This is a genomic window from Capnocytophaga sp. oral taxon 412 str. F0487 (assembly GCF_000271925.1).
Lineage (GTDB): Bacteria > Bacteroidota > Bacteroidia > Flavobacteriales > Flavobacteriaceae > Capnocytophaga > Capnocytophaga ochracea.
Window position 1 is genome coordinate 57,672 of sequence record NZ_AJZR01000006.1, and the last position, 115,343, is coordinate 173,014.

Annotated in this window: 108 protein-coding genes and 1 tRNA gene (2 of these 109 cut by a window edge); 71 read left to right on the forward strand and 38 right to left on the reverse strand. The window is 38.5% G+C overall.

What is annotated here, in order from left to right; translation table 11 throughout:
* The 3 genes in view from HMPREF1321_RS00855 to HMPREF1321_RS00865 are tightly spaced (at most 60 nt apart) and all read left to right on the forward strand, a layout consistent with a single transcriptional unit that may run on beyond the window.
* A protein-coding gene (locus tag HMPREF1321_RS00855; protein ID WP_002672843.1) for a DUF4290 domain-containing protein crosses the window boundary here: on the forward strand, positions 1-401 show its 3' portion. It extends 262 nt beyond the left edge of the window; the window shows 401 of its 663 coding nt (coding positions 263-663); its start codon lies beyond the left edge, outside the window; it ends in the stop codon at positions 399-401.
* Complete coding sequence (gene murA, locus HMPREF1321_RS00860; RefSeq protein ID WP_009421029.1) at positions 388-1,698, forward strand: UDP-N-acetylglucosamine 1-carboxyvinyltransferase; 1,311 nt, start codon at positions 388-390, stop codon at positions 1,696-1,698. Before HMPREF1321_RS00855 ends, murA begins: the two co-directional genes overlap by 14 nt.
* 60 nt (positions 1,699-1,758) lie before the next feature.
* Positions 1,759-2,928 carry a MalY/PatB family protein gene (locus HMPREF1321_RS00865; RefSeq protein ID WP_009420947.1) on the forward strand — a complete coding sequence of 390 codons (1,170 nt, stop codon included), beginning with the start codon at positions 1,759-1,761 and terminating at the stop codon, positions 2,926-2,928.
* A gap of 83 nt (positions 2,929-3,011) precedes the next feature.
* On the opposite strand, the gene mraY is transcribed toward HMPREF1321_RS00865, so the two are convergent.
* From mraY to HMPREF1321_RS00895, 6 genes are all read right to left on the reverse strand, one after another.
* The gene (gene mraY / locus HMPREF1321_RS00870; RefSeq protein WP_009410740.1) at positions 3,012-4,247 is read right to left on the reverse strand and encodes a phospho-N-acetylmuramoyl-pentapeptide-transferase; all 1,236 of its coding nucleotides are present in this window, start codon (positions 4,245-4,247) and stop codon (positions 3,012-3,014) included.
* A gap of 33 nt (positions 4,248-4,280) precedes the next feature.
* Complete coding sequence (locus HMPREF1321_RS00875; RefSeq protein ID WP_009420916.1) at positions 4,281-4,979, reverse strand: hypothetical protein; 699 nt, start codon at positions 4,977-4,979, stop codon at positions 4,281-4,283.
* Between the two features lie 331 nt (positions 4,980-5,310).
* Positions 5,311-6,228 carry a tRNA (adenosine(37)-N6)-dimethylallyltransferase MiaA gene (miaA, locus tag HMPREF1321_RS00880; protein WP_009421027.1) on the reverse strand — a complete coding sequence of 306 codons (918 nt, stop codon included), beginning with the start codon at positions 6,226-6,228 and terminating at the stop codon, positions 5,311-5,313.
* Positions 6,218-7,117 carry an ion transporter gene (locus tag HMPREF1321_RS00885; RefSeq protein WP_009420998.1) on the reverse strand — a complete coding sequence of 300 codons (900 nt, stop codon included), beginning with the start codon at positions 7,115-7,117 and terminating at the stop codon, positions 6,218-6,220. Before HMPREF1321_RS00885 ends, miaA begins: the two co-directional genes overlap by 11 nt.
* A gap of 3 nt (positions 7,118-7,120) precedes the next feature.
* Positions 7,121-7,867 carry an alpha/beta hydrolase gene (locus HMPREF1321_RS00890; RefSeq protein ID WP_009420501.1) on the reverse strand — a complete coding sequence of 249 codons (747 nt, stop codon included), beginning with the start codon at positions 7,865-7,867 and terminating at the stop codon, positions 7,121-7,123.
* The gene (locus tag HMPREF1321_RS00895; protein WP_009421040.1) at positions 7,857-9,113 is read right to left on the reverse strand and encodes a dihydroorotase; all 1,257 of its coding nucleotides are present in this window, start codon (positions 9,111-9,113) and stop codon (positions 7,857-7,859) included. The genes HMPREF1321_RS00890 and HMPREF1321_RS00895 overlap by 11 nt, the downstream gene beginning before the upstream one ends.
* 341 nt (positions 9,114-9,454) lie before the next feature.
* Here HMPREF1321_RS00895 and HMPREF1321_RS00900 point away from each other — a divergent pair, with 341 nt between their 5' ends.
* The 8 genes from HMPREF1321_RS00900 (at position 9,455) to hemE (ending at position 16,674) form a co-directional block, all read left to right on the forward strand.
* Entirely contained in the window at positions 9,455-9,967 is a 513-nt protein-coding gene (locus tag HMPREF1321_RS00900; protein WP_009410731.1) for an NUDIX hydrolase, read from the forward strand.
* A gap of 131 nt (positions 9,968-10,098) precedes the next feature.
* Positions 10,099-11,583, forward strand: coding sequence for a cellulose synthase family protein (locus tag HMPREF1321_RS00905; RefSeq protein WP_009410730.1), 1,485 nt, complete (start codon positions 10,099-10,101; stop codon positions 11,581-11,583).
* Positions 11,584-11,680: 97 nt separating this feature from the next.
* Positions 11,681-12,037, forward strand: coding sequence for an MmcQ/YjbR family DNA-binding protein (locus tag HMPREF1321_RS00910; RefSeq protein WP_009420939.1), 357 nt, complete (start codon positions 11,681-11,683; stop codon positions 12,035-12,037).
* Position 12,038: 1 nt separating this feature from the next.
* Entirely contained in the window at positions 12,039-12,458 is a 420-nt protein-coding gene (locus HMPREF1321_RS00915; RefSeq protein WP_009421016.1) for a VOC family protein, read from the forward strand.
* A gap of 3 nt (positions 12,459-12,461) precedes the next feature.
* Positions 12,462-13,403: an NAD(P)H-dependent flavin oxidoreductase gene (locus tag HMPREF1321_RS00920; protein ID WP_009420958.1), complete on the forward strand. Its 942-nt coding sequence runs from the start codon at positions 12,462-12,464 to the stop codon at positions 13,401-13,403.
* Between the two features lie 79 nt (positions 13,404-13,482).
* Positions 13,483-14,574, forward strand: coding sequence for a redox-regulated ATPase YchF (gene ychF / locus HMPREF1321_RS00925; protein WP_009420988.1), 1,092 nt, complete (start codon positions 13,483-13,485; stop codon positions 14,572-14,574).
* A 250-nt stretch (positions 14,575-14,824) separates the two neighbouring features.
* Positions 14,825-15,574, forward strand: a complete 750-nt coding sequence (gene tpiA, locus HMPREF1321_RS00930) for a triose-phosphate isomerase (RefSeq protein WP_009420925.1) — start codon at positions 14,825-14,827, stop codon at positions 15,572-15,574.
* 74 nt (positions 15,575-15,648) lie between these two features.
* Positions 15,649-16,674 (forward strand): uroporphyrinogen decarboxylase, encoded by a 1,026-nt coding sequence (gene hemE, locus HMPREF1321_RS00935; protein WP_009420932.1) that lies wholly within the window; start codon positions 15,649-15,651, stop codon positions 16,672-16,674.
* Between the two features lie 4 nt (positions 16,675-16,678).
* On the opposite strand, the gene HMPREF1321_RS00940 is transcribed toward hemE, so the two are convergent.
* Positions 16,679-17,707 carry a threonine aldolase family protein gene (locus HMPREF1321_RS00940; RefSeq protein WP_009421006.1) on the reverse strand — a complete coding sequence of 343 codons (1,029 nt, stop codon included), beginning with the start codon at positions 17,705-17,707 and terminating at the stop codon, positions 16,679-16,681.
* A gap of 152 nt (positions 17,708-17,859) precedes the next feature.
* Here HMPREF1321_RS00940 and HMPREF1321_RS00945 point away from each other — a divergent pair, with 152 nt between their 5' ends.
* Together HMPREF1321_RS00945 and rimM are read left to right on the forward strand one after the other, a co-directional pair.
* Positions 17,860-18,402, forward strand: coding sequence for a 30S ribosomal protein S16 (locus tag HMPREF1321_RS00945; RefSeq protein ID WP_009420491.1), 543 nt, complete (start codon positions 17,860-17,862; stop codon positions 18,400-18,402).
* A gap of 4 nt (positions 18,403-18,406) precedes the next feature.
* Positions 18,407-18,940, forward strand: coding sequence for a ribosome maturation factor RimM (gene rimM / locus HMPREF1321_RS00950; protein WP_009421013.1), 534 nt, complete (start codon positions 18,407-18,409; stop codon positions 18,938-18,940).
* Positions 18,941-19,017: 77 nt separating this feature from the next.
* On the opposite strand, the gene HMPREF1321_RS00955 is transcribed toward rimM, so the two are convergent.
* Together HMPREF1321_RS00955 and panD are read right to left on the reverse strand one after the other, a co-directional pair.
* Positions 19,018-19,971 carry a YbhN family protein gene (locus HMPREF1321_RS00955; protein WP_009420997.1) on the reverse strand — a complete coding sequence of 318 codons (954 nt, stop codon included), beginning with the start codon at positions 19,969-19,971 and terminating at the stop codon, positions 19,018-19,020.
* Positions 19,968-20,318, reverse strand: a complete 351-nt coding sequence (gene panD / locus HMPREF1321_RS00960; RefSeq protein WP_002672875.1) for an aspartate 1-decarboxylase — start codon at positions 20,316-20,318, stop codon at positions 19,968-19,970. The genes HMPREF1321_RS00955 and panD overlap by 4 nt, the downstream gene beginning before the upstream one ends.
* Before the next feature lie 318 nt (positions 20,319-20,636).
* Between panD and HMPREF1321_RS00965 the strand changes: the two genes are divergently transcribed.
* From HMPREF1321_RS00965 to HMPREF1321_RS00985, 5 genes are all read left to right on the forward strand, one after another.
* Positions 20,637-22,004: a TlpA family protein disulfide reductase gene (locus HMPREF1321_RS00965; RefSeq protein WP_034575398.1), complete on the forward strand. Its 1,368-nt coding sequence runs from the start codon at positions 20,637-20,639 to the stop codon at positions 22,002-22,004.
* A 98-nt stretch (positions 22,005-22,102) separates the two neighbouring features.
* On the forward strand, positions 22,103-23,371 hold the full coding sequence (locus HMPREF1321_RS00970) for a M16 family metallopeptidase (protein ID WP_009421028.1): 1,269 nt from the start codon (positions 22,103-22,105) through the stop codon (positions 23,369-23,371).
* A 10-nt stretch (positions 23,372-23,381) separates the two neighbouring features.
* Positions 23,382-24,752 carry a M16 family metallopeptidase gene (locus HMPREF1321_RS00975; protein ID WP_009420966.1) on the forward strand — a complete coding sequence of 457 codons (1,371 nt, stop codon included), beginning with the start codon at positions 23,382-23,384 and terminating at the stop codon, positions 24,750-24,752.
* Positions 24,753-25,277: 525 nt separating this feature from the next.
* Positions 25,278-26,345 carry a class II fructose-bisphosphate aldolase gene (fbaA, locus tag HMPREF1321_RS00980; RefSeq protein WP_002672889.1) on the forward strand — a complete coding sequence of 356 codons (1,068 nt, stop codon included), beginning with the start codon at positions 25,278-25,280 and terminating at the stop codon, positions 26,343-26,345.
* Positions 26,346-26,453: 108 nt separating this feature from the next.
* Positions 26,454-27,182, forward strand: a complete 729-nt coding sequence (locus tag HMPREF1321_RS00985; RefSeq protein WP_009410716.1) for a Bax inhibitor-1 family protein — start codon at positions 26,454-26,456, stop codon at positions 27,180-27,182.
* Between the two features lie 106 nt (positions 27,183-27,288).
* On the opposite strand, the gene HMPREF1321_RS00990 is transcribed toward HMPREF1321_RS00985, so the two are convergent.
* The 4 genes from HMPREF1321_RS00990 to HMPREF1321_RS01005 form a co-directional block, all read right to left on the reverse strand.
* Complete coding sequence (locus HMPREF1321_RS00990) at positions 27,289-28,407, reverse strand: ABC transporter permease (RefSeq protein WP_009420971.1); 1,119 nt, start codon at positions 28,405-28,407, stop codon at positions 27,289-27,291.
* 7 nt (positions 28,408-28,414) lie between these two features.
* Positions 28,415-29,545, reverse strand: a complete 1,131-nt coding sequence (locus HMPREF1321_RS00995; RefSeq protein ID WP_009420994.1) for an ABC transporter permease — start codon at positions 29,543-29,545, stop codon at positions 28,415-28,417.
* Positions 29,546-29,559: 14 nt separating this feature from the next.
* On the reverse strand, positions 29,560-30,372 hold the full coding sequence (locus HMPREF1321_RS01000) for an ABC transporter ATP-binding protein (protein ID WP_009420980.1): 813 nt from the start codon (positions 30,370-30,372) through the stop codon (positions 29,560-29,562).
* Positions 30,373-30,442: 70 nt separating this feature from the next.
* On the reverse strand, positions 30,443-31,348 hold the full coding sequence (locus tag HMPREF1321_RS01005; protein WP_009421033.1) for an ABC transporter ATP-binding protein: 906 nt from the start codon (positions 31,346-31,348) through the stop codon (positions 30,443-30,445).
* Between the two features lie 94 nt (positions 31,349-31,442).
* Between HMPREF1321_RS01005 and HMPREF1321_RS01010 the strand changes: the two genes are divergently transcribed.
* On the forward strand, positions 31,443-31,772 hold the full coding sequence (locus HMPREF1321_RS01010; protein ID WP_009420957.1) for a DMT family transporter: 330 nt from the start codon (positions 31,443-31,445) through the stop codon (positions 31,770-31,772).
* An 8-nt stretch (positions 31,773-31,780) separates the two neighbouring features.
* On the opposite strand, the gene HMPREF1321_RS01015 is transcribed toward HMPREF1321_RS01010, so the two are convergent.
* From HMPREF1321_RS01015 to HMPREF1321_RS01030, 4 genes are all read right to left on the reverse strand, one after another.
* Complete coding sequence (locus tag HMPREF1321_RS01015) at positions 31,781-32,338, reverse strand: hypothetical protein (RefSeq protein ID WP_009421037.1); 558 nt, start codon at positions 32,336-32,338, stop codon at positions 31,781-31,783.
* 117 nt (positions 32,339-32,455) lie between these two features.
* Positions 32,456-33,385, reverse strand: coding sequence for an HlyD family secretion protein (locus HMPREF1321_RS01020; RefSeq protein WP_009420952.1), 930 nt, complete (start codon positions 33,383-33,385; stop codon positions 32,456-32,458).
* 127 nt (positions 33,386-33,512) lie between these two features.
* Positions 33,513-34,838 carry a TolC family protein gene (locus HMPREF1321_RS01025; protein WP_009421024.1) on the reverse strand — a complete coding sequence of 442 codons (1,326 nt, stop codon included), beginning with the start codon at positions 34,836-34,838 and terminating at the stop codon, positions 33,513-33,515.
* Between the two features lie 218 nt (positions 34,839-35,056).
* The gene (locus HMPREF1321_RS01030; RefSeq protein WP_034575401.1) at positions 35,057-35,671 is read right to left on the reverse strand and encodes a TetR/AcrR family transcriptional regulator; all 615 of its coding nucleotides are present in this window, start codon (positions 35,669-35,671) and stop codon (positions 35,057-35,059) included.
* 1,007 nt (positions 35,672-36,678) lie between these two features.
* On the opposite strand from HMPREF1321_RS01030, the gene alaS reads away from it, so the two are divergent.
* From alaS to rpsA, 3 genes are all read left to right on the forward strand, one after another.
* Positions 36,679-39,312 carry an alanine--tRNA ligase gene (gene alaS, locus HMPREF1321_RS01035; RefSeq protein ID WP_009421021.1) on the forward strand — a complete coding sequence of 878 codons (2,634 nt, stop codon included), beginning with the start codon at positions 36,679-36,681 and terminating at the stop codon, positions 39,310-39,312.
* Complete coding sequence (locus HMPREF1321_RS01040; RefSeq protein ID WP_009420943.1) at positions 39,312-39,875, forward strand: ACP phosphodiesterase; 564 nt, start codon at positions 39,312-39,314, stop codon at positions 39,873-39,875. The genes alaS and HMPREF1321_RS01040 overlap by 1 nt, the downstream gene beginning before the upstream one ends.
* Positions 39,876-40,164: 289 nt before the next feature.
* A complete protein-coding gene (gene rpsA / locus HMPREF1321_RS01045) occupies positions 40,165-41,925 on the forward strand; it encodes a 30S ribosomal protein S1 (protein ID WP_009421038.1) in 1,761 nt (586 codons plus the stop codon).
* A gap of 152 nt (positions 41,926-42,077) precedes the next feature.
* Here rpsA and typA read toward each other — a convergent pair whose 3' ends face one another.
* A complete protein-coding gene (gene typA, locus HMPREF1321_RS01050) occupies positions 42,078-43,883 on the reverse strand; it encodes a translational GTPase TypA (RefSeq protein ID WP_009420968.1) in 1,806 nt (601 codons plus the stop codon).
* A 152-nt stretch (positions 43,884-44,035) separates the two neighbouring features.
* Here typA and HMPREF1321_RS01055 point away from each other — a divergent pair, with 152 nt between their 5' ends.
* On the forward strand, positions 44,036-45,292 hold the full coding sequence (locus HMPREF1321_RS01055; RefSeq protein ID WP_009420927.1) for an ABC transporter permease: 1,257 nt from the start codon (positions 44,036-44,038) through the stop codon (positions 45,290-45,292).
* Complete coding sequence (locus HMPREF1321_RS01060; RefSeq protein WP_009420926.1) at positions 45,267-45,716, forward strand: acyl-CoA thioesterase; 450 nt, start codon at positions 45,267-45,269, stop codon at positions 45,714-45,716. Before HMPREF1321_RS01055 ends, HMPREF1321_RS01060 begins: the two co-directional genes overlap by 26 nt.
* 79 nt (positions 45,717-45,795) lie before the next feature.
* Here HMPREF1321_RS01060 and HMPREF1321_RS01065 read toward each other — a convergent pair whose 3' ends face one another.
* The 14 genes from HMPREF1321_RS01065 to HMPREF1321_RS01130 all read right to left on the reverse strand — a co-directional run bounded on the left by HMPREF1321_RS01065 (position 45,796) and on the right by HMPREF1321_RS01130 (position 60,819).
* A complete protein-coding gene (locus tag HMPREF1321_RS01065; RefSeq protein ID WP_009420470.1) occupies positions 45,796-46,410 on the reverse strand; it encodes a hypothetical protein in 615 nt (204 codons plus the stop codon).
* Positions 46,411-46,416: 6 nt separating this feature from the next.
* Positions 46,417-47,727 (reverse strand): phenylacetate--CoA ligase family protein, encoded by a 1,311-nt coding sequence (locus HMPREF1321_RS01070; RefSeq protein ID WP_009421005.1) that lies wholly within the window; start codon positions 47,725-47,727, stop codon positions 46,417-46,419.
* A gap of 80 nt (positions 47,728-47,807) precedes the next feature.
* Positions 47,808-49,811 (reverse strand): hypothetical protein, encoded by a 2,004-nt coding sequence (locus HMPREF1321_RS01075; RefSeq protein WP_009420915.1) that lies wholly within the window; start codon positions 49,809-49,811, stop codon positions 47,808-47,810.
* 89 nt (positions 49,812-49,900) lie between these two features.
* Complete coding sequence (locus HMPREF1321_RS01080) at positions 49,901-51,154, reverse strand: NAD(P)/FAD-dependent oxidoreductase (protein ID WP_009420981.1); 1,254 nt, start codon at positions 51,152-51,154, stop codon at positions 49,901-49,903.
* 51 nt (positions 51,155-51,205) lie between these two features.
* Positions 51,206-51,562, reverse strand: coding sequence for a 4Fe-4S binding protein (locus HMPREF1321_RS01085; protein ID WP_002672952.1), 357 nt, complete (start codon positions 51,560-51,562; stop codon positions 51,206-51,208).
* Positions 51,563-52,012: 450 nt separating this feature from the next.
* Positions 52,013-53,362, reverse strand: a complete 1,350-nt coding sequence (gene creD, locus HMPREF1321_RS01090) for a cell envelope integrity protein CreD (protein WP_009420983.1) — start codon at positions 53,360-53,362, stop codon at positions 52,013-52,015.
* A 137-nt stretch (positions 53,363-53,499) separates the two neighbouring features.
* A complete protein-coding gene (locus HMPREF1321_RS01095) occupies positions 53,500-53,802 on the reverse strand; it encodes a winged helix-turn-helix domain-containing protein (protein WP_009420917.1) in 303 nt (100 codons plus the stop codon).
* 25 nt (positions 53,803-53,827) lie between these two features.
* Positions 53,828-54,460, reverse strand: coding sequence for a DUF308 domain-containing protein (locus HMPREF1321_RS01100; protein WP_009420989.1), 633 nt, complete (start codon positions 54,458-54,460; stop codon positions 53,828-53,830).
* Between the two features lie 180 nt (positions 54,461-54,640).
* Positions 54,641-57,568 carry a M16 family metallopeptidase gene (locus tag HMPREF1321_RS01105; protein WP_009420935.1) on the reverse strand — a complete coding sequence of 976 codons (2,928 nt, stop codon included), beginning with the start codon at positions 57,566-57,568 and terminating at the stop codon, positions 54,641-54,643.
* A gap of 84 nt (positions 57,569-57,652) precedes the next feature.
* Positions 57,653-57,988: a 2Fe-2S iron-sulfur cluster-binding protein gene (locus HMPREF1321_RS01110; protein WP_009421010.1), complete on the reverse strand. Its 336-nt coding sequence runs from the start codon at positions 57,986-57,988 to the stop codon at positions 57,653-57,655.
* On the reverse strand, positions 57,989-59,101 hold the full coding sequence (locus HMPREF1321_RS01115) for an RHS repeat protein (protein ID WP_009420946.1): 1,113 nt from the start codon (positions 59,099-59,101) through the stop codon (positions 57,989-57,991). It abuts the gene before it with no gap.
* 32 nt (positions 59,102-59,133) lie between these two features.
* Positions 59,134-59,454, reverse strand: a complete 321-nt coding sequence (locus HMPREF1321_RS01120; RefSeq protein WP_009420993.1) for a hypothetical protein — start codon at positions 59,452-59,454, stop codon at positions 59,134-59,136.
* Complete coding sequence (locus HMPREF1321_RS01125; protein ID WP_009420942.1) at positions 59,444-59,695, reverse strand: hypothetical protein; 252 nt, start codon at positions 59,693-59,695, stop codon at positions 59,444-59,446. The genes HMPREF1321_RS01120 and HMPREF1321_RS01125 overlap by 11 nt, the downstream gene beginning before the upstream one ends.
* Positions 59,696-59,760: 65 nt before the next feature.
* The gene (locus tag HMPREF1321_RS01130; protein ID WP_009420920.1) at positions 59,761-60,819 is read right to left on the reverse strand and encodes an NAD(P)/FAD-dependent oxidoreductase; all 1,059 of its coding nucleotides are present in this window, start codon (positions 60,817-60,819) and stop codon (positions 59,761-59,763) included.
* 773 nt (positions 60,820-61,592) lie between these two features.
* Between HMPREF1321_RS01130 and HMPREF1321_RS01135 the strand changes: the two genes are divergently transcribed.
* The 36 genes from HMPREF1321_RS01135 to HMPREF1321_RS01310 all read left to right on the forward strand — a co-directional run bounded on the left by HMPREF1321_RS01135 (position 61,593) and on the right by HMPREF1321_RS01310 (position 100,800).
* A complete protein-coding gene (locus tag HMPREF1321_RS01135; protein WP_009421008.1) occupies positions 61,593-62,528 on the forward strand; it encodes a DUF368 domain-containing protein in 936 nt (311 codons plus the stop codon).
* 1 nt (position 62,529) lies between these two features.
* A complete protein-coding gene (locus tag HMPREF1321_RS01140) occupies positions 62,530-63,861 on the forward strand; it encodes an MFS transporter (RefSeq protein WP_009420956.1) in 1,332 nt (443 codons plus the stop codon).
* Between the two features lie 2 nt (positions 63,862-63,863).
* Positions 63,864-64,091 carry a hypothetical protein gene (locus tag HMPREF1321_RS01145; RefSeq protein ID WP_002672970.1) on the forward strand — a complete coding sequence of 76 codons (228 nt, stop codon included), beginning with the start codon at positions 63,864-63,866 and terminating at the stop codon, positions 64,089-64,091.
* A gap of 113 nt (positions 64,092-64,204) precedes the next feature.
* Entirely contained in the window at positions 64,205-64,531 is a 327-nt protein-coding gene (locus HMPREF1321_RS01150) for a YtxH domain-containing protein (protein ID WP_009420979.1), read from the forward strand.
* Positions 64,532-64,537: 6 nt separating this feature from the next.
* A complete protein-coding gene (locus HMPREF1321_RS01155; protein ID WP_009421020.1) occupies positions 64,538-64,906 on the forward strand; it encodes a phage holin family protein in 369 nt (122 codons plus the stop codon).
* The gene (locus HMPREF1321_RS01160) at positions 64,893-65,135 is read left to right on the forward strand and encodes a DUF6327 family protein (protein WP_002672980.1); all 243 of its coding nucleotides are present in this window, start codon (positions 64,893-64,895) and stop codon (positions 65,133-65,135) included. The genes HMPREF1321_RS01155 and HMPREF1321_RS01160 overlap by 14 nt, the downstream gene beginning before the upstream one ends.
* 17 nt (positions 65,136-65,152) lie before the next feature.
* Entirely contained in the window at positions 65,153-66,442 is a 1,290-nt protein-coding gene (gene rodA / locus HMPREF1321_RS01165) for a rod shape-determining protein RodA (protein WP_009421034.1), read from the forward strand.
* A gap of 2 nt (positions 66,443-66,444) precedes the next feature.
* The gene (locus HMPREF1321_RS01170) at positions 66,445-68,205 is read left to right on the forward strand and encodes a MutS-related protein (RefSeq protein ID WP_034575404.1); all 1,761 of its coding nucleotides are present in this window, start codon (positions 66,445-66,447) and stop codon (positions 68,203-68,205) included.
* A 434-nt stretch (positions 68,206-68,639) separates the two neighbouring features.
* Positions 68,640-70,259, forward strand: a complete 1,620-nt coding sequence (locus HMPREF1321_RS01175; RefSeq protein WP_009421030.1) for a CTP synthase — start codon at positions 68,640-68,642, stop codon at positions 70,257-70,259.
* 21 nt (positions 70,260-70,280) lie between these two features.
* Positions 70,281-72,146, forward strand: a complete 1,866-nt coding sequence (gene yidC, locus HMPREF1321_RS01180) for a membrane protein insertase YidC (RefSeq protein ID WP_009421014.1) — start codon at positions 70,281-70,283, stop codon at positions 72,144-72,146.
* 423 nt (positions 72,147-72,569) lie between these two features.
* Positions 72,570-73,016, forward strand: a complete 447-nt coding sequence (locus tag HMPREF1321_RS01185) for a T9SS type A sorting domain-containing protein (RefSeq protein ID WP_009420978.1) — start codon at positions 72,570-72,572, stop codon at positions 73,014-73,016.
* Positions 73,017-73,045: 29 nt separating this feature from the next.
* Positions 73,046-79,462: an RHS repeat-associated core domain-containing protein gene (locus tag HMPREF1321_RS01190; RefSeq protein WP_009420999.1), complete on the forward strand. Its 6,417-nt coding sequence runs from the start codon at positions 73,046-73,048 to the stop codon at positions 79,460-79,462.
* A 77-nt stretch (positions 79,463-79,539) separates the two neighbouring features.
* The gene (locus HMPREF1321_RS01195; RefSeq protein ID WP_009420936.1) at positions 79,540-80,109 is read left to right on the forward strand and encodes a hypothetical protein; all 570 of its coding nucleotides are present in this window, start codon (positions 79,540-79,542) and stop codon (positions 80,107-80,109) included.
* Positions 80,110-80,185: 76 nt separating this feature from the next.
* A complete protein-coding gene (locus HMPREF1321_RS01200) occupies positions 80,186-81,544 on the forward strand; it encodes an RHS repeat-associated core domain-containing protein (protein WP_009420972.1) in 1,359 nt (452 codons plus the stop codon).
* 23 nt (positions 81,545-81,567) lie between these two features.
* Positions 81,568-82,098 carry a DUF2247 family protein gene (locus tag HMPREF1321_RS01205; RefSeq protein ID WP_009421032.1) on the forward strand — a complete coding sequence of 177 codons (531 nt, stop codon included), beginning with the start codon at positions 81,568-81,570 and terminating at the stop codon, positions 82,096-82,098.
* A gap of 44 nt (positions 82,099-82,142) precedes the next feature.
* Entirely contained in the window at positions 82,143-83,291 is a 1,149-nt protein-coding gene (locus HMPREF1321_RS11200) for an RHS repeat-associated core domain-containing protein (RefSeq protein ID WP_009420960.1), read from the forward strand.
* A gap of 9 nt (positions 83,292-83,300) precedes the next feature.
* A complete protein-coding gene (locus tag HMPREF1321_RS01215; RefSeq protein WP_009421000.1) occupies positions 83,301-83,795 on the forward strand; it encodes a hypothetical protein in 495 nt (164 codons plus the stop codon).
* A 235-nt stretch (positions 83,796-84,030) separates the two neighbouring features.
* Positions 84,031-84,402: a hypothetical protein gene (locus HMPREF1321_RS01220; protein ID WP_009421035.1), complete on the forward strand. Its 372-nt coding sequence runs from the start codon at positions 84,031-84,033 to the stop codon at positions 84,400-84,402.
* Between the two features lie 100 nt (positions 84,403-84,502).
* On the forward strand, positions 84,503-84,847 hold the full coding sequence (locus HMPREF1321_RS01225) for a hypothetical protein (protein WP_009420921.1): 345 nt from the start codon (positions 84,503-84,505) through the stop codon (positions 84,845-84,847).
* A 152-nt stretch (positions 84,848-84,999) separates the two neighbouring features.
* Complete coding sequence (locus tag HMPREF1321_RS01230; protein WP_232205405.1) at positions 85,000-85,554, forward strand: hypothetical protein; 555 nt, start codon at positions 85,000-85,002, stop codon at positions 85,552-85,554.
* 16 nt (positions 85,555-85,570) lie between these two features.
* Positions 85,571-86,101 carry a DUF2247 family protein gene (locus HMPREF1321_RS01235; RefSeq protein WP_009420913.1) on the forward strand — a complete coding sequence of 177 codons (531 nt, stop codon included), beginning with the start codon at positions 85,571-85,573 and terminating at the stop codon, positions 86,099-86,101.
* Positions 86,101-86,454 carry an RHS repeat-associated core domain-containing protein gene (locus HMPREF1321_RS11330; protein WP_255346873.1) on the forward strand — a complete coding sequence of 118 codons (354 nt, stop codon included), beginning with the start codon at positions 86,101-86,103 and terminating at the stop codon, positions 86,452-86,454. The genes HMPREF1321_RS01235 and HMPREF1321_RS11330 overlap by 1 nt, the downstream gene beginning before the upstream one ends.
* Before the next feature lie 577 nt (positions 86,455-87,031).
* The gene (locus tag HMPREF1321_RS01245) at positions 87,032-88,219 is read left to right on the forward strand and encodes a leucine-rich repeat domain-containing protein (RefSeq protein ID WP_009420941.1); all 1,188 of its coding nucleotides are present in this window, start codon (positions 87,032-87,034) and stop codon (positions 88,217-88,219) included.
* Between the two features lie 82 nt (positions 88,220-88,301).
* On the forward strand, positions 88,302-88,796 hold the full coding sequence (locus HMPREF1321_RS01250) for a phosphoribosyltransferase family protein (RefSeq protein ID WP_009421009.1): 495 nt from the start codon (positions 88,302-88,304) through the stop codon (positions 88,794-88,796).
* Positions 88,797-88,834: 38 nt separating this feature from the next.
* Positions 88,835-90,694, forward strand: a complete 1,860-nt coding sequence (locus tag HMPREF1321_RS01255) for an SLC13 family permease (RefSeq protein ID WP_009420973.1) — start codon at positions 88,835-88,837, stop codon at positions 90,692-90,694.
* 37 nt (positions 90,695-90,731) lie between these two features.
* Entirely contained in the window at positions 90,732-90,998 is a 267-nt protein-coding gene (locus HMPREF1321_RS01260) for a DUF6722 family protein (protein ID WP_009417984.1), read from the forward strand.
* A 21-nt stretch (positions 90,999-91,019) separates the two neighbouring features.
* Positions 91,020-92,174 (forward strand): cysteine desulfurase family protein, encoded by a 1,155-nt coding sequence (locus HMPREF1321_RS01265; protein ID WP_009420975.1) that lies wholly within the window; start codon positions 91,020-91,022, stop codon positions 92,172-92,174.
* 127 nt (positions 92,175-92,301) lie between these two features.
* Positions 92,302-94,134 (forward strand): DUF349 domain-containing protein, encoded by a 1,833-nt coding sequence (locus HMPREF1321_RS01270; RefSeq protein WP_009421026.1) that lies wholly within the window; start codon positions 92,302-92,304, stop codon positions 94,132-94,134.
* A gap of 70 nt (positions 94,135-94,204) precedes the next feature.
* A complete protein-coding gene (locus HMPREF1321_RS01275) occupies positions 94,205-94,786 on the forward strand; it encodes a non-canonical purine NTP diphosphatase (RefSeq protein WP_009420969.1) in 582 nt (193 codons plus the stop codon).
* 5 nt (positions 94,787-94,791) lie between these two features.
* A complete protein-coding gene (locus HMPREF1321_RS01280; RefSeq protein ID WP_009421017.1) occupies positions 94,792-95,472 on the forward strand; it encodes an ABC transporter ATP-binding protein in 681 nt (226 codons plus the stop codon).
* Positions 95,473-96,333, forward strand: coding sequence for a glycosyltransferase (locus HMPREF1321_RS01285; protein ID WP_009420945.1), 861 nt, complete (start codon positions 95,473-95,475; stop codon positions 96,331-96,333). It abuts the gene before it with no gap.
* A gap of 401 nt (positions 96,334-96,734) precedes the next feature.
* Positions 96,735-96,920, forward strand: a complete 186-nt coding sequence (locus tag HMPREF1321_RS01290) for a hypothetical protein (RefSeq protein ID WP_009421039.1) — start codon at positions 96,735-96,737, stop codon at positions 96,918-96,920.
* Positions 96,920-97,921, forward strand: coding sequence for an NAD-dependent epimerase/dehydratase family protein (locus HMPREF1321_RS01295; protein ID WP_009420961.1), 1,002 nt, complete (start codon positions 96,920-96,922; stop codon positions 97,919-97,921). The genes HMPREF1321_RS01290 and HMPREF1321_RS01295 overlap by 1 nt, the downstream gene beginning before the upstream one ends.
* Positions 97,918-98,928 carry a tetraacyldisaccharide 4'-kinase gene (gene lpxK / locus HMPREF1321_RS01300; RefSeq protein ID WP_009421011.1) on the forward strand — a complete coding sequence of 337 codons (1,011 nt, stop codon included), beginning with the start codon at positions 97,918-97,920 and terminating at the stop codon, positions 98,926-98,928. The genes HMPREF1321_RS01295 and lpxK overlap by 4 nt, the downstream gene beginning before the upstream one ends.
* A 29-nt stretch (positions 98,929-98,957) precedes the next feature.
* On the forward strand, positions 98,958-99,509 hold the full coding sequence (locus HMPREF1321_RS01305; RefSeq protein WP_002673044.1) for a thioredoxin family protein: 552 nt from the start codon (positions 98,958-98,960) through the stop codon (positions 99,507-99,509).
* 127 nt (positions 99,510-99,636) lie between these two features.
* Positions 99,637-100,800 (forward strand): sigma-54-dependent transcriptional regulator, encoded by a 1,164-nt coding sequence (locus tag HMPREF1321_RS01310; protein WP_002676357.1) that lies wholly within the window; start codon positions 99,637-99,639, stop codon positions 100,798-100,800.
* Between the two features lie 161 nt (positions 100,801-100,961).
* On the opposite strand, the gene queA is transcribed toward HMPREF1321_RS01310, so the two are convergent.
* The 5 genes from queA to HMPREF1321_RS01335 form a co-directional block, all read right to left on the reverse strand.
* Complete coding sequence (gene queA / locus HMPREF1321_RS01315) at positions 100,962-102,011, reverse strand: tRNA preQ1(34) S-adenosylmethionine ribosyltransferase-isomerase QueA (protein ID WP_009421022.1); 1,050 nt, start codon at positions 102,009-102,011, stop codon at positions 100,962-100,964.
* A 205-nt stretch (positions 102,012-102,216) separates the two neighbouring features.
* A tRNA-Pro gene (locus HMPREF1321_RS01320) sits at positions 102,217-102,289 on the reverse strand.
* A 106-nt stretch (positions 102,290-102,395) separates the two neighbouring features.
* A complete protein-coding gene (locus HMPREF1321_RS01325) occupies positions 102,396-104,096 on the reverse strand; it encodes a bifunctional alpha/beta hydrolase/class I SAM-dependent methyltransferase (RefSeq protein WP_034575408.1) in 1,701 nt (566 codons plus the stop codon).
* Positions 104,097-104,299: 203 nt separating this feature from the next.
* On the reverse strand, positions 104,300-104,602 hold the full coding sequence (locus tag HMPREF1321_RS01330; RefSeq protein WP_009420944.1) for a type II toxin-antitoxin system RelE/ParE family toxin: 303 nt from the start codon (positions 104,600-104,602) through the stop codon (positions 104,300-104,302).
* Complete coding sequence (locus HMPREF1321_RS01335) at positions 104,580-104,828, reverse strand: hypothetical protein (protein ID WP_009410662.1); 249 nt, start codon at positions 104,826-104,828, stop codon at positions 104,580-104,582. Before HMPREF1321_RS01335 ends, HMPREF1321_RS01330 begins: the two co-directional genes overlap by 23 nt.
* Positions 104,829-105,097: 269 nt before the next feature.
* Between HMPREF1321_RS01335 and HMPREF1321_RS01340 the strand changes: the two genes are divergently transcribed.
* The 6 genes from HMPREF1321_RS01340 (at position 105,098) to HMPREF1321_RS01365 (ending at position 110,227) form a co-directional block, all read left to right on the forward strand.
* The gene (locus tag HMPREF1321_RS01340) at positions 105,098-106,486 is read left to right on the forward strand and encodes a phage integrase SAM-like domain-containing protein (protein ID WP_232205407.1); all 1,389 of its coding nucleotides are present in this window, start codon (positions 105,098-105,100) and stop codon (positions 106,484-106,486) included.
* A 29-nt stretch (positions 106,487-106,515) separates the two neighbouring features.
* Positions 106,516-107,154: an RteC domain-containing protein gene (locus HMPREF1321_RS01345; protein ID WP_034575418.1), complete on the forward strand. Its 639-nt coding sequence runs from the start codon at positions 106,516-106,518 to the stop codon at positions 107,152-107,154.
* A 102-nt stretch (positions 107,155-107,256) separates the two neighbouring features.
* On the forward strand, positions 107,257-107,547 hold the full coding sequence (locus HMPREF1321_RS01350) for a helix-turn-helix domain-containing protein (protein WP_009420938.1): 291 nt from the start codon (positions 107,257-107,259) through the stop codon (positions 107,545-107,547).
* Positions 107,548-107,575: 28 nt separating this feature from the next.
* Positions 107,576-108,535: a hypothetical protein gene (locus HMPREF1321_RS01355; RefSeq protein ID WP_009420987.1), complete on the forward strand. Its 960-nt coding sequence runs from the start codon at positions 107,576-107,578 to the stop codon at positions 108,533-108,535.
* Positions 108,528-108,896 carry a hypothetical protein gene (locus HMPREF1321_RS01360; RefSeq protein ID WP_232205409.1) on the forward strand — a complete coding sequence of 123 codons (369 nt, stop codon included), beginning with the start codon at positions 108,528-108,530 and terminating at the stop codon, positions 108,894-108,896. The genes HMPREF1321_RS01355 and HMPREF1321_RS01360 overlap by 8 nt, the downstream gene beginning before the upstream one ends.
* A gap of 11 nt (positions 108,897-108,907) precedes the next feature.
* Complete coding sequence (locus HMPREF1321_RS01365; protein WP_009421041.1) at positions 108,908-110,227, forward strand: phage terminase large subunit; 1,320 nt, start codon at positions 108,908-108,910, stop codon at positions 110,225-110,227.
* Between the two features lie 35 nt (positions 110,228-110,262).
* Here the strand turns inward: HMPREF1321_RS01365 and HMPREF1321_RS01370 are convergent, their stop codons facing one another.
* Complete coding sequence (locus tag HMPREF1321_RS01370; RefSeq protein WP_009420931.1) at positions 110,263-110,997, reverse strand: hypothetical protein; 735 nt, start codon at positions 110,995-110,997, stop codon at positions 110,263-110,265.
* A gap of 469 nt (positions 110,998-111,466) precedes the next feature.
* On the opposite strand from HMPREF1321_RS01370, the gene HMPREF1321_RS11205 reads away from it, so the two are divergent.
* The 5 genes from HMPREF1321_RS11205 to HMPREF1321_RS01390 form a co-directional block, all read left to right on the forward strand.
* Complete coding sequence (locus tag HMPREF1321_RS11205) at positions 111,467-112,678, forward strand: OB-fold protein (protein WP_009420950.1); 1,212 nt, start codon at positions 111,467-111,469, stop codon at positions 112,676-112,678.
* A 307-nt stretch (positions 112,679-112,985) separates the two neighbouring features.
* A complete protein-coding gene (locus tag HMPREF1321_RS12070) occupies positions 112,986-113,435 on the forward strand; it encodes a helix-turn-helix domain-containing protein (protein WP_009420985.1) in 450 nt (149 codons plus the stop codon).
* Entirely contained in the window at positions 113,336-113,944 is a 609-nt protein-coding gene (locus tag HMPREF1321_RS12075) for an IS30 family transposase (protein WP_232205413.1), read from the forward strand. The genes HMPREF1321_RS12070 and HMPREF1321_RS12075 overlap by 100 nt, the downstream gene beginning before the upstream one ends.
* 471 nt (positions 113,945-114,415) lie before the next feature.
* The gene (locus HMPREF1321_RS12430; RefSeq protein ID WP_374189177.1) at positions 114,416-114,613 is read left to right on the forward strand and encodes a hypothetical protein; all 198 of its coding nucleotides are present in this window, start codon (positions 114,416-114,418) and stop codon (positions 114,611-114,613) included.
* A 166-nt stretch (positions 114,614-114,779) separates the two neighbouring features.
* Positions 114,780-115,343 carry the start of an AAA family ATPase gene (locus tag HMPREF1321_RS01390; RefSeq protein ID WP_157461759.1) on the forward strand. Its footprint extends 1,467 nt past the window's final position, so only the first 564 of its 2,031 coding nucleotides appear in the window; it begins with the start codon at positions 114,780-114,782; the stop codon falls past the right edge of the window.

The following is a 115,343-nucleotide window of genomic DNA, read 5'->3' on the forward strand; positions in this document are numbered from 1 at the left end:
CGCCTTCCACACTTCATAAACATCCCGAAAGACTTAGATACCCTCAAGCACATCCCCGCTACCGCTTCTACGGCAACGTAATTATTCGTATGATAAACACTTGCGTAAATTGGGAAAAAGGCGACCTACGTGAAGCTTTAGAGTATTCTATCGCTAACCATATGAAGAAATGCTTCCTCACTTGGAATAAAGAAAGCGTAGACGATAGCGTGGTTTTTGAACATCTATACGAACTGAGTAACGGGCAAATTGATTTGAGAAAGGCTAACGAAGACCTTACTAATAGTCGTGACCTTATCCGCACGAAGCAAAATCTAACTAAACGCACTCCTCAACCGCAACCTCAGCAAGCTAAAAGAATATTCTCAACCAATAAAAAAAATAACAATGGGCGTTTTTAAAATAGAAGGTGGACATACCCTCAAAGGAAGTATCACACCACAAGGAGCTAAAAACGAAGCACTACAAGTACTTTGTGCGGTTTTACTCACCGACCAAAAAGTTACCATTCACAACATTCCCGATATTCAAGATGTGAATAAACTGATTTCTTTGCTCGAGAATTTAGGAGTCAAAATCCAAAAGCTCGGGAAAGGTACTTATAGCTTTCAAGCCGACGATATCAATATAGACTATTTAAAGTCTGAGTCTTTTCATACCGAAGGGCAAGCCCTGCGAGGTTCTATTATGATAGTAGGTCCTCTGCTCACGCGTTTTGGAGTAGGCTATATTCCTAAACCGGGAGGTGATAAAATAGGTCGCCGTCGTCTCGACACCCACTTCGAAGGGTTCATCAAATTAGGTGCCCACTTCGAGTATGATGAGAATAACTTTACTTATAGCGTAGTAGCCAAAAAACTAAAAGGAAGCTATATGCTTTTAGAAGAAGCCTCTATTACAGGTACTGCTAACATTATTATGGCTGCCGTATTAGCCGAAGGCACTACAACTATTTATAACGCAGCTTGCGAGCCCTATGTACAACAACTCTGCCATATGCTCAACGCTATGGGAGCCGATATACAAGGTATCGGTTCCAACCTCGTTACTATCAACGGGGTAGAACGCTTAGAGGGTTGTACACACACTATCCTCCCCGATATGATTGAAATAGGTAGTTGGATAGGCTTGGCTGCTATGACCCGCAGTGAAATTACCATTAAGAATGTAGGCTGGGAGCATTTGGGTATTATGCCTACTATCTTCCAGAAATTAGGTATTACCTTCGAAAAGAAAAACGACGATATTCATATCCCCGCTCATACTAACGGCTATGAAATCCAAAATTATATCGATGGCTCTATCCTAACCGTAGCCGATGCCCCTTGGCCTGGTTTTACCCCCGACCTACTCAGTATCGTGCTGGTAGTCGCTACCCAAGCACGTGGGGAAGTGCTTATTCACCAAAAGATGTTTGAGAGTAGGCTATTCTTCATCGATAAACTCATAGATATGGGCGCTAAAATTATACTATGCGACCCTCACCGTGCTACCGTTATCGGTAATGATTTCCGTTCACCTTTGCGCGCAACCTTAATGACCTCACCTGATATTCGTGCCGGTATAGCCTTGCTTATTGCAGCTCTTTCAGCCAAAGGCACCTCTACCATTTACAATATAGAACAAATAGACCGTGGTTACGAAAACATCGACGGACGACTCAAAGCCCTCGGCGCCCAAATAGTAAGAGTTTCCTAATAGATATCCGATAACACGTAACATATTAAACATTAACCATTAAACATTAATCATTAAAAAGTGAATTATAATTTTGACGAAGTAGTTTGCAGAAAACACACCGATGCTCTCAAGTTAGAGGCATTAGCCCCCCGCTGGGGACGCACCGATTTGCTCCCTATGTGGGTAGCCGATATGGATTTTAAAACACCTCCTTTCATAGTGGAAGTGATGAAAAAACGTATGGAATGTGAAGTCTTTGGCTACACAGTGAAACCCGAAAGTTGGTATGAAGCTATTATCAGTTGGCAAAAACGCCGTCATAAGTGGACGATTACCAAAGAAATGATTTCATTCGTACCTGGGGTAGTACCAGCTTTGGCTATGGCAGTACAGGCATTTACTCAGCGTGGTGAAAAGGTAATGATTCAGCAACCTGTATATAATCCTTTCGCTCAGGTAATCCGCAATAACCATCGCGAATTAGTAAACTGTCCATTAGAGCTGAAAGATGGGCAATATCATATCAATTTTAAACTCTTCAAAAAAAAGATAAAAGGCTGTAAGCTCTTTCTCTTCTGTCACCCTCATAACCCTGGCGGACGTGTATGGACGTGCGAAGAACTCAAAAAAGTAGCAACTATCTGTGCTCAGAACAACGTAATAATAGTAGCTGACGAAATCCACGCCGACCTTACCTTACTTCCCTACGAGCACATTCCGTTTGCCTCAGTAAGCGAAGAAGCTAAACAGAACTCCGTTGTATTTGCATCTCCCAGCAAGGCTTTTAATATGGCAGGCTTAGCTACCTCTTATGCGGTAATTGCTAATCCTACCCTACGCCGTCGCTTCGAGAGCTATGTAGAAGGGAACGAATTGGCTGCCGGCAATGTATTTGCTTTTAATACCGTTGTAGCAGCCTATAACAAAGGCGAAGAATGGTTACAACAAATGCTCACTTATGTTCAAGGTAATATTGATGAAGTGGTAAGTTATATCAAGGAAAACATACCTCAACTAAAAGTCATCATACCTCAAGCCTCTTATTTAGTGTTTATTGATTTCAGTGCGTTACAGCTCAACCAAAAAGATATAGTCGCTCTATGTACCAATAGGGCGCACTTAGCCTTAAATGACGGTAGTATTTATGGTGAAGAAGGCAATGGCTATATGCGCATCAATTTAGCTTGTCCGCGTAGTGTGGTAAGGCAAGCCTTAGCTCAACTCAAAGACGCAATAACATCAATATAAAAGTCAAGCGCCTAAATAATCTGATTATTTAGGCGCTTTTCACATTTCTATTCTCCAATATATCCAAGCTTTTAATTGAGCTCTTATCTCAATTTTAGCGTTACAATGCTAATCACCGCTAAGAAAATCCCTACAATAAGAAAGCGCATCACTATTTTACTCTCGTGATATCCCTTCTTTTGGTAATGGTGGTGTAAAGGCGACATCAAGAAGATACGTCTACCTTCACCATACTTTTTCTTCGTATATTTAAAGTAAACCACTTGCAATATCACCGATAAGTTTTCAATGAGGAAGATACCACAGAGCACAGGCAACAAGAGTTCTTTGCGTACTGCTATGGCTATTACAGCTATAATCCCGCCTATAGTCAAACTTCCTGTATCGCCCATAAACACTTGGGCAGGATAGGTATTATACCACAAAAAGCCCACCAAAGCTCCTGCAAAAGCGGCTATGAATACCGTCATCTCCCCTACTCTTGGGATATACATAATGTTTAAGTATTCTGAGAAGATAATGTTACCCGAAATCCACGCAAATAGCCCTAATGTCAGGACTATAATAGCCGAGCTTCCCGCTGCCAATCCGTCTATACCATCAGTAAGGTTCGCACCGTTAGAAACCGCTGTAACAATAAGAATCACAATGGGAATAAATACCAGCCACACATAATGATGATAATTATCTCCTGCCCACGCAATGAGGTCAGCATAGTCAAACTCGTTATTCTTCACAAACGGAATAGTAGTTTTCGTCGATTTCACTTCTGGAACAAAATTCTCTGTGGCTGTTTCTGCTACTACTTCAGTACGTGTTCGTCCAATACCTGTTTTCTCACTCTTAATAGTTACATTATCATTAAAATAGAGTGTCGCCCCTACGATAATTCCTAAGCCTATTTGTCCTAATATTTTAAAACGTCCTTTCAGTCCGTCTTTATTCTTGCGGAAAGTCTTGATATAATCGTCGATAAAGCCAATGGCTCCCATCCACACAGTAGTGATGAGTAGCAATAGGGTATATACATTATCTAACTTAGCCAACAGCAGTACAGGTATAAGCGTGGCAAGAATAATGATAATCCCCCCCATAGTAGGAGTGCCTGCTTTCTCATTCTGCCCCGTAAGCCCTAAGTCTCGCACCGTTTCGCCTATCTGTTTGCGTTGTAGGAGGCGAATAATACGCTTCCCATAGATGGTAGAAATAAGCAAGGAAAGCATTAAAGCCAAGCCTGCGCGAAACGATAAGTATTTATAAAGCCCCGACCCTGGAAAGTCGTAATATTTTTCAAGATATTCTAATAAATAATATAACATTTTAAATAATAGTTAAATGGTAAGAGATAAGAACTATTTGATAACGATTACAATCTCTTTATCGCGTCTCTTTTTCTTTTTGCCATCAGTGGCTTTTAAATCAATTTTCACGGTATGAGCATCTATTTTCTCAATATAAGGGTGTTTGCCTTTTATCTTCTTTATTTTGCCCTCGAATACAAGCGTATTATTGATATCAATATTAAACATCTTCTTCATCTGTGCTACGCGCTCTGCTTGCTCTTCATCATCTGTATTTTGTTCCAAAGCAGCAATATTGATGCGCAACTCCTTGCCGTCCCATTTAAAAGCCGAAATACTCAGAGGGTTGTTATTGCGTGTCCCTCTACCAATAGCGGCGGTGATAGAAGCGTATTCTTCAGGCGCAAAATGGTCGAACCTAACCTGAAAACCTACTTCCTTATTGTCTTTAAAAAGTCCTTTAATAGCTGCGCGTTTCAGCAATTCAGCTTTATCAGCAGGAATGCTATCCTTTTCTACTGTTTTTTGAAAGTCGTAAACCGATTGCCATTCTTTCGGAAATTCGGGCATATTCACGTTTTTCAAACTGTTTTCTCCTTGTTTTGCCTTTGCTTGCATAGCAAGCATTTCACTCATATCCACTGCCATATCCGTAGAAATGGTAGCATCTTTATGAAACGTAAAGGTATTTGTTACACTACAAGATTGCAATGCTAGTAGCGCAAAAGCTAATAAAATCAGTTTTTTCATTAGTTATCAATTACAAATTTTGGTGCAAAGATAATATTTTTTACAATACTTCTATCATTCCTGAAATCAAACGCACCTTTTTTACTTCAAAATATCTCCCTCTATCCTCCTTCTTAGGCTTGTTTTAACTCCGCCTTCCCTTCGTTCATTCTTCGTCTTTTGTTCGTTCATTCTTCGTCTTTTGTTCGTTCATTCTTCGTCTTTTGTTCGTTCATTGTTCGTCTTTTGTTCGTCTTTTCTTTATCTGCCCGTGCGGCTCGCACCTGTCTGTCGTGCTACGACCTCGCACTGTCATTAATTTGGTATTATTGGCATTTCTGGCATTGTGGTATTACTCCGGTATTATTGGCATTGTGGTTTTCTGAAGAACTTCCTCCACCGTTGTCCTGTAATCAAACCAATGTATAGAACTATCTTTGTGAAACCACGTAAATTGTCGCTTGGCAAATCGACGAGTGTTCTTCTTAATTTCCTCTATCGCAAAGCCAAACGAGGTCTTCCCTTCAAAAAAAGCAAATAACTCCTTGTAGCCTACTGTCTGCAAAGCATTGAGTTCCTTGTGCGGAAACATATCTTGTGCTTCTATAAGCAACCCTCCTTCAAGCATTTGCTCTACTCGCTCATCAATGCGATTGTAAAGCACCTCTCGCTCTGCCGTAAGTCCTACTTGTATGCTCTCAAAGTCTCTCACCGTTTCTTTTTTGTTTAAAAAAGACGAATAAGGCTTCCCTGCTACCATACACACTTCTAAGGCGCGTATCATTCGTTGCGGATTATTTGTATCTATTTTCTCGTATTGCACAGGGTCTAAAGCTTTTAGCTTTTGTTGCAAAAAAACAATGCCTTCTGCTTTATACTGCGCATTCAGCTCTTTTCTTATCTGTTCATCGGTTTCAGGAAAATCATCTAATCCACTGAGCACTGCATTAGCATAAAGCCCACTTCCTCCTACCATTACTACCACATCGTGAGTTCTAAAAAGTGTGTTGAGCAAGCTAATAGCATCGCGCTCAAAATCGCCTACTGAATAAGGCTCAAAAATAGATTTATGCTGAATGAAATGGTGCTTTGCCTGAGCCAATTCATCAGGCGAAGGAACAGCTGTGCCTATTGAAAGCTCCTTAAAAAACTGACGTGAGTCGCAAGAGATGATTTCAGTACCGAAGTGTTGTGCTAAGGCTATAGCCATTCGCGTTTTTCCAATAGCAGTAGGTCCTACCACACTCAAAAGTATTTTTTTATGCTTCATCGTGATTGTTCTTTTGGAGTATTAACTCACTACCACATTGGCTACAATATTTAGCCCCCTGCAAATGTTTATCAAAAGAACATCGTTTACAAACTAATTTTCCAGCAACCTCATTCTCTTCGTGTTGCTTTTTGCTCCCCTCAATAGAATGTTTCTTTTTCATATGGGTATATTCAGCAGTAACAATACCCGTAGGTACCGCAATAACGCCATAACCCAATATCATTACAAACGAAGCTATCAGCTGTCCCAATGTAGTTTGCGGAGCTATATCTCCAAAGCCTACGGTAGTCATTGTTACAATACACCAGTAAACACCGCGTGGGATACTGCTAAACCCGTTCTGGTGTCCTTCCACTACATACATTACTGACCCTAAGAGTATACAAATCACCGATATGAAATAAATGAAGATAAGAATTTTGTCTCGGCTAGTGCGCAAAGCCATTTTCAGCTCCTCCCCTTGCTTCATAAAACTCGCTAAATCCAAGATACGGAAAATACGCAATAAGCGCAAAGCCCTCACTACTGATATTGCCTTTGCACCAGGAGCGAAGAACGATATGTACATTGGCAAAATAGCAATGAGGTCTATAATGCCATACATACTAAAAATATATCTATAAGGCTTTTTATTGGTAATAATACGCAAGATATATTCAAGTGAGAAGAAAACGGTTATCACCCACTCCATAAACACCAACAAACCGTGCAAATGGTAGTCAACACCCTTTACGGTTTCAAGCATTACCATTATCACACTGATAGTAATGAGCGACAACAGCACAAGGTCAAATAGTTTACCTAAGCGTGTATTCGTCCCATAAATAATAATATAAGCCTTTTGCTTGAATATATTATATTCTGATTTAAGTGTTGCTTTGTCCATAAATCAATATTTACTAAGCCATTCACGGAATGAATAAAAGTTTTGTGGTGATACACCGTGCCCTATCGGAAACTCTTCATAAGTGCATTTAGCCCCTATCGATTTTAAAAACTCAGGGGTTTTCCTGTCCCATTCCACAGGTATTACTTGGTCACTGGTGCCGTGCGATACGTAAAAGTGCGTAGCCGAATGGTTCTCTTTCTTATATCCGTCTTTCAAGATATCCTCATTTAAGTAACCACTCAGTGCTATTACTCTGCGTATTTTCTTAGGATAAGATATCGCAATAGCCATACTCAATATACTCCCCTGACTGAATCCTAAGAGGTTTATGTTTCTCGTATCCAAATCATATACCTTACAAGCCTCATCAATACATCTCATTATTAATTCACGCGATTCAATAGCTTGCTCATTATCGCTCCAATAGGCTTGGTCTTCATCAAAGTTAATCATATACCACGCATAACCAAATGAGGTTAAATTATAAGGCGCACGCAATGATATAATCGTGTATTCTTTGGGTAATTCATCGGCAAAGGAGAAAAGGTCTTCCTCATTGCTCCCATAACCGTGCAACATAAATATTACAGGCGAACGTTTAGTCCTTACCTGTGGTTCGCGAATTACGTATTCTAAAGGTAGTTTTTTATGTGTTTCCATTGTTTTTTTCTTTGTTTTAAAGTAACAGTTTGTAAATAATAAAATCAAGCTCCCTATAACAAAGGTAAGACATTTCTTAAACTCCATCGTTCAATATTGCTTGTCCGTGAGCAATAATCCCCAATACTTTTCCTTTCATCGTCGCACCTATAAAAGCACTATTCTTTGAAGCTGATAATATCATCTCTTTTGTAAAAACAGTCTCTCCTTCGGGAGTAAAGATAGTAACATCAGCTTCTGTATTTTCAGCTATGGGTACAGTAGGTATCCCGAAACGTTTGCGCGCCGAGGTAAGCAGTGTTATCGCTCTTTCAACAGTTGTATACTGACTCAGCACACCCCACACATTCTCCAGCCCAATAGTTCCAAACGAGGCAAGGTCAAACTCTTTAAATTTGAGTTCTATGTCCAACGGATTATGGTCAGAGGTAACAAAGTCTATCGCTCCTCTTTGTAAGGCGTCTCTTAGTTCCTTTACATTTTCAGTATCGCGCAAAGGGGGCAACACTTTGTAATTGGTATCAAACCCTCCTAAAACCTCGTCAGTAAACTGAATATTATGGATAGCTACACTACAAGTCACGTCCAATCCTTTGTTTTTTGCCTCCTCAATAAGCGCTACCGATTTTGCTGTGGATATAGTAGGAATATGTAACTTCCCCCCTGCGTATTCTAATATAGCCAAATCACGCGCTACACACAGTTCTTCAGCCAAAGCAGGAATGCCTTTTAGTCCTAATCGGGTGCCTTCTATATGCTCATTCACCACACCTTTACCCATAATTTTAGCATCGTTAGGAAAAGAAATAACAATACCACCGAAAGGCTGTGTATATTGCAAGGCTATTTTCAGCAGGTTGCTGTTGTATATGGGCTTCTTATAATCGCCAAAAGCCACAGCACCTCCATTTTGCATATCGTAAAGCTCGGCAAGAAATTCCCCCTTGCTCTCTACCGTTAATGCCCCAATAGGGTGAGCGGTAGTAGCAAAATGCTTCGTTTTTTCTTTGATATACATTACAGCTTGCTTGTTGTCGGCTACGGGGTGAGTAAGCGGATTAACGAGCACGTGTGTAAAACCACTTCTCTGTGCCGTAAGCATTCCATTCTCTAAGGTCTCCCGCTCTTCAAAGCCTGGTTCGCCAAAGCAAACACTGCTATCCGTCCAACCTTGTGATATATAAGTGTTTTCCAGCACCTTATCTACCCCTTCGGCAGCAATATGATTGGATATCTGCTTAATAACCCCATCTGAAATTAAAATATCTTTTACAGCACCGTGATAGGCACTCTCTTCATCAATAATCTTTGCCGACTTGAGTAATATATCCATAGAATTACGCTTTTAATTTCTCTGCAAAGGTACAACTAAAAAAACAATTAAAAACTATTTTTACAAATTATTTTTTTCAGATAACAAAATTTAGTACATTTGTCGCCTAATAAAAAAAGACAACAAGTACAAAAAGTTATTTTTATAAGCGAATCCCTATAAGATGCAGAAAATTTTTCTACAAAACACCCTTTACACAGTGATACTGCACGTATAGCTATCGTCCAAGATTCGTCCAAGATTCGTATAAGGTTTGTCCAAGATAGGTATACAGAATATTTTTCTAACCTTAAAAATCTGTTATCTCAACACTCACCTAATTAAAAAAACACCCAAAAACTATGGAAAGCATATTTAAACATTGCCCAAATTGTACTTCTACAAACATCGAATTTCCCAATAATGTGCGCTTTTTATGCCACGATTGCGGTTTTACCTATTTCCACAATATTGCCGCCGCGGTAGCAGTAGTGTTCAAGCATAAAGATAAAATACTATTTACAGTCCGCAATATGAACCCCGACAAAGGGAAACTCGACCTTCCAGGTGGTTTTATCGACCCCAACGAAACGGCTCAAGAAGCAGCTTGTCGCGAAGTAAAAGAAGAAATGGGACTCATCATCAAACCTGAGCAACTGCGCTTCATCACCACCTACCCCAATAATTATCTGTACAAAAATGTACCCTACCGCACTATGGATATCTTTTTCGAATGCGAACTCAAAGCCGAAGAAGTACATATTGTAGCCCCCGATGAAATTAAAGAACTCCGGTGGATTGCTCTTAAAGATATTCGAGAAGAAGAAATTGGTTTTATATCAGTGCGTACAGTCATAAAACAACTTCAAAGCTAATTATTGATATACAGTTTATTAGTTTAGAAAAAAGAGAGATTTCTTAAAAAATAATTTCTTTTTTGCTTGGTGTTTTCAAAAAAACACGTACATTTGCAAAATCTAAAAGAAAGAACATAAAACAATAATTTATGGCAACAATTATCAATTACGCGATTATTATTATCTATTGTACAGCATTAGTAGGCATTTTCTTATATAGCCTTTCAATGCTTAGTTTGCTACTGAACTATCTCAAACATCGCAAACAAAACGACGAGGCTCCTAAGTTTAACTTGCTCGACCCTAAGGAGATTCCGTACGTAACCATCCAGCTACCACTTTACAACGAGAAGTATGTAGTACGTCGTTTGCTCGAAAATATCGCAAAATTGGAGTACCCTCGTACCAAACTCGAAATTCAAGTGCTCGACGACTCTACCGACGAATCAGTAGCTGAAACCGCTGAAATCATTAAAGAACTACAAGCTACAGGCTTGGATATTAAGCACATTCGTCGCACCAATCGCGAAGGCTTTAAGGCTGGTGCTCTTAAAGAAGGCTTAGCTATTGCCAAAGGTGATTTTGTTGCCATCTTCGATGCCGACTTTATGCCTCAACCCGATTGGCTCAAACGTACGGTAGTATACTTCAAAGACCCTGAAATAGGCGTAGTGCAAACTCGCTGGGGGCACATCAACCGCAATTATTCTATCCTTACTAAAATACAAGCTCTCGCTCTTGATGTCCATTTCACTCTTGAACAAGTAGGACGTAATTCTAAAGGATATTTTATCAACTTCAACGGTACAGCAGGTATTTGGCGTAAAGCGTGCATTTACGATGCAGGTAACTGGGAAGGCGACACCCTTACCGAAGACCTCGACCTTAGTTATCGTGCTCAATTAAAGAATTGGAAATTCAAATATTTGGAAGATGTAGAAACTCCTGCCGAGCTTCCAGTAGTTATTTCAGCAGCACGCTCTCAACAGTTCCGCTGGAACAAAGGAGGAGCTGAGAACTTCCGTAAAACAGTAAGCCGTGTATTAGCAGCTAAAAACATAGGTTGGAAAACCAAATTTCACGGGGTAATGCACCTCCTCAATAGCTCTATGTTCTTATGGGTATTTGTGGTATCAGTTCTTAGTATTCCTATGTTGTACATCAAAAACCAATACGGACATTTAGCGTGGATATTCCACATTACTAGTTTCTTTATCATCAGTACTGTTATCTTGTTTATTTGCTATTGGTTTACTTATAAGAACCTGCAAGGAAAGACCTTCGACGACTTTTTAAACTACATCAAACTGTTTGTAACGTTCTTCTCAGTAGCCTTAGGTTTCTCTTTCCATAACACTGTTGCAGTACTCGAAGGACACACAGGTAAACGCAGTGAGTTTGTGCGTACCCCTAAATTCAATATCAATGCACTTTCCGATAGCTGGAAAAACAACAAATACATCAATACCAAACTATCACCTAATATGATAGTAGAATTCTTACTAATGTTGTATTTTCTCTTTGGACTATACAGTGCCGTTCGTCTTAACGACTTTGGTATGTTCCCATTCCACTGTATGCTTACCCTAGGTTTTGGATTTGTATTCTTCAAATCACTTACCTCAAAAGCTTAATTGATTAGTATATTTGTAAATTAGCAAATGAATGTATAAAATAAAGGGTTGTCTTGAATAATAGGCAACCCTTTTATCTTATCTCTTACCTAAAACAATGAACTTAGAAACTTTCAGAGACTTTTGCTTGTCCTTACCACATACTACTGAAGATATGCCTTTTGGCGAGGACATATTGGCTTTTCGCATTTGTGGGAGGATATTTGTGCTTACGAATTTAGAAAGCGTCCCTTTGAGGGCAAGTCTCAAATGCAACCCTGAGCGCGCTTTGGAGCTTCGTGAGCAATACCCTGAAAAGATTATAGCAGGCTATCACTTAAACAAAAAACTTTGGAATACAGTTTTGGTAGAAAGCCTCCCTCCCACTCTTATTGAAGAAATGGTACAACATTCTTACGAAGAAGTACTCGCCAAAGTACCTAAAAAAGAGAAAGAACTTATAACAAATCAATAGTATGAGACAAAAATTTACTTTGATTACTTTGGGCGTTCGCGATTTTCAAAAAGCCCTTAGTTTCTACGAAGGCTTAGGTTGGCAAAAATCAGATAAAAGTATGGACGACTATGCTCTTTTTCCTTTGGGAGGCATCGTATTGGGACTTTACCCCTTAGAAGAACTTTCAGAAGATACTACTTTGCCTTATGAGTCAAGTTCGTTTGCAGGAATGACTATCAGCTACAATGCTACCTCGGAAGCGGAAGTAGACGCTGTATTAGCCAAAGTTAAAGAATTAGGAGCAACTATAATAAAACCTGCTCAAAAAGTATTTTGGGGTGGCTATAGCGGTTACTTTAAAGATTTAGACGGTTATGTGTTTGAAGTCGCTTATAATCCTTTTTGGGAGTTCGATGAGAATAACAATCTTAAATTGTAGACAATGAAAACACGTATTACAGAACTTTTTAATATTCAATATCCTATTATTCAAGGAGGAATGATATGGGCAAGTGGTTGGCGATTGGCTTCAGCAGTGAGCAATGCAGGCGGTTTAGGACTATTGGGCGCAGGCTCTATGCACCCCGAAACCCTTACAGAACACATACGTAAGTGTAAAGCGGCTACCGATAAACCTTTTGGGGTGAATATTCCTATTATGTACCCCGAAATGGACAAAGCTATTGAAGTGATTTTGCGCGAAGGGGTAAAGATTGTATTTACTTCGGCAGGAAATCCGGCTACCTATACCTCTTTATTGCAAAAAGAAGGCATAAAAGTAGCTCACGTAGTGAGTAGTAGTAAGTTTGCCCTTAAAGCCCAAGTTGCTGGCGTAGATGCTGTGGTAGCTGAGGGCTTTGAAGCGGGCGGTCACAACGGACGTGAAGAAACTAGCACAATGGTGCTCATTCCTGCTGTGCGCAAAGTATTAAATATTCCTCTCATTGCTGCAGGGGGAATTGCTACAGGTAGCGGAATGCTTGCTGCTCTTGCCTTAGGTGCCGAAGGGGTACAGATAGGCAGCAGGTTCGTAGCTACTACCGAGGCTTCTGTACACCCTAATTTTAAAGAAAGAATAGTAGCCGCCGGAGAAGGTGATACAGAACTTACGTTAAAGGAATTAGCCCCTGTACGTTTGCTTAAAAACGGCTTCTATAAGGAAGTAAAAGAGCTCTACAACACTCAGCGAGCTACTGTCGAAAACCTTAAAGCCTTAGTAGGTAATCGCCGTACCAAACAAGGAATGTTTGAAGGAGACGTAGAACAAGGCGAGTTAGAAATAGGGCAAGTAGCGAGTCTCATTACCCAGGTGCAAAGCGTAAAAGAGGTTATTGATGAGATGGTGATGGAATACAGGAGAAGTATTAAGAAATTACCTCATTAATAAAATAGTATTATTAGAATATTTGTCATTATTGTTATTTACCGTACTTTTGCACCCTAAAATTATACAATAAATATATATGAAAGCAGGAATTGTAGGACTGCCCAACGTGGGGAAGTCTACTTTATTTAATTGTTTATCAAATGCTAAAGCACAGAGTGCTAACTTCCCTTTTTGTACTATAGAGCCCAACTTGGGTGTTGTAAACGTACCTGACCCCCGTTTAGAGAAACTCGAAAGCCTTGTAAAACCTGAGCGTGTAATGCCTGCAACGGTAGAGATTGTAGACATAGCTGGACTGGTGAAAGGCGCCAGTAAAGGCGAAGGTTTGGGTAACCAATTTTTGGGAAATATACGTGAGTGTAATGCGATTATCCACGTATTGCGTTGTTTTGAAAATGACAACATCGTACACGTTGATGGGAGTGTAGACCCTATACGCGATAAAGAAACTATTGATATAGAATTGCAGTTAAAAGACCTTGAAACGGTTGAAAAACGCTTGGAGAAAGTAACACGTGCAGCGAAAGCAGGCGATAAGAAAGCGGCGAAAGAAATGGACTTGCTCAACCGTGTAAAGGAGGCTTTGCTCACGGGTGTTTCGGCTCGTGCCGTGCAAGTAAGCGATGAAGAAAAAGAATTGATGGACAGTTTCCAACTGCTCACTACCAAGCCTGTGCTATATGTGTGCAATGTAGATGAAAAATCGGCTAAAAACGGAAACGCTTATGTGGAACAAGTGAAAGATGCCGTAAAAGGCGAAGATGCCGAAGTGATTGTATTGGCAGTAGCCACTGAAGCCGACATCACCGAATTGGAAAGTTACGAAGAACGCCAAATGTTCTTGGAAGATATAGGTTTAGAAGAACCAGGAGCCTCTAAACTCATTCGTGCAGCTTATCACCTGCTGAACCTACAAACTTATTTCACCGCAGGAGTAAAAGAAGTGCGTGCGTGGACGATTCATCAAGGAGACACTGCCCCTCAAGCCGCAGGGGTAATTCACACCGATTTTGAGAAAGGATTTATTCGTGCCGAGGTAATCGCTTATAATGATTTTATTACTTATGGCAGTGAGGCTAAAGTAAAAGAAGCTGGTAAAATGCGCGTGGAAGGTAAAGAATATATCGTGAAAGACGGCGATATTATGCACTTCCGCTTTAACGTATAAAAAAGCCGGTAAGCAGATTCCCATCGCTTACCGACAAAAATAATTCTAAATTAAATAATCTTTATGGTTCAACTTTGTGCTTGAAAAGCAATCGCTTTTAAAAGACGAGGCAAAGATATGGCAATATTCTATTAGAAACAATATAAATTAGCTAATTAGGTAATTCGTTAGTAGTGTTCATCAGTAATTTTGCTAATTGGTAAATTATTTATATCTTTGCCGAGAAGTTAGAAAATAAAAAGTTCATTATATGAGAAAAAAAATTGTAGCAGGGAACTGGAAAATGAACAACGACCTTAACAAGTCGTTAGCACTTATTTCCGACCTATTGAAAAAAGTACCTCAAACAAATGCTGAGGTAATGATTGCCCCTACCTTTGTAAACCTTATTCCAGCTGTAGAAGCAGTAAAAGGTAGCCACATCGAAGTAATTGCGCAAAATATGCACTTTGCTGAAAACGGTGCTTACACGGGAGAAATTTCGGCTGAAATGTTAGGCAGTATTGGGGTAAAAACTACTATTTTAGGACACTCTGAGCGCCGTGCTTACTTTAACGAAACTGATGAGAGTTTAGCTAAAAAAGTGAACACAGCCCTTAAACACAATATGCGTGTAGTGTTCTGTATTGGTGAAGAGTTAGCTGACCGCAAAGCTAATAAGCACTTTGATGTGGTAGGTAGCCAAATCAAAAATGGTTTGTTCCACTTGCCTGCTGAGGCTTGGCAACATATTGTATTGGCTTACGAACCTGTATGGGCTATTGGTACAGGCGAAACCGCTACTCCTGACCAAGCACAGGAAATTCACCACTTTATTCGTAAAACTATTGCTGACAAATACGGCAAAGGGGTTGCTGATAAAGTATCCATCTTGTATGGAGGTAGTGTAAAACCGGATAATGCAAAAGAAATCTTTGCAAAAGAAGATGTAGATGGCGGACTCATAGGTGGGGCTGCCCTTAAAGCTGATGATTTTGTTACTATTATCAAAAGCATTTAAAAGTTATTATTCCTTTTATAACGACTGTCCAATGAACTTTGTTCTTGGGCAGTCTTCTTTATGTAAATTAAAATATGATACAAAACGACTTATTCTTGAGAGTACTCAGCGGTGAGGTTACTGAACGACCGCCTGTGTGGATGATGCGTCAAGCAGGACGCTATTTGCCCGAATTTAGAGCTTTACGCGATAAATACGACTTCTTTACGCGCTGTCAGACACCGGAGCTGGCTGCGGAAATCACCGTACAACCGGTAGATATAGTAGGGGTAGATGCTGCGATATTGTTTTCGGATATATTGGTAGTGCCTCAGGCTATGAATATAGAAGTAGAAATGAAAAAAGGCGTGGGACCGTGGTTGCCTAAGCCTATCCGTACAGCTAAAGATGTGGAACAAGTAATTGTGCCTAATATTGAAGAGCATTTGGGCTACGTAATGGAGGCAGTAAAGCTCACTAAGCAAATGCTGAACAATCGTGTGCCCTTAATTGGCTTTGCGGGTTCGCCTTGGACGATTTTCTGTTATGCGGTGGAAGGCTCAGGTTCACGTGATTTTTCGACGGCTAAGGAGCTTTGTTTTACGCAGCCTTCGGTAGCACACAGCTTATTGCAAAAGATTACTGACACAACGATTCTTTACCTGAAAGAAAAAGTAAAAGCAGGGGTAGATGCCGTACAGCTTTTTGATAGCTGGGGAGGAGTGTTAGCTCCTGACGACTATCGCACATTCTCGTGGCAATACCTCAACCAAATAGTAGAAGCTCTTGCTCCTTTTACCAAAGTGATTGTCTTCGCGAAAGGCTGTTGGTATGCTTTGCCTGAAATGGCAACTTCTAATGCAGCTGCTTTGGGTGTGGACTGGACGTGCGCCCCTGAAATAGCGCGCGAACTTACAAGAGGTAAAAAAGTATTACAAGGTAACTTCGACCCCTCACGACTCTTAGCACCTCCTGCCGAAATCAAAAAGAAAGTGAAAGAGATGATAGATGCTTTTGGAAAAGACCATTATATTGCCAACTTAGGGCACGGTATCTTACCTAATGTGCCCGTAGAAAATGCTATTGCTTTTGTAGAGGCAGTAAAATCCTATCGCTTATAAAAAGCTATAGTTTTTTAATAGCGTAAATGAGAGTATCTACATCTTCTGGTTTAGTAGCCCAAGAAGTGATAAGACGTATGGCTGTATGGGTTTCATCGACTTTCTTCCATATATAAAAATCGAATTGCCTTTGGAGAAGAGCTACTTGCTCATTAGTGAGAATAGGGAACACCTGATTAGTAGGAGTATGCGACAAGAAGTGTACTCCTTTTTCTATAAAAGCGTCTTGAATACGTTTAGCTTGAGCATTTGCGTGAAGAGCTAATTCATTAAATAAATTATTTTGGAAAAGCTCCAAGAACTGTATGCCGAGAAACCTTCCTTTGGCAAGTAAAGCCCCTTTTTGTTTGATATGGTACTCAAAGCCCAATTGAAGTTCAGGATTGTTTAAAACAATTGCTTCTCCCATTATTGCCCCATTTTTAGTAGCTCCTATATAGAAAGCATCGGTATAACGAGCTAAATCTTCCCAAGTAATATCATTGCCAGAAGCATTGAGAGCGTGAGCTAAACGAGCTCCATCGATATAGAGTAAGAGGTTCAGTTCTTGACACAGATGGTACAAATCTTTTAATTCTTGAAGCGTATAGATAGAGCCTAATTCAGTAGCATTGGAAATGTATACTAATCGGGGCACTACTTGATGAGGAAAATTGGTGTAACAAGTTGCTACTTCACGAATATCATCAAGTTGTATTTTGCCATCTATTGCAGGAGTTATGTGTATTTTATGTCCGGTAGCTTCGATAGCTCCCGTTTCGCTATCGCAAATATGAGAGGTTTCGCAAGTAATAACGCTTTCATAAGGACGTAACATTGCTCCTAATGCTAAGAGATTGGCTTGTGTACCTCCGCTTACGAAATATATTTTACTTTGAGGATTATTTAGTTTTTCGGCAATAAGAGCTTTTGCTTTAGTAGTATAAGTATCGCAACCATATCCTTGTTGTTGTTCGAGGTTGCTTTCTAACATTCGGTTTAAAATAGAAGGGTGAGCCCCTTCGGAATAGTCGTTTTTAAATGATATTTTCATAGTTTGTTCAAAGGTAATAGAGAGCTGCTATTACGAATTCAGAATGCAAAAGTAAAACTTTTTTATGTAAGAACGTTGTGAATATGAAAAAATTTATTACTTTTGCGCCCGAATTAATAACGAGGTCGTGAACCTCACTAATTAAATTTTTTATGCCAGTAAAAATTAGATTACAACGTCACGGAAAAAAAGGCAAGCCTTTCTATTGGATTGTAGCTGCTAATTCACGTGCAAAAAGAGATGGTAAATTCCTTGAAAAGTTAGGAACTTACAATCCTGTTAGCAATCCTGCTCAGATTGAAATAGATGTAGATGCAGCTGTAAAATGGTTGAAAAACGGAGCACAACCTAGTGACACAGCACGTCGTATTCTTTCTTACAAAGGGATATTGCTAAAATACCACTTGCTTGGTGGAGTTGCCAAAGGAGCTTTGACCGAAGAACAAGCAGAGGCTAAGTTCAATGCTTGGGTAGAAGAGAAAGCTAACAAAGTATCTACAAAAGAACAAAAATTAGCTAAAGAGAAAGCAGAAGCAAAAGCAAAGGCTTTGGACGCTGAAAAAGAAGCTAATGAGAAACGCAAGAACGCTGCTGTAGCTAAAGCTACCGAAGCAACAGCTGAAGCAACCGAAGAGGTTACGGAAGCTACCGAAGCTGAAGCTCCTGCTGAAGAAAATAACGAAACTGAGGCATAACCCTATGACTTTAAAAGATTGTTTTTATATAGGAACAATTGTGTCAAAGTTTAGTTTTAAGGGCGAGGTGCTAATTAAGTTAGATTCCGACGACCCTGAAATGTATGAAGAAATGGAATCAGTATTTATTGCCTTAGGCAATAATCTGGTTCCTTTTTTTATTGAAAAGAGCACTTTACACAAGTCGGATTTATTGCGCGTGAAGTTTGAAGAGATAGAAACTGAGGCTGATGCAGAAGCTCTATTGAGACACAAAGTTTATTTACCTCTTGCGGTATTGCCTAAACTATCGGGGAATAAGTTTTATTACCACGAAGTGATAGGGTTTCAGGTGGAAGATGTGCACTACGGAGTAGTAGGGAAAATAGTTGCAATAAACGACAGTACTTCTCAAGCGTTATTTGAAATTGAGAATGAGAACGGAAATGAGATACTTATTCCTATGGCTGATGAGTTTATTGAGAAGATAGATAGAGCCCACAAGAAAATTATTGTAAAAACCCCAGAAGGACTTATTGATTTGTATTTAGAAAATTAAGTACAAGCATAAAATATAAACAAGGTTATCAAAAGCTATTTTGATAACCTTGTTTATTTATCTTAATAAGAGAAAAACTACAGATTATGCTTCTTCAACAAGGGAAGAAAGAAGAATGAAAGGCTTCCCAATAAGAGCGTCATAGCAAATTGTGATGTCCATACAATCCAACCAAAGGCTGTACCCACAGGAGTAGCTACTCCAAACAAAAATAGTACTTCGGCAATAAAAAAGGGATAAGAACCAAAGCCTGCATTGGTGAAGGTCATTGCAAAACTACCCACCACAAAAGCTGTAAGCACATTGGGCAAACTGATATGTGCGGTTTCGGGTAGGGCAAAAAACGGAATATAGAACATCAAAAAGTACATTGCCCAAATAAAAAGAGTATGAAAAAGAAATAGTGTTCTATGTTTTATTTTTACGACTGATAGGATTCCTTCCTTTATTCCGTTTAAAAAGACTTTTACCTTGATAAAAAAAGGTTTATCGGAAGTGTAAATGAAATACAAAAAAACTATAAACGAAAAACCTCCTATACCCATCAACCACATTAGTTTTTGAAAAGGTATTTTGGAGAGAAGAAAGTTGCTTATAACCTCGAATTGGAGAATGAAAGCGAGCATAGTGAATAGAAAAAGCAAAAGTAGGTCGATAATTCGTTCGGAGATGATAGTGCCTAATGATTTCTCGAAAGGGACTCCGTCGTAATTGCTTACTACTAAGGCACGAGAGACCTCGCCTGAACGCGGTATGGTTACATTCACCAAATAACCAATGAACACAGCCATTGCTCTATGTAAGAAAGCTGTGCGGTAACCCAAAGGTTTTAGCAACAAATGCCAACGTATGGCTCGAGAAAGGTCACTTAAAAATCCTAAAAATACAGCCAAAATGATATAGAAGTAATCAGCGTTTAGAAAAGTGTGTTTTATTTGGACAAACTGTTCTTCGTTAAATTGGCGATAAGCATACCAACACAAGAAAACGCCTACAAATATCGGAAGGGCTATCTTTAAGAACTTTTTCATTCGATTAGGTTGGTTGTTTCATTAGGGAAGATAATAGAAGGCTTAAAAGTTTTAGCTTCTTCAAAATCCATTAAAGCGTAGGATATGATGATGATGATATCACCTTTTTGCACTTTACGAGCAGCAGGGCCATTCAGTACAATAGCACCTGATTTTCTCTTTCCTTTAATAATATAAGTTTCGAAGCGTTCACCATTATTAACATCTACAATGGACACCTTTTCTCCCTCAATCATTTGAGCTGCCTCCAACAAATCTTCGTCAATGGTAATGCTTCCGATATAATCTAAATCGGCACCTGTAACCTTAACGCGGTGAATTTTAGATTTTAATACTTCTATTTGCATATTTATATTTGTATTGTTTTAAAAAACGGCGCAAATGTACGTTAAAAAATTGAAAACAGTGTAAGAAAGAAAAAAATTATGCTTACCTCTGCCCTATCCTTAGCTTATACAAACCTTGGACGATTGTTATACAAAGAGTATTTATAAGTTTAATATTCAACATCTTAAAGAATAGTAATTTTATATAAATGAGATTATCATTCTCAGTTTTTAGTTAGAAAGATTTATTTTGCATAAATTACAATAGAAAAAAATAGGAAGAAAGTGCTTGTTTACTAAAAAATATTCTTATCTTTGCCACCTAATTATATTTTACAAATGATGATGAAAAAACTATTTATTTTGTCGTTAGCCGCAATAGGCTTTGTAGCTTGTAGTAAACGAGCTGATTATATAGTGCTTTCAGGAAAAGTAGAAGGCACTAATGGGATTCCTTTGGAGCTGAAGATAATAGGTGGTGAAGTAGACCAGCCATTGCATATCAAACCCGATGGTACTTTTCAAGACACGCTTCGCGTACCTTCTAATTACTATACTATTTTCAATCCTCAGGGAATAGAAATTCCGTTGTATTTGGAGCAAGGAGACGAACTTGGGGTTAATATCGACCTCACTAAGATGCCTTTAGAAATAAAGTTCTCGGGCAAGGATACGCTTGCAAATGCTTATTTGCACAAGAAAGCTGACCTTACAATGGAAATTCAGAAAAGTGGTGGTATGCAACAACTTTTAGTTAAAGCACCTGCAGAATTTAAAACAGCCGTAAATGAGTATAGCAAAAAGTATACTGACCTTTTGAAAAACACTAAGAACCTCTCTAAAGACTTCGTTAAAAAAGAGGAAAAGGCTATTAACTACGAAATGCTTTACTTAAAATCTATTTACAAAAATGCACACCAAAAACTCACTCAAGAAGAGGTAGCACTTCCTAAAGAGTTTGCTGATGAGCTCGCTAAGATAGATTATGATATTGCTGAAGATTATAATACCTACAGAGCTTACAAAGAATTAGTTACTAATAAACTATTCGATAAGTTTCAAGATAACGAAAACGACGAAAACCCTTGGGGTAAACTCATCGCACACGTAAAAGGTCTGAAATCTAAAAACATTAAAGCAGACCTTACTCGTTATTTTATCAGTGGAGTTTCAGTAGCTAACACTCCTGAAGAAAATGCTGAACTCATCAAAAGTATCAAAGAAAACGTGAAAGACACTGCTGCCTTAAAAGAGTTAGACAGACGTATAGCGGTACTTGAAAGGCTAAAACCTGGTACAGATTTTCCTCCTTTTACAGCTGAAGATTTGAATGGCAAACCAGTATCTTATGAAAGTCTTAAAGACAAATTGCTTTACATCGACGTTTGGGCAACTTGGTGTAAACCTTGTATAAAAGAAATACCAAGTATGAAGGCTTTGCAAGAAGCATACAAAGGCAAACCCGTTACTTTTGTAAGTATTTCAGTAGACCAAGACAAAGAGGCTTGGAAAGCTGCTGTACAACGTGAGAAGCTAAGTGGTATCCAACTATACACTAACCTAAGTATGAACCGCGATTTCATAGATAACTACGACTTGAGCGGTATCCCTCGTTTTATGTTAGTAAAGAATGGTAAAATCATTAGCATTAGTGCACCTAAACCATCAGATGCTAAGGTAAAAGAACTTATCAACGCGAATTTATAACAAATACTTTTTTCATATTGAACAACTTTGCTAAAGCCATACAGACTTTAGCAAAGTTTTTTTGCTAATTATCTCATTGACAAATCGACAAATTAACTATGGCTCAATCTCTCATTTTTGAAGAATACGACCTCTCTAATGGACTACACGTGATTCTTCACCGAGATAACTCAGCTCCTGTGGTTACCATAGGAGTAATGTATCACGTAGGCGCCAAAGACGAAGACCCTACCCGCACTGGCTTTGCCCACTTCTTTGAGCATCTCCTTTTTGAAGGTACTCAGCATATAGCACGTGGCAAATGGTTTGATATTGTATCGGCAAATGGTGGACATAACAATGCTTTTACTACGCAGGACAAAACTTATTATTACGAAGTTTTCCCGTCTAACAATTTGCAATTAGGCTTGTGGATGGAATCCGAACGTATGTTGCACCCTGTTATTAATGAGATTGGAGTAAGGACTCAAAATTCAGTGGTAAAAGAAGAGAAAAACCAACGTATAGACAATACACCTTACGGCAGAATAATGTACCGCTCGGCTATCAATCCGTACCTTTTTAAAAAACACCCTTATTTGGGAACAGTAATTGGAAAAGTGGAACATTTAGACGCTGCGAGCTTAGAGGAGTTTATCGCATTTAAGAAGAAGTTCTACAACCCTAACAACGCTGTACTGGTGGTGGCAGGCGATTTCGATACGGTACCGACCAAAAAATGGATAGAACAATACTTTGCGACCATTCCTAATACAGGTAATGCTATAGAACGCAACAAAATAGAAGAAGCTCCTATCACTAAAACTATTGAGGTAACCGAATATGACCCTAACATTCAAATCCCACTGAAACTATATGCCTATCGCACTCCTGCAATGACGGACAAAGATTCGTTTACTATCGACTTGCTTTCTAACATTCTCACCGATGGAAAGAGTGCTCGCCTCTACAAAAAGATGATAGACGAGCATCAAACAGCTTTGCAGGTATTGGCTTTTTCAGACGCTCAAGAAGATTATGGCGTTTATATAATGGGAGCACTCCCTATGGACGGTGTGAGTTTGGAAATTTTGGCACAAGAAATGGACGAAGAAATTACAAGACTACAAACCGAACTCATCAGTGAGCGAGAATATGAAAAGTTACAAAACCAGATAGAGGCTAACTTTGTGGCTCAAAATAGCCATATGGAAGGAATTGCCCTCTCTTTGGCAGACAACTATACTTTCTACAAAGACACTAACCTTATTAACAAGGCTATAGACCACTATCGCGCTATTACCCGAGAGGATATCAGAGAGGCTGCACGCAAGTATTTGGACAAAAACCAACGTTTAGACCTCAATTATTTACCTTCAAATCTATAAGTAAACAAAAATGACACATATAGACCGCTCTATACAACCCACCCCAGGAGTTGCTCCTATCATTAATTTAGGGACACCTGTTACTCATACTCTCCCGAACGGACTCACTCTCCTTATTGTGGAGAACCATAAACTTCCTCAAGTGGGAATTCGCCTTTCGTTAGAGGAATGTCCAGAATTAGAAAAAGAAAAGAAAGGGATTTCTGACCTTATTTCGCTAATGGCGGGCAATGGCTCTACCTCTATCAGTAAAGACGATTTTAATGAGGAAATAGACTATCTCGCGGCGACTCTCTCTATCGCTTCTAATGGCGTTTATGCCCAAGTACTCTCTAAATACTTCCCGCGTGTGTTGGCTCTCATTGCCGATGCTGCCCTACACCCTAACTTCACCGGAGAGGATATGGAAAAAGAAAAAGCGCGCATTATCCAAAGTATTCGTGCCAATGAGAGTAATGCCGAAGTGATTATGAAGCGCGTACAACAAACCTTACGGTACAGTACGGCTCACCCTTACGGCGAATACATTACCGAAGCTCACATCGCTGCCCTCACCTTAGACGATGTAACCAACTATTACCGCAAGCGTTTTGTACCTAACAACGCCTATTTGGTTGTTACAGGTGATGTAAACCCCGAAGAGGTAATTACTTTGGTAAACGAACATTTCGCTGACTGGCAACCTTTTTCAGAAGAAGCTCCTGCCTTATATATCCCTGAAAATGTAAGTGAAACACAAATCAACTTTATAGACTTACCCAGCGCGGTACAATCGGAAATAAGGGTTACGAACCTCATCGACCTAAAGATGTCGCACCCTGATTATTTCCCTCTATTGGTAGCCAACAGTATTTTAGGTGGAGATTTTGGCAGTTATATCAATATGAATTTGCGGGAAGAACACGGCTATACTTATGGAGCTTTTTCTACTTTCAAAACGGATAAATGGACAAAAGGCAACTTCAGCATCAAGACCAAAGTAGGGAATGCCGTAACAGCACCTGCTATTAGGGAGATACTCAAAGAAGTGAAGCGCATACAAACTAGTGTAGTGAGTGAAGAAAAGTTGGCACAAGCCAAAGCACAGTACTTAGGTCAGTTTGTACTGGCTACCGAGCGTCCGCAGACGATTGCTAATTACGCTATCAATATAAAAGTGCGCAACCTACCTGAAGATTTTTACAAGAACTATATTGCAAACATCAATGCAGTAACCAAAGAAGATGTACAGCGAGTTGCTAATAGTTATTTCCTATTAGAAAACTTCAGAATCATCATTGTAGGCAAAGGTAGTGAGATAGCAAAAGAGCTTGAAAATATTAGCTTTGACGGGGAAAAAATCTCTGTGAAGTATTTTAATAAGTATGGGGAAGCAATTTAGTAAAAAATGAAGAGTTAAAGGTGTGAGCCACACAGGCAGGTGCGAGTCGCACAGACAGTCGTAGCACGGTGCGAGCCGCACAGGCAGATGAAGAAAATATCCTCTCCCCAACCCTCTCCCAAGGAGAGGGAGTGTAGTAACGGAAAAGTGGGACGAAGGAATGACGAACAAAAGACGGTGCGAGCCGCACGGGCAGATAGAGAAAAGACAAAGGTAACCTCCCCCTAACCCCCTCCAAAGGGAGAACTGTAGCGACGCAAAGACGAACAAATGACGGTGCGAGCCGCACAGGCAGATAGAGAAAAGACGAACAAAAGACGAACAAAAGACGAACAATGAACGAAGAAAGGGAACATCTAAACCAAATATAAGTCGAAAATAAGTGGTGAAAAACACGAAGTAATTTTGGTTATTTGAACTAAAAAATATAAGATTTATTTTGAAGATATATGAGAAAATCGTATCTTTGCCGTCAATTATGACATAATGAGTAATTCTGAAAACTAAAATTAATTATATTAAAGAATGGCACATAACATTAAAAAAGGCGTAATTCTTGGAAAAGAAGTACAAGAAGTATTCAAATACGCTAAAGAAAAAGGCTTTGCTCTTCCTGCAGCCAACGTTATCAGTTCAAACTCTATCAACGCTGCGTTAGAAACTTCAGTAGCTGTAAATGCCCCAATGATTATCCAATTTTCTAACGGTGGTGCTCAGTTTATGGCTGGTAAAGGATTGAATAACGACAACCAACGCGCTTCAGTTCTCGGAGCGGTAGCAGGTGCTAAACACGTTCACCAATTGGCAGAAGCCTACGGAGCATCTATCATTTTGCACACTGACCACTGCGCTAAAAAATTACTTCCTTGGCTTGACGGTATGCTTGAAGCATCAGAAAAACACTTCAAAGAAACAGGTAAACCATTGTTCAGCTCACATATGATTGACCTATCGGAAGAGCCTATCAAAGAAAATATTGAAACTTGCAAACGTTATCTTGAACGTATGAGCAAAATGGATATGACTTTGGAAATAGAACTCGGTATGACCGGTGGTGAAGAAGACGGGGTAGACAACTCACACGTAGATAGTAGCAGGCTCTTCACACAACCAGAAGACGTAGCTTACGCTTACGAAGAACTTTCTAAAATTAGCTCACAATTCACCATTGCAGCTGCTTTTGGTAACGTTCACGGGGTGTACAAACCTGGCAATGTGAAATTGACACCAAAAATTTTAAGAAATTCACAAGACTACGTTTCAAAGAAATACAATTTGCCTCACAACGCACTTGACCTCGTATTCCACGGAGGTTCAGGCTCTACCCTCGAAGAAATCCGCGAGGCTATTTCTTATGGTGTAATCAAAATGAATATTGATACTGACTTGCAATACGCTTTCACTGAAGGTGTTCGCGACTATATGAAAGCTAAATCAGCTTACTTGCAAGGACAAATAGGTAACCCAGAAGGTCCCGAAGCGCCTAACAAGAAATACTACGACCCACGTGTATGGCTTCGTGAAGGCGAAAAGACATTTGTTACTCGTTTGAAAAAAGCGTTTGAAGACCTTAACAACGTAAATACTTTATAGTAGTATTTACCCACCTGATAACTTTGCCAAAAAGCTACAGCAACCTCTGCCAATAGACTTTTTGGCAAAGTTTTTGATATATGAACACAAACATTTTTAATTAAACATATGGGATATAATTCAAATTACGACAGCTACAACACTAACTATCAATCACCTCAAATAGTAAGCTACGCTACTAATGAGGCACAAGCTACCTTTTACCGCAAAACTTACTCACACGTAGCAATGGCACTTTTGGCATTTATAGCTGTAGAAGCTATTTTGCTAAATGTAGTACCAGAAAGCCTTATCATCTCTATGGTAAGTGGCAAATGGGTATGGCTATTGATTTTGGGAGGCTTTTGGTTAGGCTCAATCCTTGCCAGCAAATGGACGCAAGCACAAGATAAGAATACCCAATATATGGGCTTAGGGCTTTATGTGTTACTCGAAGCTGTTATCTTTATGCCAATAATCTTTTTGGCGATGTACTTTACTGATGGTACGGCTATCCTCTCGCAAGCCGGTATTATTACACTTGCTTTGTTTGGCGGACTTACAGCGGTGGTATTCCTCACCCGTGTAGACTTTTCGTTCTTGCGTAGCATATTGGTAATAGGAGGTTTTGTAGCCTTAGGACTTATTGTGGCAGGAGCTATCTTTGGTTTCGATTTAGGACTTTGGTTCTCAGTAGCAATGGTTGCTTTGGCAGCAGGTGGTATACTATATGAAACTTATAACATCAAAAATGTATACAGCACAGACCAATATGTAGGGGCAGCTTTGCAGTTGTTCTCTTCTATTATGCTACTTTTCTGGTATATATTGAGAATACTTATGTCGAGAAGAGACTAATCTGTTCTCCTAAAATATTAAAATGATAAGTTCCATCATTGAGTACAATGAGATTAGTACTCTTGATGGAACTCTTTTATTATATGAGGTTATATGAGGGATTATGTTAGCTTGTCTTCTTATAATTCCAAATAGCCCAACTATTGAGTAGCACAGCAAATCCTACAAGATACAAAAACTCTATGTGTAACTGCTCAAAACTACTACCTTTGAGCACAATTAAGCGAACAGCATTCACAAAATGGGTTACCGGAATGGCATTACTCACCTGTTGACTCCAAGCGGGCATACTGTCTACACTGGTGAGGAAACCACTCATCAAAAGGAATATCATTATAAAGAAATAGGCGATAAACATAGCTTGCAACTGCGAATCGGCATAGGTGGAGACCAGAAGTCCGAAGCCGAGAATCGCAATGAGATACATTGTGGCAAAGGCATACAAGGTGAGTAGATTTCCTGCGGGGAAGATGCCATATACTACATACATCACCGTAAGCCCCAAGGTGAAGAGGATTAACCCTACTACCAAAAAGGGTATGAGCTTTCCTAATATAAACTGCCACTTCTTGATAGGCGTTACATTGATCTGCTCGATAGTGCCTATTTCCTTTTCTTTCACTACATTCAGCGCAGAGAGAAATCCCCCAATAATGGTGAGTAATAAGGCTAAAATGCCTGGAACTATGTAATATCTGTACTCCATTTGTGGGTTGTACCAATGGGTGCTCGCCACACTGAATTTGGCTAGATTGCCTATCCGTTGGGGTGCTTTTACATTTACATCGAGTTGGGTGTTGAACTCACGTATTACCGAAAGCAAATACGCCCCTCCTAAGGACGACTTGCTCCCGTTAATCGCATCGATAGAGAGACCGAGTGCCTGCTTCCCTTCGCGTACGAGGTTACGCTCAAAACTTTCGGGGACTTCTAAAACTACATCAGCTTTGCCGTCTTCTATCAGGGCGATACCTTCTTTGTAAGAGAAAGGAGCGTCTACGAGTTTAAAGTACCCTGAGGAGGTAATCTTCTGTATGAGCTCGTGCGAATAAGGACTCTGGTCGTGGTCGATATAAACGAGGTTAATGTTCTTCACATCAAAATTGGCAACTAAGGGCAATATAATCAGTTGGATGATAGGTGCTATGAACATCATTGCCAAGATGGTCTTATCTCGGAATATCTGCTTAAATTCTTTTTGGAGTATAAATGATAAGGTTTTCATTTCTTCTTTATTGTAATCTAATCTTAAACTTCTTCATTGCAAGGCTTAAGAAAATTACTGCCATTGCTATTAATATCAGCGTTTCTTTCCATACGTAAGTAAAATCTAATCCCTTGAGCATTACTTTCTTCACGATAGCGTAGTAGTAACTTGAGGGGAAGACTTTGGATATTCCCTGAAAGATAAGAGGCATATTCTCTATGGGGAACATAAAGCCGGTAAAGAAAGCCGTAGGGAGCATCATTCCCATCATAGCGATGAGCATAGCCGTTTGCTGTGAGGCGGTAACGGTGGATATGAGTAGCCCCAACGACAAACAAATGATGATAAACAAAGTGCTTTCGGCGTAAAGCAACAGCAGATTGCCACGTATCGGGACATCGAGCATATAGACCGATAGCAGGAGTATCACGGTGAAGTTGATGAGCGAGAGAATAAGGTAAGGCACGGCTTTGGCAATGAGTATCATTATAGGTTTGAAAGGCGATACCAAAAGGATTTCCATAGTGCCTAACTCTTTTTCGCGCACCACCGCTACCGAGGTAAGTGCAGTGCTCACTATCATAAAGACGAGTGCAATTACCCCAGGAACGAAGTTCATAGAGCCATTCTGCTCCTCGTTGTACAGCATTCGGTTTTCAACGGTTATCTGGTAAGGTAGTTGCACAGCAGGGTTCAGCTCTTGCTGATAGCTGGCTACCATAGCCGAGAAGTAGTTTTGCACTGTTTTAGCCGTGTTGGGGTCGCTCCCATCGGTGATGAGTTGTAGCGAGGTGCCACTGGAGGTGTAGAGGTCTTTGCCGAAATCGGGAGGGAAGATGAGCGCTGCTTTTATGGTGCCACGCTTGAATTGGTCTTCTACTTGATTGTAATGGTACAGAGGCTCCTTTAGCTTAAAATACGGACTTGCCCGCAATCGGTGTGTGATTTCTTGGCTATAAGTGTTGTTTGCCTCATCTAATACAGCGATACCGATATTCTTGACCTCGCTGCTGAGGGCTTGACCGAAAAGGATAATCTGCGCTATGGGGATACCAAAGAGTATCAATAGCGTGCGACGGTCGCGGAATACGTGATAGAATTCCTTGCGTATAAAGGCGATGAGCTGTTTCATATTAATAGGTGGGCGAATTGCCATTCGCCCCTACGGGGTTATTCATTACGTTTTGCTTTACGGGCGAGCTGGTAGAACACCTCGTCCATTGAATGAGTGTTAAACTGTGATTTAAGGCGGGTGGGCGTATCCATTGCTTCCACTTTGCCGTCTACCATTATGCTGATGCGGTGGCAGTATTCGGCTTCGTCCATATAGTGAGTGGTAACGAATACGGTGATGCCCTGTGCGGAGGCTTCGTATATCATATCCCAGAACTGTCGGCGCGTTATCGGATCTACGCCACCGGTAGGCTCGTCGAGGAACACGATTTCGGGACGATGGAAGATAGCCACCGAGAAAGCGAGTTTCTGCTTCCAGCCCAGAGGTAGCGACCCTACGAGTTTGTTGGCTTCAGCCTCCAAGCCGAGCTTGGTGATAAGGTCGGTACTGCGGGTTTTGATTTCCTTGCGACTCAAGCCATAGACGCCTCCGTAGAAGGTGATGTTTTCCTGCACGGTGAGGTTGTCATACAACGAAAACTTCTGACTCATATAGCCAATGTGTTTTTTAATCTGCTCTTGCTGGCGATAGACATCGAAACCTGCTACAGTAGCCTCGCCCGAGGTAGGGTAGGAGAGTCCGCAGAAGATGCGTATAGCGGTGGTTTTCCCCGCACCATTGGCACCGAGGAAGCCGAAGATTTCGCCTTTTTCAACGGTAAGGGAAATGTTGTTCACGGCTTTGAAATCGCCGAATTGCTTTGTTAGGTTGTTACATTGTATGGCTGTCCTCACCCCCGTTCCCCCTCTCCCAAGGAGAGGGAGCAAGCCGTTATAGGGAGTGGAAGTGGTGTTAAGGTTCTTTTTCATTAGTATTTCTTTTTTGAATTAGGCTTTGTTAAAGTTTGATACTTCAACAAAGCGCATTCCGCATTAGTGGTTAGGCATTCTCCATTAGGCGGATAAAACTGTCCTCGATGGCGGGGGTAAGGGGCTGCCAATCGAGGTGGGGAAAGGTGGTTTTCAGCTGTTGCTCGAATATGGGAATGTTGGTATTTTCCTTGAGGGTAACGTGCAGGTACTCGCCAAAGGGGTAACAACTATCAATGTTGGGGTGCTCGCGCAGGTGCTTCAGCAGTGCGTATAGGTCGGGAGTCTTGATAGCATAGAGTGTGGTGGGGTACTGGGCGATGATTTGCTCAGGAGTGCTGGTGGATAGCACCTTGCCATTTTGGAATAAGGCAATGCGATCGCACAGGCTGGCTTCGTCCATATAAGGGGTGGAAACGAGTATGCTGATACCTTGCGCCTTTAGTTTTCTCAGCATCTCCCAGAACTCTTTGCGCGAAACCACATCTACCCCCGTGGTGGGCTCATCCAACAAAAGGACTTTTGGCTTGTGAATGAGGGCGCAACATAGGGCTAACTTCTGCTTCATTCCGCCTGAGAGCTTGCCCGCGCGACGGTTGCTGAACGGCTTTATCTGTTCGTAAATATCTTTGATAAGGTCGTAATTCTCGGCGATAGTCGTACCAAAAACAGTGGCGAAAAAGGTGAGGTTCTCCTCAACAGTAAGATCTTGGTAGAGAGAAAAGCGCCCAGGCATATAGCCCACGTGCTTGCGGATTTCTTTATAATCCTTAACGATATCCCAAGCCTCGATGCTTGCTGTGCCCTCATCGGGTAATAGGAGGGTGGTGAGTATACGGAAGACGGTGGTTTTGCCTGCCCCATCGGGACCGATAAGCCCAAAGAGCTCACCTTTCTCCACTTCTAAAGAAAGGTGTTGCACGGCGTGGGTACTGCCGTAGGACTTGGTGAGGTTATGTATACTTATGCTTGTCATTTTATTAATTAGGTGTGAGCCACATAGGCTGTTCCTTGTTTTCTATTGTTAAAAAAGGTTGTACTTTTGCCACGAATTTAGATACTATAATTATATGCATTACCTATACCTCACTTTAGCGATTGTTTTAGAGGTCTTAGCCACCGCTCTTTTAGGTAAATCGGAAGGGTTTAGCAAATGGTTGTTTGCTGTAGGCTCGCTGTTGTCTTATGGTGTTTGTTTTTATTTTTTATCCTTAGCCCTCAAGAATATTCCGTTGGGGGTAGCCTACGCTATCTGGTCGGGGGTAGGGATTGTACTGACAGCTATCGTGAGTATTCTTGTTTTTAAGAACAAAATAGACTTGCCTTTTGTATTGGGTTCCCTGCTTATCATTGCTGGGGTAGTGGTGATTAACCTTTTTTCAAAAACAAATGGACACTGATTTTCTTTTTATTTTTCCTCTTTTTTTCTTGTTATCAAAATAAATACTACGCATATTACCAGCCCTACAAGAGCGGGTTTGGCTACTGACCAACCGCTTGCACCACTGCTCACCACGCTCCATAACAGTTTTAAAAGCGCTGCTAACACTACGGTGTAGAGCAATAAGCGCCATTTTCTCTTCCACGCTGAGACTATCAGCAGATAGAAAAATAGCGGTACACTTAGTGAGAAAAGTATCTTTTTTGTGTCCCACGCACCTTTGAGGTAGTCCATTTCGTAGGCTAAGAAGCCGAGCACCTTAGGGTCGGTTTGTTGTGGAACGGAGAACCAAAACATACTGGTAAATAGGCAAAAGATACTCAATGACACTCCTGCATACGATTTTCTCAAAGCAAAATACACCATAGGCACGATAAAGAGCGGGCGCATATACCAGCTCAATATATTGTGATGTCGCACAAAAGTCCACTCAAAAAAGGAGTCATTAGTGAGAAAGACTACTATAAAAACTATGGTAAGCAGGGCAAAAACCGTTGCTATTACTTTGTCGTATTTCTTTAACATAGGGTTGTATTTGTTAGTAAGCTACAAAAAATGTGCTAAGAGTATGAGCTACAAGCTCTGTTCTTGGTAGGCACGAGCTACAAGAAAAGCGCCAGCGGGGCAAAGTGTAGAGCAAGGCTATTTAAACACCACTTCCCCGTACATTCCTATCTTGAGATAGCCGTCATTTTTTACTTTAACCTTGATAGCATAGACGAGATTGGCGCGTTCGGATTTGGTTTGAATTGTTTTGGGGGTGAACTCGCTCTTTTGAGATATCCAGATAATTTCGCCTTGATAGGTGCGGTATTCGCTTTTTCCGGCATCGGTGCGCACGGTAACTTGCTGTCCTAATTTGATTTGGGATAGTTGGTCACCGGTGATGTAGGCTTTTAGGGTTAGTACATCAGTATTGGCGATTTTGTATAGTGGCTTTCCGAACGTCTGCATTTCCCCTTTTAGGGCGTAGTTAGTAAGCACAGTGCCAGCAATGGGGTTGATAATTTCACCTTGGTTGATTTGCTCTTGAACGGCTTCGGCATTCTTTTGCAGAGGAGCTTCTTGGCTGAGCACGTTGCGGTTCTGCGTGTTGATATTGGTCAGACTCACTTTGAGTTGGTTTTCGGTTACGGCTATCTGCTTGCGAAGCTGGTCGATGAGGGCGGAGAGGTCGTCCAATTGCTTTTGGGTAGCAGCTCCACCGCGCACTAAGTTCTGTGTACGCGTAAGCTCACGTTCCTGTTGGGCGAGTTGTGCGCGCTGTACTTCGAGTTGGCTCCGAATGAGTGCCACCTGGTCGGCAGGGTTTTGGGTTTTCTCTTTGAGTGAGGCAATAGTGACTTCCACCTGCTCTTTCTGTATTTTGAGGAGAGCGACGTTTATCTGACCGACCTTTTGACCTTCGGTAAGAGTTTTGCCTTCTTCTACATCGTAGTCGATGAGTTGCCCTGTCTGTTGGGCAGAAACAATGACTTCGTCGGCTTCGAAGTTGCCAGAAGCGTCGAATTTGTTCTTGTGGTTGCAGGCGATAAGGGCTGCAAGTGCGGTGATGAGTGTTATCTTTTTCATTTTAAATCCTCACTCCCGTTCCCCCTCTCCCAAGGAGAGGGGGCAAGCCATAAAGGCGATAGGGGCGTTTTTTATTGAGTTATTATTCAGTAAATGGTATTCTTGTTCTGTTTTATTGTTAGCCTCACTATAACTCCCCTCCTTGGGAGGGGTTAGGGGAGGATTGTCCGTTGATGAGTTTTTGATTTTCTTGAGCTTGGAGGAGTTGTATTTGGTGCAGGATAAGGGTTTGCTGGGCAAGATGCCAAGCATTGACTTTCTGCAAGTATTCGTGAGTGGTGATAACCCCGTTGTCTAACTGGACTTCAGCAGATTTAGCGACGGAATGGCGCAGGGTTACCGATGCTTCATCTTGTTCTATCAGCTTTTGTAGCTTTTTGAGTTGCTCGGACTGCTGAGTGAGTTCGAGTTTTGTGTTGAGTAAGAAGGCTTGACGGTCGGTTGTGAGACTCTCGAGGTTGAGGCGCAAAATGTGTCTCTTGCTCGATAAGTTGTATAGCGGACTTAAATTCCACTGCAAGCGGAGCCCTGTGATATAATAGAAATCCGCTTGGTTGCTGAGCATATTGAGTGTGGGACGCCCGTAACCGCCTTGAAAAAACGCACTGAACTTAGGTATATATTCGCTATTGAGCTGTTTTTCTTGCGCTTTGAGCAACGATTCCTGTAGCTGAAACCCTTTGAGTTCAGGGCGAAAAACCTCAGTAGATAGAGTTTGAGACTGAGACTGGGGCGCAGGCTCTGCGAGCTGGGAAGCGTTGGTGAACTCTTTGCCTATAAAAGTAGACAGCATTTGCAAGTAGGTAGCTTGTGCGGCTTCGTACTCGGTGGTTTGCATTGTCACGCGGAGGATTTCGGCTTTCAACTCGTCTACATTGCTGGGGAGGGTCGTACCGTTTTTTAGGGCTACTTCCGCCTTCTTAAGTTGCGACTCAAGCGTTTCGATATTGAGACGGTTTTGAGAGAGTTGCGCATTGATGAGGAGCACCCCAAAATATAGGTTGCTCACGCGTTGTTTCAGGGTGTACAATTGGGTTTCGACCGCTTGTGCTTGCACGGCACTTTGAGCTTTGGCAATAGCCTTCTGACTGTGAATCGTACCACCTCCATAGAGAAGTTGGCTTACCTCGCCCACGACCTTGTATTGCTCCTTGTCGATGGTAGGCAAAGAGACGTTAGGAGGCAGTGGGAGTGCTCCTACAATGGTTTTAGAGAGGTCGGTTACTTCCGACTGGTAAGTGGCTTGCCCTAGGATAGAGACCTGTGGGAGGTAAGCACGATTGGCATTGGCAAGGGTATAGCCTTCGGTTTTGGCTACCAAATCGAGCTTTTTGACGGTAGGGTAGTTCTCACGAGTAAGACGATAGCAGTCCTCCAAAGAAAGGATAGCCTGCGCTTGCGCGGTGAGAGTGAGGGCTATTGATGCGGTGAGTGTTAAGATAAGGTGTTTCATAGTGGCAATCCTCACCCCCGTTCCCCCTCTCTTTCGGAGAAGGGGCAAGCCATAAAACAGAGTAAAAGACTGATGAATTAAGGCTTTTAGGGGTATTATAGTGTTAATAAATTAGTTTAACCATTTGGTTAGGGTATAGATAAAAAAATGTTATTTAGCCTCCGTTCCCCCGAAGGGAGACAATCCGCAAAGACAATTGTTTAAGAGAAATCGTATTATTATTTCCATAGCGTCGCTTTAATCCATTGGGGGATAAGGGTTTTACGCTGAAGCATTAGGGCTTTGTACTGTTCTTCGGGTATATTGATAATTGAGGTTAGGATAGGTTTTGCAATGAAAGGAAATATCACCAACCCGATGACGTTTAGGATAGCTTGTATTAGGTTAGGCTCTGTGATTTCGCCACGAGCTACGGCTTCGGCGTATTGACGAGTGAGTACAGAGTGAGTAAGTGCCTCTTTAATAGGATTTTGCTCTACAAACGCTTGCGGGTTAGGGCGCACCTCATTAAATATGAAGGTAGGTAATTCGGGTTCTTTGAGGAGTAAATCGACGTAGTTAGAGACGATGAGGTCTATTTTCTCATCGAGAGAGGTACTTTCGTCGTTCAGCATAAGGTTTACTCCTTTAAAGAATTGCGCCATTGTTTCCATCATTACCATTTCAAAGAGCTTTTCTTTACTACGAAAATAATAGTTGAGCATTGCGTGGTTGATACCCGCTTCTTCGGCAATGTCGCGAGTACGTGTACCTGCAAAACCTTTCTGATGAAAGACTTTGCGGGCAGCGGCTTTGATGCGTTCTTCGGTGCTTATATCTTTTGTCTTCTTCATCGTTACTTCTAATTTTCGGGGGCAAAGGTACAACGAGTTTTTGAATTAACCAAATGGTTAGAACAAAAATTTAATTTACATAGTACGTAGGTAGCAGTAACAATCTAAAAGTCATACATTTACATATATAAATAAAAACCTATGGGTAGGTGAAAAATTAGAAAATTAGAAAATTAGGGAATTAGCAAATGGGAAGCGTAGTTAATGGTTAATGGTTAATGATTAATGATTAATGGTTAATGATTAATGGTTAATGGTTAATGTTAATGATTAATGGTTAATGATTAATGGTTAATGATTAATGGTTAATGATTAATGGTTAATGATTAATGGTAAATGGTGAATAGTGAAATTGGGAGAGAGGTATACAAAGCTTATAGAATAATTAAAGAATGAGTGGCTTTTCAGTGGTTTTACAGTGGCTCTACAGTGGTTTTACAGTGGCTCTACAGTGGCTCTACAATGAAGACTGACCAAAGATTAATTGAATACTAACTGAATAACAATTGAATTTAGAATGTTACTAATATCAATCAAGAGTTGAATTAATTGATGTGAATTAAGAGTGTAGCTTACGCTGCAGAAATCTTACAAATTTTTACAAATAAAACAAATAGTCAGTAAGCTATCTGAAAGTCTCGCAAAGACTTCACGGATTACACAGATTTAGCACAGATAATTCTTTTGTAAAACATCATTATTCTGTGGATTGCTCAGTTAAAGCTGAGGGGGAAATTAAGAGTGTAGCTTACGCTACAGAAATCTTACAATTTTTTACAAATAAAACAAATAGTCAGTAAGCTACCCGAAAGTCTCGCAAAGACTTCACGAATTACACAGATTTAGCACAGATAATTCTTTTGTAAAACATCATTATTCTGCGGATTGCTCAGTTAAAGCCGAGAGGAAAATTAGCAGATTAGCAAATTTGTGAATTTGCTAATTAGTTCGTACCTTTGCGCCCTGAAAATGTTAATTATTAACTGTCAATTGTTAATTGAAAATATATGACTTCGCAAGAAATAAGAGAACAATTCCTAAAATTCTTTGAAAGCAAAGGGCACACTATTGTCCCCTCGGCTCCTATGGTGGTCAAAAACGACCCTACCCTGATGTTTACCAACGCTGGTATGAACCAATTTAAAGAGTTTTTCCTTGGTAATGCTAAACCTAAATACAAACGCGTAGCCGATACTCAAAAGTGTTTGCGCGTATCGGGAAAGCACAACGATTTGGAAGAGGTAGGTCGGGACACGTATCACCACACGATGTTTGAGATGCTTGGCAACTGGTCGTTTGGTGATTACTTTAAAAAAGAAGCCATTAGCTGGGCGTGGGAATTGCTCACCGAAATATACAAAATTCCCAAAGAAAACCTCTATGTAACCGTTTTTGAAGGCAGTGAAGAAGAGGGCGTGCCTTTTGACCAAGAAGCCTATGATATATGGAAAGAACGGATTGCCGAAAACCATATTCTTCTCGGAAATAAAAAAGATAACTTTTGGGAAATGGGTGACCAAGGTCCTTGTGGTCCTTGTACCGAAATTCACGTGGATATCCGTTCAGATGAAGAAAAAGCCAAAGTGCCAGGTCGCGACCTTGTGAATAACGACCACCCTCAGGTAATTGAGATTTGGAACAATGTGTTTATGGAGTTCAACCGCAAAGCCGACGGTAGTCTCGAAAAACTACCTTCTCGCAACGTGGATACAGGTATGGGTTTTGAACGCCTCTGTATGGTTTTGCAGAAGAAACAATCAAATTACGATACCGATGTGTTTACCCCACTGATTCACAAAGTGGAAGAGATTACCCAAAGTAGATATACCTCAGGCGACCGTGTAACTGCTGAACAAGAACAAGTAAACATTGCCATTCGTGTGATTTCAGACCATATTAGGGCTGTCGCTTTTGCTATTACCGACGGTCAGTTGCCCTCTAACAATGGTGCTGGTTATGTGATACGCCGTATTTTGCGCCGTGCTATTCGCTATGGCTTTACTTTCTTAAACCAAAAAGAACCGTTTATCTACAAATTAGTAGAGACACTCTCTAACCAAATGGGAGGTACTTTCCCTGAATTGGAGAAACAACAATTCCTGATTATGAGCGTCATAAAAGAAGAAGAAGCCTCTTTCTTGCGCACGCTTGAACAAGGTTTGCTAATGCTAGATGTGATGATACAAAACAGTCCTGGCAAGCAACTATCGGGCGGTAAAGCCTTTGAATTATACGACACTTACGGCTTCCCCAAAGATTTGACAGCGCTCATTCTTTCGGAGAAAGGGCTCACTATGGACGAAGCGAGTTTTGAAGAACAATTACAAAAACAAAAAGAGCGTTCACGTGCAGCAGCTCAAATAAAAGCTGACGACTGGGTAATACTCCGCGACGACGATGAAGAGGAGTTTATAGGTTATGATACCTTAGAGGCTGTGGTGCGATTGGTGAAATATCGCAGAGTGGAAAGTCAGAAAGACGGTACACACTTTCAGTTAGTGTTTAATACTACTCCTTTCTATCCGGAAGGAGGTGGACAAATAGGCGATAAAGGTACACTCCAAAGTGCTAACGGTGAGCTTATTTATATTTTAGATACCAAAAAAGAAAATAACCTTATCATTCACATTTCAGAACACCTGCCTACTAATTTAAACGACCCTTTCAAAGCAGAAGTACATTCAATATCACGTGAAATGGCAGAAGCTAACCACAGTGCTACCCACCTGTTACACCAAGCCTTACGCGAAGTGTTGGGTACACACGTTGAACAAAAGGGCTCTCGTGTAGCTCCTGAGACTTTGCGCTTCGACTTCTCTCACTTTGCTAAACTTACTGAGGAAGAACTCAAAAAGGTAGAGCAATTGGTAAACAGACGTATTTTTGAAAAAATTCCTTTGCAAGAGCATCGTAATATTCATATGCAACAAGCAGTGGAATCAGGAGCTATGGCACTCTTTGGTGAAAAGTACGGCGACCGTGTGCGTATGATTCAGTTTGGTGATAGCAAGGAGCTTTGTGGAGGAACTCACGTAAAGAACACAGGCGATATTTGGTATTTCAAAATCATCTCAGAAGGTGCTGTAGCAGCAGGTATTCGCCGTATTGAAGCGATTACCCGTGGAGGAGCTATGCAGTATTTTACAGAACAAGAACAGCTGGTAGAACAAATAAAAGAGACGCTGAAAAACGCCCAAGACCCTGTAAAAGCGATTACGCACTTGCAAGAAGAAAATGCAGCTTTACACAAAGAGCTTGAACAGTTGAGAAAAGAGCAAGCTAAGCAACTTAAAACAAGTTTAAAAGCTGAATTTACAGAAGTAAATGGAGTTCAGTGTCTCGTAAAACAAGTAGATGCAGAAGTGGCAACTCTCAAAGACCTTGCTTTCGAGTTAGGTAATGAGGTAAAAAATGCTTTTATATTCTTTGCATCAGCTCACGAAGAAGGCAAAGCACTCTTGTTATGCTATATCAATAAAGAATTGGCACAAGCCAAAGGATTAGATGCTGGTAAGATAGTACGAGAACTGGGCAAATACATTCACGGAGGAGGTGGCGGACAGCCATTCTTTGCAACCGCAGGAGGTAAAAACCCCAGTGGTATTAGCGAAGCACTTTCTAAGGTAAAAGATTATTTATAATGAATTTTTTGGCTCATATTTACCTTTCGGGCGAAGGCGATGAACTGCTCACTATTGGCAACTTTATCGCCGATACCGTACGAGGCAAAGAATACTTACAATACCCCGAAGCAATGCAACGGGGTATTTTATTACATCGCAGAATAGATACTTTCACTGATGCACACGCCATTTTCCGGAAAAGTAAACACCGATTGGTGCCTACTTACAAGCATTACGCAGGGGTACTGGTAGATATTTTTTACGACTATTGTCTTGCTAAACATTGGAAAGAATATTCTGATAAATCCTTAGAACAATATGTTCAGCACTTTTACGACACCTTAGAACGCCATCAACAATTGCTCAACAATAAAGCTCAAACTTTGAGTAAATACATCATTGCCGAACGTTGGTTAGAAAGCTATCAAACCTTTGAAGGCATCTCTTCCATATTATACCGAATGGATAGGCGTACAGGCTTTGTTTCGAAAATGCAATATGCCATAGAAGATTTAAAAAGAGATGAAAAATTATATGAAGAAGAATTTACTCAGTTCTTTAAAGAAATACAAATGATGTAATTACAAAAACTTTTCAGTAGAATCGATTGTTTCTTAGTAATATTTCCACTTAACACAATATCCATATAATTATCTAATAGACAAATAGATACACAGTTACAAATAAAAAAACATCTTCAAAAATCATAAAATTATTTGGCTAATTCAAAGATTATTTGTAATTTTGCCATAATTTTTTAAGGGCATAGAGTATTAATTTATCATTATTGTTTCATTCTTTCCTATTAGAAATAGCCCTACTAAAATACTCTCGTTCCTAATTAGGAAATACAAATTTTATTATCAGCAAATGGCTGAAAACACTCAAAATCCAGAAGAGTTCTTACAGAACTTTGATTGGGACAAGTACCAAGAAGGTATTGACAGCGTACAAGAAGACCAATTGAAAAACTTCGAAGAATTGGTTAAAAACAATTTCGTTGACACTCAAGACAATGAAGTAGTAGAAGGAGTAGTAACTCGCATCACTGACAGAGAAGCGATTATCGACATCAACGCTAAATCAGAAGGCGTTATCTCTCTCAACGAGTTCCGCTACAACCCGAACCTCAAAGTAGGTGACAAAGTAGAAGTGCTTATCGATATCCGTGAGGATAAAAACGGCCAGTTAGTACTTTCACACCGCAAAGCACGTACGCTTAAAGCTTGGGATAGAATTAACTTGGCACACGAAAACGGCGAAATCGTAAACGGTTTTGTAAAAAGCCGTACCAAAGGCGGTATGATAGTAGATGTATTTGGCATCGAAGCATTCTTACCTGGTTCTCAAATCGATGTGAAACCTATCCGCGATTACGAACAATTCGTAAACAAAACAATGGAATTCAAGATTGTGAAAGTAAATCACGAGTTCAAAAACGTAGTGGTTTCTCACAAAGCGCTCATCGAAGCAGATATCGAAGAACAGAAGAAAGAAATCATCAGTCAACTCGAAAAAGGACAAGTACTCGAAGGAGTTGTGAAAAATATCACTTCTTATGGTGTATTTGTAGACCTTGGTGGCGTAGACGGATTGATTCACATCACCGACCTTTCTTGGGCTCGTATCAATCACCCAAGCGAAGTGGTATCGGTAGACCAAAAGCTCAATGTGGTAATCCTTGATTTCGACGACAACAAATCACGTATCCAATTAGGTTTAAAACAGCTTAGCAAACACCCTTGGGACGCTCTTGCTGATGACCTTAAAGTAGGCGATAAAGTAAAAGGTAAAGTAGTGGTAATTGCCGACTATGGTGCTTTCGTAGAAATCGCTGATGGTGTAGAAGGTCTTATCCACGTTTCTGAAATGTCTTGGAGTACTCACTTACGTTCTGCTCAAGATTTCGTAAAACTCGGCGACGAGGTAGAAGCTGTTATCTTGACTCTCGACCGCAACGAGCGCAAAATGTCTTTGGGTATTAAACAACTTACCCCAGACCCTTGGATTAACATCACTGAAAAATATCCAGTAGGTTCTAAACATACAGGTACTGTTCGCAATTTCACTAATTTCGGTGTATTCGTAGAACTCGAAGAAGGTATCGATGGTCTTATACACATCACCGACCTTTCCTGGACTAAGAAAATTAAACACCCATCAGAATTTGTAAACTCTGGTGATAAGATTGAAGTAGTAGTACTTGAATTAGATGCCGAAGGACACAAATTATCATTAGGACATAAGCAAACCACTCCTAACCCTTGGGACAAATACGAAACTGAATTTGCGGTAGGTACAGTTCACAAAGGTACTATTTCTAAAATGGTAGATAAAGGTGCTACTGTTCCTTTCAACGACGATATCTTAGCGTTTGTTCCTTCACGTCACTTAGAAAAAGAAGACGGAAAGAAATTAGGCAAAGGAGACACTGCTGATTTCAAAGTGATTGAATTTAACAAAGAATTTAAACGTGTAGTAGCTTCTCACACTGCTATCTTCAAAGAAGAAGAAGAGAAAATAGCTAAAGAAGCTACTGTAAATACCAGCTCATCTACAGTCGAAAAATCAACACTTGGTGATCTTGAAGCATTACAAGAGTTGAAAGACAAGATGGAAAAAGAGAAGTAATTTAGTTTTTTTCATAATTTTTTGTTTTAATGAGGAAAAGTCGTTGCTGGGAAGTGACGACTTTTTTTATTATTTATGATATATCTATTATTCATAAAAGAAAACCTCAGTATATAAAAATACTGAGGTTTTCTTTTATTAAATATTGAAGATTACTTAAACTCCTTTTCGTGGCGTTTGCGTTCATTCTCATCTAAGTAGATTTTACGTAAGCGCATATTTTTAGGAGTTACTTCTACATACTCATCTTTTTGGATATATTCCAAGGCTTCTTCTAAAGAAAACTTAATAGGCGGTGCCAATTTTACTTTTTCATCAGAGCCCGCAGCACGTACGTTAGTAAGTTTTTTAGTCTTCGTTACATTTACTACTATATCTCCACTACGAGAGTTTTCACCAATTACTTGTCCTGTATAAATATCTTCACCAGGGAAGATAAAGAATTTGCCTCGGTCTTGCAATTTGTCGAGAGAATAAGGAATAGCAGTACCTTGTTCCATAGAAATAAGCGAACCATTAATACGCCCTGCTATTTCACCTTTGAAAGGTTGGAACTCCAAGAAACGGTGATGAATAATAGCTTCACCAGCAGTAGCCGTAAGCAATTGGTTACGCAAACCAATGATACCGCGAGAAGGAATGATAAACTTAATAATCATACGTTCACCTTTAGGTTCCATACTTAGCATTTCGCCCTTGCGAAGGGTAACTAAATCGACTGCTTTACCACTTACATTCTCAGGCAAATCAATAGTAAGTTCTTCTATAGGTTCGCATTTCACTCCATCAATCTCTTTGATGATAACTTGTGGCTGACCGATTTGCAATTCATAACCTTCACGACGCATTGTTTCAATGAGTACTGAAAGGTGCAAAACCCCACGACCATAAACGATAAACTTATCGGCACTATCAGTAGGTTCTACGCGTAAAGCAAGGTTTTTCTCTAATTCACGCTCTAAACGTTCTTTGATATGGCGAGAGGTTACAAACTTCCCGTCTTTACCAAAGAAAGGAGAATCGTTGATAGTGAAGAGCATACTCATAGTAGGTTCATCGATAGCAATAGTAGGAAGTGCTTCGGGTTTTTCGTAATCGGCGATAGTATCACCAATTTCAAAGCCTTCTAAGCCTGCAATCGCACAAATGTCGCCTGCTTGTACTTCTTCTACTTTCTTACGACCTAAACCATCAAAGAGGTGTAGCTCTTTAATTTTAGATTTTACAATAGTTCCGTCGCGTTTTACTAATGAAATATTCATACCCGATTTTAGGGTACCACGGTGCAAACGACCAATAGCAATACGTCCTGTAAAACTAGAATAATCCAATGAAGTAATAAGCATTTGCAAGCTACCTTCTTCTATTTGAGGAGCTGGAATATACTTTACCACCATATCGAGTAGGGGTGCAATACTATCAGTTTTCTTATGCCAATCTTCTGACATCCAATTTTGTTTAGCTGAACCATATACCGTAGGAAAATCTAACTGCCAATCTTCAGCACCGAGTTCAAACATAAGATCGAATACAGCTTCGTGTACCTCATCAGGAGTACAGTTTTCTTTATCAACTTTGTTGATTACCACAATGGGTTTCAACTTCATTTCTATAGCCTTTTGGAGTACAAAACGCGTTTGTGGCATAGGGCCTTCAAAAGCATCGACAAGCAAGAGCACGCCATCGGCCATATTGAGTACACGCTCCACTTCCCCACCAAAGTCGGCGTGGCCAGGTGTATCAATAATGTTTATTTTGATATCTTTATAAACTACTGAAACGTTTTTAGAGAGGATAGTAATTCCTCGTTCGCGTTCGAGGTCGTTATTATCTAATATCAGTTCGCCTGAATCTTGATTTTCGCGGAAGAGAGCGCAGTGGTGTAAAATCTTGTCTACTAAGGTAGTTTTGCCGTGGTCTACGTGGGCAATAATAGCTATATTTCTAATAGCGGTCATAGATATAATTTGTGTTTTAAAAATTTGAGGGTGCAAAAGTACAAAGTAATTAGCAATTTAGCAAATTCGTAAATTGACAGTTATTGCCTTTTCTAATATTATTAGAATGATTTAGTTTTTATTTACTATCTTTGCCCCCTATTCAAACCGTTATGTTTCAATCTATAAAAAAAGAAGCCTTATTGCTGTTGCGCGATGTGGGGGCACTTATCATTCTCTTTGCGATGCCATTGCTATTGGTAGTAACCATTACGCTTTTGCAGGACGGGGCTTTTAAGAATATCAATGAGCAGAAAACAGCCGTTCTGTTAGTGGATAACGATGGCGGTGAAATTGCCGAAAATATCAGTAAGAGTTTAGAAAGAAGTGCTTTCGAAATGGTGAAAACGCTGGACGGAAAATCTATTGATGAAGCTATGGCGCGTGAACAAGTGCTGAAAGGCAACTACCTACTGGCTATTGTAATCCCTGCTGAACTCTCCTCTAGCTTGCAAACTAAAGTGCAACAGAATGTTGAGACGATTATCAGCACTTTTGCAGGCGAGACCGTAACGCCTACTGAAACGGCTTATACTACCAAAGAAATACGCCTTTATTTTGACCCGACTTTGCAGACTTCGTTTAAAGAAAGTGTGAAGAGTGGCATTGACAAATTGCTATACCAAATAGAAAATCAGTATATTTATAAAGCTTTCGAGAGTCAGTTAGAGGAAGGGGTGAGTTTACCAAAAACTGAGGCGTTAGTGAGTTTTAGAGAAATCAATCCTAATACGGCTACTGCTGCTATCCCCAACGCTACCCAGCACAACGTACCCGCGTGGGCTCTCTTTGCTATCTTCTTCATTACCATACCGCTATCGGCGAGTATTGTAAAGGAAAAAACACAAGGCACGGGACTCCGACTCTTCACGAGTCCCCTACCCTACTGGGCATTGCTCACCGCTAAAATCATTGTTTTTCTGATGATTAGCTTACTACAATTCGCTTTGATGGTAGTAATGGGCGTGTTTGTATTTCCTTATTTAGGCTTACCAATGTTAGAAGTGGGAGGTAAACTTTTACTCTTGTTGTTAGTCGCCATAGTCTCAGGGCTTTCGGCTATAGGCTTGGGGGTACTCTTGGGGACTTTAACAAGAACCCAAGAACAATCAGCACCCTTGGGAGCTATCCTCACGGTACTTTTTGCAGCCACTGGAGGCGTGTGGATACCCACCTTTGCAATGCCCCACATTATGCAATTGCTTTCTAATATTTCCCCTATGAACTGGGGATTACAGGCCTTCTACGAGGTATTGCTAAGAGGCGGTTCTGCGAGTAGTTTGCTGCCTAAAATAGCAGCTTTACTGCTCTTTTTCATCACTTGTATTCTTATCTCTATTTATTATGACAAAGCCAAAAGAAACGTATAACCCTGCGAATTTATCTGAGACTCTTACCATTACAGTACGCTTTAGCGAAACCGACCCACTTGGTATTGTGTGGCACGGCAACTACATCAAATATTTTGAAGACGGACGTGAGGCGTTTGGAAGAAAGTACGGTATTTCTTACCTTGATGTAGAGCGCGAAGGCTATGCAACTCCTATTGTGAAGAGTGTATGTGAACACAAGAAGATGGTGCGTTATGGCGAACGTTTGCGCATTGATACTCACTATATTCCCTCCAATGTAGCGAAACTCATCTTTCAGTATTTTATCTACAACGAAGCCAATGAGTTGGTTTGTACGGGAGAAACTGTACAAGTATTTACTTCATTAAAAGATAATAGCTTATCGCTGTATAAACCTAAGTTTTTTGAAGAATGGGAGAAAAAAGTGAAAAGTAACAGGTAATAAGTAACAATACCCTTTGTCAAAGTCTTAGAGACTTTGACAAAGGATATTGAGGTTAAAAGTGTTTTAATTATTATTATTATTTTTTAAGGCGTTTGATGATGAGCTTTCCAAAGGATTTAGCGGTTTTCTCAAAGCCTTCTCCTATACGCAACTCATTACTGTAATTATGTCCTATTTGGTCGCCTGGGGCTTCGATAGAGCGTATTTGGTATAGTACATTTTCTCTGTTATTTGTTTCTACAAAACTGAGTACAGTAGTTACTTTGGCTTTTTGTTTCATTACCCAAGCATCCCATCCTGGATATATCCATTGGGCATCTACAATAAGGGTATAGGCTGCTTGAGGAGCATCTTTTTGAAATGCAATTCCTTTAGATTCAGTAACTGTACGTCTCATCAAATCTAAAAATTTAGGCTCCCAAAAGGTTTCTCTCGCTCCTTCCCATTTCTTCAGCCAATTATCTCCCTCACCTTTATTCCTGTTGTTAAGAAATTGACGACGTTCATCTACGTATTCTCTTTCGGTAACATTGTCTTTCATTAGTCGCAAATTATCGTATTTGAACTCTACATTCACGACTTTTTGATCTTTTAGAAAAGATAAATTACCTCTTTCTTCTTGAAAATCTTGCGCAGTTACAGCTAAGGTAACGCACAAAAATAAGACAGCTAATAGATTTTTTGTCTTCATATATAATTAATTTAATGGTTTGCGTTTGTCTACAAATTTCATCGGTTTACGACTGCCCAACGGATAGAGCTGTTGCTCAATAAGGGCTATATCGCAGAACTCAATCTTAGGAACTACCCTGAGTTTAGCGCGGAAATGATGACTTATCTGCTCACGAAGGGCTTCAGTAGGGTTTTTTGTCCCTATTTTGATGAGAATTTCATCGGTGAGGATATCATTGGTATTGATTTCTATAATGTAATTCTCTATGGCTTCAAACCCCGTAAGCAAATCCATTAGGGCTGGCGGGTAGAGGGTCGTTCCTTTGTATTTAATCATCTGCTGTTTGCGACCCAGTACAGGACTCACTCGTGCCGTATGTCGCCCACACTTACAAGGGGTACTGTGCATCGCTACTATATCGCCTGTTCGAAAACGCAACAATGGCATACCTTCCACTCCCAAAGTAGTGATCGTGAGCTCGCCACTCTCACCATCGGGTACGGAGCGTCCTTCGTCGTCTAATACCTCGGTGATGATGAGCTCAGGGTGGTGATGCCCTCCGTGCTGGTATTCACACTCGGTGAAAGTAGTGCTCATCTCGGTAGAAGCATAAGTAGAGTATAGTTGCAATCCCTGCCATTTTTCAGTAATCTTTTTCGCTAAGAGCGTAGGGCTAAAATCCTGATTACGCAACGCCTCGCCTATACACACTACTCCCTTTACGGAAGAAGCGCGATAGTCGATACCATTCTTTTCGGCATATTCTATCATTTTCAGCACAAAGGAAGGAACGGCAATAAGATATTTAGGTTCGTACAATCGGATAGAATCCCATTGCAATTCGGGTATTCCTGCCCCTACCCTAATGATGCTCGCTCCCATTTGGCGTATGCCTAAGAAATAAGCTAAGCCTGCCATAAAACGACGGTCGATAGTGGTCATCAGTTGGACTACATCGCCTTTTTGAATGCCTGCACAAGCCAATGAGATAGCTTCGTTGTACGCCAAACGGTCTAAATCCTTATCGGTGAGACCGAAAGTAACGGGCGTTCCCATAGTGCCTGAGGTAGAAGCATAGTCAACAATAGCACTTTTAGGTACGCAGAGAAAAGCATCGTTTTCGCGTTGCAAATCGTCTTTATGGGTTGTGGGTATTTTTTGTAAATCGGCAAGGGTGCGGATATCTTCTATACGGATATGGTGCTTGCGGAAGAGATTTTGATAAAAAACCGATTTTTCATTGAGATATTGCAATAGCTCTCGCAGTTTTTCTTCTTGAAAAGCGATAATCTCGGCTTCCGATTGGGTTTCTATGGTTGGAATAAGTGCACTCATTATTTTTGTTAATAAAACTTTGCCAAAGATTCTAATGCCCGTGTGGCTCGCTCCTTTGGCAAAGTTGTATGTAAATTTCCTTATTTAAAAAGTCGTTTTAAGGAGTTTAAGAATCCTTTTTCTACCACATCAATACCGATACCGAAGTTACTATCAGCCATAGTGTGATAATCTTCGCGAATAGGCTCCAATTTATCTAATGGCAACTCAATATTCGTGAGTGGATTGTACTCCACAATCACCTTACCAGAGTTTTTAGTGATAAACTTCTGGGTTTTATGGGTGAAATACTCATTTTCGATATCACACTCTTGTACGGTATATTTTTCCTTAGTATCGATATTTTCATCAGTTTTGAGTTCTATTTCGTAACGCTCGCTATCGAAGTTGTGCCAGAAGCTCGCATCGCTGTGCTGGTGCTCACGAATACTATTTTTCAAAACACTACCATCGTAGTACATCAAGAAACGACGACCTTCATTGTCTATAAAATAAGGCTGTTCAATAGTTGCTTCGTACTTCACTACAAATTCATTTTCCACCTTATCGTCCTTCACTATTTGCAAGGTAGCATCTTTGAAAATCTCGCGGAAATCTTTGCCTTTGCGGTCGTTTACATAGTTGAGTGCATAGAACAAGGAGTTGTTCCAGCTGTCCAAACGTTCATTTTTGTTGCTCGACTTGAAGTAAGCTCGCATAGAGTTTGCACGATTGTAACGATAAGTAGTAAGCAGTTGTATTTTGCCCGTATTGCCTTTGGCTTCTAAGGTAATGTGCTCATCTATACAAAAATTGTCGAAATAGGTAGGTTTACGTACTTGTAGCTCTTGGTTAGGCAAGATTTCCATAAAGTGACAAAAAGAAATCACTGCGCGTTTCTCCAATTTACCAAACTCATTACGAGCAGTTGCATCTACAAAGTACTCTTTATCTTCGTAATTGATTTTCACCACTACGTGATTGAACGAAAGCAACGAAGGGAGATAGAATTGCAAGTAATAATCAGAATTGTAGTTCACCAATATCACTGAAGCCTCTACACCGAGATAGTTGAGGATAGATTTCAACAATACGCATTTCGCTTTACAATCTCCTTGCTTATTTTGGTAAGTAAGTGCAGGTGCTTGTGGTTTGTGTCCATTCATCTCATCGGCGTTGTACACGTAGTAGATGTTGTTTTGCACGAACTCTATGGCATATTGCAATTTCTCGTCGAGGGTAGCCATACCGTTGAGTTTTTCGACCAAATCGGGGGCGAAATCAGCGGGCTGTGCTTTGAACACTTCTTCGTAAAGCGGATAGATATAGTTAGAAAGTTCTTTCCAAGTACTATCAGTAGCAAAGTCTATAAAAGGGAAGATTTCGCGGTTAGGGTCTACTGGGTTGATGTAGTTTTCTTGTACTATCTCAAATGCTTCTCCTTGTGCTAAGTATTTCACCTGACTTGGGATTACGTTGCCTTGCTCGTCGCGGAAAAACACATCTTTATAAGCCACACGTTTGTCGCGATTATTGATGAGTTTGAAATGGTATTTACCGTACGCCCAGTAAGTATCGGGGGTTACATATACGTATTTCATAAAGTCCCGACGCAAGAACTCTTTCTCAGTAAATACCTTTTCTTTGGTGTCTTCCAAAATAAGGATATCGTCTAAGTGAAGGTCTTTGATGGAGAAGTTCAGTTTTTTAGAACTGCTGATAATACCACGACCGCTTTGTCCTTCGTTGTCCAATACTTTTATAGTAGTATCAGCTGTTTTGTCAATCAGCTGACCGTTGCGATACACACTGATGCGGTGTATACTGAAATACTCATTTTCTTCGAGTATCATATCGTACATCGAAGCGCGTTCCAAGTTTTCGGGTTGGGTAAGCGTATAAGCCATCAACGTATAGTCAGAAGTACTATTATCGTCTATTTTGCTGTATTTATGTAAGAAATAGCAGTAGTCACGTCCCTCGTCGGTTTGCTCTCGAGAGAAATCAGTCTCTACTAAAAGTTTTTCCATTTCACTATCTGAAAGGGAATTTGTCCAATCTCCCGCTTCTACAAAGCGGTACAATTCTTTTTCTTCTGTTTGCACTTTTTTAGTTTAAAGTTTAAAATTAAGAGTTATCAGAGTATTTAAGTGGGCACAAAGGTACTACTTTTTTATCGTTCAGCCAAAAAAGTTTATGCCTCCTTCATTCCCAAACCGTTATCAATGGCATATGCCATATTTTCAATGATATGCTTGTGTTTGGTTACAAACGGATTGGTAGTATCCCACACGTAACCCGCGAGTACCGAACATATCTTCTTCTTCACCTCTTCATTTCCTGGCTGATGAAAGAAGAGCGTTTGTAAATTGCCTGTATACCATTCTCTTACATAAGAAGTAAACACGTCTATACCACGTTGCATATACTCGGCGTATTCCTTTTGCCAATCTACTTTTTCACCCGCAAGTTCGCGTTTTACCAATTTAGCCGCCAACATCCCCGATTCGGTAGCAAAAGCCACTCCTGAGGAGAATACAGGGTCTAAGAACTCGGTGCTGTTACCGGTGAGTACAAAGCCATTGCCAAAGAGTTTTTTCACCGAGCAAGAATAACTTTGTATCTTATTGGGCTTGAACAGAAAATCCGAATGTTCAAAGCGTGCTCGGTAGAAGTCAGAACGTTTAATTGCTTTGCGAAGTGCTTCTTCGGTATCTCCCGAAGCCGACAAAGCGTTGATATAGTGCGTAGGTCCTACAATGCCCACGCTAGTATTGCCGTTAGAGAACGGAATTACCCATAGCCATACTTCACGCTCCAATACATCAAATGAAATAAGCGTACCTTCTTCACCCGCAGGACGTACCTTATCCTCTTTGATATGAGTAAAAATAGACGAGTGGTCGTCTAACTTCGAAGGCGAATTGAGGTCTAACAAGCGAGGCAACACACGCCCATAACCACTGGCATCAATTACAAATTTAGAAGTAATTTCGCTCACCTCGCCATTAGCGTCTTTCACCGTAGTGACCTGATGATCGGGGAAGAATTGCACATCGGTAACTTCGGTTTCAAAAGTGAGATTTACCCCTTTTCGAATGACCTCTTGTGCTAAAACATTATCGAAATCGGCACGAGGCACTTGCCACGTCCAATCCCAACCTTTGCCGTATTTTTTACCAAAATCAAACTGACACACTTGTTCGCCACGAATAAAACGGGCACCCCATTTTACTTCGTATTTTTGGGCTTCTAAGGCTGGCATAAAACCCGCTTCCTCAAAATGATCCATCACACGCGGAATAAGGCTCTCACCTACCACCAAGCGCGGGAATTTTGTTTTCTCTACCACGCGCACCTTCACACCGTTGTTGTGCAAATAGGCTGCTGATACACAACCCGAAGGACCCGCGCCAATTACCAATACATCTGTTACTTCTTTTTTCATAGATACTCTTTTTTAAAAGTATGGGGACAAATATACTACTTTTTTGTAAAACTACGCTTCTTCGTCGTGAATAAAGCGTTTTTTAGCCAAAAGTTCTTCTTCTGTTTCTTGGTAGGCATCATCGGGCACACAGCAATCCACAGGACATACAGCAGCACATTGGGGTTCATCGTGAAAACCAATGCATTCAGTACACTTGTCTGCCACGATAAAGTAAATATCATCACTGATAGCTTTCTGGGGCTCGTCCGCGTCTACTTCCAATCCGCTCGGTAATACCACACGTCCCTTTAAGGTTGTACCATCGCTATAACGCCAATCGTCAGCACCTTCATAAATAGCATTGTTAGGACATTCGGGTTCGCAAGCCCCGCAATTGATACAGTCGTCAGTTATTATTATAGCCACTTGAGTTTTATGTTTTTAGTTATGAATTATCAGTTAAAAAGGGTGCAAAGATAATACTTTTATTTCTATTATTCAACAACTACCCATAATCACCTTCTACAAACTCCACTTTTCCTACTATTTTGCAAGTCTTATCCTTCATCATTTCTCCACCTTTCCTTCGTTCATTGTTCGTTTATTGTTCGTCTTTTGTTCGTTCATTGTTCGTCTTTTGTTTATATGCCTGTGTGGCTCGCACCGTCTTTTCTCTATCTGCCTGTCGTGCTACGACTGCCTGTGCGGCTCGCACCTGTCCGTGTGGCTCACACCGTCATTGACTTGGTATTATTGGCATTTTTAGCATTATTGGTATTAAAAAAGACTGCCAGATATTCTCTAACAGTCCTTTTTACCTTTTACCTTTTACCTTTTATCTTTTATCTTTTACCTTTTATCTTTTACCTAATTTACCTATTTACCTGAATCCGACCATTCCACCTTCCGCGACACGTACATCACAATAGCCAAAATGGTAAATAAACCTATACTTCCCACTAATAAAGCATAACTTTCCAGCTGAATAATCACGTAAATAAAACCGTAGAGTGCTGCTAATGAAAGTCCTATAAAAGTAGGGAACTTCTTGTTTTTCAGTATAGAAACCGAATACAAACTGATAAGTCCTACCGTCATTACCGATGATATAAAGTAAGCAAACGAGAAGCTACTGTGTTCTGTAATCGATATGAGCAAAGTATAGAACAACACCAATGCTAAGCCTATCATTGAGTATTGGAAGATGTGAATCTTTATCTTGCTAATGCTTTGTATCAAGAAGAATATCAAGAAAGTGAGGAATATCACCAAATAACCGTATTTAGTAGCGCGTTCATTCTGCTGATATTGGTCTACGGGAATGATAAAATCTACATCGTAAGTGTATTGCGAAATGTTCGGCAAACTCCCAAACGATTGTTGTGCAAACGGACGGTTGATGTGCAATACCTTCCACGAAGCGTTAAACCCATTGCCGTTTATCTGTTTGGTGTAAGGCAAAAAGCTACCTGTAAAGCTAGGGTTAGCCCAGTTAGAGGTAAGGGTACTCTCGGTAGTCTTCCCTATGGGTACAATGGCTATTTTCTTACTACCGTCGTACTGCACCGTAAAACTAAACGAAGGGTTAGCCAAAAATTCTTGATAATTAATAAATCCTGTTTCAAGCGATGCTACTTCATTAGCCTTACTATCATTCTCATAGTAATAATCCTCGTTGTCTTTTTGCTCATAGATAGGTTCAAAAGCGTAATTCTTGCCACCTAATTGAATGCTTACCCCATTCTTAATACTTGCGAGGTTAGTAGTGCGAATGAGAATCGTAGCCTTATCCCAACTGATATCTTCGTTAGGAATTCCTTTAGTCGCAAAATTAGGAGCCACATAACTACCCGTAAAGTCCATAGACGCATTAAACACTACTGATTCGTAGTTGTTGCGCTTCTTCACCTCAGTCTTTACATTCGAAGTATTTTTCAGTTCCTCGGGGAAGAAATAAGCGTACTGTGTCTCAAAAGCGTTTTTATTCTTGTCGCTGTACACTTTGTAAGGAATTTTGAGGATAGGTCCATAGAAAAAGACCTCGCGCCCCCACTTGCTATCAATCTCATTGATAACCTCCTGCTGACGTTCTTTGCGCTCTCTCACTAAGTTTTGCACTAATAAGAGCGGAATGAGCAATACCAAAGTAAGTGCCCCAATAAGCACCAAACGAAAAGTGTTTGATTGCCATACATTAGATGTTGTTGATGGTTTTTCTGGATACATAATATTTGAATTTACAATTAATAATTCACACTAAAGCACTTTGCGTTTCAAAGTGTATCTATAAAAAAGAAAGGAGTTAATGTTTCTCCTTTACGGATTGTCCCCTTCGGGGGTTCGGGGGCAAATCGACAAATCTGCTAATTTCCTAATTTCCCAATAATCTTCTCGAGTGCATTCAAATGTTCTTGAAAAGCCTCTTTTCCCTTTTCAGTTACCTTATAACTCGTATTCGTCTTCCTTCCCACAAACGATTTTTCAATAGTGATATACTCTTCAGCTTCCAAGGCACGGGTATGGCTTGCCAGATTGCCGTCGGTTACCCCTAAGAGTTCTTTCAGGGTATTAAAGTCGACACTGTCATTCACCATCAACACCGACATTATGGCTAAGCGAATGCGGTGGTCAAAAGCCTTGTTAATATGTGCTAAAAAAGTCTTCAATTTTCTTTATCCGTCCCGACTTATGTCACTGTTGGTCTTTTCCTTTATTGCGTTCGTATTTAAAGTGCATTACGCCACCATAGAGAATATGGCACACACCAAAGCCCAATGTCCAAAACAAGAGTCCGCAACCAGGGAAATATACCGCTAACAAGCCTAACACAATCTCGGTAATTCCCAAATAATGTACATCTCCAAAGGTGTATTTGCTCACATTCACACACGCCAATCCGTAAAAAATAAGCGTCATTGGCGCAAGCAGTCCGTAGTACCCATTTTTGATGAGCAATACACTGAGTAGCCCACCCGTAAGTAGCGGAATAGCAAAGTTATACAAAGCCCTTTTGGCGGTAGCATTCACAAGGCTTTCTCCATTGCGCTTCGCCTTACGCGCCGAAAACAAGTAAGCTGTCACCAATGAGGCTACAAGCACCGCTAATGCAATTGCCATAATAGCTTTAAAGGTACGACTTTCTATAAGCACATAAGGATAATAGATGTAATGATGTTCCAACAACATATATACCCCTGCTGCACCTATCAGGGCATACACACCTGCCAATACCCCCGAAAGTCCGCTAAGCGAAAGAAAAAGGGTAGACTTACGCATCATCTGGCGTATCTCGTGTAGGTCGTTTAAGTATTTATTCTCTTCCATAATGAAGTACTTTGTGGCGCAAAGTAATGGATAATAATAATAACTACCAAATATTTTTATCACAAATCTTTAAAATATTTTAGATGAGTATTGTAAATGAGTTTTTTATATATAAATAATCAGTGTTAAAGTCGTGCGACTTTAACACTGATTATGAGAAATAAAAAATAATTTCTTATTCTAATATCCGAAGAGTTCTTCTAATGAGAGTTTCTTAAAGTCTCCTATTTTTTGGAGGGCATCTTTTGAGAGTTTCTTTTCTGAAGCTAAAATCACATAAGTATAAGGTTTTTTAGAGAGGTATTTGTCGTGGAAAGCTTTGATGTCTTTCATTGTAATACCATCTACATTTTGATATACTTGCTTGCGTATATCGTCTTTAAGACCCAATTCTTGTGCGGCTAAATAGCTATAAATAATACCGTCTTGTGTAATGCGCTCGGTTTCTATTTCTTGCTTGATTTGTAGTTTAGCTAATTGGAGATTAGCAGGCAATTCAGGCATTGTATTGAGCAGTTCATTCATTGCTTCAACGGCTTCTTTAAACTTATCAGCTTGTGAACCTACATAGGCAAGCATATAGTATTTATCAGCTTTCTTTCTTGGGGAAGCGTAGAAACCATAAGTGCTATATGCCAAAGCTTTACTTTCGCGAATGGTTTGGAATACCAAAGAACCCATACCCCCACCGAAGTAGTTGTTGAACGCACTAATTACAGTGCTTTCAGCTGGATTGAAAGGAACGGTATTGCGTATCCAACGGGTTTCAGCTTGTACCATTTCATAATCGGCAAAGAGTACTTGGTTTTTAGTTTGCTCTACTTGTTTAAACTCTTTTTTAGGAGCTACCTTGGCAAACTTAGCAGGCACTTTATGTAAAGTTTTTAGTTTATTAGTAAGTTCTGAAAGGGTAGCAGGTCCATAATAAATAACTGTTTGCTCTACATTGTTTAGGTTTTTGAGTTTATCTACTAACTCTTTCCCTGTAATAGCCTCAATTTCGGCATCAGAGAAGGTGTAGTTATATTTGTTTTTAGCCCCATACATTGCATAGTTTGTTAAGGCTTGCATAATAGCATTTCTATTAGCTTTGGCATCTATACGCGATTTAACTACACGCGCTTTCAAGGCTTTAAGCGCTTCTTCATCTACTTTAATATTGGCAATAAAGTCTTCGTAAAGTTTCACAGCTGCTTCAAAGTTTTCTTGTAAACCTTCTATATTTACAGTAGTGTACTCGTCACTGTTTGAAATTCTAAAGCTTGAAGCTATTTTATAGAATTCTTTGGTAAGCTGTTCAGCTGATTTTTTATCAGTACCCAAAAACTGACTATAATTAGCAGCCATTGCCAATTTCAAATCATTAAGAGTACCTACTTTATAACGGAAAGTAAGACGATACAATTCATTGTCTTTGTTTTGCACGTAAAGTATTTCTGCTTTGCCTAATTTTCCTTTTTGTAGGTCTTTATTATAATCTAAGAAAACAGGCTTTACAGGAGTACTTGGCATCTCGTTCACCATTTTCACAAAAGCTGATTGTTTATCAGCATTGGTTTCAACGGGAGTAATAGCCGGTTTTTCAATCTTCTCTACATTAGGGCGAGTTCCTTTCTCTTTATACACAGCTACGTAGTTATTGCCGAGGTATTTATTGGCAAAAGCTACGATATCAGCTTTGGTGAGTTTAGAAAGGTTGTTCACATACGCTACTTGGTCTTTCCAGTCTAAGTTATCAGTAAAAGCTGACATTAGCATATTAGCGCGGTTGCCATAAGACTCAGTCGCTTGAATGGTTTGCTTTTTCAAGTTGTTGATGATAGAAGGAATAAGGTCATCATCAAAGTTACCTTTTTTGAGGTTTTCTATTTCCCCCAACATAAGGTCTTTTACTTGTTCTAACGACTGCCCTTGTAGAGGTTTTCCAGAAAGGTATAATACACCATAGTCTATAAGCGTATAAGCAAAGGCACTTGCCCCAAGGAGTTTTTGTTTTTTTACAAGGTTCAAGTCAATAAGACCTGCTTTACCATTAGTAAGAATTTCCCCTACTAAATCGGCTAAGAGAGCATCTTTATCTTGGTTACCAGGCAAGCGGAATGCCATCGAAACGCTTTCGGCATCGGGTCCTACTACCTTCTTAATGATAGGTGCTGTAATAGGAGCTTCTTTCTCAAAATTATATTGAGGCACTGCTTTGGGTTGCATATAGCTAAATGCCTTATCAATTTGAGCGATAACAGTATCGGGGTTGAAATCTCCTGCCAATATTACAGCCATATTGTTGGGCACGTAATAGGTATGGAAGTATTTGCGAATTTCTTTCAGTGAAGGATTTTTCAAATGCTCTACTGTACCGATAGTAGTTTGCAAGCCATAATTGTGCTTCTTGAATAGCTCAGAGAAGAGAGTTTCAAACACCTCGCTATTATCGCTATCCAAAGAGCGGTTTTTCTCTTCGTATACAGCTTCCAATTCAGTATGGAAGATACGAAGTACAGGGTTGCGGAAGCGTTCAGCTTGTACAGTAATGTACTTGTTGATAGCATTAGCAGGCACATCGTCAGTATACACTGTTTTTTCAAACGAAGTAAAAGCATTGGTACCTTGTGCACCCATAGCAGTCATCATCTTATCGTACTCATTGGCGATAGCATACTTACTAGCTACTCCTGAAACCGAATCTATCAGTTTATAGATAGCTTTGCGTTTAGCAGGGTCTTTGGTGTGATTGTACTCTTCGTAGAGGGCGTCGATTTTGTCGAGTTCTACTTTTTCCTTAGCCCAATCAAGTGAACCGTATTTATCAGTTCCCTTAAAGAGTAAATGCTCTAAATAATGTGCAAGCCCTGTATTAGTTGCAGGGTCGGTTTTACTACCTGCTTTCACAGCTACATAGCACTGAATGCGAGGTTCTTTATTCGTAGGACTCAAAATAACTGTAAGTCCGTTTTTCAAGGTATAAAACCTTGCATTGGTGGGGTCGTGTGTTACATATTTATAAGTGTAACCGCCTCCTTGAGCTTCTTTCCACTCATAGTTTTGAGCGGAAGCACCGAATGTTATAGCTACTGTGAAGAGCCATAAGAATAGATTCCTTTTTAACATATTTGGCGAATTAATATTTAAACAGTGCAAAAGTAGTAATTTAATGCTCAACTCCAAAATACTTCTCGATATTTTTTATCTTTCTTATGCAAATGGTGCTAATACCACTTCCAAACCATCTATTTCAGGTGTAATCGGAATTTGGCAACCTAATCTACTATTAGGCTTCACGTAAAAAGCCTCCGAAAGCATTGCTTCTTCTTCTGCTGACATCTCAGGAAGCGACACCTCTTCTGCATTCTGAATATAGCACTGGCAAGAGGCGCACATTGCCATACCACCACAGATGCCTATCTCGCCATCTTGGGCAATTTCATAAGCACGCATTACCTCCATAAGGTTCATATTCATATCAGTAGGGGCTTCTATTTCGTATAGAAGCCCCTCGCGATCGGTTATTTTAAGATGTATCTCGTTCATTTATTTTGCGGGGAAGTACTCTATTCTGCGAACGCGAGCACAAACGGGCTTGTCGTTCTCAAACATTATAATCTGTGTCCAGTTACCCATTTTATCAAAAGTATAACGGTATTTATAATTGAAATCAGGAGTAGTATAAGCAGTAAGCAAGTTGTGCTCATCATACACTTTGGTCGAGGCTACCCCTTTCCGTGTTTTAATAATCTGCGTCTCTCCAAATTTGTTAAACATATAATTCGTCTCTACGTAAAAGTTAGGGTCATCATTAGCCGTACAAATGGTCTGTATGAGTTGCCCTGCTTTGTTGTATTTGTGCTGGCATACGGTCTCTTGTCCTGCTTGGTTAATATACGTCGCTTTGGTTAAATTCTTATCCTTGTCGTATTGGTTCTCTGTTTTTAAAAACACATTCTTGTTGAGCACTTTTTCCTCTGTCTCGCTCACCTTGTTCATATTGTTGTATTTATACGACTTCTCTTTGGTGTACTCCGGACGTATTTTCTGTTCCAATACAAGGTTCTTCTGCTCATATCGTTGAATATCTTTCTCCAATGCCGATACACTAGCTACCTTATTCTTCTCAATGCAGTTACCTAAATCGTCGTATTTATACGTGATAGTGATAAGCCACTCATTGGTCACCCCATCATTCTCATCAATCTTTACCAACTGATTCTTCTCATTGTAAAAATACTGTCGGTTCACCGTCAGTTCTCCGTCTCCCAAGGTAAACACCGACTGACTTTTATTAATTTTTCCCTTCTTGTCATAAAAGAAGCGCATTCCTCCAAAAGGTCGATTTTCGGCATTATAGGTTTTAATTTCAAGATTGCGCCCTCCGTTGTCAAACAGATAAGATATATTAGTTTTAGAATACTTCTTTTCGTCTTTTTCTACCTTCCATTCTTCGGAATAAGGAAAAACATTATAAGTGTTCCCATCAAAGGTTTTAGTGCCTTTCGGACTCGCTTCCAGAAGAAATGAATAATCCTCTACTTTCTTTACTTTCCCTTTCAGTTGCAGGGATTTACTACCCAAAGTATCTATCTGCGCGTGTAGCGAAACACCACCTGCCAATAAGACACTTGCTAATAGTACGTTTATGTTCTTCATTTTATATTTAGTTATTAGTATTTTAGAAGTAATTATTCCGAATAGTATTCTTGAACGATTTCCTTTACGATATCCATATCCACTGTATCATATTCACTTTTGTCATCTCCCTCGTTTACATTCACGAGAACTTCGTGGGTGATAACACGCCCTCCTCCTCTTTTCCCCTTATTTTTAGAAGCTATTTCAAGACGTATCTTCTTATATCCTTCTCCTAAATCTGTTCCTAAAAAAGGATTTATCTCTATCTCTGCTTTAAGATTTTCTATATCTTTCTTCAGACTCTTATACTTTTTGCTCAACCTTTTAAGTTCTCTATCAAAAGTAGCAACTGATAAAAATTTACAATTCATTGAGGACTTCATCTAAATCACGCGCTTTCATTTTTCCCCCTCTCACCGCTTTCACTTCTTTCATTCCTTGCAAAAGCATCTTCTTGAATTTTTGTTCTTTAGGTGTGAGCGAACGTTTAGTTTTAGGCAACGCATCATCATCCTTTGTTTCTGTATACTGTACAAAACTAAGTTTTTTAGCATATTCCACAAAAGCCAATGCTGAAGCACTCGTCTCATTAATAGTTAGTGTTATGGGCATATCCTTTTATTTAATCATTAGTTTTTTTATTTCTTTTACCTTTTACCTCTTATCTCTTACCTCACCTAAATCGCTTTCACCACTGCCTTTTCAGCCTCTTTGCGAGACCCGTCAAAACCGTCTATACCCACTACCGTAGTGTATTTTAACACGTATTTTTTATTAGGGTAAATGCGGTTGTACACACTTTGGCACATTAAGGTCGCTTCGTGAAAGCCACAAAGTATTAGTTTCAGTTTCCCTGGGTAAGTATTCACGTCGCCTATGGCGTATACTCCCTCTATACAAGTTTGATAGTCTAAGGCATTGTTCACCTTCACAGCATTTCTTTCAATCTCCACGCCCCACGTAGCAATAGGTCCTAATTTAGGAGTAAGTCCAAACAAAGGTATAAAAGCATCAGCTACAAGAGTTTCTCTTTCACCCCCTTCCTGCTCCAATACTACCGATTCCAAATGCTTTTCTCCACCTAGTCCCACTACCTCATAAGGCGTTTTTAAGTTGATTTTCCCCGCCTCTTTGAGGGCTCTCACTTTTTCAACCGAATCCAATGCCCCGCGAAACTCATTACGTCGGTGCACTAAGGTAACCGAAGCCGTTGCTACTTTCTCGGCTAAGTAAATACTCCAATCGAGTGCTGAGTCGCCTCCTCCGGCTATCACCACGTGTTTGCCTGCGTAACTCTCGGGGTGTTTCACAAAGTAAGCCACTCCTCTATCTTCGTATTGTTCAAGGTTCGGCAGTTCAGGCTTGCGAGGTTCAAAAGTACCTAATCCTCCTGCAATAGCTACAGCTTTCCCTTTTATTTGGGTGCCTTTATCAGTAGTAACCACAAAAGTATCATCATCATTTTTAGTAAGAGTCATCGCTGTTTCACCAAGCGTAAATTCAGGCTGAAACTGCTTGATTTGCTCCATTAAATTATCCACTAATTCCGAAGCCCCTACACTCGGGTATCCTGGTATATCAAAAATAGGCTTCTTGGGGTACAACTCAGTAAGCTGACCGCCCACCTGAGGCAACGTGTCTATCAAATGACATTTTAAACTAAGCAATCCTGCCTCAAACACAGCAAACAATCCCGTAGGTCCCGCCCCTATAATAATGATATCCGTTTCTTTCATTCATTGTTATTTTGGGTGCAAAATTACTAAAAAAAAACTGAAAAGCAAAAAGCAAAACAGCAAAATAAGTATATTTCCCGTATTTCTATTCACCAAAATACCTATTGATTACCAGCATCTTCTTAATACACCTTTTGCATACTATCCCATAAGGTTCATCTTTTATCCCTCTGTCCGTACATTGTTCGTCTTTTCATTATATGCCTGTCGTGCTACGACTGCCCGTGCAGCTCGCACCTACCTGTGTGCTCATACTGTCTTACCTTTGTTTTTGAGTCGCTACACTCTCTTTTCACAGTATGGACTTTACCAAAGTTTCAGACTTTACCAAAGCTGAAAGCTCCCAATAGTCTCTTTCTTACCTCCATTATATCCTTAATTTAAATTTGTCTTTTGTTCGTTCATTGTTCGTCTTTCCTTCATCTTTTGTTCATCTGCCTGTGCGGCTCGCACCGTCATTTGTTCGTCATTTGTTCGTCATTTGTTCGTCTTTTATTCGTCTTTTGTTCGTTGTAGACCCACTGTAGACCCACTGTAGACCCACTGTAGACCCACTCATCGTCCGTTTATCCTATAAGCTTCTTATAAGCTTTATATAATCCTCTTCCAATTTCTCCATTAACCATTAACCACTAACCATTAATCATTAACCATTAACCTTGCTTCCAAAGTGAATAACAAAGATTTTTAAACTTCTATCTTTTTGGTCAATGAATATTATTTTATTACTTTTGCACCCGTTAAGTTCAATATTGAAACAGAAACCGTTCTTTATGAAACGTACATTTTTAGATTACTTTTTTATCACCCTCAAAGGGCTCGCTATGGGTGCTGCCGATGTAGTACCAGGAGTCTCAGGGGGAACTATTGCCTTTATTTCGGGTATTTATGAGGAGTTAGTCGATTCTATCAGCAAAGTAAACTTACAAGCCTTCAAACTCCTTTTTACAAAAGGGTTAGTTGCTTTCTGGAAACACATTAATGGGAACTTCTTTGTAGCTCTCTTTGTAGGGATAGGTATCAGTATCCTCTCACTTGCCAAAGGTATGAAATGGCTGTTAGAAAATCACCCCATAATAGTATGGTCTTTCTTCTTCGGACTAATGATTGCAAGTGTCTTTTTCCTAACAAAAGAAATAAAACGTTGGAATCTCGCCGCTGTCTTAACTATGATAGTTGGAGGGATTGTTGCTTATATTATCACTGTTATTCCTCCTTTGGTAAATGGCAGTAACCAAAGTATTATCTTTATCTTTTTCTGTGGTGCCTTAGCCATTTGCGCTATGATACTCCCAGGTATATCAGGAGCTTTTGTATTGGTACTTCTGGGGGCTTACCACACTGTTTTAGATGCGCTTAGTTCTTGGAATTTTAAAGTGATTGGCGTTTTTGCTATTGGGGCTATCACAGGGATTCTTAGCTTTTCAAAAGCCTTAAAATGGTTATTTGCTAAATTCCGAAACCTTACCTTTGCAGGACTCACAGGCTTTATTATTGGGTCACTAAACAAAGTATGGCCTTGGAAAGAAACTCTCGAAACAGACCCTACTAATGGCAGTGTGATATGGGAAAAAAGCATATCGCCTTGGGCTTTCAAAACAATCACCAATACCAATCCGCAAATCCTAACCGCTATCTTATTGGCTATTATCGGTTTCTGTGTGATTTACTCTATTGAAAAGTTAGGCGCAAAACGCACTCAAAATTAATATGAAACCATTAGAACGAGGACATAAAAAACTACTCAATGCGTGGGCTTTTTACGATTGGGCTAACTCTGTCTATTCTCTCACCATTGTCTCTACTATCTTCCCTATTTTCTACGGATTGTTATTTCGTATTGCAAAGCTCACCCATATTGAGCTCTTTGGAATGGTGATTAAAAGCACTTCTGTGATTGCTTTTGTAACCGCTTTAGCTTTTGCAGTAGTGGTAGTACTCTCCCCTATCCTCAGTGGTATCGCCGATTACTTAGGGAATAAAAAGAGCTTTATGCGCTTTTTCTGCTATTTAGGAGCTATCTCTTGTGTAGGGTTATATTGGTTTTCCTTAGAACATATTTACTTCGGACTCTTGTGTTATTTTTGTGGCGTAGTAGGCTTTTGGGGGAGTATCGTATTCTATAATTCTTATTTACCCGATATCGCCCTTCCTGAACAGTACGACGCTGTAAGTGCGAAAGGATACAGCTTAGGGTATACAGGTAGTGTATTACTGCTTATTTTTAACCTCATAATGGTAATGAAACCACAATGGGTAGGCTTTGCTACTGTTGATGCTGAAACTACTCTCACCACTATGCGCATCTCGTTTATTACAGTAGGAATATGGTGGATAGGTTTTAGTAGTATCCCCTTCTATTATCTTCCCTCTTATAAAAAAGGCAGAGGGGAGTTCAGCAAAAGCATTCTTTTCAACGGTTTTAAAGAACTGCGCAAAGTATGGCAATCTCTCTCAGCTTCTCCTCGTTTGAAGTGGTATCTTATTGCTTTCTTTGTGTACAGTATGGGTGTACAAACCGTTATGCTGATAGCCACTTATTTTGGAGAGCAAGAAATACAATGGGCAAACTCCGAAGAAAGCACTATGGGGCTCATTATAAGTGTACTCATTATTCAATTAGTAGCTATTTTAGGAGCACACCTTACGGTTTTAACAGTGCGCAAATGGGGTAATATTGCAGTGCTCATTGGGCTTAATGTTATATGGGTAGGCATCTGTTTGCTTTCATATTGCGTATATAAACCTACTGAGTTTTATACAATAGCTATTTTAGTAGGGCTTGTAATGGGGGGCATACAAACGCTATCACGTTCCACCTATTCTGCTTACTTACCCGAAACTAAAGATACTACTTCCTTTTTCAGTTTTTACGATGTAACTGAGAAATTGGGTATTGTAATAGGAATGGGTGTTTATGGTATGATAGACCAATTTACCAATAATATGCGCAATGCTACTATTTCATTAATAGTTTTCTTTGTTTTAGGAATGTTACTGCTTTTTAAAGTGCGAAAAGTAAGTCGTGTAGCTAATGAATAATTATGAAGATATTTTCTGAATTTAGGTTTTTCCTTGAGAAATACGGCTTTGCAGTATCATCTCGTTTAGCCGAGAAGTTAGGAATGCGTGCCAAAGACGTTCGTATTGTTTTTATTTACGGTACCTTTGCCACCTTAGGAGCTTGGTTTGGTGTATATTTGCTTTTAGCATCACTTTTGAAAATTAAGGATTTGTTCTTTGCTAAACGTACCTCTGTATTTGATTTGTAATTATTTTTTTCTTTAAATTTGCACCTTTCAAAAATACTTTGTATATTTGTGCGTTTATTAGAGTATAACTACTAATAAATTTAATCATAAGTAAAACTAAAATTTATTATATTATGGCAAAAACAGGAAACATATTATTAGGATTGGCAGCAGGAGCTGCTATTGGAGTGGGCTTAGGTATTCTCTTTGCCCCTGATAAGGGTAAAGTCACCCGCGAAAAGATTAAAGATAGCGTGAGTGACAAGGCAGAAAAGCTAAAAGAACAACTTGACCGTTTAACTGAGAATGTAAAAGAAAAATCAGCGGAACTAAAAGGTTCTTTAGAGGAAAAAGTAGACACCTTACTTTCCAAATCAAGCTATAAAGCCGAAGACGTGATTACTTTCTTAGAAAAGAAATTAGCCGCCTTAAAAGCAGCTAATGCTAAATTGCAGAAATAAGCACATATGTCTATCCACTCTATCAAAGAAACTTTTGAGGAAGTTCCTACAAAAGCAAGTACCGCTCTCAATTCGCAGATAGCTTACTATAAACTATTCCTTTTTAGGTTTATAGGTAAATCGTCTTACGGACTTATAACCTTTTTTATAGTATCCTTTGCGAGTTTGTTGGTATTGTTCTTTTTGTCTTTCGCCGGAGCGTATGCTATTGGTGAAGCACTTGGTAGCAATGCCTTAGGTTTTGCTATTGTAGGAGCTTTCTATGTGTTGATTGCGGTAATAATATTGGCTTTCCGCAAAAAACTTATTGAGAAGCCTCTATTAGAAAAACTCTCTGAAATCTATTTTAAAGCTGAACCCGATGACGAAGAATAAAATCTATAGCTCTTTTGAAGAAATTGATAACGACCTTAAAATACTGCGCTTAGAAAAGGAAATAGACCGACTATCTCTTACCAATCAAGTATCGGCAGTGGCAGAGAGTTTAACTCCTAAAAACTTACTTGCTCATACGTGGCTTTCTTTTTTGTTTAACGAAAGAAGATGGCTAAACTTAGCTATTGAATACGCTATGTTTTTCCTTTTCAGAAGAAAACGCAAATAACATACTTATAACTTACAATGAGACATAGCCTTGTAAAGAACCTCGATTGGACTTCAGTAATACTATACTTACTATTGGTAATGTGTGGTTGGGTAGCTATCTTTTCCACTACTTACAGCGATTTAAACGTTACTTCTATCTTCGACCTCAATCAGTTTTATGGAAAGCAGTTGCTTTTTATCGGGCTTAGTTTCTTGCTTATTATCTTTATCTTAGCCATAGATAGCAGGTTTTATATCAACTTTTCAGTAATATTCTACATCATTTCGATTATACTATTAGCTGGACTGTTTGTCTTTGGTAAAGAGACAAATGGAGCTAAAGCTTGGTATGCCTTTGGCTCAGTTACGGTACAACCCAGTGAGTTTGCTAAAGTAGCTACAGCTCTTGCCTTTTCGCGTTATGTGAGCGATATCCACACCGATATTCGCCGTACTCCTGACCTCTTACGGGCTATTGCAATTATTTGTATTCCTGCCGTACTCATCTTATTACAACCCGACGTAGGGAGCTTATTGGTGTTCTTTTCATTAGCTTTTGTACTTTTCCGCGAAGGTATGCCCTCTGCCCTACTCTTCTATCTATTTTTCTCAGGAGTAGTATTTGTTTCCTCACTAAAATTTGGAACAACTTTCACTCTGTTTGCTTGTGCAGCTTGTATTGGATTTTACGGCTTTTGGCATAAGAGAAAAACAAAACGCATTCCGTTTCAAAATATATTTATCTTATCGGTTATATGCTTGCTTACGGCGTTTGTTACGCACCCAGTATACGATAACGTACTCAAACAACACCACCGCAATCGTTTGAACTTATGGCTACGTCTTGAAACTGACCCTCAGAAGATAGCTGCAATGAAACGCGATTTTGCCTATAATACCAATATGGCTGAATCGGCGATAACCTCAGGAGGTACTTTTGGGAAAGGTTTCTTGGAAGGTACTCGTACCAAAGGGAGCTTTATCCCTGAACAACATACCGACTATATCTTCACAACCGTAGGTGAAGAATGGGGCTTTATGGGTACTGCCTTAGTGGTCATACTCTTCTCATTTTTACTATTGCGACTTATAGTACTTGCCGAGCGACAGAAATCTAAATTTAACAGGGTGTATGGGTATTGTGTGGTATCAATACTGTTTGTACATTTCTGTATCAATGTCGGTATGGTGATTAGCTTAATTCCTACCATCGGGATTCCGTTGCCTTTCTTCAGCTACGGAGGTTCTGGGCTTTGGGCGTTTACTATTCTGCTGTTTATCTTCTTACGATTAGATGCTAACAGACTGAACGATTGGATTCGATAATAATGACGAATGACAAATTACGAATGACAACAAATTCATATAAAGAAAAACTTTCAGAGGCAACACAGCAATACCTAAAACTTACTAAACAATACAACCAAATTAGCTTCCTCCGATTAGCTGAAATGCTACTTATCATTTGGTCAGTATACAAACTTATAAAAGCTCCATCAGTAGTAATGGGACTATTTTGTATGCTTACTATTGTGGTTTTTCTTCTTTTGATAGTAAAACACAAGAAAATAAGTGCGTTGCGCAGTATCGCTCAAACTAAAATACGCCTCAATGAGCAGGAAATTGCATTTTTAGAACAACATACTTTCTTCACCGATAACGGCAAAGATTTTCAAGAAGAAAACCACCCTTATGCTTACGATTTGGATATTTTAGGCGAACATTCACTTTATCATTATCTTAACCGTACGCATACTTTCTTAGGCAAAAAACTTTTAGCCAAGCGACTTCTCTCTCCTTCTTCTGAGGACATTATCAACACACAAGAACAGATAAAAGCACTTACTCCCGACCTAAGCTGGCGACAAACCTTTACTGCTTATGCTCAACAAATAGATGACAGCAAAGATTTTTACATCAAACTACGCACTTGGGCAAGCAGTACTGCAAAACTATTGAGCAAAACAATGCAATATACTCTCATTGTTCTACCTATATTCCTCATCATAAGTCTTTTGATAGGATATGGGAACGACAATGAACTACTAAAAAGCGTCGGAAAGCTCTTAATCACTGTAAACTTGCTACTGTTTTTCTCTTTTATTGGTAAAATGACGAAAGAAAAACTCGGTTTTGAGCGTACTTATACGATGTTATATGCTTTTAAGGAGTGTATTGCGCAAGTAGAAGCGCGTTTCCCTGAGAAAAACAAACAAGCAAGCGCTAAAATAGCTCAACTTTCCCGATTGTTAGACGATTTGGATAACGTGAGTAATATATTAGTCTCTATACCCCTAAACCTTTTCTCTTTTTATCACGTACATCGTTATCAGCAACTTTTGCAATGGAAGTCGCAATATGCAAACTGTATTGAAGAATGGTTAGAGTCGGTGGGGGAAACGGAAGTGTTGTGCAGTTTTGCTAATTTTAGTTATAACAACCCTGAATTTGTTTATCCTACCCTCAATAATGATTATGAAATAGCTTTTGAAGCCGTAGGACACCCGCTTATCCCTTCTGAACATCGGATTACCAATGATATTACGTTGGACAAGCACGCTTTTGTATTGCTTACAGGCTCTAATATGTCGGGTAAGAGTACTTTCTTGCGCACTTTGGGGGTTAATATGTTGCTTACTCTTGTTGGGTTACCTGTTTGTGCGCGCAAAGCCAATGTACACCCTTTGCGTTTGCTCGTCTCTATGCGTCTTGCTGATTCGCTTAACGACGGCAAATCGTATTTCTTTGCTGAAATCAATCGCATACAGCAGATAATGGAGACCTTAAAGGGCGAACGTTGCTTTGTGCTCTTGGACGAAGTACTACGGGGTACTAATTCAGAAGACAAACAGTACGGCACTATCAAGATTATCGAAAGATTGCTTTCCTTACAAGCTTTGGGCGTGCTGGCTACTCACGATATAGAAGTGTGTAAACTTACTGAACAATATCCTCATCAACTTCAAAATAAATGCTTTGAGTCTGACATCACCAATGGAGAACTCACTTTCGACTATAAGTTAAGAGAGGGCGTTTGCCAAAACAAAAATGCTACTTTCTTGATGAAGAAATTGGGAATCATTAGGTAATACCGAATTAATGCCAATAATACCAATAATGCCAATAATGCCAGAAATGCCAAATAAAGATTAGCAAATTAGCAGATTTGAAAATTAGCAAATAGGAAGTGTTATTAATGGTGAATAGTGAAATTGGGAGAGGATTATAGGAAGCTTATAGGATAAACGAACAAAGAGTGGCTCTACAGTGGCTCTACAGTGGGTCTACAGTGGCTCTACAGTGGCTATACAGTGGGTCTACAACGAACAAAAGACGAAGGAAGAACGAACAAAAGACGAACAAAAGACGAAGGAAGAGTGTAGCTAAGTTAGTACTAAGTAGAAGAATACTTGAACGTGTAAGGCAAGTTTCTTCTATTTTTTATGCTTTTAAACTAACATTTTAGGCTTTAAATATTGTTAGTTGGTAATTATTCACTACCTTTGCACCAAATTAAATAGAAATGGCAAATACCAAATATATATTTGTAACTGGGGGCGTAACTTCTTCTTTGGGGAAGGGTATCATTGCGGCTTCGCTTGCCAAGCTCTTGCAGGCTCGTGGCTATAGGGTGACGATACAAAAATTTGACCCTTACATCAATGTAGACCCTGGTACGCTCAACCCTTATGAACACGGCGAATGTTTCGTAACCGAAGACGGTGCTGAGACTGACCTCGACTTGGGACATTATGAACGTTTTCTAAACGTACACACTTCGCAAGCTAATAATGTAACCACAGGGCGCGTTTACCAAAGCGTTATCGAGAAAGAACGCCGTGGTGAGTTCTTGGGCAAAACGGTGCAAGTAATACCACACATTACCAACGAAATTAAGGAACGCATTCAGATACTTGGCAAAACAGGCGAATACGACATTGTGATTACCGAAATAGGTGGTACGGTGGGCGACATCGAATCGTTGCCTTATATAGAATCAGTAAGACAGCTTTTGTGGGACTTAGGAGAGCACAATGGCATCGTGATACATCTTACCTTAGTACCTTACCTTGCTGCGGCGGGTGAACTGAAAACCAAACCTACGCAACACAGCGTGAAAACCCTGATGGAAAGCGGTATTCAAGCCGATATATTGGTTTGCCGTACCGAACACGAACTTTCGGACGAGCTTCGATACAAGCTGGCGCTTTTCTGCAATGTGAAGCGAGAGGCAGTAATCCAGTCTATTGATGTGCCTACTATTTACGATGTACCTAATATGATGCTTTTAGAGGGGTTGGACAAAGTGACACTCAAGAAGCTGAACCTCCCTTGTAAAAACGAACCCGACCTCACCCAATGGAACACTTTTTTGCAACGCTACAAGAACCCCAAACACCGCATAAAAGTAGGGTTAGTAGGCAAATACGTAGAGTTACAAGATGCGTATAAGTCGATTTTAGAAGCCTTTATACACGCCGGAGCGGCGAACGAAGTGCGCGTGGATGTGGAGAGTATTCACTCAGAACACCTCAATGAAGAAAATATAGAAGCCAAATTAGGTCATCTAGATGCTGTACTTGTAGCCCCAGGTTTTGGCGGTCGCGGTATTGAAGGCAAGATAAAAGCTATTGAATACGTGCGTGAACACCGCATTCCGTTTTTGGGAATTTGTCTTGGGATGCAAATGGCAGTCATTGAATTTGCGCGACACATAGCTGGACTTAAAGGCGCTAATTCTACTGAGATGAACGAGCAAACGCCTTATCCGGTAATCAGCTTGATGGAGAGTCAGAAGGAAATTACTCAGAAAGGAGGCACTATGCGCCTGGGGGCTTGGGCTTGTGAACTTAGCAAAGGCAGTAAGATATACGAAGCCTATGGTAAAAAAGAGATTTCGGAACGACATCGCCACCGCTATGAGTTTAACAACGACTACAAAGAACAGCTCGAAAAGGCAGGCTTGCAGTGCACTGGTATCAACCCCGATACGGGTTTGGTGGAAGTGATAGAATTGCCAAATCACCCTTGGTTTGTGGGCGTACAGTATCACCCCGAATACAAGAGCACCGTTGCCAATCCGCATCCGCTATTTGTAGCTTTTGTGAAGGCAGCCTTAAACAATAAACTAAAAAAGAACTAAAACACGGATAAAAACACTTATATGGAAGAAAAAAAATTCGATTTAAAGAGTATTATAGGTTTTACCTTGATTTTTATACTTTTGATGTGGTTTATGAATAACAATAAACCAAGTGAAGAAGAATTAGCTAAACGCAAAGCTCAACAAGAACAACAAGCAAATCAAGCTACTAACACCCAAAAAGACACCCATACCGCTACCTTCCAAAGTATCCCTAATGATTCGGTAGCCTTAGAAAAGTACAAAGCCAGCTTAGGTGCTTTTGCCTATTCGGCTACTCTACCTTCGGCTAAAGACGGGGTAACTGTATTGGAAAACAAAGACATCAAGCTCACTATCAGCAACCGAGGCGGACAACCCAAGGAGGTTTTGCTCAAAGAATTTAAAACTTATGATTCTTTGCCTGTTTACTTAATTAAAGATTGGAATGCTACTTTTAACCTCAATTTTACTACCGCTCAGAACCAAAATCTAAGTTCTAAAGACTTGTACTTTGAACCTACGCTAAGCGAAAACAACGGCAACAAAGTGCTTTCGATGAAGCTCAAAACTTCAGAAAACGCTTATTTAGAATATGTGTACACCCTACCAAAAGAGGGTTATATGTTGGACGTGGCAGTGCGCTCACAAGGTTTATCGGGTGTTGTGAATACTTCTAAGCCTATGAACATCGACTGGAAGTTACAGGCACGCCGTATGGAGAAGAGCGTCACCTATGAAAACCGTTATACGCAAGCGACCGTGCAGTACGACGGCGACCGCATTAACCGCTTGAGTCAAGGAGGTAATGACGAGCAAAAAGAAGAGAAAGTAAACTGGGTGGCTTACAAACAGCACTTGTTTACATCGGTGCTCATTTCTGACAACCCGTTTGCCAAAGGCGATTTCGTTTCTCACAATATCGCTATGAGCGAAGGGAAAGATGTAAAATACACCAAGAACTTCCTTACTTCTTTGCCTATACAAGCGAAAAGCGGAGAGCTAAGCGAGTCGTTACACTTCTATTTTGGACCTAGCTATTACAACGTGCTCAAACAGTACAACGACAAGTATGAACTTACTGAGCTCATTCCGTTAGGCTGGGGTATTTTTGGTTGGCTCAACAAATGGTTGTTCATTCCGCTTTACAACTTCCTCACTGATTATTTCTCGGTAGGATTGGTGATTATCTTGATGACCATTATCGTGCGTTTATTATTGTCACCTATCGTTTACAAATCGTACGTATCGCAGGCTAAGATGAAGGTATTGCGCCCTGAGATTGAGGAAATCAACAAGAAATATGAAGAGCCTATGAAACGCCAACAAGAAACTATGGCACTCTACAGCAAAGCAGGCGTGAACCCACTCAGCGGTTGTATTCCTGCTCTGTTACAGTTGCCTGTGTTCTTGGCACTCTTTAATTTCTTCCCTACCGAATTTGGATTGAGACAAAAGAGTTTTTTATGGGCTCACGACCTATCGTCATACGATGCTATTTTTGAACTTCCTTTCTCTATACCGTTCTACGGAAGTCACGTGAGTTTGTTTCCATTGTTGGCTTCTGTGGCTATTTTCATCTACTCAATGATGACAATGGCACAGACTGCACAACCTCAGCAACCCGGAATGCCTAATATGAAGTTCCTCATCTACTTATCACCAGTGATGATGTTGTTCTTCTTTAACAACTACGCCAGTGGACTGAGTTTGTACTACTTTATATCTAACCTATTGACCATAGGCATTATGTTGGCTATCAAGTATTGGATTATAGACGAGCAGAAGATTCACGCACAGATACAAGAAAACAAGAAAAAACCTAAGAAGGAAAGTAAATTCCAAGCCAAAATGCGTGAGATGATGGAGCAAGCCGAAGCCCAACGCAAGGCACAACAGAAGAGATAACCCAAGGATTAAAAAATAATTATAAGGTACTCCGAGCCCTTAACATAAGGGAGATGGGGTACCTTTTTAGTTATAGATTAGGAAATTAGAGAATTAGAAAATTAGGAAATGAGGAAATGGGGGAATGAGGAAATGGGGGAATGTGGAAATGAGGAAATGGGAAAATGAGAAAATGGGAAAATAAGAAAATTAGGAAATGTGGAAATTAGAAAATGTGGAAAAGGGAGGGTGGGTTTGCTTGGGGAGCTAGGAGAGGCTTGGGGAGATGCTAAGAATCTTTGGGAGGTGAGATAGCTAAAAAAGGATTAATATATTAGGGAAACGTTACTATTAGAATGCAAAGTGAAAAAAAACGTAAAAAGACTTGCATTATTCAAAAATAGTTCTGACCTTTGCGGTCATATAACCAAAACCTGTTGGACAATGCTAAAGTATTTTATCTTCTTTTTAGGTACCCTTAGTATCTATGCTCAAAAAGAGTACTGTTTTCAGTACGACAGCGCGGGTAACCAGCGCAGTGCGCTTTTGTGCCTCAACGGCAAAGACGACGCTACCGATGAGGAGCTCTTTGACGAACTGCCTGAGGTTTTGAAATCTTCAGAGGCTGATAATTCTTCTAAAATTACTCTGCAAGGAGCCCCTAACCCTGTAACTGATAACTTGGCGGTGTATTGGCATCACAGTGAAAATGGAGTGCTGACGCAACTTGTTGTGTTTTCAGTAGACGGCAAGATGATGTATAGGACAGATCAAATTCCTGCGAATGAGCCTTTTCACATTAATGTATCGACTTGGTCGGTGGGGTATTACTTTTTGGTAGCTACGTTTTCTGACGGCAGTAGGAAGGTGTTTAAGGTAGTGAAACAATGATTAATGTTAAGTTATAAACGATTAAGCATATGAAGAGGTTGTTATTATTACTATCTGTTTGTTATACTCTTGGCAGTGTAGCTCAAGAGAGTTATCCTTTGCAGGCTATTGAACGCACTTCATTTTACGCAGAGCCTGTTGACCCTCCTACTGAAACGGCACTTCCTTCGGGGAATATAGCAGCACGAGATGGCGGGGGTAATACTGTGGGCTTGACTACGGGTGAACTGAGTGTATCAGGCACAGGAGCTGCAGTGTATACCGTGCCTATTGCGATGCCTCAAGGGATTAAGGGCGTTGCTCCTACCTTGGCACTGACCTACAACAGCCAGAGTGGTAACGGCATTGCAGGTTACGGTTGGCACTTAGCGGGGCTTTCGGTGATAAGCAGAGTAGGAAGCACGATGTATCACAATGGTAAAATTACCGAAGTAAACCTTACGGAAACAGACCAGTTTGCGTTGGACGGACAGCGGTTGATGCTGAAAGAAGGTAAACACGGCGAGAGTGGAGCGGTGTACGAGACTGAAACTTTCTCACAAGTACGTATTAAGGCAGTGGGCAAGAGCAAGAACGCAGCTTTTGGTCCTGATTACTTTGAGGTACTTTACCCTGATGGCTCTAAGGCGTATTATGGAAGAAATCACAAGGGAAATAGATCGCAAAGTGTATTGGAATATGCACTTTCTCATTGGGAGAATGCACAAGGAGTAAGCATTGAGTATTATTACACCATAGAAAATAACCATATGGTTATAAGTCGCATTGAATATGGAGGAAAGGACAATGCGCTTCATACGGTTAGTTTTAAATATATAGCTCGCAATCGTACAGAAAGTGCGTATGTAGGAGGTGTAGCGTGTATAAACGATAAGATATTATCAGCTATTACTGTAACTGACAATAATGCCTCTTATAGAGATTATGAACTGAAATACAACGTTAATAGTTTAGGCTATAACCGATTGAATTCTGTGCAAGAGAAAATAGGAGGAGAAAGTCACACACCAATAGAATTTAAATATTGGGATTCTGCAAAAGGATTTAAAAATAGAAATTTTAAATCTAAAGTATCCTTAGAAGGTGTTGATAATCGAAATTCGGCTGTGGTACCCTTAGATCTTGATGGAGATAATCATACAGATTTTGTAATGTACCCAACTATAGGAGAGGATGCTTATAAAAAAGTATATCTTTTTGATGTTTTTAGAGAAAGTCCTTATCAACTTGTAGGAGGACTTTCTTTAGGATATACTTTCAAAGATGTTTTTGCTTCTAAATTTGTTTCAAGTACAGGGAAGTTATTTAATGGACAGGGATTCGTAACTACTCACCAAGAAGGAGACAAAGTTATTTTCAATACTTATGCAAAAACTTATGTTTCTACTTTGTATCGCTATGACACAAAAGAGTGGAAACTCCCTACTTATAGAGAACAAGGAAGAGAATTCTGTGATCTTTTAATACAAAAATGGATAGAAAATCGAGGAAATATTGACGATGTTTACCCTGAAGAAAAAAGTGTTTCATATAATGATTTAAAATTTTTATCAGGAGACTTTAATGGAGATGGACTTACTGATATTATTGCTATAGAATATCCTATAAGGATAGAAGTTTGTAAATTAGACCCTTCTTCTTTTGATAGAGATAGAATGTCTATACCGATTTGTGGGAAATGTAATTATTCCACCGATTATCGAAGAGATGTATATTGGATTGATTTGGATGGACGAAAAAGGACAGACTATTCAAAACAAATAGGTTATATGCAACAAAATATTTCTTCAGATGATTTGTTTTGGACAATGGATACAAATGGAGATGGTAAAACCGATATTATTCATATTACCAATGGTTCTCTTTTTGTATATGAGATGGATAACAATCAGAATTTAAATTTATTATACAAGTACAATAGCAACTATATCAAATTAGGTATTTTTCACCCTATAGCAGGAGACTTCAATGGAGACGGAAGAATAGATTTTTTATTACCAACAGCTGATAAAAGTAATACCTTTGCTGTACTAACTAATACAGGAAAAGGATTTGATTACAAATTAAGAAGTTTTAATTTTACATTTTATGCCAGCACAGTTAAAGAGGAAGAGCAGGTAGAAGATGGAGTAGATCATTATACAGGAGATCTTATTTTTCAATATATTTATTACTACAGGAATTATTCTTTAATCCCTATAGATATTAATAATGATGGCAAAACAGATATCATACAGTACGAATCTACAAAAACTAATTTTCCACAAGCTAAATCTGACCATATCCGTAATATTTTAGTATTCAACAATCAAACAGAAGGTGGAGAATATTTCTTTACAGCAGGATCCTATAAAGAGCTTATAAATGGACTTCCTCCTCACATTATTTTCTCAGCTCCAGATGAGCGCAATAGAGTAATGGATATTTCTTTCTTTTCAGGAGACTTGATAGAAACTGCTCATTTACAAGAAAACAATAGAGAGGATGTTTTGCTTAGAGAAGTTCATAGAGAAGATTTACAAGAGAAAATTTCTTACAAACCTATGGTTTCTGATATTGATATCGAAAATGATCCTATCTATAGAACAGAAATTTATAGTGAAACATATCCATACGTAGCTATTGTGAATATGCAATCAGTGCGATTAGTTTCTAAGTTAGAACGTGAAGGAATCACGATTCCTAAAACTATGCGCTATTTTGGTTATTATAAAGCTATTACAAATACGGAAGGCTTAGGGTTCTTAGGGTTTACAAAAATAGGAAGTACAAACTGGAATGAACCTTATAAATATAATAATCAGACCTATACACAAAAAGTAATGAATCCTCACCTGAGAGGAGCCTTAATGGAGGATTTTTCATTAAATTATATTGTTTCTACATCATCGTATACACCTACAGATTATTTCCAAAAAACCTCCTACCAATATACTGATGCCCTCAGTCCTAACAAGGTCTTCAAGCTACAACTTACCCAGCAGACTACCGAAGATAGACTTTCGGGACTGACGACTACCAATAATTTTAGTTATGATGCGGACGGTAACCTCACGGAACAACGCACCCAAACGGACGGCTATAGCCAAAGTACGCGCGTGAGCTATTTACCAAAGAGCGAGAGTCCGTATTTTTCAGGCTTACCTCAACAGAAAGAGACGACCACCACCTTGGCAGGCGATAGTTTTAGCACCGCTGAAACTTTTGCTTATGAGAAAGGCTTGCTCACTACCCATAAAACCAAAGGTAATGGTACGGGTTGGCGCACTACTTCTTATGGTTATGACGAGTACGGCAACGTAACTGAACAAACCGCCACTGCTGAAGACGGACAACAACGCACCGAACGCTATACCTATGACCCAAGCCACCGTTTTGTAACGACTCATACCGACCACGAAGGACAGGTAACCAAGTTTAGCTATAACAATAGAGGCCTGCTGGAAAGCGAAACGACTCCACTGGGACAAAGTACTCTTTATGCCTATGACCTTTGGGGCAGACCTATTCAAACCACGAATTTCTTAGGCAAGAAAACCACGATGCGCTATAGCTTTGACGGAGGTATTTTTAAGAACATTACCGAAAACGAAGAAGGTGTTTACAGTGCAGAGAGTTATAACACTTTGGGTTGGTTGTTAGAAAAAGAGAGTAACGATGCTTTTAACAACCACTATGCGGTTAGCTACGAGTACGACGGTATAGGGCAACAAGTAGCTGTAAGCACACCTCACCCCACAGGAGGTGCTTCTCAAAAGGCGAAGAGGACAGAATACGATGTGTATGGGCGACCTACCACTATCACTAATCCCGAAGGTAAAATAACCCGCTTTATCTACGACAAACTCAAAACTACCGCTGATGACGGACAGCAACAGGTGATAAGCACTCGCGATGCCCAAGGTAACATTGTAGAACACCAAGATAATGGGGGTACCGTGCGCTATACCTACTTTGCCAATGGTAGCTTAAAAACAGCCGACTATGGAGGTGCCATACAAAAAATCACCCAAGATGGCTGGGGACGCAAAACGAGCCTTACCGACCCCTCAGCAGGGCGCTACACCTATCAATACGACACGTGGGGCAACCTTACCGAAGAAACGACCCCTAAGGGTAAAACGACCTTTAGTTATGCACAAGGTACCGACCGCCTGAGTGAAAAACATATCACGGGTGACTATACCGATATGCGCATACGCTACACCTATAACGCCGACAAACTGCTCACCCAAATAGACAACCAAAATAAAGACGGCAATAACGACAGTTACCGCTATGAGTATAACGGACTCAAACAATTGGTTCAAACTACCGAGACCAACCCTCAAGCGGTATTTACTAAAAACTATACTTATGATGCCTTTGGACGTGTGCAACAAGAAACCACCACCGCCCAAACGGCAGGCAAACGTGTGAGCAGTGCCGTGCAATACCGCTACGAGAATGGGGAACTCATAGAAATGAAAACAGCCAGCGGAGCGACCCTTTGGAAACTGAGCGCAAGCAACGAATACGGACAACCGTTGAGCCTTCACAAAGGGAAGACTCAAGAGCATTTGCAGTACAACAGTCATTTCCCTAAAGCACAAACTGTACAACGGGAAGATACTCCGCTGAACGTATTGCAATACGATTTTAATACGCAAAGAGGACTGCTGAATCATCGCACTTATAGTTTTTATAACCAAAAAGAAGAATTTGCGTATGATACCACAGACCGCCTCACCCGCTGGGGCAATGCCACCCACCAATACGACGAACGGGGTCGCATTACCGAAAACAGTGCCATAGGTACCTATGAATACACACGCAATAGCTACCAACAACAAAAGCTCACTACCAATGAAGCAGGCGAGACATATTTAGAAAAATACCCTTTGCCCGTTATAAGATACAACGCTTTCAAAGCTCCTGAGCAGATATATGTAAAGGATAAAGAGCGAATAAGCTATGAATATAACGCCTTTGGCGAGCGTTCACATTGCTATTATGGTAATGCTGAAGTGGAAAAAGCTAAACGCCCACTGCTAAAACACTACAGCCACGACGGTAGTGTAGAAATTGTATGTAACAAAACGGATAACAGCACCAAGTTTGTGTTTTACTTAGGAGGTAATGCTTATAGTGCCCCTGCGATACTCATTTCGGACGGTGAGACACAAAAGCTCTATTACTTACATAGAGATTACTTAGGCTCTATAGTAATGCTCACCGATGAGGACGGCAATATCGCTGAAAGAAGACACTTTGACCCTTGGGGACAACCCATAAAAGTGGAAGACGGCGCAGGCAATACCTTAGACAAACTCACCCTATTAGACCGAGGCTTTACAGGACACGAACACCTGCAAACGGTAGGGCTTATACATATGAACGGACGGTTGTACGACCCTGCGCTACACCGCTTCTTACAACCCGACAACTTTGTACAAGACCCTTTTAACACCCAAAACTTTAATAGGTATGGCTATTGTTTGAACAACCCGCTGGTGTATGTAGATGAGAATGGGGAGTTTTGGCATTTAATAATAGGAGCTATTGTAGGAGGAGTGATAAATTGGATCTCAAATGGTGCACGTCTTGATGCTAAAGGACTTGGCTATTTTGCAGTAGGAGCTGTGGCAGGGGCTGTGGGGGCTGGTATAGGTTCTGGAGTGAGTGCTTCATTGGCTGGAGGTACGTTTGCAGGAGGGTTTATGAGTACCTCAGTGGCGGTTTCTTCGAGTTTTATAAATGGTGCTGCTATAGGGGCAGCTTCTGGCTTAGGTGCTGGATTTGTAGGAGGTTTTGGTAATGGATTGGTAGGAGGCAAAAATATCGGGCAAGCCTTTGGTAGTGGTATAACTAATGGATTGATAGGAATGGGAATGGGAGGCGTTATAGGAGGTCTCTCAGGAGGTATAGATGCCGTTATTGACGGAAGACGTTTTTGGGATGGTGCTACTGTACAAAAAAACATATTAGCTCAACAAAATATTCCTAAAGTTGGACAAGTAGGTGATAATAATTGTTTACCAGCCAGTGCAGAAGCCGTGGACAAGTCTTTCGGAGGAAATATGACTCAAGAACAAATAAGAGATTTAGTTAATTTTGGAAGTAACCCTAATACAGTTCCTTTAGAGGATGTGGGACTTTGGGATGCTTATACAAATGCTTCTGGACATTCTTATTTATATGAATATAATAAAGCAAATTCTTTATCAAGAGTTCTATCTATAATGCAAGGAGGCGGTAGAGTTGCTATTAATATGAATATAGGAGAAAATGTAGGGCATAGTGTGATTATGCAAAGTATTGTTCAAAAAACAATTACTAAACTTAACGGGAGTGTTATACAAAAAACATTCTATTATGTTATGAACCCAGCTAATGGTGGTAGTATTCATAAAATAGATGCTACTCAAATTACAAATTCCTATAATATTTTTTATATATCAAGATAATGATAATGAGGACGCTATTTATTATTATAGTATTGAATTCTTCTTGGTGCTTTTTGTACTCTCAAGATACTATCAATATGATTGATAGGTTACATATCAAAAATGAGTTTAAAGAGTTAGAGGATAGAATAGAGTATCTTGTGAGAAAAGCTAAGATAGTAAATGAAACAGAAGAAATTAAACAGTTTCACATATTTCTTTCTAATAATACTTTATTTGGCATACCTAATTACAAAGCAGATAAAGAGGATTATTTAAATGGTTCTTTTTTGCAATTTTTGAAACCAAATTATTATGATATTAAACCTCAAGGACTTTTTAAGAAAAATAAAAAATATTTACAAACCTATGCTTATATTACTGATAGTAAAGGTGAATTGATTGCAACAGGAGATGCAAGATTTGTTTCAAACTCAAGAGCATATAAATCATTTCTTCCAAAAAATGAGTTAGCTAAATTTCTTTTTGATAAGAAGTTTGATTTTATGTTTTCTATGGGAATATTAAGTCATTATATTTGTATTAAGGACAATAATTTATATGTAGTTGCTACTACAGAGGAAGGAGTTAAAATGTACATATGGGAAGAATTTGTAAATTGTTGTTTTGATAAGATAGTACCTTATTGGTTTATAGAAAAAAAGTAAAATTAAGTACAACGCCTTTGGCGAACGTTCGCACTGCTATTACGGCAATGCTGAAGTAGAGAACGCCAAACGCCCAATGCTTAAACACTACAGCCACGACGGTAGTACAGAAATCGTATGTAACAAAACCGATAACAGCACCAAGTTTGTGTTTTACTTAGGCGATAACGCCTATAGTGCTCCCGCTATACTTATTTCGGACGGTGAGACACAAAAGCTCTATTACTTACATAGAGATTATTTAGGCTCTATAGTAATGCTCACCGATGAGAATGGTAATATAGCCGAGCGCAGACACTTTGACCCTTGGGGACAACCCTTAAAAGTAGAAGATGGAGCGGGAAAAGTGTTACAAGGTTTAACTTTATTAGATAGAGGCTTTACGGGACACGAGCACCTGCAAACCGTAGGCTTGATACATATGAATGCTCGTTTGTACGACCCAGCACTACACCGTTTCTTACAACCCGACAACTATGTACAAGACCCGTTTAATACTCAAAATTTTAATAGATATGGCTATTGTTTGAATAACCCACTGGTGTATGTGGATGAGAATGGGGAGTTTATTATAACGGCTCTTATAGTAGGGGCTATAATAGGTGCTTATGTAGGAGGTTCTCAAGCCAATGGTACCTATAATCCTTTTAAATGGGACTTTAACAATGTTGATACTTGGGGAGGAATAGTAGGAGGAGGTATAATAGGATGCCTTTCTGGAGGTGTAGCAGCTTATGCAGGAGGGTTAGTTGCAGCAGGATTAGCCACCTATGGAATTACGGGAGGAGTTATAGGAGGAGCAGTAGTAGGAGCCACAAGCGGATTAGTAGGAGGCTTTATGAGTGGAGGCTTTATGTCTCAACTACCTGGAGGAAATGGCAAGTTTTGGGAAAGTGCAGGTTGGGGGGCTTTATCCGGTTTTATAGGTGGAGCCGTATTAGGAGGAGCTACAGGAGCTCTTACCACCCCTAAAGGACATAATATTTGGACAGGGCGAGAAATACAACAACCTGTTCAAACCTTAGAAGGAGCTCCTATTAAAATTAACCTTGAAGCTAATGATTTAGATGGTTTAAGTTTACAAGATGCCAAACTTCAAATAAAGCAAGCTATTTCTGATAATGGAGGACCAATAAAATATAGAGCCGAATACATAAAAAAAGTTACAGGGCTTGATGTGAATCATAATTGGAATAGAGAAACTATTGAAATAGTTGCAGATCACGGAAAAATATTTAATTCTGTAGGAGGAGATGGTAGTAAACAAATATTAATACAAATGTTAGGAAAAAAATATGGTGTAGATGGTGTTTATGAAATAATAATTAGAGATGGTGTTGTTACTCATCAACGTTTTATACCTGGAGGTGTTATTAATGGAATGTATAATCAAAGTGGAAAGGGAGTTAGTGCTCCCCCAACTTGGTGGAAATAAAAATAATTAATAAAGAATTTATTATGATTTTATTTGACAAAGGTTTTATGCTAAACGACTGGAGAACTGTATATGTAGGATTAAAAAAACATTGGCTTACTCCCAAAGAAGTATTATCTTATTGTGAATATGGCTATATACTATGTAGTGAGGAAATGTTTAGTGGAATGTATATGTCGTCTGAACTCTCAGATGAAAATCTTTTAAACTTAACAAGAAAGATATATCCTGACCCGATTTGGGAAAAAATTGATGATGATCTTTATGAAAGACAAATAGAAGTAAGTAAGAATTACTATTTATTTTGGGCTGTGGAAAAATTATTAGAAATAGTAGCTTTAGGTAAAGATAAAACATCTAAATTATATGAAGTAGATATGATACATTCAGAGTTTGACTGGCCTATCGAATGGCATAATTTCATATATTATATGCCACCTAAAAAGGGAGAAAAGATGGGAATAGATGTTTTGTATGATGACTTAATAGAATATATAGATAGTTCTACAAAGCAATTAATAGAAAGTAAGACTATAGAGCTGAAAAAGGTATAATAGCTGAAAGACGACACTTTGACCCTTGGGAACAACCCATAAAAGTGGAAGACGGCGCAGGTAACACCTTAGACAAACTCACTCTGTTAGACCGAGGCTTTACAGCACACGAGCACCTGCAAACCGTAGGCTTGGTACATATAAACGGACGGTTGTACGCCCCATCCTTACACCGTTTCTTACAACCCGATAACTACGTACAAGACCCGTTTAATACTCAGAATTTTAATAGATATGGGTACTGCTTGAATAACCCGCTGGTGTATGTGGATGAGAATGGGGAGTTTATTATAACAGCTCTTATAGTAGGGGCTATAATAGGTGCTTATATAGGAGGTTCTCAAGCCAATGGTACCTATAACCCTTTTAAATGGGACTTTAACAATGTTGATACTTGGATAGGAATGGTAGGAGGAGCTGTAGTAGGAGGCGTCTCGGGGGGCGTAGCGGCTTATGCAGGAGGGTTAGCTGCGGCAGGATTAGCAGCCTATGGAATTACGGGAGGAGTTATAGGAGGTGCTGTAGTAGGAGCCACAAGTGGACTTGTGGGAGGTTTTATAAGCGGAGGCTTTATGTCTCAACTACCCGGAGGAAATGGTAAGTTTTGGAGTAGTGCAGGTTGGGGAGCTTTATCTGGTTTTGTAGGAGGAGCTGTAATAGGAGGAGCTACAGGAGCTCTTACCACCCCTAAAGGACATAATATTTGGACAGGACGAGAAATACAACAACCTATTCAAACCTTAGAAGGAGCTCCTATAAATATTCATTTAGATGCTGAGAATAATATAACAGGAAATTTAGAATTAAATGCTCCAACAACAAATTCGGTTGCTTTAGATGTTCAACAGCCTAAACTAATTCCTATTGAAACACCTGATGGAGGAATAAAATTAATTTCACAATTTTCAGAGAGTTCTATAGATAAAGGGGTGAGACTGACAATGTCACAAAAAGAGCTTCATATTTTTGCAAATAAACTTCACCCCAAACCTTGGTTGAATGATTTATCTACTAAAATGGGAGGTAATCAAAATGTTATAGAATCTATCCTTAGGAATGTTAGCGGAAAAATACAACCTAATACTTCGGGAGTTTTTCAAGTTTCTACAACTATAGATGGAATTCAAATTTATGTTCGTGGATACATTAATCAAGGAGTTCCTATTATTAATACAGTGTATATACCTAAATAATAAATAATTATGCTTGAATTAAATAAAATAGAAGAATCCTTAGATATACCTAAGGCTATTGAATATATTGCTGATAATCAAAATAAAAATATTATTAACTATTTACGAGTTCTATTTGTTATTACCTATTTTTTGAAAGAAGAACCTTATAATGAAAAAGAATATCTTTTATATACTGATTATTTAAAGAAGATATTTTTAGAATCTTCGAAAAAATATTCAGATAATGCAGAATTCTTATTTTATACAGGGTTCATTATCTCTATGGGAGAATGGTATTTCAATTTGACTTTTGAACAGTCCGTAGAAATGATGACAAAAGCATCAGAAATAGAACCTAAAAATGAGTTATACCAATGGGTTTACTTTTTCTATCTTGATAAAAAAAACAAGAAAAAGGAATATGCTAAACATCTCTTAGGGAAAAAAACAATACAAAAGGAGTTATATTCAAAAGGGTTACTAGGAAGATATATATATGGTATTATTGAATATACTTCATAGAAAAGATTATAGTTTTATCCTGAACAGATTATTTTATTTTGTAAGGAAAAAGATTTGTTACTCATTGATAAAGAGCTGAAAGTAGTACCTTTAGATTTTGAAATCATAAATAAGTGTTTTGAAAACAGGAAAAGGATATGGCAACGATAGAACAAATAAAAGACTATAAATATGTAATATAGTAGAAGTAACATTAGAAGGAATACTTTTAGAATTACATTTAAACATCAAACACTTGGACAATGAAAAATCTATTAGTATCTTGGCTTCTGATGTGGGAGAAACATTGCTTTTTTCAATAGGGAATTATTGGAAAGATAAGAACAATATTAAATATGAAGCATATACTATACAAAGAATAGGTAGTAATTCCTCTTTATCAAAATTAATAGGAGATAAAATTACAAATATTGAGCTTGGCATAGGAGAAACTCTTTATACAGAAGAGCAAGTAATCTATTACATTATGTTGCAAACAAATGATAGTAAATGTTTATTCTTTAATAATGGTGATGAATGTGCCTATTCATTAGATAAAATAAATGAAATTTTAGCCAATGATATCTATGGTTACAAATGGGAAGAGATTCCTTCTTATTTAATTTAAAGAGAATTTGCTATGGTTTTATTTGAACTGAAAAGAATGTGGTAGCTGAGAGATGTACGCTTTCACCACAAGGAGATATTATTCACGTAAAATCAAAATTATGATGACAGACAGGAAGCAGTTACTTTTAGACTTAATTCTTTTAAAAGGCAAGACTCAAGATATAAAAAAAGAACTTTCTAAATATTCTTGGGATAGTGTGTCTCCTATTGTCAAAATAGATACACAGTCTATGATTTTTGTTTTAACAAAATACATCAAAGGGGATATATCAACTGATGAATTAGAAGAGTGGGCTAATCTGGTAGAATGTAGAGATGATATAGAAATTCCTTCGCTGATACAAGAATTTATTTTTGAGTTAGCTAATCCTGAAATAAATGGAGATATAACTAAGAAAAAAGTAAATGATTATGTAAAAGTTTTAGAATGTGAGAATATTTAAAAAATTATGAACATAGCAACTATTTTTGAAAGATACGAAAAGTACGATTATATCTTTTACGTATATAATACACATCAAGTGAGGATACCAAATAATGAAAGAAAAACTTAAATATCATTAAAAACAGTACTAAATTAAATTGAGATATGAATATGTTTTTAGAAAATGAATTTACTAAAATAGAAAAAGAGTTTGGATTTCATAAAGAGATTGATTGGCTATCTAAAATTGTATATATAGACAAAAAACTAGAACAATATAAGAAAAATGTAAAGATAAATATTAGAGCCATTTATATATTGCACAATATTTTGGTAGAAGAAGAATATCCGTTTGAAGAACAAAATAAGATGTCTTATTTTTTGCAAAAATGGTTTTTAGAATCCAATAATAGGTTTCAGAATGATGCTGAATATTTATTTTTTATAGGAAAAATATTATATATCTCAGAATGGTTTTTTGGATTAAAAGATAATACATTAGCTTTTGAATTTCAAGAAAGAGCTTTTGAGATAGAACCTAAAAATATCTTATATGAATGGGGATATGCTCTTGCAAAAAATGAAAAAGAGAGAGTTTATATACTTTCCAAAGCAATATTATTTAAAAATAAGAATATTTTAGATTGGCTAAAACAATATGGATTTGCAGGGAATTATATGATAGAATCTTTGATGTATTGTTACGAGAATTATAATTCTTATTAAAATATTGATATATCAGATGAAAATATTTGACAAAGGTTTTATGCTAAACGACTGGAGAGCTGTATATGTAGGATTAAAAAAACATTGGCTTACTCCTAACGAAGTACTATCTTATTGTGAATATGGGTATATACTATGTAGTAAGGAAATGTTTACTGAGATGTATATGTTATCTGAGCTCTCAGATGAAAATCTTTTAAACTTAACAAGAAAGGTATACCCTGACTTGATTTGGGAAAAAATTGATGATGATCTTTATGAAAGACGTCAAATAGGAGGTGAAAATTACTATCTTTTCTGGGCAGTGGAAAAATTATCTGAAGTAGTAGCTTTAGATAAAGATAAAAGATATAAGTTAGACGAAGTAGGATTTTTATATGGAAATTTCAATTATCCTGACGATTGGTATTATCTTATATATTATAATCCTCCTAAAAAAAGTAGAAAAATTGGGGTAGAACCTATATATGAAGATATATTGAAATATATAGATGACTCTACAAAGCAATTAATAGAGAGTAAAACTATAGAGCTGAAAAAGGTATAATAGCTGAAAGACTCTTTGACCCTTGGGGACAACCCATAAAAATAGCAGACGGCGCAGGTAACACCTTAAACAAACTCACCCTATTAGATAGAGGTTTTACAGGACACGAACACCTACAAACGGTAGGACTTATCCATATGAACGGACGGTTGTACGACCCTGTTTTACATCGTTTCTTACAACCTGATAACTTTGTACAAGACCCTTTTAACACCCAAAACTTTAATAGGTATGGCTATTACTTGAACAACCCACTACTCTATACTGACCCTACGGGAGAATGGTTTGTAATAGATGATGTTATTGTGATGTTAGTAGGAGGGGCTGTAAATCTAACTATAGGAAGCTTATAAGATAAACGAACAAGGAGTGGCTCTACAGTGGCTCTACAACGAAGAAAAGACGAAGGAACAACGAAGAAAAGACGAACTATGAACGAACAAATGACAAATTTAAATTAAGGATATAATGGAGGTAAGAAAGAGAGTATTGGGAGTTTTCAGCTTTGCCAAAGTCTGAAACTTTGGCAAAGTGTGTACTGTGAAAAGGGAGTGTAGCGATGCAAAAACAAAGGTAAGACAGTATGAGCCACACAGGTAGGTGCGAGCCACACGGGCAGTCGTACACGACAGACAATACGAATTGGCAAATAGGTAGATTAGTGAGAAGAAGTGGAGAAAAATGAAAGGGTTCTGGAAGGAGAAGTGCTTGTATTTTAGACTTTGGTAGAGGTCGTAGGACGACAGAAAGTATTAGACTTTGAAAAACCATAAGATTTATTCTATCAAAAGGTAATTTAACAATTTGCACTTGATGAAAGGATTGGTGATCTAATAGAAAACCTGTTTTTTCTTGTTTTTTAGCAATATAGTTTGTACTTTTGTCGCGTTTATATAACATTAGGAAAGTACTTTTAATGATTAAAAAACGATGAGAAAAGTTATTCTTATAGCAGTAGCAGTGCTAGTAGCACTGACTGTTAGCAATTGTGGGAAAGGGGGCGATGATGCTCCTAAGGAGCTAAAAACTAAGATTTACGAGAATTTTGAAATTACTGAAGATGGCTCGACATTAGTGAAATGGCTTACTGATGAAGAAACTATCATTGATATGGCAGCAGACGAGATGCTGAGCAAAGTAACTGCTATCTCAGATTATGCTTTTGCAGAACACCGAGAAATAACCTCAGTGACTTTGCCCAAAGGCTTAAAGAAAATGGGGAAATGTGCTTTTAAGAGCTGTTCAAAATTAACTTCGATTGTTATTCCTGAGGGGATAACAAGCATAGAAGAGGGTTCTTTTGCGTTTTGTGAAGGCTTAACTTCGGTTACTATCCCGGGCAGTGTTACAAGCGTAGGATATGCGGCTTTTTCCCAATGTACGAATTTAGCCAAAATTACTATTCCTGACAAAGGTTTAATAACCATAGGAGAGCGCGCTTTTTCGTGCCCTGCCTTAAAATCGTTTACTATCCCTACTACTGTAACAAGTATAGAGAAATGGGCTTTTTTTGATTGTCAAAAGCTTACTTCGTTAGTTATTCCTACTTCTGTAAGAAGCATAGGAGAGGGTGCTTTTGCAAACTGTAAGGCTATAACCTCTATAGTAATTCCTAAGGGAATAACAAAAATTGAAGATTCTACTTTTATGAATTGTGAAGCTTTGACTTCGGTTACTATCCCTAATACCGTAACAAGCATAGGTAGTGGTGCCTTCAGTTCTTGTAAGTCCTTACCTTCTATTGCCATTCCTAATACTGTAACAAATATAGGAAAAAGTGCTTTTAGTTCGTGTTCTGCATTGAAATCGTTCACCTTCCCTGATAATAATAGTATTACTAGCATTGAGAATGATACTTTTTTAGGAGCAGGTTTAACTTCTATTACTATTCCTAATACTGTAAAAAGTATAGGAGATGGTGCTTTAGCTGGATGCTCAGCATTAAAGTCGGTTACTTTAAAAGGAGGTACACCTCCCTCCATAAACATTAAAGATTGGTATGGTACTTTTATCGATACTGAGCTTAATGCTATTTATGTGCCTGCTAATAGCGTAGAGACTTATAAAAAGGCTGATGGTTGGAACAAATTTGCCGATAAAATACAAGCTATTAAATAAGTTATTTGATAGATAACCTATTTTTTCTTGCTTTTTAGCAATACAATTTGTATCTTTGGCACATTATATAAAAAAGTATACAATGACACAGATATTAAACCACACTGATATTGAACACAAGATAAGACGGATTGCTTATCAGATTTACGAAACACACCTCAATGAAGAGGAGATTGTGCTGGCAGGCATCAATGGCAATGGCTATGTGTTTGCTGAGAAACTTGCAATAGCACTTGCAAGTATAGCCCCTCTGAAAGTAGTTTTATGCCAAATTATAATGGATAAGAAGAACCCATTGGCAGGCACTGCTACTTCTATTCCTGCGGAACAATACACCAATAAAGCAGTGATAGTGGTAGACGATGTGCTCAATTCAGGACGTACGCTCATCTATGGGGTAAAACACTTCTTGGAAGTCCCCTTAAAGCGACTTACTACCGCTGTATTAGTTAATCGCAATCACAAGGACTATCCTGTAAAAGCCGATTTTAAAGGCATATCGTTATCTACTTCACTGCAAGAACACGTTTCGGTAACATTCGACACAAGTAACTATAGTGTTGATTTATCAAATTAATAAGCTAATCTGTTCATTTGCTAATTAACTAATTTGTTATGTATACCACTCTTATCATTCTTTTTATATCGGCTTTGTTTTTTATGAGCGGGAAGGTGCGCTCCGATTTGGTAGCTATGTGTGCCTTAGTGCTCTTGGTGCTCTTTGGCATATTAACCCCTGAGCAAGCTTTATCGGGCTTTTCGGACAAGGTAGTAGTGATGATGATAGGGCTCTTTGTGGTAGGAGGCGCTATCTTCCAAACGGGATTAGCAAAGATGATGAGCAGTAAAATCTTACGCTTGGCAGGCGATAGCGAGGTAAAACTCCTTATCTTGGTAATGCTCGTTACGGCTTTTATTGGGGCTTTTGTAAGCAATACAGGTACGGTAGCCTTGATGATGCCCATAGTGGTGAGTATGGCAATGAGTGGTAACATCAACAGTAGTCGCCTGCTGATGCCTATGGCTTTTGCCAGTAGTATGGGCGGTATGATGACGCTCATCGGTACGCCTCCTAACTTGGTAATCGATGGAGAGTTAGTGAAAAACGGTTACGATAAACTCACTTTCTTTTCCTTTACTCCAGTGGGATTGGTGTGTTTGGCAATAGGACTGTTAGTTTTAATTCCCACCAGTAAGTTTTTTCTCTCTAAAAAAGGTGATTCTAAGCAAGAAGGGAACCGAAATGGCAAATCACTTACCGATTTGGTACGTGAATATCAACTCTCTAACAACTTATACCGCGTATTAGTAGAAGAAAACACTTTATTTATAGGTAAAACGCTCAAAGAAATCAACCTTTCGCAACGTTATCACATTTCGGTATTAGAAATCAGGCGCAAACCTACTTCTAACAATCCTTTTTTCAAAACAGGCAACCAAGAGGTAGTAAATGCTGATACCGTAATTTATGAAGGAGATATTCTTTATTTGCGCGGTAGCTTTGAGTCGATTGAACAAATGAACGCCGAAAATCACTTAAACTTTCTCGACACACACCACCCCGAACAACGCTTGCCTAACGAGTTGCACTTCCACGATATAGGCATAGCCGAAGTACTGATAATGCCTGCTTCGAAATTGGTAAACACCCGCATCAGTGATAGCAAACTGCGCGAACACTTTGGGCTCAATATCTTAGGTATTCAGCGCAAGGATAACTATATTTTGCAAAACTTAAAAGACGAAAAGATGCACGCTGGTGACATACTATTAGTGCAAGGAACTTGGGAGCACATTGCTAAAATGGACGCTGAACGCAGTCAGTTGGTAGTATTAGGGCAACCTCTTGCCGAGGCTTCTAAGGTAACCCTCACCCACAAAGCTCCTATCGCTGCGCTAATAATGGTAGGGATGGTAGTCGCAATGATGTTCGATTTTATCCCTATAGCCCCCGTTACTGCTGTGCTTATTGCCTCTTTATTGATGGTTATTTCAGGAGCTTTGCGCAATATTGAAGCTGCTTATAAGACGATTAACTGGGAGAGTATTGTACTCATTGCAGGTATGCTTCCTATGGCATTAGCCTTGGAAAAAACAGGAGTATCAGCCTTAGTATCGAATGCATTAGTAGGGAGTTTAGGCGATAAGAGTCCATATATACTCTTGGCAGGCGTGTATTTTACCACTTCGCTTATGACGATGTTCATCAGCAATACCGCTACAGCTGTACTCTTGGCACCCATTGCTATTAAAACCGCCTTATCGTTAGGCTTACAACCCCACGCTTTTATGTTTGCAGTAGCCGTAGGTGCGAGTATGTGTTTTGCTTCTCCTTTCTCCACTCCGCCCAATGCATTAGTAATGTCGGCTGGGCGTTACACTTTTATGGATTACGTGAAAGTGGGCTTACCTCTGCAAATCATTATGGGGATTGTAATGGTATTCGTATTGCCATTATTATTCCCATTTCAATAAAAAGTTGTATCTTTGCCGAAATTTTTAAAAGTAAAGAATGAAAAAAAGAATTTCAGATTTTTTGTTAGACGTTTCTAAATACGTATTTGCGGGCTTATTAATCGCTCCACTATTCAACTCAACTTTCGCGTGCAACGATGCTTATTGGTGCGCTTTTACTGTAGCTATTTTAGCTCTTATAGTAGGACTTTTCCTCTCTAAACAGAAAAAAGGAGCGGTGAATAAAAACAACAATAACAACCGCAACAAAAACTATCGCAAGAACAATAATAGCAGAAATAATACAACTTCTAACAGAGCATAACTATTTCTTCCTCTCAAAACTATGAAAGTCTATTTCGATAATGCGGCTACTACCCCCGTCTATCCAGAGGTAATACAGAAGATGACGGAAGTACTGAGGGATACTTATGGCAACCCCTCTTCTACACACGCCTTTGGGCGTAAAGCCAAGTCGCTTATTGAATATAGTCGCAAGCAAATAGCTAAACAACTGAATGCTTCACCCTCTGAAATTATTTTCACTTCAGGGGGTACTGAAGCTAATAATCTTATCTTGCGCAGTTGTGTGCACGATTTAGGTGTACAAATTGTCATTTCTTCCCCAATAGAGCATCACGCTGTATTGCATACCTTAGAGGTATTAGCCAAAGAATATCCTATAAAAATAGTTTACGTAAACCTTACGAACAAAGGGGTCGTAGACCTCTCCCATTTAGAATACTTGCTCCAGCAATATACTGAAAAAAAGGTATTGGTGAGCCTAATGCACATAAACAACGAAATAGGGAACATTCTACCTTTAAAAGAAGTAACTGTACTCTGTAAACAATACAATGCTTATTTCCATTCAGATACCGTACAGTCTGTAGGGCATTACTCTATTGATTTGGAGGAAATCCCTGCCGACTTTATCACGGCTTCAGCTCATAAGTTTCACGGACCTAAAGGAATAGGATTTGCTTTTATTAGAAAAGGCATTGCGCTACACAGCAGTATCACAGGGGGCGAACAAGAAAAAGGTTTACGTGCAGGTACCGAAGCTGTTCATAATATAGTAGGAATGGAAGTCGCTTTTAGTCTATCATACACTAATTTAGATAGAAACACTGAAAAGCTCAAAGACCTAAAGCGTTATTTTATTAAACAACTCAAACATCATTTCCCAGAGGCGGTATTTAACGGAATGTCGGATACTTTAGACGAAAGCAGTTACACCATTGTGAACATAGGTTTTCCCTCATTGAAAAACCAAAATAGCACCCTGCTTTTTCAGTTAGACTTAAAAGGCATTGCTTGTTCCAAAGGGAGTGCTTGCCAGAGTGGAAGCGTGCAAACCTCTCACGTACTATCGGCTTTTTTACCTGAGGAAGCACTACAATATCCCTCACTCAGATGCTCTTTTTCCATCTTTAACACAGCAAAAGACGTCGATTTTCTTATCGAAAGCCTTAAAGAAATCTCCCATAATAAACACTGATAATAAACTACTTACATTACTATTACACATTAAGCAGAAAAATATTTACAGAAAAATAGTAGGTAATTCAAAATATTGTTGTAATTTAGTAGCGTTTTTAAACAATAGTTGCATTTAAATCTTAGATATGTCAGAGGAAAAAAACACATTAGCCATAGAGGATAACCGCGAGGACAACCGTTTAGAAGATGCGTCATTAGTAAACTATGAGGCAATGTCTCTTAGTGAATTAACCAAAGAACTAAAAGAACTACTCCAAACTGAGAAAACCCAAGCTATCAAAAAGCAAGTGGACGCTATTCGTTATGAGTTCGACAAAAAATACGACGCTCTTGTAGAAGAGAAAAAAGAAGAGTTCATAGCCGATGGAGGAGAATTGTATAATTTTTCTTACGAAATTCCTGTTTATAGAGAATTCTACACCGCTTTCAACGATTATCGCGAAAAGCGCAATCAATACTATAAAGAGATTGAGAAAACCCATAAAGAAAACCTTGCTAAACGCCGAGAAATCATCGAAGAACTCAAAAGCCTTCTCAATGCCGAAGAACATTTAGGTACTACCTTCAAGCAGTTTCAACAATTGCAAGAGCGTTGGCGCAAAGCAGGAGCCGTCTCTAATGCCGATTATGAGGATTTATGGAATACTTATCACCACCACGTAGAGAACTTCTATGACTTTATCCACCTCAGCAAAGACTTGCGTGACATCGACTTTAAGCGCAATTTAGAAGAAAAACTAAAAATTATTGAGCGTGCCGAAGCACTTGCCCAAGACGACGTAGATGCTCTCATTGCCTCTCGTGAGCTACAAGTGTTACACCGTGTTTGGAAAGAGGAAATAGGTCCTGTAGATAAAGAACACCGCGAAAGCATATGGCAACGTTTCAGTGAACTTACTAAGAAAATACACGACAAACGCCAATATTACCTCAAAAACTTAGATAAGATATACGAAGAAAATGCAGTGAAGAAGCAAGGCATCATTGAGCGGATTAAGAAACTTGGTGAGAAAGAGCCTAATACTCACGGTGCTTGGAAACAGCTTTCTAAGCAAGTAGAAGATTTACGTCAGTCGTTCCTAAATGTAGGAAAAGTACCTTTACAACAAGCTGATGAGGTATGGAAATCTTTCAATATAGCTTTACGTGCTTTTAACAAGAAGAAGAACCAATTTTACAAAACACTCAAAAAAGAGCAACAAGAGAACCTCACTAAGAAATTAGCCTTATTAGAAATAGCAAAAGCTAACCAAAATAGCACCGATTGGGAAACCACTACTGAACTGATGAAGAACATTCAGAGAGAGTGGAAAGAAATAGGAAGCGTTCCTCTTAGAAATACCGAAAAAATTTGGAAGGAATTCAAGAGAGCTTGTGATACGTATTTCAGTAGATTTGCTGAGACTATTCAGCATTCTAAAAATAAAGAGTCTGATGCGCTTGAACAAAAGAAAGCCTTTTTGGATAAGCTGAAAGAATATCAATTAGGTACCGATAGAGATAAAGAGATAGCAACCTTACAAAACTTTGTGAATGAATGGAATGCTATAGGAAACACTCATCATTCTAAGAGAACCATCGACATCAAATTCCATAAGATTATCGATGCACTGTACAAGAAACTCAATTTTGATAAGCAAGAAATTGAGCTTATCAAGTATAACAACAAGTTAGAACGACTTATCAACGATGATAACGAGAACTCCCTTAACAATGAGGTGATTTTTGTAAGACGTCGTATTGATGAACTCAAATCGGAGATACTACAGTTAGAAAACAACTTAGCTTTCTTTGGTAATATCGACGAGAAGAATCCATTAGTACGCGATGTGATTAAGAACATCAACAACCAAAAAGAAGCTCTTAAAACGTGGGAAAATAAACTTCGTGAGCTAAAGCATTTGCAAAAAACACAATTAGCTGAAGCCTCTGAAGAAAAGATAGAAGAAAAGGAATAATTTTATTGTTTTCATATTTAGAGAAGAGGTTATGCTTGCTAAGTAACCTCTTTTCGAGTTTTATATCTGTATGAAATTAGTATTTGCTACCCATAATCAGCATAAATTAAAGGAAATACAAGCCCTTTTACCTAAAAATATCGAACTGCTAAGTTTGAGCGACATAGGGTGTGATGACGATATAGTCGAGACTGCTACTACTATTGAGGGCAACGCTTTGCTGAAAGCTCAATACATTAAAGAGCATTATCATTGCAACGTTTTTGCTGATGATACAGGCTTAGAAGTACAGGCACTAAACAATGCTCCTGGGGTATATTCGGCACGGTATGCAGGTGAGCACAAAAGCGATGCAGACAATATGTATTTGCTACTAAAGAATATGGAAGGAATCTCACACAGAGAGGCTCAGTTTAAAACGGTTATTGCTTTATGTTTAGATGGCTCTATATATACTTTTGAAGGTATCGCAAAGGGACGTATAGGCACTACCCCTGTAGGCACTAACGGTTTTGGGTATGACCCTATATTTATTCCTGAAGGTTCTGACCAAACTTTTGCCGAGCTGACCCAAGAAGAAAAGAACCGTATCAGTCACCGTGGAAAAGCCTTTGGAAAGCTATTACATTTCTTAAACCAAAATATTCAGTAAGAAAAATGAGTTTATTAGAGATTAAAAATATCAAACGAGATTTTAGATTAGGGTCTGAAATACTGCACGTACTGAAAGGCATCAACCTATCTATAGAAAAGGGAGAATACCTTGCCCTTATGGGACCATCGGGCTCTGGTAAATCTACTTTGATGAACATCTTAGGGTGCTTAGATACGCCTACCTCAGGCGAGTATATTCTGAACGGTAAAGATGTAAGCAAGATGAGCGACTCGGAATTAGCCGACATTCGCAATAAAGAGATAGGCTTCGTATTTCAAACCTTCAACCTAATGCCACGTACTACGGCTTTAGACAATGTAGCTTTGCCTATGGTATACGCAGGCGTTAAGAAAGAAAAACGACACGAGCACGCTAAAGAAGTACTGAAATTAGTAGGATTAGAAAACCGTATGCTTCACAAGCCTAATGAGCTATCAGGAGGGCAACGCCAAAGAGTAGCTATAGCGAGAGCTTTGGTAAACCACCCTTCAATTATCTTAGCCGATGAGCCTACTGGGAACCTTGACTCTAAAACTTCTTATGAAATAATGAACCTTTTTGACGAAATCTACCAAAAAGGGAATACCGTTATCTTGGTAACCCACGAAGAAGACATTGCTCGGTATGCCAAACGGATTGTCCGCTTAAAAGACGGACTTATAGAAACTGATAGCGCTAAGTAAATGAATATCGGAATTATTATCCCTGCTTATAACGAAGCTGAAAGCATTGGTGTTACCTTGCAATCTCTGCTAAATCAAACCTATCTTCCCTATCAAATTATAGTAGTAGACGACGGTTCTACCGATACCACTGCTGAGGTAGTGAACCAAATTGCTACCCAATATCCCGTAATACAATTGGTGCAACGCAGTGAGAAGGGTGAACATCTACCAGGGGCTAAAATAGTGCAGACTTTTAACTATGGGCTTCCTTACCTAAAAGAAGACGTGGAGGTGATTTGCAAATTTGATGCCGACCTCATCTTCCCTAACAACTATCTCGAAACAATGTGCCAGCAATACAGTGAAAATCCACAGTTGGGAATGTTTGGAGGCTTTTGTTATATTGAGAGAAATGGCTCTTGGATACTTGAGAATCTCACTAATAAAGACCACCTAAGAGGTGCTGTAAAATCTTATCGGAAGGCGTGTTTTGAAGCGATAGGTGGACTTAAAATAGCTATGGGCTGGGACACCGCCGATGAGCTATTGGCGCGCTACCACGGTTGGACAGTACAAACTGACGATACTCTTCACGTAAAACACCTACGCCCGACAGGTGCTGGCTATAAAAGTAATGCCCGTTACCTGCAAGGAAGCGTTTTCTACCGTCTGCGATACGGTTTCTTCCTCACTTTACTCGCTGCCATAAAATTAGCCATAAGAAAACGCAATGGTAAACTCTTCTTAGATTATTGCAAAGGATTTTATAAAGCTAAACAAGAAAAACAACCTTATTTACTCACTCCTGAAGAAGGTAAATGGGTAAGACAATACCGATGGAAAGGGATTTTAAGTAAAGTAGTGAAAAGCAAAAAATGAAAAAGCAATAATATCAAAAATGCCAATAATGCCAATAATACTAAATTGATGATGATGCGAGGTCGTAGTACGACAGGCAACCAAACAAAGTGCGAACCGCACGGGCAGATAAACAAATGACGAACAAAAGACGAACAAAAGACGAACAATGAACGAACCTAAGTAGAAGGTAAGTTAAAGCTAAGATAGACATAAAAAGAGAGTTATTAATAGATTTCAACTTTGCCGAAGTTTTGAAACTTTAGCAAAACTCATACTGCAAAAGTAATAGTATACAAAGAATACTTCTACCCTACTCCTAATTAAATGCTTTTCAGTTATTTTTATGCATCAAATGGCATATTTGGCAAATAATTATTATCTTTGCCCCGACTAAGAAACTAAAAAAACAAGGTTCAAGAATGATAAAACACAAGTATGGCAGAACGCAAACCAGTTTGCCCACTGAAATTATTGAACTACTGAGCAACCAAGTGAGTAAAGAATTGGTATGTTCTATTCTTGACCTCTTCGAGTTCTACGACGAAAAAGATTCGCCTATAGCTCTTAAACTTATTGATGAACACATTCTTTTAGACGAGAAATAATGATTTTAGTAACTGGCGGAACAGGGCAGATTGGCAGTCGTTTACTTTTTCACCTTACCCAAAACAAGGCGCATAAAGTAAGGGCTATCTATCGCAGTACCCATTCGTTAGAAAAAATAGAACAACTTTTTACAAAAGAATCTCCTAATGGAGCGGAACAATTCCGCTCTATTGAGTGGGTAGAAGCCGATATAAGTAACATTCCTGCGCTGGAACAAGCGTTTGCGAATGTTTCTTTTGTTTTTCATTGTGCGGGCTTCATCTCTTTTCAGCCCAAGGATTTTGCTCAGCTCATCAAAGTGAATGTGGAAGGAACTGCTAATATCGTAAACTTGTGTATTGACTTTAAGGTAAAAAAGCTCTGCTATGTAAGTTCTATCGCTACGCTTTCGGCACTACCTCACACGCCTATTGATGAGGAAAACGACTGGAATAGTGAGGACAATAACACTGATTACGCTATCAGTAAGAACGGTGGCGAAATGGAGGTATGGCGTGGCTCGCAAGAAGGATTGCCGGTGGTGATAGTGAATCCATCGGTAGTGCTGGGAGCTAACTTCTACGAGCAGGGGTCAGGCTTATTGTTTAAAAAAGTAGCTGATGGACTGAGATATTACCCCACAGGGGGTACAGGTTTTGTCGCGGTAGACGATGTAGTGCGTGCAATGATACAGCTACAGTTCTCTGAGGTTACGGGAGAACGCTTTGTACTGAATACTGCTAATCTTAGTTATCAAATGGTTTTTGAGAAAATTGCAAAAGGTTTGGGAGTGAAAGCTCCAACCAAAAAGATTTCGCATAAAACATTACGTCGTTTGGCACGTTTAGACGGTTTTTTGAGTTTCTTGGGTATCAAAAAGCGAACCCTCACTCTCCAAACAGCCGATGCTCTAGGATTGGTAACCACTTATAATGGTGATAAAATTAAAAAGTTTGTTGATTTTCAGTACAGTGATATCGATGAAGTAATCCAAGAGATTTGTGCAAAATATCCACTATGAGAAAATGGGTTAAATATCTTTTTAAAATACTTCTTTCCCCTTTGGCGTGTTTGTATGGTGCAATAGTTCGTCTGCGCCATTGGTGCTACAACGTGGGTATCTTTAAAGAACATACTTTTGCTGTACCTACTATTTGCGTGGGCAATGTAGCAGTAGGAGGGACAGGTAAGAGCCCAATGGTGGAATACCTCATCAGGCGATGGCATAAACAGCTTAGAGTGGGCGTGCTCAGTCGTGGTTATAAACGCAAGACAAGGGGCTTTATATTAGCTACCGAGACTTCTACGGTATTGGATTTAGGTGATGAACCTTTCCAATTTTGGTGGAAATTTAAGGATATTATCTTAGCTGTTTGTGCCAACCGAGTGGAAGGTGTAGAACGAATGCTCGCCTTGCCTATGCCTCCTGAACTCATTATATTAGACGACGCTTTCCAACATCGCCCCGTAAAAGCAAAAATCAACATAGTGCTTACCGCTTACGGGCATCTGTTTACTGACGATTGGCTACTGCCAATGGGGCGACTCCGCGATGTAGTAAGCCGAGTGCAACAAGCCGATATAGTGGTTGTAACTAAATGTCCTCCCTCATTGTCAGAAAAAGAACGTACTCAGCTCATAACGCGTTTACAGAAGCATTGCCTTTGTCCTATCGTCTTTGCAACCATTGCCTACGATAAGCAAGTATTTTCAGGGACGAAAAACATATCTTTGACGACTTTCATTCAAGAACCTTTTACTTTGGTAACAGGCATTGCCAATCCGAGTCCTCTACTCACATTCTTGAAAGAACAAGGAGCAGATTTTCAGCATTTAGCTTTTGCCGACCATCATCATTTTACCGAGAGAGAAATACAGCAATTGCAAGGCAAGCGAATCTTGACCACTGAGAAAGACTACGTGCGCCTGCAACCTCATTTGCAAGACTTGTACTACCTGCCTATCGCAATGCAATTCCTCACCCCCACTGATGAACATACATTTGGCACGGTTTTTGAAAATCTATAAACACGAAAAAATTACAAACTTTTATCAGTATGACAAGAAAACTCATCGCTATTGTAGCTTTTGTTTTGGTAGCTACTGCTACTCTTGAAGCTCAGGAAATTAAATGGATGACTTTTGATCAAGCTATTGCTGCTCAGAAGAAAAAACCTAAAAAAATATTTATTGACGTATACACTAATTGGTGTGGACCTTGCAAAATGTTAGCGAACAACACTTTTAAGAACAAAGACTTAGTAAAGTATGTGAACGATAATTACTACGCTGTAAAGTTCAATGGTGAAGGTAACGAAGTAGCGAACTACAAAGGACAAAAGTTTGAGAACAAAGGCTATGACCCCGCATTGGCTGAACGCCGTAACGCCACACACCCACTTACTGGCTATATGCAAGTACAGGCTTACCCAACAATGGTGTTCTTAGACGAAAATAACGATTTGATAACAGGTATCACCGGGTATATGTCGCCTACTCAATTAGAACTCTACTTGAAGATGTTTAACAACAATGATTACAAAAAAATCACTACTCAACAAGAGTTTCAAGTATATCAATCGAAGTTCAAACCTACATTTAAAAACTAATAAATACACTTTTTCATAAACACACGTCAAAAACTCTTGGCAGAATGTCAAGAGTTTTTTATTTTTTTACTACCTTTGCGGAGTAATTAGCAGATTATTCAAATTGGCAAATGGAAAGATTGAATTTATGGCAAAAATACTCATCATAGAAGACGAATCGGCAATTCGCCGTGTACTTACCAAAATATTGGTAGAAGAAAGCAAAGAGTACGAAGTAGAAGAAGCAGCTGATGGTGTAGAAGGCGTTGAGAAACTCAAAAAAGAGGACTACGACTTAGTGCTATGCGACATCAAAATGCCTAAGATGGACGGTATGGAAGTACTCGCTGAGGTCAAGAAACTCAAACCCGAAATCCCCTTTGTGATGATATCAGGTCACGGCGACCTCGAGACAGCAGTAAACGCAATGCGCTTAGGGGCTTACGACTATATCTCAAAACCACCCGATTTGAACCGCTTGCTCAACACCGTGCGCAATGCTCTCGACAAGAAGAAATTAGTGGTAGAGAATAAACATCTCAAAAAGAAGGTGAGCAAGAGCTATGAGATGATAGGAGAAAGTGCACCTTTGCAACAAATCCGTCAGATGATAGAAAAGGTGGCTCCTACCGAAGCGCGTGTGCTCATCACGGGCTCTAATGGTACAGGTAAAGAGTTGGTAGCTCACGCTATTCATTACCAAAGCGAGCGCAGTGAAGCTCCGATGGTAGAGGTAAACTGTGCCGCTATTCCTTCTGAACTGATAGAAAGTGAACTCTTCGGACATATCAAAGGGGCGTTTACTTCGGCGGTAAAAGACCGTGCAGGTAAGTTTGAGGCTGCTAACAATGGTACTATTTTCTTGGATGAGATAGGCGATATGAGTCTCTCTGCCCAAGCCAAAGTGTTGCGTGCCTTGCAGGAGAACAAGATTACCCGCGTGGGAAGTGATAAGGACATCAATGTAGATGTACGTGTAATAGCGGCAACCAATAAAGATTTAAAAAAAGAAATAGCCGAAGGTCGTTTCCGTGAGGATTTGTACCACCGTTTGGCAGTAATTCTCATCAGAGTACCGTCACTTAACGAACGCAGAGACGATATCCCTCTACTTATTGATTATTTTTCAGCAAAAATAGCCGAGGAACAAGGTATTAGTCCAAAGAAATTTAGCAAAAAAGCAATAGAGCTTCTTCAAAAACAAGATTGGACGGGTAATATTCGCGAACTGCGTAATGTAGTAGAGCGACTCATTATCTTAGGAGGCAAAGAAATCTCAGAAGATGATGTAAAAGCGTTTGCAGGAAAATAGTGCGAGCCACACTGGCTCTTTAAATTAGGAAATAAGTAAGCGTTACAAAATCTTACCGATTAACTATGAACAAAATAAAATTCCTCTCTATAACTATTCAGAAATAAAAAATGACGGCAAGGAGTTTTCTCTACCGTCATCTTCTTTATATATAACTCTTCTTATAGAATAAGCATCGCATCGCCGTAAGAATAGAATTTATATTTCTGCTCTACGGCTTCTTTATAAGCACGCATAATGAGGTCGTGCCCAGCAAAAGCTGAGACCATCATTAACAAGGTAGATTTAGGAGTGTGAAAGTTGGTAATCATTGCATTGGCTATACTAAAATCATATGGAGGAAAAATAAACTTATTTGTCCAACCGTCAAATGGATTTAGAAAACCATCAGATGAAACTGAGCTTTCCAACACGCGCATTACGGTAGTTCCTACCGCACATACACGTTTTTTATTCACCTTAGCTGCATTAATGATTTTTGTTTGACTTTCAGGAATATGTATCTCTTCACTATCCATTTTGTGCTTAGAAAGGTCTTCTACCTCTACAGGATTGAAAGTTCCTAACCCCACGTGCAAAGTTACTTCGGAAAAGGTAATACCTTTTATTTCCAAACGCTTCATCAAGTGTTTAGAGAAGTGCAACCCCGCAGTAGGTGCAGCTACAGCGCCTTCGTATTTAGCATAGATAGTTTGGTAGCGTTCTTCATCTTCAGGTTCTACCGGACGAGAGATGTATTTAGGCAGAGGTGTTTGCCCTAATTCTGTAAGATGTTGGCGAAACTCTTCATAAGTACCATCGTATAGGAAACGAAGGGTGCGACCACGAGAGGTAGTATTGTCTATTACCTCGGCTACCAATTCAGCATTTTTGCCAAAATAGAGTTTATTGCCTATACGTATCTTGCGAGCAGGGTCTACAAGTACGTCCCACAAACGTTGTTCAGCACTGAGTTCACGCAACAAAAATACTTCTATCTTTGCCTTTGTTTTTTCTTTATTCCCATACAAGCGAGCAGGAAATACTTTAGTATTGTTCAGTACAAACACATCTCCATCGTCAAAATAGTCGATTACATCTTTAAATAGTCGGTGTTCGATTTCTCCTGTTTTACGATGTATTACCATTAAGCGTGCTTCGTCGCGGTTCTCACTGGGATACTCAGCTAATAGCTCTTTAGGAAGTTCAAAATTAAAGTTTGAAAGTTTCATATATTTTCTATATAATAATCATCAGTTTATAAATGGTATCGTAACTTTTATGCTGAATTTAAAACAATCCATATTGTTCTCCACCATAAATATCCGTAGATATACATTCAAGAAATAGACGCTAAAGAAGGGTAAAATAGAGATATAATAACAAAGGAAGATATACCTTATTCATTTCAAATAGCTATTGTATAAAAAGAAAAAGTCGGGATGACTGGACTCGAACCAGCGACCACACGCACCCCATACGTGTACGCTACCAACTGCGCCACATCCCGATTTTTAATTTCAGAGCGCAAAACTACTACCTTTTACAGAAACTACCAAATAAATAGAATAAAATATTTTACAACAAGGGCTATTTATTTGATATACTGAAAAGTCCTATTTTTCTATCTTCCCTAATGAAACTGTAAAGATTCCAAAATCATCTATCAGCATATCCTGCTTTTGCACTCCATTAAGAGAAAATATCCCGTCTAACTCTCGCTGACTACGGCGACGCATCACCCAATCTTTCTCTTGATGACTTTTTAGTACAAAGGCTATCGTTTTGAGTTGTGGGTGCCACGGCTGTCCTGTATAAATCAAAAAACCGTTTTCTGAAATCGACACAACTCCCTTTACCGCCTCATTAGCTAATTTATTATCACCAAAAAGTTCAAAAATACCAGATATGATAGTGATATTAGGGCTATAGTCTAAACTTGTGTAGTTATCGGCTTTAAAACAATTGTAGTTAGTGAATCGTATATCTTGAAAGCCTCTTTCTCTGACGGTTTGCTCCCCTTTTTCTATATTAGATGGTAAAAACTCATTGATGACAATCTCTACCTCTGGGTGCTTTTCTTTGATGTCAAACAAATAATTACCTACTCCTCCAGCAATATCAAGTATCTTTACTTTCTTCCCTTCGGCTTGCAAAGCTTGTATCGCTTTATCTACTTGCTCCAATAAGTGTGCTTTGCGTATACGTACGCCTCGCCACCCAATGGCATTGAGATAACTTTTGTCCATCAGTTTACCTATACCCCATTTCCCTTGAGGAATATTCTTGTAAACGTAATCCATTGAAGCTCCTGAATCAAATCCATATTCCAGTCCTATCGCCATTCCGCCACTGAGGTGTCCTAACTTACTCAGTGCCCATTTCTGAAATCGATAATAGTACTTTTCTTTATTGGGGATAAGCTCGTATTGCATTATTTCGTACTCTTTTTGAGTAAAAGTATCGGGTTTCAAAGAAGGTGATACAAGAGGTGTTTCAAAAGCTCTACTGATAAACTGTTCAAGTAATTTATATACCTCTTCTCTGCCTTGCTCAAACAAAATGCCGTGGTGGAACCCTTCTAAGGTAACAAATTCTTTTATTTCAGAAGATAAGTTTACATAGAATTGTTTCTGCTGCTTGTTAATCACCACAAAGTCTTTTTCAGCTGAAAGCAGTAGTGTGGGAATAGTAATAGCAGCGGCATCTTCCACCAATCGCTTACCTGCATTAGCTAAATCTATAAGCAGTTTCCCGTTGATAGATCGCGTGATAAACCTATCTGTATCATAGGCGCGTTGCTGTTCAGGGTCACGAGTGAGCATTTTAGACTTAACATAGCTCTTTACAACAAGATTAGGTTTCACTTTTAGTGCTAATTCTATAGCTTGCTTGGCTAAGGGAACTATTAAATTGATTTCAAAAGCGGGAGCAAAAAGAGCCATTCCAGCAATACGTGGAGCAAAATCGTGTACCCAAGCCGATACAATCACCCCTCCTATGCTGTTGGCTACTACAAAAATATCCTCTTCTTGCACGTCGTATTCTTGTTGCAAAAACTTAGCAAAAGCATCTAAATCTCGTACTGAATCCATAAAAGCAGGCGATACTGAAGCTTTAGTATGCCCGTGCCCTCTCATATCAAAAGCAAAAATATTATAGGACACAAACAACGGGTGCGTAGCAAATTCCTGTAAGCGCTCACCGTACTCGTGACCGCGATGTATTACAATAAGTGTTTTTTGTTGAGGCTTGTAATTCCATTCGTAGAAGTATAACTCTGCCTCTTGATACCCCTTGAAAAAACCTGTATTCATCATCTTGTTATTTTATTGTGCAGGCAAAGGTACGCTTTTTAATGATAAAAACAATAAAAGTGAAGGATAATTACTTCATTAAATTAATATTTAAAAAGTATATAATAACAAAAAAATGACTACCTCTCTTCGTAAGTAGTGATTGAAGATTGCACTCATAACTAAGACTACCTAAACAAAAATTAGATAGTCTTTCTTATTTCTTATTCAGGGTATTTGCTAACATCTTGGTATGTATTGAACACTCCTTTAATGATAATTTCTTTTTCTATATCATCTACTACATAGAATACAATGTAAGGGTATTTCTTCATAGAAACACCTCTTAAATTATCTTTGTATATTTGCTGAAAAGGGAAGTGCTTTATAAAATCCAAGATTTTTACAAACTCATTGATAAAGTTCTCAGCTACTGTATCATCAGCAACTTCTTGGTAATAGTTGATTGCACTCTCAAGCTCAGACTCAGCTCGTACTGTATTACTAATTTTGTAAGGTAAGTCCATATTTAGAAGCAAGTCTATTAACCATTACATACGAATCTTCACATTGGTCAAAAGGAGTGTTATCAGCTTCCAACTCTTCCAAGTATTTCATTAATCTTGGCGTCATTTCAATAGGCTGAGGTATGTCCTCTTCTTGAATGATAGAGACATTTAAAGACTTTATAAAATCTTTTATTGAATTTAATTTATCTACATCAGAGGTAGCAAAGGTTACAGCTGTTTCCATACTCAAAATATTTTTAAAGGTTACATAAAAGCAAAAAATCACTACCTCTCTTCGTAAGTAGTGATTGAAGATTGTACTCGGAGCGGGACTGTAAACTATTGTTTCTCTTAAAAATGTATATCTCTTAAAATCAAATACAATTATCTATAAATCATTTTTTTACATTGAAAATAGGAGCTCTCTGAAAGTGTAATGAGAGGGTATAAGATGGTATATAATATAAAAAATGTTGGGAAAATGTTGGGAAAGAATATTTTTTATTCATACTTTTGCAGTGTTGTTTTAAAAATACGATTATGCCAACAATTACATTCTTAATAAAAGGTGATAGCAATCCTACTTCTATTTATGTGCGTTTGAGTACAGGAAGGGGAAAAGACTTCGTAAAAAAAACGGGATTAAACATTAATCCCAATCAATGGAGTAGTAAAAAGAAAGAACCTAAACAAACGACTCCTGATAACAAAAACCTCAGCGTCCAATTAAACAAATTAAGAGTGTTTATTGAGAACAGCCTAAACTCTGTAGATGAAAAAGGAGAGGTTATTAATTCTGATTGGTTACAGACAAAAATAGATTTGCATTTTAAACGAATAACAGATACAGAAACAAGGCAAAGTGATTTAATACAAGACCTGATTGATTATATCATAGAAAGTGCTCCTGCAAGAAGAAATGGAAAGGGAAAATTAGGACTTTCTGTTAGTCGTGTGAAGGCATACCATACTTTGAAAAATATTTTTAAAGCCTATGAGAAGAAGAGGCGAAAATACTATAAAGCAAAAGATATAGACACCTCCTTTGAGAAAGATTTTCTGAGTTGGTTAATAAAAGAAAAAGGGTATAAAGATAGTTATGCTCTTAAAATTATAGATAATCTCAAGGCAGTATGTAATGAGGCACAAACATTGGGAATAGAAACTCATCCTCAGTTGGCAAAGATAGGTAAAGGAACACCTGATAAGGAAACGCCTGTATATCTTAATTTTTTTGATTTACAAAAGATTCGTACTTGTATGATTAAAAATAAAAGTTTAGATAATGCCCGCAAATGGTTACTTTTGGGCTGCTTGACGGGGCAACGAGGAGGCGACTTGTTAGGTATCACGGAGGATAATTTTGTACATAACATTAATGGGAGGGAATATGTAGAAATTAAGCAACAAAAGACAGGCAAAATAGCACGCATTCCAATTGTTGGAGAATTGCAGGAAATAAACACTATTAGGAATAACGGACTACCTTACAAAATATCGGTACAGAAATTTGACCAGTATATAAAGCAGGTATGCAAATTGGCAGGTATTAACGAACTTATTGAGCATTCTAAAGTGTGTATGGTAGACGACAAGGGTTATATTATAGAACAAGATGATAATGGTAGCTACACCAGTAAGGGGGTAAAAAGGACAGTTAAGGGCGTGTTTGAAAAATGGCAGTTAATAGGCTCGCACACGTGTAGACGGTCATTTGCTACAAATTTGTATGGCAAATTAGAAACCGTCTTCATTATGAAAATGACAGGACATACAAAAGAAAGTACATTTCTTGCTTACATAGGTAAAACAGAGATGGATTATCTAACACAAATAGCGAATAAATTAGAGGAATTAGAGGAATTAGAGCAAGTGAATAAACCTATGCTTGCAAATTATTGAAAAAATAACATTTAAATAGAATCAGACTTATGGAAGAAAATAAAGTTATGGAAATTTATGATGTTTGTGATTATATTGTAAAAAGAACTTTAGGTGAATCAGATATGCTGAAGATACTAAATGAATTTACTAATGGAGATAAATCTTCTTCTTTGTTAGATAAAATTTCTAATGACATTGGAACATATATCAATTATCATAGAGAAATTATTACAGAGAAAGAATTAGAAGACCTAATCAGAGGAAAAGGAACTAATAATCTACCTGATGAATATAGTAAATACTTTTATTCTTCAAGAAAAGAAAAAAATGTCTTTAGCCTAAATGAATTACCTTATCCTTTTGAATTACATAAATTAATAGTTTTCCAAAGAATAGTAAATAAGCAGAAAAAATCTTCTGAGAACATAATATCTCAAAATATTTTAAAATGGAAAGGTAATGATTTACAACTAACAGAATTGATAGAAGGTCTTATAGAAGTAGGAGTGTTACCGCCAAGTTTATCCAAAAAAGAAATCTATGAAAGGTTTAAAGTATTTTTTGATACAGACATAGACTATACAGAAAGAAAAAAAACTATTAGAAAGCGTGCAAATAATCTTACGCCTTTTATTGATGAGCTACGAGATTCTGTAGAGAATTGGATAAAAAATAAGGACGAATAGTCTTAAAAATAGTTAATTTTTATACCCCCTTACTACCCACGAGGCAGTGAGGGGGTATTCTTTTTATCTTCCTTTGCACCATAAAATTTTAAAAGATATTTTATGAACACAATTCAGATTACAGAACTTACAACTAATGAACTAAAAAGTTTATTAAAAGAAAGTGTAAAGCAAGAGTTTAATCAGTTAAAAGAGGAAATTCTATGTAAAACCCCAACTCAGTACCTTACACGAAAACAGGTAGCAAAAATGTTAGATATTAATCTAACAACTCTCAACAATTGGACAAATAGAGGAGCCCTAACTTCCTATGGTATTCAAGGGCGAGTGTATTACAAGCGAGATGAAGTAGAAAGAGCTTTTATTAAACTTAAACAAAATAGTCCTATATAATAAGTCTAACTTTTATACAATATTTGTTATGTTAGGTTTTACTATAGATACTATTGGGATTTTTGCTAATGCTGAATCGATAGCTAACTTTAATTCCCAAAACTTAGGGCTTACTATTATAAGAAACGGTAAGTTTAAGTTTTGGGAAGAAGGTTACTATAAGAACTTTTATATAAAATATCATAGGGATTATGGTATGTATCTCTCAGGAAGTATCTCCAATTACTATAAGGGGTATACTTCTATACTTCAGTATGATGATTTGTATAAAGCTATTGAAAAATTAGGTAATTCATTAGCTATCAATCTTCATTCAGCGAGGTTATATAGAGTAGACTTAGCTTTGAATGTAGAAACTAATAATCCTGTAAGTCAATATAGTAATACTCTTTTTACAGATTTACCTCATTTTAAAAGATTTGAGCAAGATGATGGTGTACGTTTTGAAACTAAGAATAAAGTTATCGCCTTTTACAATAAGACTAAAGAAATTAAAGAGAAAAGAAACTTTGTAATTAATCAGGAGATATTAAGGATAGAGCTTAGAGTTCTAAAAAACTTATCTAATGTATTTAAAATAAAGGAGATAAAAGTAGAGCATTTGTATCAACCTTCAGTCTATTTGCTTTTAGTAGATACATTTTTCAAGTATTATCAAAAAATCAAAAAGCAACATATTATTTCAGCTGAGGTAAATGCTAAATATATAACACCAACAGTATTCAAAAGTCTTCTGATGAATAAAGGCATAGAACTTCATTTCCAGACAGAAGGAGAGGCTTATACAAAAATTGAGGAATGGAGCAGAGAAAGAAAATTTAAGAATCCTATGGACAAAAGCAGGTGTAAGAAAATTATTACAAGTGCTTTTAAAAATCCTAAAAATACTGAAATTCATCCTTTAGTAAAAGAGATTAATAGCAAGGTTGAAAGTAATTGCAAACATACTATAGAAGAACTGACAAAGAAGGAGGTTAAGAATGAATAAGTCAAGTAAACACATTGTAAATCAAAGAATTAAAGAAGTGGTTAGTATGCTGATTTTAGGGTATAACAGAGATTTGATACTTCAAAATACTTCAAATCTTTGGAAGGTGTCTGACAGGCAAATAGATACCTACATCAGCAAGGCAAGAACTCTCATAGAGCAATCAGTAAAGAAGCAAGTAGCTTATGATTATGCTAAAGCAGTTAGAAGATATGAAGAGTTATACAGATTGAGCATAGAGAAAAAGGACTACAAAACCGCCTTGTCAGTGAATAAAGAATTAACTACCCTACAAGGGCTATTTAAAATAGAAGTAGAACATTCAGGTAATATAGAGTTTATCTGTAATATACCTGATTAAAATTAATCGTTATGAGAATAGACTTTTCACTTTATTATCAGCCTAAACCTAAGCAACTAATTGCTCATAAATGTAGAGCTAAGTATATGCTCTTTGGAGGGGCTTTAGGTGGTGGAAAAAGCTATTTTCTTTGTGCAGAGGCTATCAAAAATGCAATGAAATTCAAAGGTAACCGATTAGTACTTGTGAGAAAGGAACTCTCTGTTCTCCGTAGGACTACATTGGTTACCTTCTTTTCTATCTGCCCAAAGGAAATTATTAGGAGCTTTAATCAAACGAGTTTAGAAGTAACCTTTATCAATGATTCAAAGTTGTTGTTTCTTGATGCCAATATAGCCAAAGACCCAATGCTTCAAAAGATAAAAGGTTTAGAGATAGGTTGGTTTGGTATTGATGAAGCTAATGAAGTATCAGTTGAGGTGTATAATATGCTCAAAACTCGTTTGCGTTGGGTGCTGCCCAACAAGCAAAAACCTCGCTATGAAGGGCGATTGACCAGCAATCCTGAACCTTGTTGGCTTATTTCTACTTTCATTCAATCTACCAATCCTGATGAGGTATATATCCAAAGTTTAACTACAGATAACTATGATGAAAACAGTGAGTATGTTATCACTTTAAAGGAAGCCTTTAAAGATAATCCTAATTTTTTAAGGAAGTATCTTTATGCTGATTGGAGTGCTTTAGATATGATTAATCAGCTTATTTCAAGTGAAGTAATCATAAGTAGTGCTGAACGAATAGAAAATGGTTTAGAAGTTACTTCTATGGGGATTGATGTGGCAAGGTACGGAGATGATAAAACCGTCTTTACAATTCTTAAAAACGGTAATATTGAGCTAATAGAGAGCTATGAACAGACTTCTATAACAGAGATAGTAACACGAACCGTACAGCTTATTCACGACTACAATATAGACCCTAATTATGTAGGAATAGATAGCGTGGGAGTGGGTGCTGGTGTAGTTGATAATTTAAAGTCAGCAGGCTATGATGTGATTGAATTACAGGGCGGTTCAAAGCCTGAAGAAAGCCAATATGAAGAAGCCTTTTTACCTTTTAATTTGCGCTCACAAATGTACTATGAATTGCGAAGAGATATGATGAACGGACAAATAGGTAACCTCACTGATGAAACTCTAAAGTTAGAATTGCAGTCTATTCAGTATGAAATCTATTCAGATAAGAAAGTGAAGGTTATCAGCAAAGAAGCTATTAAAAAGCTCTTAGGTAGAAGCCCTGACTATGCAGATAGTTTAGTATATGCAAATTGGGTAAAGACTTATAGAGGAGGAATTAAATGGTATATGGCTATTAGTGGGGGTCTGTAAAGGTATTTTCACCCAATTTATTTACACAAAACTATTTAGTAATATTTAGAAAAATCGTGATAATCACCTCTTGTTTTGTTTTCTGATACAGTAAAAGTATGAAGATGGTCTTTATCACATACTCCTATGAACTTACTTATATTGCGGATTTTTACAGGAGACTCTTTAATATGTACATCTCCACCACATCCTGAAAAAGTACATTTTCCTATATATCTTAGATACATAGGCTTTTTTAAATGCATTACAAATAGACAAATAATGAGCCCTATACAAGCTAATAGAGATAGAAAAAAATAGAATATGGGAGAAGTATAATAAACAATAGTACAAAGAATGCAAGAGAAAACAAAAAAATAACGAATTATTTTTTTACTACGTGAGACATTGTAAGGAAATTCATATTTTGTATAAGTTATAAAAGGACGGTTAAAAAACTTCCCTTTACCTATTTCGTATGGATGGAATATTCCTCTTAAAGTATCTCTTACATATTCTTCGTGTTCATATTTCAACTTTAATAATTCTTCTGAACTCCAATTCTCAGTCTCTTCGTGGCAAGAAGCACAAAGGAGTAAAATATTTTCATATCTATCCTTTTCTTCAATAGGAATATCTTTAAAGCTCTCAAGGTTTTTATCTTTTCTTGCTATACAATGAGCCTGTTCTCCTATAATTTCATCGTTTTTAAAAAGCTCTGTTTTACATTTTGCGCATATTCCTCCTGAATGACCCCAGATTTTCTTTACATCTTTTTCTTTAAGTTTCATCTTGCTTTTACGATTTAATATTTTTGCAAAGCTACATATTTTTTTGTTTCATAGATATAGTAAGAAATAAATTTATTGAATTAGAGTCCAATTTTATATACTAATTGGGTGGTCTCTAAAAAGATAGATAGAAATACAACTGTTAAAAATTTTGTAATATCACAAAATAATACTACTTTTGTCCCATCATTTTAAAAGAGAAGTATATATAACAGAAAAATTATTTTTTAACATAAAGACATATTAGCGTTTAGCTATTATTCAGATTTATCAAAATCGCCAATTTTGTACACCTACTGAATAATAAGTAAAAACGCTCACGCTTCGGCGTGGGCTGTACTTATTTTAGGTGTGGGTGTTTGGCGATACCCGATAAATGAATAAGGTTATACAGTCCCACGCTTTTTTATTTTATATTACTAACCGCTTTTAGGGGCTGGGAAGCATTAGAAAAATTGTTTTTTAGCTTATGAAAACATTTAAGTATGTTTTAGGAGTATTGATTTTACTCTGTAGTTTTGCAGCTTTTGCAGAAGGTTCAGTTGGAGCTGGTTTAAGCTCAATTGTTCTTGGTTTGGTTATTTTGCCTGCTATTTCCGACAAACTGAAAGAAAAATTCAGCTTTTGGCAAAAGAAACCTGTTAGGTATGTTTCATACGTAGCCTTATTAGCTATCATAGGAGCTACTGCACCTGATATGAATAATATAGGTAGTGGTTCATCTTCAGAATCAGATATTTCTAAAACACCTTATGAGAAATATCTATCACAATCAGAAAAGGATATTTCAGCTCTTTCTGATGTTACTAAGAAAAATAGAGATACCACTATTACTAATCTGAAAAAGAACAGTATATATAAAGAATTAGTAGATAAGAAAACTGTTTCTAAAGATTATTTATTAGTCTTGCACGCAGTATCTCAATTACTTTCAAATCAGTATAATGAAGGAAAATCATCCAATCTTAGTATGGATATAGATGATAAAATGCAAGCTATTCCCGATAGTAGAGACTTTGTATTGAATGTATTCGTATTAGAAGGAGAAGGAGGTTTAACAAGAGAATTGGTTGAGGTTATGGATAGATACCAAAAGCAATATGGTTACTATGGTGAAGGAGGAATTGTAGCCGATAAAAATGGTGTTACTGATAAAAAAATAGCCCCTTACGACTTGACACCAATATTCGTAATGTTAGACCCTAACACTGAAAATAAGAAACTGTTAGATGCTATTTATGAAGCAAGACAAAAGGGTATTTCAAGCTGGGATATTCCTGAAAATCAATATTCTTATTTACTAAGAAAAGATAGATACAATAGCTATCTAAAAGAAAAATACCCTAATAGTCCTTACTATATTGATATAGATATAGAAACTACTCCACAAGAAATTTGTAGTGAGTATGAGGACAATGAGGTGTCTGCTGACAATAAGTATAAAGGGAAGAAAGTAGCTATTACAGGAACTATTGAACGAATCATAAAAAGTGGTTTTTCAGATGACCCTATTATTGTTTTTAAAGGGACTTTTATTAAAGATGTGAGATTCTACTTCTCAAAAGATAGTAATAATGAAATCTCAAATCTTTCAAAAGAGGATAAAATCACTATTGTAGGAACTTGTAAAGGGATGACATTAGGAGATGTTGTACTCCATAAATGCAAGATTTTAGAGTAGTCAATAAATACCTAAACAAAAGGCAAGCCGAAAGGTTTGCTTTTTTTATTTGTAAATTTTCAATCTGACGTAGTATCTGTTTTTAATTAACAACAGACTTTATGTCTGTTCTTTTTGTGAGATGGAATATATAAGAGACTGTGTAAGTTCCACTAATAATTGCAATTTTAAGTAGTAAATTTTAGTAAAACTTTTATTTTTCAGAGGGTTGCCCCTTAGAGTCAAAACCCTCTGAGAAATAAAAAAAGAGAAAAAACTATAAAAGTCTTTTCTCTTTCAAAATAAATGCTTTTCTTTGTAAATGACAATGAAAGAATATAAGCATTTAAATTTGGTGCAAAGGTCGGTAATTTCTGCTTTAAAAGCAAGCGGAATCAAACAAAAAGATATTGCTCTTTATGCAGAGTGTAATCCCTCTACCGTCAGTCGAGAGCTGTCAAGAAACAAAACAAAGACAGGAAAATACAGTCCAAAAGTAGCTCAAGAAATCTCAGAAGAGCGTAAAGAACGTTTTAGGAAAGAACGTAAATTTACTAAAGAAATGAAAGTTTTTGTTATTAAGCATATCTCTGAAGAACAGTGGTCTGTTGAGCAAATTGTAGGGTATTGTAAAAAAATAGAATACCAATGGTTGGAAAAACAACTATCTATAATTTCATTCACCAAGACAAAGAAAACGGAGGCGAACTATACAAACACACTCGTCATCAGCTTAAGCATAGAAGTAGAGCATTGTACACTTGTAAAAAGAAAGTAGAAGATAAAAAGTCTATTGAAGAACGTCCTGAGGTTATAAGTCAGAAAACAGAGTTTGGACACTGGGAAATAGATTTAATTGTAGGAGCAGGAAATAAAGGAGCGATACTTACATTGGTTGAAATGACTACTAAAATGTTATTTATGAGAAAGTTAAAAGAAGGAAAGAAAGCAAAATCATTAGCAGATGAACTTATAGATATGACCTTGCCTTACAAAAACTATATAAAGACAATTACTGCTGACAATGGTAATGAATTTTCTGATTTTAAGCGAGTTGAAAAGAAATTGAACCTACAATTTTTCTTTGCTCATCCTTATAGTTCTTGGGAGCAAGGTCTTAGTGAACACACCAATGGTCTTGTACGGCAATACATACCAAAAAACACTGATTTTAAAGATGTTACAGATAAAGAAATTAAAGAATATCAATATAAAATTAATAATAGACCAAGAAAAGTATTAGATTTTGAAAAACCTAAAGATTTATTCTATCAGAAAGTAATCTGAAAAATTGCACTTGATGGTGGAATGGGCGGAACACTTATTTTTTGATTTAATTTTTGTGTATTTACATTTTTTACTATCTTTGCAAACAAAAAACTAAAAGCAGTAATTGTTATAATATACATCTAAGATAAGGAGCATCTAAAAAAGTAGAAAAAATAATCTTATATTTAGAGATACATAAAGGATATATTAAAGAAACAAGGAAAAATTAAACATATAAGAATATTATGAATATTATTTCTTGTATAAAAAAACATTGTGAAAAATAGCCCAATACTGTACAATTAAAATTTACAAAAACTGCATAAAGAGTTTTGGAAATCTTAAATAGAACTATGCCTTTAATAATCGTTGTCTACTAAATATTATCTTTGTAGAATATTTCTAAAAACTTACAGATAAACAAAAGAAATGTAAAGGGAATTGGAATAGTGTTTTTAAAACAATATAACAAAGTATAAAGAAAAGGTAATTCCCTTCAAAAATGTTACTACTGAATTTTGTGAAGGTTTTAAAGAGTTTTTATTAACTAAGAAAGGGAAGTCTTTGGCTAAAATCTTATACCTCAGATTTGAAAAAGAATATCTCACAAAAATTTGCATCTTAACAAGTAATAATTTAGAAACAAGTGAAGTTCTATATTCTGTTTTGTTTTACTTTAAATCATAAGAACATCTTTATCATTGCAAAATAATAAAAATTACGAGTATTTACACTAACATAATAACATCATATGTATAGTCTAATAACATATTTTTTATGATATCAGTGTGTATCCTAGGGGATTTTATGTGCCTTTCCATAATAGTATATGTAAACTACCAATATATTGAATATGACTAAACTTAAAAATATTATGAGTAGACAAATATATCTACCAGAGTTATTAAGTATAAACATTAAGAATTATACTTTATACCCTAATGGCTTAGACTATACCTTTGAGTTTGTCAAAGGCGCAAACCTTGTGTTAGGTGGTAATGGTATGGGGAAAACAACATTTGTTAATATTATTAGATTTGCCATTCTAGGCTTATACAAAAAACCGTTTGGATATACCCGTACTTACCAAGGAAATATTATAGAAAAGCGCCAGTTGTTTCCTCAAAAGTATTTTAGCAGTCGTATGGATGACAGCGTTCGCACGGATACCTCTCCTACTGTATCAATTAGTATGAAAATAAACAATATCAGGGTTGAATTGACAAGAGACTTATCTTCAATAACCTTGACCAAGTTAAAAGTAGATGGGATTGAAGTATTAGGAAACTTAATTGATCAGGTTAATTACGAGAAATTATCGGATATTGAAAAAAAAGATACATTACCTTATAAATATGAGAATATCATAAAAACCAACACTAATTTGGAATTTGATGATTTAATATTTTTTGTAAAT

Coding starts and splice junctions, on each gene's coding strand:
- rodA (WP_009421034.1), top strand. CDS start 65,153: ATGAGACATAGCCTTGTAAAGAACCTCGATTGGACTTCAGTAATACTA.
- HMPREF1321_RS01100 (WP_009420989.1), bottom strand. CDS start 54,460: ATGGAAGAGAATAAATACTTAAACGACCTACACGAGATACGCCAGATG.
- HMPREF1321_RS01285 (WP_009420945.1), top strand. CDS start 95,473: ATGAATATCGGAATTATTATCCCTGCTTATAACGAAGCTGAAAGCATT.
- HMPREF1321_RS01120 (WP_009420993.1), bottom strand. CDS start 59,454: ATGAATTGTAAATTTTTATCAGTTGCTACTTTTGATAGAGAACTTAAA.
- HMPREF1321_RS01055 (WP_009420927.1), top strand. CDS start 44,036: ATGTTTCAATCTATAAAAAAAGAAGCCTTATTGCTGTTGCGCGATGTG.
- HMPREF1321_RS00965 (WP_034575398.1), top strand. CDS start 20,637: ATGATGATGAAAAAACTATTTATTTTGTCGTTAGCCGCAATAGGCTTT.
- fbaA (WP_002672889.1), top strand. CDS start 25,278: ATGGCACATAACATTAAAAAAGGCGTAATTCTTGGAAAAGAAGTACAA.
- HMPREF1321_RS01010 (WP_009420957.1), top strand. CDS start 31,443: ATGCATTACCTATACCTCACTTTAGCGATTGTTTTAGAGGTCTTAGCC.
- HMPREF1321_RS00975 (WP_009420966.1), top strand. CDS start 23,382: ATGACACATATAGACCGCTCTATACAACCCACCCCAGGAGTTGCTCCT.
- HMPREF1321_RS01330 (WP_009420944.1), bottom strand. CDS start 104,602: ATGGACTTACCTTACAAAATTAGTAATACAGTACGAGCTGAGTCTGAG.
- HMPREF1321_RS01335 (WP_009410662.1), bottom strand. CDS start 104,828: ATGGAAACAGCTGTAACCTTTGCTACCTCTGATGTAGATAAATTAAAT.
- HMPREF1321_RS01195 (WP_009420936.1), top strand. CDS start 79,540: ATGATTGATAGGTTACATATCAAAAATGAGTTTAAAGAGTTAGAGGAT.
- HMPREF1321_RS01370 (WP_009420931.1), bottom strand. CDS start 110,997: ATGAAACTTAAAGAAAAAGATGTAAAGAAAATCTGGGGTCATTCAGGA.
- HMPREF1321_RS01270 (WP_009421026.1), top strand. CDS start 92,302: ATGTCAGAGGAAAAAAACACATTAGCCATAGAGGATAACCGCGAGGAC.
- HMPREF1321_RS01150 (WP_009420979.1), top strand. CDS start 64,205: ATGGCAAAAACAGGAAACATATTATTAGGATTGGCAGCAGGAGCTGCT.
- HMPREF1321_RS01295 (WP_009420961.1), top strand. CDS start 96,920: ATGATTTTAGTAACTGGCGGAACAGGGCAGATTGGCAGTCGTTTACTT.
- HMPREF1321_RS00995 (WP_009420994.1), bottom strand. CDS start 29,545: ATGGCAATTCGCCCACCTATTAATATGAAACAGCTCATCGCCTTTATA.
- HMPREF1321_RS01305 (WP_002673044.1), top strand. CDS start 98,958: ATGACAAGAAAACTCATCGCTATTGTAGCTTTTGTTTTGGTAGCTACT.
- HMPREF1321_RS01230 (WP_232205405.1), top strand. CDS start 85,000: ATGTTTTTAGAAAATGAATTTACTAAAATAGAAAAAGAGTTTGGATTT.
- HMPREF1321_RS01250 (WP_009421009.1), top strand. CDS start 88,302: ATGACACAGATATTAAACCACACTGATATTGAACACAAGATAAGACGG.
- HMPREF1321_RS01350 (WP_009420938.1), top strand. CDS start 107,257: ATGAACACAATTCAGATTACAGAACTTACAACTAATGAACTAAAAAGT.
- HMPREF1321_RS01225 (WP_009420921.1), top strand. CDS start 84,503: ATGATGACAGACAGGAAGCAGTTACTTTTAGACTTAATTCTTTTAAAA.
- miaA (WP_009421027.1), bottom strand. CDS start 6,228: ATGAAGCATAAAAAAATACTTTTGAGTGTGGTAGGACCTACTGCTATT.
- HMPREF1321_RS01345 (WP_034575418.1), top strand. CDS start 106,516: ATGGAAGAAAATAAAGTTATGGAAATTTATGATGTTTGTGATTATATT.
- HMPREF1321_RS01215 (WP_009421000.1), top strand. CDS start 83,301: ATGCTTGAATTAAATAAAATAGAAGAATCCTTAGATATACCTAAGGCT.
- queA (WP_009421022.1), bottom strand. CDS start 102,011: ATGAAACTTTCAAACTTTAATTTTGAACTTCCTAAAGAGCTATTAGCT.
- HMPREF1321_RS01020 (WP_009420952.1), bottom strand. CDS start 33,385: ATGAAAAAGATAACACTCATCACCGCACTTGCAGCCCTTATCGCCTGC.
- HMPREF1321_RS01185 (WP_009420978.1), top strand. CDS start 72,570: ATGCTAAAGTATTTTATCTTCTTTTTAGGTACCCTTAGTATCTATGCT.
- lpxK (WP_009421011.1), top strand. CDS start 97,918: ATGAGAAAATGGGTTAAATATCTTTTTAAAATACTTCTTTCCCCTTTG.
- HMPREF1321_RS01290 (WP_009421039.1), top strand. CDS start 96,735: ATGATAAAACACAAGTATGGCAGAACGCAAACCAGTTTGCCCACTGAA.
- alaS (WP_009421021.1), top strand. CDS start 36,679: ATGACTTCGCAAGAAATAAGAGAACAATTCCTAAAATTCTTTGAAAGC.
- HMPREF1321_RS00910 (WP_009420939.1), top strand. CDS start 11,681: ATGAACTTAGAAACTTTCAGAGACTTTTGCTTGTCCTTACCACATACT.
- HMPREF1321_RS01200 (WP_009420972.1), top strand. CDS start 80,186: ATGCTTAAACACTACAGCCACGACGGTAGTACAGAAATCGTATGTAAC.
- HMPREF1321_RS01015 (WP_009421037.1), bottom strand. CDS start 32,338: ATGTTAAAGAAATACGACAAAGTAATAGCAACGGTTTTTGCCCTGCTT.
- HMPREF1321_RS01005 (WP_009421033.1), bottom strand. CDS start 31,348: ATGACAAGCATAAGTATACATAACCTCACCAAGTCCTACGGCAGTACC.
- HMPREF1321_RS01255 (WP_009420973.1), top strand. CDS start 88,835: ATGTATACCACTCTTATCATTCTTTTTATATCGGCTTTGTTTTTTATG.
- HMPREF1321_RS00985 (WP_009410716.1), top strand. CDS start 26,454: ATGGGATATAATTCAAATTACGACAGCTACAACACTAACTATCAATCA.
- HMPREF1321_RS01065 (WP_009420470.1), bottom strand. CDS start 46,410: ATGAAGACAAAAAATCTATTAGCTGTCTTATTTTTGTGCGTTACCTTA.
- HMPREF1321_RS01170 (WP_034575404.1), top strand. CDS start 66,445: ATGACGAATGACAAATTACGAATGACAACAAATTCATATAAAGAAAAA.
- HMPREF1321_RS01060 (WP_009420926.1), top strand. CDS start 45,267: ATGACAAAGCCAAAAGAAACGTATAACCCTGCGAATTTATCTGAGACT.
- HMPREF1321_RS01260 (WP_009417984.1), top strand. CDS start 90,732: ATGAAAAAAAGAATTTCAGATTTTTTGTTAGACGTTTCTAAATACGTA.
- HMPREF1321_RS01125 (WP_009420942.1), bottom strand. CDS start 59,695: ATGCCCATAACACTAACTATTAATGAGACGAGTGCTTCAGCATTGGCT.
- HMPREF1321_RS01360 (WP_232205409.1), top strand. CDS start 108,528: ATGAATAAGTCAAGTAAACACATTGTAAATCAAAGAATTAAAGAAGTG.
- HMPREF1321_RS01110 (WP_009421010.1), bottom strand. CDS start 57,988: ATGAACGAGATACATCTTAAAATAACCGATCGCGAGGGGCTTCTATAC.
- HMPREF1321_RS00940 (WP_009421006.1), bottom strand. CDS start 17,707: ATGAAAATATCATTTAAAAACGACTATTCCGAAGGGGCTCACCCTTCT.
- HMPREF1321_RS01275 (WP_009420969.1), top strand. CDS start 94,205: ATGAAATTAGTATTTGCTACCCATAATCAGCATAAATTAAAGGAAATA.
- HMPREF1321_RS11205 (WP_009420950.1), top strand. CDS start 111,467: ATGAAAACATTTAAGTATGTTTTAGGAGTATTGATTTTACTCTGTAGT.
- HMPREF1321_RS00875 (WP_009420916.1), bottom strand. CDS start 4,979: ATGAAAAAACTGATTTTATTAGCTTTTGCGCTACTAGCATTGCAATCT.
- HMPREF1321_RS01175 (WP_009421030.1), top strand. CDS start 68,640: ATGGCAAATACCAAATATATATTTGTAACTGGGGGCGTAACTTCTTCT.
- yidC (WP_009421014.1), top strand. CDS start 70,281: ATGGAAGAAAAAAAATTCGATTTAAAGAGTATTATAGGTTTTACCTTG.
- HMPREF1321_RS00970 (WP_009421028.1), top strand. CDS start 22,103: ATGGCTCAATCTCTCATTTTTGAAGAATACGACCTCTCTAATGGACTA.
- HMPREF1321_RS00890 (WP_009420501.1), bottom strand. CDS start 7,867: ATGGAGTTTAAGAAATGTCTTACCTTTGTTATAGGGAGCTTGATTTTA.
- HMPREF1321_RS01365 (WP_009421041.1), top strand. CDS start 108,908: ATGAGAATAGACTTTTCACTTTATTATCAGCCTAAACCTAAGCAACTA.
- HMPREF1321_RS00885 (WP_009420998.1), bottom strand. CDS start 7,117: ATGGACAAAGCAACACTTAAATCAGAATATAATATATTCAAGCAAAAG.
- HMPREF1321_RS01355 (WP_009420987.1), top strand. CDS start 107,576: ATGTTAGGTTTTACTATAGATACTATTGGGATTTTTGCTAATGCTGAA.
- HMPREF1321_RS01155 (WP_009421020.1), top strand. CDS start 64,538: ATGTCTATCCACTCTATCAAAGAAACTTTTGAGGAAGTTCCTACAAAA.
- HMPREF1321_RS01140 (WP_009420956.1), top strand. CDS start 62,530: ATGAAACCATTAGAACGAGGACATAAAAAACTACTCAATGCGTGGGCT.
- HMPREF1321_RS01025 (WP_009421024.1), bottom strand. CDS start 34,838: ATGAAACACCTTATCTTAACACTCACCGCATCAATAGCCCTCACTCTC.
- HMPREF1321_RS01190 (WP_009420999.1), top strand. CDS start 73,046: ATGAAGAGGTTGTTATTATTACTATCTGTTTGTTATACTCTTGGCAGT.
- HMPREF1321_RS00915 (WP_009421016.1), top strand. CDS start 12,039: ATGAGACAAAAATTTACTTTGATTACTTTGGGCGTTCGCGATTTTCAA.
- HMPREF1321_RS01265 (WP_009420975.1), top strand. CDS start 91,020: ATGAAAGTCTATTTCGATAATGCGGCTACTACCCCCGTCTATCCAGAG.
- hemE (WP_009420932.1), top strand. CDS start 15,649: ATGATACAAAACGACTTATTCTTGAGAGTACTCAGCGGTGAGGTTACT.
- HMPREF1321_RS01235 (WP_009420913.1), top strand. CDS start 85,571: ATGAAAATATTTGACAAAGGTTTTATGCTAAACGACTGGAGAGCTGTA.
- HMPREF1321_RS01205 (WP_009421032.1), top strand. CDS start 81,568: ATGATTTTATTTGACAAAGGTTTTATGCTAAACGACTGGAGAACTGTA.
- ychF (WP_009420988.1), top strand. CDS start 13,483: ATGAAAGCAGGAATTGTAGGACTGCCCAACGTGGGGAAGTCTACTTTA.
- HMPREF1321_RS01130 (WP_009420920.1), bottom strand. CDS start 60,819: ATGAAAGAAACGGATATCATTATTATAGGGGCGGGACCTACGGGATTG.
- HMPREF1321_RS01245 (WP_009420941.1), top strand. CDS start 87,032: ATGAGAAAAGTTATTCTTATAGCAGTAGCAGTGCTAGTAGCACTGACT.
- panD (WP_002672875.1), bottom strand. CDS start 20,318: ATGCAAATAGAAGTATTAAAATCTAAAATTCACCGCGTTAAGGTTACA.
- HMPREF1321_RS01160 (WP_002672980.1), top strand. CDS start 64,893: ATGACGAAGAATAAAATCTATAGCTCTTTTGAAGAAATTGATAACGAC.
- HMPREF1321_RS00900 (WP_009410731.1), top strand. CDS start 9,455: ATGGAAAGCATATTTAAACATTGCCCAAATTGTACTTCTACAAACATC.
- murA (WP_009421029.1), top strand. CDS start 388: ATGGGCGTTTTTAAAATAGAAGGTGGACATACCCTCAAAGGAAGTATC.
- creD (WP_009420983.1), bottom strand. CDS start 53,362: ATGTATCCAGAAAAACCATCAACAACATCTAATGTATGGCAATCAAAC.
- HMPREF1321_RS01070 (WP_009421005.1), bottom strand. CDS start 47,727: ATGAGTGCACTTATTCCAACCATAGAAACCCAATCGGAAGCCGAGATT.
- HMPREF1321_RS01105 (WP_009420935.1), bottom strand. CDS start 57,568: ATGTTAAAAAGGAATCTATTCTTATGGCTCTTCACAGTAGCTATAACA.
- HMPREF1321_RS00945 (WP_009420491.1), top strand. CDS start 17,860: ATGCCAGTAAAAATTAGATTACAACGTCACGGAAAAAAAGGCAAGCCT.
- typA (WP_009420968.1), bottom strand. CDS start 43,883: ATGACCGCTATTAGAAATATAGCTATTATTGCCCACGTAGACCACGGC.
- HMPREF1321_RS01040 (WP_009420943.1), top strand. CDS start 39,312: ATGAATTTTTTGGCTCATATTTACCTTTCGGGCGAAGGCGATGAACTG.
- HMPREF1321_RS12070 (WP_009420985.1), top strand. CDS start 112,986: ATGAAAGAATATAAGCATTTAAATTTGGTGCAAAGGTCGGTAATTTCT.
- HMPREF1321_RS01145 (WP_002672970.1), top strand. CDS start 63,864: ATGAAGATATTTTCTGAATTTAGGTTTTTCCTTGAGAAATACGGCTTT.
- HMPREF1321_RS01135 (WP_009421008.1), top strand. CDS start 61,593: ATGAAACGTACATTTTTAGATTACTTTTTTATCACCCTCAAAGGGCTC.
- HMPREF1321_RS00905 (WP_009410730.1), top strand. CDS start 10,099: ATGGCAACAATTATCAATTACGCGATTATTATTATCTATTGTACAGCA.
- HMPREF1321_RS00920 (WP_009420958.1), top strand. CDS start 12,462: ATGAAAACACGTATTACAGAACTTTTTAATATTCAATATCCTATTATT.
- HMPREF1321_RS01030 (WP_034575401.1), bottom strand. CDS start 35,671: ATGAAGAAGACAAAAGATATAAGCACCGAAGAACGCATCAAAGCCGCT.
- mraY (WP_009410740.1), bottom strand. CDS start 4,247: ATGTTATATTATTTATTAGAATATCTTGAAAAATATTACGACTTTCCA.
- rimM (WP_009421013.1), top strand. CDS start 18,407: ATGACTTTAAAAGATTGTTTTTATATAGGAACAATTGTGTCAAAGTTT.
- HMPREF1321_RS01325 (WP_034575408.1), bottom strand. CDS start 104,096: ATGAATACAGGTTTTTTCAAGGGGTATCAAGAGGCAGAGTTATACTTC.
- HMPREF1321_RS00990 (WP_009420971.1), bottom strand. CDS start 28,407: ATGAAAACCTTATCATTTATACTCCAAAAAGAATTTAAGCAGATATTC.
- HMPREF1321_RS01115 (WP_009420946.1), bottom strand. CDS start 59,101: ATGAAGAACATAAACGTACTATTAGCAAGTGTCTTATTGGCAGGTGGT.
- HMPREF1321_RS01310 (WP_002676357.1), top strand. CDS start 99,637: ATGGCAAAAATACTCATCATAGAAGACGAATCGGCAATTCGCCGTGTA.
- HMPREF1321_RS01080 (WP_009420981.1), bottom strand. CDS start 51,154: ATGAAAAAAGAAGTAACAGATGTATTGGTAATTGGCGCGGGTCCTTCG.
- tpiA (WP_009420925.1), top strand. CDS start 14,825: ATGAGAAAAAAAATTGTAGCAGGGAACTGGAAAATGAACAACGACCTT.
- HMPREF1321_RS00955 (WP_009420997.1), bottom strand. CDS start 19,971: ATGAAAAAGTTCTTAAAGATAGCCCTTCCGATATTTGTAGGCGTTTTC.
- HMPREF1321_RS01000 (WP_009420980.1), bottom strand. CDS start 30,372: ATGAAAAAGAACCTTAACACCACTTCCACTCCCTATAACGGCTTGCTC.
- rpsA (WP_009421038.1), top strand. CDS start 40,165: ATGGCTGAAAACACTCAAAATCCAGAAGAGTTCTTACAGAACTTTGAT.
- HMPREF1321_RS01280 (WP_009421017.1), top strand. CDS start 94,792: ATGAGTTTATTAGAGATTAAAAATATCAAACGAGATTTTAGATTAGGG.
- HMPREF1321_RS00895 (WP_009421040.1), bottom strand. CDS start 9,113: ATGGATATATTACTCAAGTCGGCAAAGATTATTGATGAAGAGAGTGCC.